Source organism: Bradyrhizobium sp. (genome assembly GCF_047605465.1).
Classification (GTDB): domain Bacteria; phylum Pseudomonadota; class Alphaproteobacteria; order Rhizobiales; family Xanthobacteraceae; genus Bradyrhizobium.
The window spans coordinates 227,465-342,807 of record NZ_JASGFS010000002.1; the positions used below are offsets into that span (position 1 = coordinate 227,465).

Sequence of the window (115,343 nt, forward strand, 5' to 3'; positions counted from 1 at the left end):
TTGGCGTAGACCCATAGAGAGTGGGCTCCGGAAGGAAGCGGCAGGATCTGAGCGATCATCCAGAGAGCAGGAATCGCGACGACGAGCTTCAGTCGCGCGGTGGCCTGCCCCACAAACTTGATATCCACGGCGCGCGCGGACATGCCGACGAGGACGAGAGCAAGGGCTGCCAGAAGGGATAGAAGCGACCGTACCGCTAATCCATCGTGGATCGTCGCCCCGGACGCAAAAACAATGCAAATGAGCAGCAGGCTGAAGGCTATCGACAAGCGGTGACCCGGAAATTTCATGAATGACTTGGACGCCTATATCATGGAGTCCGCAATGTAACGAGATCGCCTCTGCAATGAGCCCGGCGGTGTGGTTACCGCAAGCGGCCCTCGATCGATGTCGGCGATGTTCGGTTGCTCGGGAGTCGTGGTTGGATCGGGTGCCGCCGAAGGGGCAGCATAAAGGGGCGAGCTAGAACGGGCGAGCTAATTGCCCGGTCAGTCCTCAGCTTCGGACGATGGTTGGGCGAACGTGCCGGCTCGATGGTGCGTGCTGAGCGTTTGCCATGGTGCGTACGGCCAAGCCGCCGAGATAGCCAAGCTGGAGCGTCACGACGAAAACGAGGGCCGACATCCCTGCGAATCCGAGCGACGAGCCCCTCAGCCCTGCAATGGCTGCAACGAGGATAGAGCCGGCGGCCGTTGCTGGAAGCAGAGCCATCACCTTGAACCGGATCCCCAGCGCAGCGCCGATCAGCCAACTCAAAATTGCGACGATGCTCATACCCAACCCTCCAGCGGTATAATCGGCGGGGTGGGCTAAGGTTCCCTTAAAGAGGAGGTGCAGGGCGGGCGGGGTCTCGATCCTGTCGGCCTATCCGGCCGGGCAGCTTGCCGAGAGCACCGAGATTGACCCAGAGGCCCCGTCGAGGGGGATCACTCCCCGGATATCCCCTTCCGGATCGTGGATTTTGACGGCCAACGCCTTGGATTGTCGCCCGGGCCCCGTCACAAGCATTGTCGGGTCGATCGGGAGCACCAGGGCGGTTCCCGTGTCTGAGGACATGGCGGTGACGGTGGATTCAGACGCGGCCCAGGTCAGGGTCACATCTCTCTTGCTTCGGGGAGGGTAAGGCCGAACGAGGGCCAAAAGGACCTCAAGCCCCGACTTCTCGCGGCAGCGGATCATCAATCCGGCCAGATCAGGGTCGGACCTTGATGTGTCCGGTGTGCGCATGACCGCGATCGCATCGGGGCCCCCTCCCGGCCGGGGGGTCTTGATCAGCGGCCACGGGCTTTCGGCGCCGCCGGATACGGCCGGTGCGCTCTCCGTCGGCGTTGGTGAGAGGAGCCTCTTCAAGCAATCCAGACGAGCCTGACTTTCGTTGATGGCCCGGCAGCGCTCGAAATCCAGCGTCGAGTCGCCTTGAGCGAGCGCAGGCGTGGTTCCGGCGGTCAGCACCAAGGTCATCAAGAGCGTCCGTGCCCCGCGCATGAAGTTTCTCCGCTGCTTAAAAAACGAAATCTGGCCGATGGCCGTATCTGAACTTACTAACTTAATGAAATATATAGTATTTTGATTAGAATTGAACGGCGGGACTGTTGTTGCAATTTTGGCGCACCCCAAGGCTATTGCTCGGGATCTGGACCGAGTTCGCTTGTTTGAGCAGATGCCTTGCCATAACCATTCAGGATCGGATGGGGCCCTTACGATGTTTCAGCGGAAATTTGCCCAAGTAGTTTTTCCTGCGTTGGCCATTGCGCTCGGCGGTTGCTCGTGGGTTCCCGCGTCGGGACCCTACGCCCATCAAGTCCGTCTCAACGCGGATGCCACGGCACCGGAGACGACTTCGAAACTCCAGTATGCCGTCGTCAAGCTGACGCCGGAAACGGTCTCGGCGTTGGCTCGCTATGAGCCGCGGGGCCTCTCGGGCGTGTTCCCCGACAAATACGTGCCGCCGGCCAAGATCAAGTTCGGCGTCGGCGACGTCGTCAGCGTCACCATCTTCGAAGCAGCCGCAGGCGGCTTGTTCATCCCGACCGAGGCCGGCGTCCGCCCGGGCAACTTCGTCACGATCCCGGATCAGACGGTCGACAACGACGGCAACATCAGCGTTCCCTATGCGGGCCTCGTGAAGGCTGCGGGGCGCTACAACGGTGAAATCCAGCAGGACATCGTCAACCGCATCAAGAACCGCGCCATCGAGCCGCAGGTCGTGGTGTCGCTGTCGCAGCAGCGGACGTCGCTCATTTCGGTGTTCGGCGAGGTCAACACGCCCAACCGCTTCCCCGCGGCCGCCTACGGCGCCCAGGACCGGGTCACGGACGCCATCACACGCGCCGGCGGCATCAAGGGCCAGGGCTTCGAGAGCTGGGTGATGCTGCAGCGCGGCAACAAGCGCGCGACGGTGCCCTTCGCCAATCTGGTGTACGAGCCCTCGAACAACATCTACGTGCAGCCGGGCGACCGCATCTACGTCTACCGCGAGCAGCAGAAATTCCTCGCCTTCGGCGCGACGGGTACGCAAGGCGAGTACAATTTCGACGCCTGGCGCATCAACCTGGCGGAAGCCGTCGGCAAGGCCGGTGGTCTGGTCGACAACCAGGCGGATCCGGGATCGGTGTTCCTCTATCGGCTCGAGCCGCGTGAATTGGCGGAACAGCTGGGCGTCGATGTCAGCAAGTTCACGGGTGAGCTGATTCCCGTCATCTTCAGCACCAGCTTCCGGGCTCCGGGAGGGTACTTCCTGGCGACCAACGTTCAGATGCGCAATCAGGACGTCGTCTTCGTCGCGAATGCTGAATCGGTCGACGTTGCCAAGTTCACATCGTCCATCGACTCGATCATGAATACGGTCAACAACGGCATGACCCTGACGAACAACGGATTTGCGGTGTACAACACCATCCGCGGGGCCAGCACGGCCGTGTTCCAGTAATCTCGGCGTCGAGATGCCTTCGGGGATCCCGCTTCGCTGCCTGACGACTTGATTGGGTTAAAAGGCGTCAGGCCGACTATGAAGCGGGAGCCCGTTCCGTCGTTGGCGGCGGGTAAACCGCGGCTGCGTTCGTGATAGCAGTTTTCAATTCGAGACATCAGCAAGTTGGCCCTGCCGCAACTCACTGGTGGCCGCGAGGCGCCTAGACGACGCGATTTGCTAGGCAAAATCTCTGCCGCGATCATCTATATGGCGCTGGCCGGGCCGCCTTTTCTGTTCGGCTCGCGAGACGCAACCACGATCGCCCTGTGGTGTGCGCTTCTGGGCATTGGACTGATCTGTGCGCCGACAAAGCGGCTGCGGAGGAGCCATCTGATCCTCCTTGCCGGGATCTTCTTTGTCGTTTTGTGTTTCGCCTTCGTGCTGCACGAGCAGCTTTCGGATCATCCATGGATCGCGCCTTTCAACCCAATCTGGGACAAGGCCTCGGAAGCTCTCGGCAAGCCCCTCGTGCCATCGGTATCCATCATCAGGGGCGAGCCGTTCTTTGCACTCGGGCTGCCTCTGGCCAACGTGCTCGCGCTTACGCTGGGATTGATCGTCGGCTCGGACTCCGACCGTGCGCGCCGCGGGGTGAGGGTCATGGCCTGGGCGGGCGGAGGCTACGCCCTGTACGGAATCTTCGGGCTATTACTCGATCCGTCGCACATCCTCTGGCGCGAGAAGACCGCCTATATCGGCAGCCTCACCGCGACGTTCATCAACCGGAATACGGCGGCCGCCTATTTCGGCTCATGCTCGGTCGTATGGCTTGTCCTGCTGATGGCGGCTGTCAGGGGCTGTCTGCCGCGCGGTCGGATCAACTGGACGAGATTGCCGCAGGATCTCGTGGTGCACGCCGGCAAGGATGTTCTCATCCGCTTCCTGATGCTGTTCGTCTGCCTCTCCGCGATGTTCATGACGAATTCCCGCGGCGGGGTGCTTATTTCGATCTCAGTCATGACCGTGACGTTCGTCATCTATTTTGGCCGAGACATGCCGCGTGGGCTTGGTGTGCTTGGCGTCCTCACCGGCGGCGTGCTCACCGCGCTCGTGCTGCTGCAGGTACTTGGCGGAAACGTTGGACGACGCTTCGACTTGCAGGGACTGAGCGATGAGGGGCGACTGTCGGTCTACCGATCGACACTGAAGATCATTGCTGACAACCCCTGGTTTGGAACGGGACTTGGAACGTTCGGGCATGCGTTTCCGGCCTATCGAAGCGACAACCTCTCCATGCAGGGCTTGTGGGACGTAGCGCACAACACCCATCTCGAATTCGCCGCGGAGCTCGGCATTCCCCTAACGATCGTCGTTGGCATTGCGTGGGCCGTCATACTCGTCGTTGTGGCTGCGGCCTTGCGCGGCCGCCGTCGGCACATAGCAGTGCCATTGTCGGCGTTTGCCGTTTTGATGATAGCGCTCGTCCACTCGTCGATCGATTTCCCCTTGCAGGTTGCCGGATATTCGATCGTGGTCTTCTCACTTGTGGGATTGGGCGTCTCGCAAGCGATGTTGCGTACAGCGCCGCGAATACGCCGGCATGTCAGTCGAGAGAGCAGTGCGGCACGCGCAAAAAGGGAGGTCCCTGGTCTCCATTAGTGTTAATTTCCACTAATGTTCTCCATTGCCACGTAAAATCAAAAATATACCAGCCTTTTCAATGGCTTGATGCGGAATTGGTGGGGCTCATATAGCGCTTTTGTATTTGTTATGCGTCCGCTATAGTCAGTTAGCTTTTTCTTAAATGCCGGCGCTATCGGCGATATTGGCCGACGAGGTCGCCAGGAGATTTAAAAAATGACGATGCGGTTTGCCGTTAAATTGCTCGTAGGTGCGGCGCTCACATTCTCGGCGCAAGTGGCAAATGCCCAGGTAGGCGGACAAACACCGAATTTGTCCCCGGCGCAGATTTCGGCATTTCAGGCCAATCCTGGCCAGTTGCTTGGCCAGTTTCCTAACGGCGGTCAGGGGCTAGTCAGCCAAATTTCTGACCTGGCGAGTGCCGATAAGAATACGGTTGCCGCGATCATCGCTCTTGCGAGAAACGCAAACGAGGATCAGCGCAAGTCGATCGCTCAAGGTCTGGCGACGGCTGCGAAGGCTTACGCCTCGGCCAACGATCCTGCTTCGGCAAATAGGATCCAGCAGGATGTTGTTGCCTCGGGTCTTCCTGAGTTCCAAAAGGCATATGCCGAAGCTGCCGGCGATACTGGAACTGCCGCGTCCGGCGGTGGCGGCGGCGGTGGCGGCGGTGGTCCGACCGCTTCTGGTCCCCCCTCGGGAGGGTCAAACTCCAGTAACGGTCCTGACGGAAATACCTTCACCGCAAGCCGATTCAGCTTGACGAGTGGGTCGGGATTGGGCGGAGTGACGCCGGTAAGCCCGTTCTGACGCTCGATCGCCAGGACCGATAAGTTCCTTTTCGAGCGCTGCCGTCGACTCGCCATTACAGGCGGGTCGATCATGCTTGGCCCTATTGGTGACAAAGGCATTATAAATGGATGCGCGCTTGAAATTCAGCGAGCAGCCCGGCGCTCGGATGGTGCCGGATGGGTCCGATGATGCGGTCCCGATCACAGATCTGATCGATCAGCTTACGGGATTTGTACGGCGGCAATTTCCGATATTCATCTTCTTCGTGGCCTGTTCGCTGGCGGTTGGCGCAGTCTATATCTTCACGACCCCGCCCAGTTTCACGTCCCACGCGATGCTGCTGATCGACTCGAGCAAGCTTCGCGTGCTGCAGGGACAGGAAGCGCCGCTCGGCGATATCCCGATAGACACCTCGCAGGTGGAGACGCAGGTCGAGATTCTGAAGTCCGAGGGGATCGGACTTTCTGTCATCAAGGATCTGAACTTGACGCAAGACCCCGAGTTCACGGGGGTTGGCGGCGGAGTTCTCGGCGTGGTCAGGGGCCTGTTTGCCGCGCCTGACGTCAAATCCGATACGGCCCTCACACGTGGTGCGCTTGGCACGTTTCTCAGCCAGCGAACGGTGTCTCGCGTAGGTCGTACCTACGTTCTCGACATCGGATTTACCTCGCTGGATCCCAACCGGGCGGCTGCGATCGCCAATGCCATCGCTGACGCCTACATCGTCGATCAGCTCGAATCCAAGTACCAGGCAACGCGGCGAGCGAGCCGCTGGCTTCAGGACCGTATCAAAGAACTTCGCCAGCAGGTCTCTGACGCGGATCGAGCCGTGCAGGACTACAAGGAAAAGAACAACATCGTTTCGGTCAACGGTGGCTCAGGGGGCGGCACTCGGCTGTTGGGCGAGCAGCAGCTGGAGGAGTTGAACTCTCAACTCGGTGGGGCGCGCGCCGCGGCCGAGGAAGCGAAAGCCCGCCTGGAACGAATTACGCAGGTTCTGAAGAAAGACGCGCCCGATGCCACGATGGATGCAACCGTCGCGGACTCGCTGAAGAACGAGGTCATCACTCGCCTCAGGAACAACTATCTCGATCTCGCCGCGAAGGAGTCCATCTGGTCCGCTCGATATGGCTCCAACCATTTGGCTGCAGTCAATCTAAGGACCCAGATGGCGGAGTTGCGTCGATCCATTCTGGATGAGTTGGGCCGCATCGCCGAAGGCTACAAGAGCGACTATGAAATTGCGAAATCCCGCGTTGAAGGGCTTGAGCAAAATCTGAAGAGCCTCATCACAAATTCGCAAACCACGAACCGGGATCGCCTGGGGTTGCGGGACCTTGAGAGCACCGCGAAAGTTTATCACACGCTCTACGACAACTTCCTGCAGCGCTACATGGAAGCGATTCAGCAGCAATCGTTTCCAATTACTGAGGCTCGCGTGATCAGCGCTGCGGCCCCGCCGACGCAGAAGAGCGGGCCGAAGCCCTTTCTTGCTCTTGGTATCGCCACCCTGATCGGCGTCATTCTCAGCTTCGGAGCCGCGGTCCTGCGCGAGGCGGTCGACCAGGTGTTCAGGACCGCGCGCCATATCGAGAGTCTGCTCCAAGTCACTTGCTTGGCGGTTCTGCCTAAATTGCGGTCTTCTGCCATTTCACCCGCGACCCGAGACAAGAATGGGTTGTTTGCCGGGCGAAAGGGTGATTCCGCGGGCATCGATCCGCGGCCGTCGGACGTGATCGTCATGAGTAAGCGTTCTCCAGGCGATGCTGCCGCCGAGGCCGTGCAGGTCCCTCCCGAAAGGAGAATGAAATTCGCAAGCAACAGGGAGTTCCTGCGCGAGGTCGTCGATCAACCGCTGTCAGCCTTTGCCGAGGCGTTTCGCTCGATCAAGATCGCGGCGGATATCGGTAGTGTAAACCACCGGGTTATCGGCGTCACATCCACTCTTCCTGGAGAAGGAAAGTCGACAGTTGCTGCCAACTTCGCCGAGCTCATCGCTCATTCGGGTAAGCGGGTCATTCTGGTCGATGGAGATCTTAGAAATCCAACACTCTCGCGTTCGCTGAAGCCTGATGCAAAGGCTGGGCTTATCGAGGTGATCGGCGGCGAGCTATCGTTGAAGGATGTGGCTTGCTACGACGAGCAAACGGGCTTGGCCTTCGTTCCGACGCGTTTGAAGGCGCGCATCGCTCACACTAACGAAATCCTGGCGTCGGATGAATTCAAGACGCTCATTGATAGCCTTCGTGCGACCTACGATTACGTCATCATCGATCTTCCTCCCCTGGCTCCGGTCGTCGACGTCCGTGCAACAACGAAGGTGGTTGATTCTTACCTTTACGTTGTCGAATGGGGAAAGACGCGGAAGAGTCTCGTCCAGCAACAGCTGTTGAGTGCTCCGGAGATCTATGAGCTGCTGTTGGGTGTGGTTCTTAACAAGGCCGATATCAACGTGCTCGGCAGATACGAAGGGCACTACGGCGGCTATCATGCCAAGCGATATTACGGCCAGTATGGCTATACGGAATGAGATCCGAGATGAGGTCGAGCGGCTCGCCAACGCTCGGGCTTGCTCGCATACTTGGTGTTTCGTTGGGCCTGTTAGGTGTTGCCTGGGCGGCTTCCACGTTTCCCGTCTTCCGTGACGAAGCTTCACTCGTCGTTTCCGCCCAGCATATTCTTTCCGGCGAGCAATACCAGACTGTCCAGTCGAACGAACTCGGGCGCGAGCTCGCCGGCAAGAACATTTCTACGCTCCGATCGACAACGCTGAGCCGAGCCGTCGTCGTGCGTCTCAAGCTGGACGAACTGGAAAGTGCTTCCCAGAAGGAAGGCTATAATCCGGATCTTGATGCGACTTCCCAGCTGGTGGGTTCTGCGCTTGCCAGGGATCCAGCGGATGCGTTTCTCTGGCTGACCGCCTATTGGCTAGAAAGTGTGCAAGGGAAGACATCGGCGGATCCGCGGTTGCTTCGAATGTCTTATCTGCTCGGGCCAAATGAGGGCTGGATAGCAACCCGGCGAAATCCTCTTGCGGTCCGTATGTTTGCGTCGCTTCCGCCTGATGTGACGGACCGCGTCGTTGCGGAATTCGGGTCGCTGGTACACTCCGGTCTCGGTCAGAATGCAGCAGGCACTCTGTCGGGGCTGGACGGGCCGATACGCGAGAAACTCATCGGCGTCCTGGATGCGGACACTCGTGGCTGGTTCTTGCGAGCTCTGGAAGGCAGGGATGGCGAAGAGCGCATTCCGCCAGGGGCACGGGATGGATTGCTCAAGCTCGAGACGCCATTCTAGTTGATGGTCTGCGCCAGGAGCCGCAGCCGCGCTGCCAGACAGGTTCGTAACCAAGATCAATCGTCGGCAAGTATTAACTGTTACTGCGCTGATTACGGGCCTGGAACTGTGCTATTGGCGGTTTGTAGCGATCGTGTCGGATTTCGTCGTTAGTCATGGAGCATCAATACAAGTCACGGTACCACGAGCTTTGGAGGATTTTTGCATGGATTGCATACTCCAAGCAGGCGTCGCTCGCGATCGCTGATCAGGCCGTAATCAGTCTTTCCAGCTTGCTCCTGAGCGTGGTGATTGCACGAATTGCGGGTCTCGAGCTTCTTGGAAGTGTCGGCTTCGTGCTGATTCTTTCAGTCTTTGGCGGAGTGATACTTGCCTCCCTGATATCGTCTCCTGGCATGGTGCTGTTTGGCTCCATGAACGAAGATGCCGAACGCTATCGAGGCTTCCTGTTCTTGGCAGCGATAGTTCTGGGTGCTGTGTCAGCGGTCGTGCTGTCTTTCGTCTATGCGATCTATCGCTTGCGTACTGGTGCTGCGGCCTCCAATGGCGAGATGCTGGTCGTGGCGATCTTTTTCTCGATTGTTCCCGCCCAGGATACGCTTAGACGAGCGGCATTCGCCCGTGCGCGGCCATGGGCAGGACTGAGGTTGAGCTTCGTGCGAAACCTCCCGCCACCGATAGCGCTTTTGTGCATGCATCGCATGGCGCACTCGATCGAGTTGCTGGACGTGGTCGGCATCTTGGTTCTCGCCAATATCGCTTCCGTTGCGGCTGATCTGATGTTCGATCACCTGCGACTCCCTGATCGGCATTTTTCAGTCACGGCATGGTTGCGCCACTGGCAAATGTCCCGCTGGCTTTTGCTGTCGTCGGTTTTTAATTCCGGATACGAACAGACGTTTACATTCGCGACCGGGATTGTCTTCGGCGACCGCGCCGTCGCAGCAATCCGGATAAGCCAGCAGATATTCGGCCTCTTAGTCGCCGGCATGCAAACGTTCGAGAACACAATTCCAAGGCAACTTGCCCTCGCCGCGGAGGAGGGTGAGAGGTCCTATGTGCGTCTCGTTAACCTTATCGCGGTAGTTGTATTCGTGGGCGTAATCGTGTCTGGCTCGATATTGTGGTGGTTCGGAAACGAACTGATCCAATTTTTCTTGAATGTCGACTACACTCAATATTCCGATCTGCTACTGTTCTGGGCCATTGCAACCGCGTTGAGCGGAGCCAGGTCCATATATGCGATGGCATTCCGCGCGACGCGCAATACCAAGCCAATTTTTTTGGCCGATGCATTTGCGTTTCTGATGGGAGCTCTGATTGTAGTTCCTGCGCTTCAGCGGTTCGGGATTTTCGGCTCCGGGGTCGGCATGTTGGTGACAAATCTCGCAGGTCTGGTCGTTTTAATGACACTCATCCGACGGAACTCTCACCAAATCCGGGAGCAGGCCTGATATGGATTTGGGTCGACAGGGCAAGTTGGTGCGAATGACCTTCCGGGTTTTCACTGAACTCGATGCGGGGATCGAATGACCGTAACGAAGGAGTTTCCAAGAATCCACCCACGCGGGATGTCGCCGCAACGAGGGATGATGCGGTTTAAGTATTCGCTTCCCTTGGTTTTCTATTTTGTGGTGTTCTCGGGATCAATCTATCTTCTGTTCGGTACGTTCGACGAAGGCGAGCTGTCGGAGAAGTCGGGCGGATCACCCTTGTACATGGGGTTGCTTCTCATCACGTACTCGATGGTGCTGCTTCAGCTCGCGATGGTGAGGGGAGCTGCCCTCGGAGTCGTCTTTAGATCCCTTCCATTGCTGGCGTTTGTTTGCTGTGGTTTCTTATCTCTCATAGTGGCCGGTGCCGCGGGCATTTCGGTCATGCGGTATTGCCTCTTGATAGCAACAATTGCCGCGGGTTTGTTGATTTCCGTACGATATAGCCTCGATGAGTTCTGCGAAACGTTCTTCTGGACCTCCTTTACAGTAACGGTCGCGCACTTCCTCGCGTATCCGCTTTTGTCGGGACGTATCGTTTACGATCCTCTGGAGCGAGGCACGCTGCTGGGCCTTACTTCTTACGCGGGTCTATTTCCCCATAAGAGTGTCGCGGCAACTTTCTTCTCTCTCGCTCTGGTTATTTCGGTGGCACGTTATCTTGGCGCGCAGACCAAGAAAACCAAACGTTCATCGATCGCCCTTGCGTTTTTATCATTCATCGCGCTGCTGCTGTGTGGGGCGGTGGGGCGATTGCTGTTTCTGCTAATCAGTGCCGTCGTCACCATGCTGGTCCGAGCTTTCCTCGCGCGAAATACTCGGATGTTCCTTCTCTTGGGCGGAGCTATCGTTTCAGGCGGAATCTTCTACTTCCTCATGGGGGACAGCGGGTGGATCTTTTTCTTCGGGCGGTCTTGGAGTCTTACCGGTCGCGAGGAGCTGTTTCAGCTCTGGCCGAGATTCTTCCTGGATAAGCCGTTATTGGGTTACGGGTTTGACGGATTTTTCACCGACGTTGCTGGGGCGCCTGGAAGCTACTTGGCGGATCTCGCGGGGGGGCGAGGTTTCTCGACATTCGAGAGCGTCTATTTGGATCTACTCATCCAATTCGGTGCGATGGGAGCCGCCTTCTTCTGCTGGATGTTGCTCGTCGGATTCGGAAGGTCCGTGAGATTCTACCTCAGGGATTCCTCGAAATACAAAGTAATCCCGCTGCTGCTTATCATATGGACCGTGTTGGGGTCGGCGCTGGACAGCGGGATTCTCACACAGAACTCGCTTGCCTGCGTTATCGCCTTCTGGATCTACTTCGGTGTCGATCGTGCCTATCGATCGTCCAGCAAAAGAGGTCCCGCTCTGGGCCGACTCAAAGGTAACTCGTTCACACGAGCTATCGAGCTGCGGCGCGGGTTGCCTCTTGGGCGGCTCTAAGCAAGTTAGCGGCCGGTTCCTCGACGGTAAACTGCTCAGCGAGCTGGATGTTGGCGGCAGAGAGGCTTTTCCAATGGTCCGAGTTCTGCAATAGGCGGTAGGCAGCTTCGACCCATTTATCTTCGTCGAGGTCGAGACAAATGACGCCGCCGCTGCGTTTCGATAGCTCCAGACCGGATGCAGATTTACTCGAAGCGATGGTTGGCGTTCCCGCGGACATTGCTTCGTTCACGACCAGGCCCCACGGGTCTCCACGAGACGGAAATAAGAACAGACGCCCCGAGTTGTAGAACGATGCAAGATCTTGAGCTTGCAGGTAACCGTCAAACTGAAATTCAACCCCGAGATCGGCCAACCTGTCTTGAAGCCACTCTCGAAGTTCGCCGTTCCCAGCCACGCGAACGCGTAACGTGCCCTGTAGCAACTTCAATTTCTCGACCACCCGGCAGAAGAAGTAGACACCTTTTCTCTCATCATCGATATTGCCGCACCACAGCAAGTCGAACGGTCGCTCAGTCACGGAAGAATACGACGTAGGCCGAGGTACCGACGACACAATTGGAAGTTTCAACAACCGCGATCGCGGAAGTCCGTAGCTCTCTAAAAGCTCCAGGCTGAGCTCGCCGGCACCAAGCCCGAATGCCGCGCGAGGAACGAGAAGTCTCCGGAATAGCCGGTGTATTCTGGACCACTCGCCCGGATCCGTAAGTTTCCAGCCATCGGTCGTGACGCAGTAGGGGCGGCGGTGAATGCGTGCCCAGGCCGCTGCGATAACCATCGTCGGTGAGAACGCATTGATGAAGACGACGTCCGGATCGAAGGCACTCAAAGCAGACCAAACGCCTGGGTTGAGATAAATATGCTGCGTATAGCTGCGATGAAGTCTCATGCCTTCGAGAATGACGACCGAATAATTCGAGGGGGGCGGTACGTTCCAGGCTCGTGAAGGCTCGTTGTCGCTGCAGCACAATACCTGAAGCCGGTCTTCGGGAGACTTGCAGACGGCCTCAAAAACTGCGTGCGTATACGGGGCGATGATGTTTGTGACGAACGCGATCTTCATTTCCGATATTCAATCCAAAATTGAAAAATGTCGCCGTTATCCAGCCGCGGAAGTGGATGCGAGGGGTTGTCCGGAAGCCATGGTCGCGCGCTCTATGGCAGCGGAATATATCTCCGACAATCGCTGCAGGTTTCTCTCTCTCGTGAATTTCCTCTCGAAAGCCAGGCGTGCACCTCTGCCCAGATCTCTGGCCAGTTGAGGTGTGTTGAGCAATCGTTCGATCGCCTCCTTCCAGGACGGGAAGTCGTCCAGCTCTCTCGTGAAGCCGGAGATGTCGTCTTCGACCAGTTCAGCCAGCGATCCCATTCGTGAAACGACGACGGGGGTGGCGGTGGAGAAGGCCTCGGCGACGATCAGTGAGAAGCCCTCGAACCAGCGAGACGGTACGACGACCACGGCAGCTGATTTGATTCTCTCGAGCACGGCTTGATGATCAAGCCAGCCTCGGAATACGACGTTGCGTGGAGCGTTGGCGCTGAGCTGGTCCTTCTCAGGACCATCTCCAATGATCTCGAAAATCGCGTCGACCGATTTTGCAAGCTCGATAAAGAAGCTCACGCCCTTTTCGCTGCTGAGGCGGCCAACGAACAGAACACGTCTTTCTCGTGTCTGCCCCCCAATCCCGGCATCCGGAACCGAATTCGGCTTCGTAACGATCTGCGACGGAGGGAATCCGTCGCTGATCATTTGCTGGCGAACGAATTCTGTCAGCGCGATGAGCGTGAGGTGATGCGGGTGTTTATCCAGCAACTGCCGAAAGCGATGGCCCACTCGGGTAACGGCGTATGACCCGATCGCTGAATTTCGATAGCATCGATGGATGACTGCCGGTAGCCGCATCGGATGCTTCAGGCACAACTGACAGACGGAATCGTTGCGCAAGAACATCCCCCCGGCACATACATGTCGGAAGTTGTGCAGGGTGTGCACGGTTGGGATATTGCTCTGAACACTATAAGCTACGGCAGCGGGGCTGAGCCTCGGGAAGAAGTTGTGAAAGTGAACGAGCTCGGGCTTAAAGGACGTGACCTGCTCGGCGAATTGCTGCACGATCCGTCGATTGTCGAGAATGTTGAGAAAGGTGGCTGCCTTCGAGGCAACGCTTTCGATGGTGTCGTTCGATATAACGAACTCCCCGACCTCGTGGCCGGCTTCGGCGAGCAGTTTGGCTTCCTGCTCGAAAACGATATCCTCGCCGCCACGTTGTTGATACCTGTTGTGAGCTAGCAGGATCCGCATCGTTTCCTTTCCATGGATATGGTGGTCGGTTAACCAATATGGCCCGAACCACGGCGGGCGAAGGAAACCAGCTCGAGACCAACTTTTGCCGAGTAACAGGGGGAGCGTTTGGCGAGCCTATGCGGCCGGAGCCTTGACGGCAAGGCCGGGCCCCTCCCGCGGTTAACGCGTTATACGCGATGGGACCGGGCCGAAGCGCGCAGGTAAGCCTGTCTTGAGGTCATCCCTGGGTAGATACACCGCCAGTCCGGCCGAATCTCCCATTTTTGTAGCGCCGCTAACTGGGCTAGGTTATTCTTGGCAAGCATTTCTTGGTTCGCAGGTTTACGATCATACATGAATGTTTCCGATCTGGTTGGCAGGGCGAGAGGCTTTTTACGAGAGACGAGCTATGTCCGCGCTTATATGTTCGACGAACGATTTCGAGCGCTAGGCAAGCCTGAGTTTCGTGGTTCGTATTTGCCATATTTTTGCTACGCTGGCCTTGCCAACCGTTTTCGTAGCCATTTTGCAGCTTCCCTTGTCGGGCGGGAGCTGAACCGCCAGGTGCTCCCTATCTGGATCAAGACGATGCATCTGGAATCGGATGCAACGGATGTGTTTGAAGAGGAGTGGTCGAAATTCCGCGGTGGGCTTCCTCACGGATATGTCGGGGTCAACACGTCGTCGGTCTTAACCGGTGAATTCCGGTCGCTGGCTCAATCAAAGCAGCAATTGGTCGTGCTGGGTTTTGACCTGCAATGGCTTCCGATCGCCGAGACGCGACGCTTGTTTGGCCCGCATGAGAGCGTGGAGTTTCGATTTCGTCCCAATCTCGTTGCCGCAGCCAACGAACTCGTAGCGTCGTTGCGCCGGCCGTATTTGGCCGTCCACATTCGACAGACAGATTTCATAGCGAACCAGGCCAACTACAAGCCGATGTCCTACTATGAAGCCGAAATTGCGAAGGCCGTCGGCGGCCGAGCTGATCGGCTCAAATATGCAACCTTGCTGGTTGCGAGCGATGACAGCGTCAATCTCGATGCGGCGCTCCTGGCAGAATTCGAGAACGTCGTGATCCTCACCCCTGAGAAGAGTAGAACAGAAGCCGGAGTGGCCTCAGAAGCGCTGGTCCATCTGCTGGCTCTGGGCACGTCCGATGGATTTGTCGGAACCCCCCGGTCGAGCTTTAGTGAGTTCGCGGATGCAGTTCAGTGCGGGGCGGTCGTCGTGCCGGGACTTCATCTGAATTCGCTCGTTTGATGCGAGCTTGAAGTGCGAGTACGCCGGCAATGCGAAAGTCGGTATCGCGTGGACAAGGTCGAGATCGGGGTGACGGATCACTCCGTCGACAGGACGTCATTCCCCTGGAGTATTTGAAGTGGATTTTGGTGTGAATCGTTTTGCTGCCGCTATCGTGGTTGCCGGTGCGATATCCGCGATCGAAGCGCGGTCGGCTGCGGCGGAGGATGCCGCGCGGCAGGCCGACATGGTGACCCACTCTTCCCCAACTGAAAAGTACTCCTACTCTTTGGAAGGGTATCAAGTCTCGAGCAACGCGTGGGGGGCCGGGAAGCTGGTTGAGGGACGTGACTTCTCGACGTCGGTTACGTTCAACCCGGGTAATTTTCAGAAGGGAACATCGTTCTCCTGGAAGTATCCGCGCAGCGTGGGCGGAGTCTACGCCTACCCGCATATCGACTTTGGCTCTTGGGCCGCTCGTGTCAGTTCGACACAGGGGGCCAACATGGTGCGTCTAGCGTCGAACTACAGCGTTTACCTCTCAAATCGCTCCAGCTCGACGGTGGCGTTCGATTTCTGGTTCAACAGCCTTCCGAAAGGAGGCTGGTCAACGACGAGCGTAGAGCTGCTGATTGAAGTTCACGCCACCGATAGGGGGAAGCCGAACCAGCCGTTTTCCTTGAAGAGCGCAGGCTTCGAAGGGGGCTCCGTGTACGTCTCGAACATGAGCGCTGCCGGCGCGAACTGGAAATTTATCAATGTGAAGACCCGGGCCGATGTCATGTCCGGCACGCTGGTTCTATCGGACCTCATCAAGGAGCTGATCTGGAACGGCGTTCTCACCGGGCAGGAGTATCTTGCATCCCTGCAATTTGGGTCGGAGGTGAGGGGAGGGACTGGAACACTCCAGATTGACAAACTCAGTTACGATTGGACCGCGAACCCTACGATCTTGGGCACGAGCGGTGACGACACGCTCTCCACGGTGCCAGGTGGTGGGAATCACGTTGTCGGAAACGGTGGGGCCGATACCGCAGTCTATGCTGGTCAATATTCCAACTATCAGATCAAATCCGCCGGTCCTGATGTCCTGATACTCACCGAGAACAAAATCTCGAGCTTGGATCTGTTGCGAGGAGTCGCCTTCATCCGATTCTCAGATGGAGAATACGACGTTGCCCGCGGTCGCTTCGTCGCGGGTTCGAGCCAGGTGCGCAACTGAGCTGACGATTAGCCGGCGCGCGGCCGCTCGCACTTACAGTTTGGCGATTTTCTCAGGCGCCCACGACCCCGACAGGATATCCTTGATCCCGGCGATGTTTCCCCTGAGGCGGCCGGGACGATCGAAGTGAGAGTTCTTCGCGGTCGCCACCATAAATGCGTTTCCGGCGAAACCTCTGATAATTCGTCGGTATGCGTCGAAGGGTTTGATGACCTTCTTCTTCATGAGATACCAAGGATTGACGACCTGCGAGTAGCCAAACCTGAGGCCAAAATCTCGACCGCCCTTGACGCCGAGATGGACTCCCCAGAGTAAATTGGTCCTGATCATCCTGGCTCGAGCACCTGCTCGGAGCCCGAAATCGAGGTCCTCCAGCCAGCCGTAGAGCACCAACCGCTCGTCGAACGTCAGGCCGTCGATCGTCGAAGCGCGGAAGGCCATGTTGCAGCCATAAGGTGTATCGAGATGCGTCCAGTGGTGCTCCAACGTCGGCTTGCTGGCTGATTGATCCACATCGTCGACGATGGCTTTTCCCTCGGGCCACCGCAGCGCGCCGGTCGTCACGCCGTCAGCCAGCACTTTTCCGGTAACGGTCCCCACCTCAGCCTGATTGGCGAATAGGAGCCGGACTCTCTCGATCCAAAAGCGGGATGGGATGAAATCGTCATCGAAAAATATGACAATGTCATATTTCCCGCCGAGTCGATCCAGCGCTCGATTCCGTTGAGCGGTCAATCCCGGAGTGCCGAACAGAAACTCCACATTGTCATGAGATGCAGTGGGCTGCTCGAGGTCGTCGGGAGTGCAGGCAGAGACGACGACGATATCAGGAGCGATCGTCTGCCGGCCCAGTTCCTCCAGCAGACGCGAGACCTCATGCGGTCTACCCTTGGTCGCAATGATTACGGCTACGGAAAGATTCATTACAATCTTCGTGTTCAGATATTTCAGCAATATATCTTTTTATTGCGCAGGGAAAGGCCTGCCACTCCAGTATCGGGCTGACAAAGTTACTCGCAATACTGTGGTTCCGGCCGTCATAACTTGATCCGGTTCCATTGAGGGGCGGCGGCTCTGAGCGGCTTTGCAGATGAGCACGCGATCGCGGGACTCGAAACCTGAACGCGATCCGGCTTGCGCAGCAAGTTGGAACGACAGTGTCCTATTGCAAAGAATCGATGCGAGATTGGTCTCCCATCCAGCGGATGAACATCGGCCCAAACTGAATCAAGTTCTGTCACCCGGGCCGCGCGACAGATATAGCTGCTTTTCCGATCCGGAAGAAGCTTCCAGTTACTGGCACTCACCCACGGACATGTGGGCATTTCGCTCGTGCCAATCGATCCTGTTCGCAACCAAGGCGTCCAGGCTCGCTTGTGGGATCGATCAAGCCTTGCGGCACGAGAAAAAGAGCCAGGTGTCGGAACAGGATTCGTTGGCCGGCTCTCCCTGTTCGTCAATGGCCTCGATATTGGAAAAACCAGCTTCGATGAGCTGTCGAGTTTGCTGACTTGGCGACACGTAGTAGAGAATGAAGGAGAAGTCCCCGGCCGCATCGTTCAAGAGGGCGTAGCCGGAATGGCGTTCTTCCTGCGCCTTCTTGCGCTGATGATTGAGCATCGCGATCGAAAGCCGGACGCTTCGTCTGACAAACTCTTTTGGCTGCAAAAATGGATTGGTCTTCCAGGGTTGAAGCCTGGGTACCTCCCAGGGTCGGCGTACCTCGCTCCCCAGATTGTGGGTCGAGAATGCAAATGCTCCACCGTCTGACAAGACCCGATGAGCCTCGCGAAGTATCTTCATCCGCCCGGTATGTCCAACACCGTCCATTCCGGCGCCGAAGAAAATAACGAGGTCAAAGGAAGCATCGGCGAATTGCGACATGTCGGTGGCGTCGCAAACCTCGAATCGAACAGACGGGAAACGAGATCGGCAGATGGCCACCATCGCCGGGACGAGCTCGGTGCCGATGTAGTCGGCGCTGATCTTCAAGAGAGCAGGTGTTGTCTGACCGCCGCCGATACCAAGGTCGAGAATTCGCTTGCCGGTGAATTCTCTCTCGAGGCGAGACAGGATGAGGAGCTCCGGCTTGAGCAGATCTCTCGGGGCAGTATAGGCCGCGGTGTTCTTGGGGTGTTTTAGGGCGACGAGATTCGCTGTTGCGGGATCGTTCATCGTGCCGATCCTCGACCCCTCGTATGCACACCAAAGGCGGGAAGGTTATCGTAATTAATTATCAACGAATCTTGGACGTTGATCATGAATTCCTCTTGAGCGCTATATTTGGTACGAGCGCGCCAGCGATGGCTATAATATATGAGCAGTAACCAGATTCGTCATCGAAATAGTAATTTGTGACTATGGCTCGTGCAATTGGACAATTTCGGATTACCATTATTTGGTTAACTGCTATCTTGCGAATTAAACTTATTTCCTGAGTTTGTTATGGTTTGGTTTGCAGCGGTAATCTCCAAGAACTAAAACGGTATCTTGGCCTGTCCGCGTGATTTGCTTCGATTGGTGCGGGCACAGTTCCACGCTAACGAAAGCGCTTATGCCAGAAATACTTACCAGAAGCGCCTCGAACGTACGTTGGGTGGGAACCTCTCAGCTAATTCGGCTTATTATTCAACTATGCAGTGTTGCTCTGCTTTCTCGCCTACTTGCGCCTTCCGACTATGGCTTGCTGGCGATGGCGATGGTCGTGACGACGTTTGCGGGTGTTCTCAGGGATATGGGAACAGCAAATGCGCTGATACAGAAGGAAGAGCTAGCTCCCGCGTTATTGGATACAGTTTTTTGGTTCAATATAGCGCTGGGTCTCGCATGCAGCGCATGCGTTGCTGGTGCCTCGTACCCGATCTCAATTGCTTTTCAAGAGCCGCGGCTTCAGCCCGTGTTGATCGCACTTGCAGCCATTTTTCCAATCTCTGCATCGAGCGTAACGCAGCAAACGTTGATGGAACGGGCGTCGCGGTTTCGCGACGTCGCCTTGCTAGAAATACTTTCGGCTCTACTTGGTTTCGTTGCGGCCGTAATAACCGCTTGGTGCGGATGGGGGGTTTACAGCTTGGTCGCGCAGACTTTCATGGTCGCCGCTGCGTCGACAATGCAAGTGTGGCTCCTATCTGGTTGGCACCCGACGCTCCGGTGGGATCAGGAGGAGTTTCGCGGTATATGGGGCTTTAGTGGGAATTTAACTGTCTCCAATATCGTCAACTATATCGCGCACAGTGCTGACACCTTTTTGGTTGGCTACTTTCTTGGGGCCACTGAATTGGGCTGGTACAATATGACTTATCGTATTGCGCTTCTTCCACTTCAGAATCTTACCTACGTCACCAACCGAGCGCTATTTCCTGTCTATGCAAGGCAGAGCCGAACTGATCTCGGGAGATATTATCTGAAATCGCTTTCGCTGTTAGCGCTTGTTACCAGCCCGGTTATATTGGGACTGACAGCCGTACGAGTTCCTGCCGTCGAAACGCTTCTCGGCGAAAAGTGGATGCCTGTTGCAGGCCTTTTGGCGTGGATGTGTCCTACAGTCTTATTGCACTCGCTCCTGTCGACCACCGCGACCATTCTTATCTCGATCGGTCGAACAGACGTCTTGAGAAACTGTACTCTCCTATCTTCGGTATTCGCGGTCGTAGCGTTTGTCGGCGGGATTCCGTTTGGAATTAATGGGATGGCGGCCGCATACTTTCTCGCAACGGTCCCGCTCTTTTTTGGGATTTTCTACATTACCCTGAAGCACCTAAATCTGGGCCTGGGGGAGTTGGCTAGATGCACGTGGCGTCCTATCGCAATTTCCCTTGCGATGGCGGCATTCGTGATGGTCGTCGACGACTACCTCATGCCGCATCAATTTCAGGCTTGGGTTCGGTTAGCTATTCTTCTCGCAGTCGGCGTAGTCGCCTATTTTGCGTTAACCATCCTGTTCTTGCGAAATCTTCTGTCTCAATTAAAAGCCATCGCGTTGATGAGGTCTCGATGAATTTTGGCGAAGAGCAGTACAAACTGCGAGCACAAGAGTCTCTGAGCTTAGTGCAGATATCTCCTACGGAGAGAAAATGAAGATATCGATCTGTATTTGTACATATAACAGAGCAAATATCCTGAAGTACTGCCTTCGTTCCCTTTGTGACCTAAGCGCTTCAGCGCTGCGCCACGAGGTGGAAATTGTAGTGGTTGACAACAATTCAAGCGATGGAACTCGCGATTTGGTGGCGAGCTTTGTCTCGGAATGCCCGTTCGAGTTGAACTATGTTTTTGAGGGGGAACAAGGAATTGCAGCTGCTAGAAATAGAGCAATCGCTGAAGCTAAGGGCGATTACGTTGCTTTCCTAGACGATGAATGCACGGTGGGCCCTGATTGGCTGTCGATTGCGTTGGCAGATATCGATCAATATCGACCGTGTGTCATTGGGGGACCCTATATGGGAGCGTTTCTCCCGGGAGATCGCCCGGGTTGGTTCAAGATTGAGTATGGGAATGCATATTTCCTCGCGCGCGAATACGAGAAAGGATTCCAAAATGACTTTCGCGCCTCCTCGGGAAACATGTTTGTGCGGCGTGATGTCTTCGATGCAGTCCTTTTTGACCTTGCATATGGCATGAAGGGAAAAAAGCTTGCGCTGCACGAGGAAACAGAACTGCAAGAACGATTCTTGCGCGATCATCCAACTGAGAAAATATTCTACGATCCCGAAATGGTAGTTTGGCATTTTATCCTTCCGGAGAAAATGCGATTAGTTTATCACGCGAAGCGGACGTTTGTCGCAGCTTTGACAGGGCCTGGCAAAGTCGACCACGCGGGCTTCTTGATCTCTCTGAGTAAGACCTTTGCGCATTTGACCTTTGCGCCGATCAGTTGGGCATGGCGAAATAGAAAAGTCCATCCGTCTTGGAAAAATGTTGCTTATGAGCGCACTATACCAAGGACCGGCTATCACGCGGGACTGGTTGCGAAGTACATTCGCGCTTATTTTTGAGGTCTAAAGTTCAAGCGGTCAAGCGCGTCGGATATTGGAAGAATTTCAAAGCCGGCTGCTAGAACTGCCCTAACGGAAGCCTCAAGTAGCGATGGCTGGCACCCAAATTTCGACGGGGAGTCCTCGACGTCATGCGTATAGAAAATGAGCCATGAGCCGGGCTCGGCGGCCTTTCTAACAATATCACGAATACTCTCGACGTTTGTGGTGGGGCTATATAGGCGAACTGCACGTAATCGTCCGAGATCGGCTGTTTGTTGATTTACACCAAGCTCAATTCCCCGACATGTATCAAACATTTTTTGCAACTGTTGTGTCGCTCGAAAAGAGACGTCTCCAAACGGATATGCAAAGGTGCGCATTGCAACTTTAGGCAAATGCTCCGCAACGAACGCTGCATTTAGCCTCACTTCTTCGATGACCGTGCTTGGCGACATCTTCGAAGCCCTGCAGTGATGGAATGTGTGACACCCAATTTCGTGCCCAACCCCAGCTAAACGCGTAACATCAGCTATCGAATATTGCTCCACGCCGTCTACGATCTTCTCGCAATATGATCCTGCTAAATAGAACGTACCCCGAGCATCACGCTCTTCGAGGATGTTCGCTCCGTTAATCGCGGCCGAATGGGGGAAGTCATCGAATGTAAACGACGCCAAAGGTCGTCGATTTCGTAAGCGAAGAGACTTGGCAAACAGGGAGGATCGTATAGCTTTTCGTAAAGAAAAGTGATGCTGCAACATTTGTTCGACTCGGTAATCATCTTCGAGAGCTGCAAACAGCTGCTATCAGCGCACCGATAAGCTTCACTGCGCTGAGCAAGTGATTTCCACTCTAACGAGCCAGCGCCGATTCAATCCCGAAGCTTTCAGTTAAGTAGTCCCTTGTGATGGCTTCTTGAAGCGCCAAAAGCGACGAAGTCTCCAGTCGTCGCCCAATCGATTATCGTTGTTGTGCTTCCAGTCATAGAGAAACTGGTTTCCGCAGTTCAGATCCGCATCAAAATATCGGACTACCTCAAGTCCGAGTTCTTCTGCGATTCGCTCGACATAGAATGGAGACGGACGACTTCCAACTCCATCCAAAGCCTCCTCGTCCTTGCCTTTGTCCTCGTCACAGAAGAATATTTTGTCTGGATCTGTCGAGTCACAAACGACCGTTTCCATGAGGATATCGTTCGACATCTGGAAGCAGCATCGCAAGTGAGCGTCAACGTTCTTGAGGTGGTACAGCAATCCAAAATTTACGATCAGGTCGAACTGCCCAAAACGAGAAAAGTCGTGCTCTAAGTTCACATTGACGAATTGAAGGTTCTTGATGTTTCGATACTTCAGTTTGGCGACAGTAACGTTCTCGCTGCGCCCCTCAAGACAGAGCATATCAGCTCCTAGTTCGGCTAAAAATGCGCCGATATCGCCGTGGGCGCTGCCCAGTTCGAGGACTCTTTTACCCTTAAAGTAGTCAACCCCGTAGATGGAAAGTATTTTGTTGAATCGCTTCGCACGCCAGATGTCGTAGCTATGGTGATGGAGGCCGGCCTGGGTGTTGAGACCGCTAAGAAAAAGATACTTGTCGATTGGTGACAATTTGTAGTCGAGTATTTGGAGGTCGACCCGGCTATTTATCATCGACGAAAGCTCTGAAGCGGCTCTATAGAACCTCTTGACTTTCGACAACATTCCTAATTCTCCCGATCGTCACGGCAACTCGGATAAGTCGCCCACAATAATGTCTTCGAACCCGTGTAGCATCTCTACTGCGGCAGAAAAACTCGTTACTGAGAGTTGGAACAGAGAAGTTCCTGTTGTGTTCGCTTCACCTTGCTTAATGGTGAAAAACTCCATTTGTCCGTCGATCGATGAATTGTCGCGCCCTGCTAATCGACGCGACCTAGGCTGGAGAGCGTGCGCGGTGCGTTTAGTTATTGAGGCGGATTAGCGGCGCTCAACTACTGGGGTTTCTCCGCCACAAGGTAAACCCAGCAGTCCATCTCATCATAGCCTGCCGATTTCTTGGTGTTGCCGATTAAGCTGAGGGCCGTCAGCCCAAGATCCTGTAGTCGACTGACTTCCTTCGGTAGGTCGACATAGGCGGTCAAAAGAGAGAAATGCAGTGCAGGATCGTTTATGAACGCCACCCCGCAGTGATCGTCCTGCGTTTGGCGTCGAAAGGACCTCAATCTATTTCGAACTAGGCGAATAAATCTCACGGGGTTTCGAGCGATAATGTCCGGCATAAATAGCCGATTTTTCCAAGCTCCCGCTCGGTGGTAACCGAGGTTGTGAGTAGAGTAGATAAATATTCCGCCGGGCCGAAGCACGCGTTTAATTTCGAGAAGTATTTTTGTTCGGTCCGAAAGCCCAACGTAGTCTATCCCGTTAAAGGCAAACACGACGCAGTCGAATGCCTCGTCCGGAAAATGTAGTGACCGAGCATCCATGGTCAGAAGGCGGGCGTCAGGATATAATGCTTTCGCTTTACGGACTGCGTGATCAGATATGTCCACCCCAGTATAGTTTGCGAACTTCTCGGATAGGAGGGGTATCATCCGTCCGGCTCCCGCTCCGACGTCTAATACCGAGCTGAGATGTGAATTTGGTACTAAATCGAGACTAAATGTCTCTGCGGGAATGAGCCATGAAGCCGCATCGGGCTCGTGAGCTAGTATGGCATTCAAAGTAGCTTGGCTGGTTTGTTCCATGGTTTGAGCCTAGCTTTTCCTCGCGAATGACCGTGCTAGCCACCTTGTTATTTCACGAAAGTATCTCCACGCTCTCGTGTCTTTGCCGAACTCATACGCTTTTCCTATCGTAGTCACAGGAATCCTTGCTTGATGAAGCTCTATCGACCTATCAGTATAGGTTGTTTTATAGCTCTCGTCGCCAATTCCGAAGTCAAAGACTGAAGTGTGATTTTCAAAGTTCCACTTGAGAAGGTCTTCCAGTAGGAGGCGGCCCGCAGAAAACCGTCTCCATTCCCCGCCCTCAAAACTCATCACAATGCCGATGAAGCGACCTTTGCAAAACAGTCCCCAGTTTGTAGAAAGGATTGTCCCGTTGACCTCGAGTGCAGAAATGAGCAATGGTCCGGGCCAAGCAAAACGCTCGACCAACGAGATGTAGTATTGCCTGTACCCGGGACGGTCTAAGCCATCAACTCCCCAAGTCTCGATGTACCGCTGAGACTTCTGCCGCATCATCGCCTCAAGGATGCGTTGTCGATCAGCAGCGGTTTCCGCAATCGAAAAGGTTAGCGAGCCGAGTTTGGCGAGCCTTCTGCGCTGGGCGCTCGTTTCGCGTTTGTACGGCAAGCGTTTCGCAGCATATTCCTCCCAACTCGTCGTTATAGTTACAACATGGCCCGACCGGTCGTAGCGTCCTTTGGCAAGCCCTATGATGGGGTTTGGTACGCCGCAAATATCCGCCGGCATCTTCTCGAATTCAGCCAAGTCGAAAGTCGGTAGCGCCGTCTTCAGCCCCTTCCAGAACCTCTCCAGCGTCTCACCTTCCCATGCCGGCATGGAACGGAAGAGGATGGGCGCATTGTAGTCGGAGACGCCGCCATCCAGGAAACGGAGAATGCGCATACCGCGATGACGTTCGATTCCCAGAGGCAGCAGGAGGACTGGCTGGCCGCTCGCGTCGAAGACGCCAACAAAAAACGTCTTTGTCTGTCTGGCGCGACCAATCGTGTCACACCAGACCTCCAGTAGGTCGGCGCATTGAAACGCATAGCAATGGGCGGAGCTGCTGCTGTCGGTGCGTGGCCATAGGTCAGCAATTTCAGCAAGGCTACGAGCGACCCGGAATGTGAATGACGGGACGGCGCTGTCCTCGGGAAGGGAGACGGATCGCGTCGCCGCGTCCGTCATGGGCACCTCGTTCATGGACATTTTCGATCTCGACGGTGTCGCAATGCTAGGCGAGTTACAGTTTGGTTGGCGCGCGAGCGATTTGGTGCATGCGGGGTTAGTTGCATCTCCACTTCGCTCTGGCGCCTCATGCGATTTCGCTTCCTGCATGGTTCTCAGGTTGCCGACGAATGCCAAAGTTCGAAAGGCCAGGGATGCTTCTTGCTATTGGCGGCATCAGCATCTGTCGCTGTGATCTCGACCCTGCTGTTCACGATGCGCTCCACCGCCTCGACACCCTGCATGAACGAGTGGTCCTGGTTGCTCACTTCGTATTTCCAGAGGCCAAATCGGCCGCGAGAATAGACGCCGAAGCGTTCGAACTCCGGGATCAGTTGAGTCAGCGCCTCATCGCGATGCACGCCAGGTACCGGGTATCCATGCTCGGCTCGATAAGACCAGCGCGATACGATCTGCCGGGCATCCGTTACGAGCCTCGTAGCGAGCGCGCCCTTTATCACGTCGTCAACGAGCGATCCATGCTCGACGGGTCGATAAGAAGACTCGGATACCTCGCACATGAGAGACCAGGTCGATCCCGGTTCAGGCACGTTTGCGCTGGCGTAGTTGCTGAAGACCGTCACGCGATAGAAGGGGCAGTCGGCTTCAGGGAAGTATATCCAATTCTTCGTACGAAGCGCTTCCGGGGGCTGACCTGAAATTCCGAGACCAACGATATTAGAACTCGAGGAGAGGAGGCCTCGTTGCACGGACGGCTGGAGGTCCGAGCGATTGGTCAGCTTGATCAGGCTCGACAATGGAATTGTGCTGATCAAAGCGTCGTAGGTCAAACGCGATCCGTCAGCCAAAGACAATGTGCGTTGTGTCAAATCAACGGAGGTGATTGATTGTCCATAGAGTTGGCGGCCACCGGGTAACTGAGCAGCACACGCCTTCCAGATTGCGCCGGTTCCACCTCGCTTGGGAAACCGAAAGGTGTTGTTGGGTCCCCAAGCGCGATCGTCGGTGTTGAACACCAGATTCTTGATCACCTTCCGCAGATCTGTGGTGGCAACTCGTTCTCCGACCCAACTTGCGTTCATGAGGGATGGGGAATGAGCCCAGACCTTGAAATTGTAAGGATGCAGAAACGTGCTCGCGATCCCGCTTCCGAATTTCGATAGGATCCAGTCTTCGAATGTGCGCGGGGCTCCCGGAGCAGGATTGGTGGCGAGCTCTATCAGTCCTTGAAGACACTCGTTGAGGTCGGCCGCGGGCAGCCGGTGGAGATTGTTCTGCAAAGGGTATGGAATGAAGCGATCGCGCATCCAGATCCAGGATTCGCGCTCATGATGGTTCCACCCATCGACTCCGAGTAACTCGTCCATCACCCGGTCGAAATACTCATAGTGCGAGAACTGAACGTGCCCGCCAATATCCCAGGTAAAGCCTTTGTCATCCACGAAAGAGCGGGCAAGGCCACCCGCTTCCGGCGCGGCTTCTACAAGAAGCCAATCGTCCCGGCCAATCTCGTTGAGACGCCAAGCAGCTCCAAGACCGGTTGGTCCGGCTCCCACGATAATGATTGGAATATGCTGCATCGAATGGTCCAAAAGAAATGATTAAGCGTGACTAAAGGTGGTTGGGCGGCCGGGAACGCGGACGGTTGGGTACGCGATCAGGGACTAGAAGCCATGCCTGTCCTAGAACTAGCATCTAAGCAGGACGGCAGGAAGACGTGGCGTATGGATGCCGAGAGTGTGGTTAGCGACAGATTTGTCCCTAATCGAAGGCGGCGAGCTCTGAAATGAAGAATTCCCGGCCCGGCAAAGCGCTAGCTTTCGACTGCCCGTCGAATGCTCTCCTGTTCAAGTGTGATTCCGCGAAGACGCAGCGCGAGGTTGAACAGAAAAGTTCTTCTGAGAAGGGACCGCATCGCATGCGTCGCTCCACGGGCACGGATGAACAGATGCATCGCAAACCTGAACCCGAACAGCGACTGCACGGCCAAAAAAGCGCGAGATTCGTTCTTCCCCTTGAAATCGGGTGCGAGTTTCAGAATCTTGTCGATGATATCATTCAATGTTTGCGACGAAGTCGTAAACGAGGACCAACCGTCGAATCTGTAGCAGGCTCGGGCGGTCTCGAAATAGCCGATCGCGAGCGCGCTCCTGTATTTGGTCGTCAACCGGCCGGAACTCAGCAGCGAGGCTTCTGACTTCGCCAGATAATTGCACATGTTGTCGAGCCATCGTTTGAGGCTCGACGTAGAGACGGTCAGTGCACCGTATCTACGATAAACGAAGTGGCTTCCGGGCTGATAGACGATTTTCGCCTCAGAAAGGGCTACGCTCATGAGAAAATCGGTGTCCTGCACCGCTCGAAGTTTCTCGTCCCACCCGCCAACTCGCTCCACCGCCTCGCGTCTGTAGAGGATTGCGCCCCCATTTACGACCCAGAAAGACAGCAAAGAGGCTATGATATCTTCCTGGGCTCCGCTGACCCAAATCGGATCCATGTAACTGAAGCGAGAATCCGCAAGATGTCGTCTCGACCTGAGATCTCCGTAGACGGCGTCAGCTCCAGTGCGTTCCAAATATTCGACTTGCCGGCCAATCTTGTCCGGTTCCAGATAATCGTCCGCGTCTAGAAACTGTATGTATTTGCCGGTCGAGCGCGAAAATCCCGTGTTTCTTGCGCTGTTGCCTCCGCGATTCGGTCCTGTCGCGACTTGGATGCGGGGCTGGTAGCGCTGAAGGATACCAAGGCTCCCGTCCGTCGATCCATCATCGACCGCGATGATCTCGATATTGGGATAGCGTTGATTGAGGCACGATTCGACGGCCTCCTCGACCCATCGCTCCGCATTGTAGCAAGGTATAACAATCGAGACGGTCGGCCAGTCTTGGTTGGTTGACATCTCTAGATTGCCGTCCCGAAAGCTGCGCATCGTGCGGGCTCCTGCGCCGTCGCAATCGGCGTCGTGGTCACCCTTTGTCGTCCGTCGCCGTAGCAGCCGCGAGGATCGCGGTGTTCGAAGCGTGATAGATCCTCGTCGGGTCGTCGAAAGCGCAGAAAGAACATGAATTCCCCCTGACGACTTGACGAGCCGGAACGGTCAAGCATGCTCGTCAAGCAAAACGGCGTCGAGCTCTACGAAAGACCTCGATCCAGAAGGCTCGAGCCAGGAACGCCGGTATAGTAGAGAACGATGAACTGCGTTCGAGCAACTGCCGCATCTGCCCGTTGGGCCAGAAATAGGTTTGGAGCCGACCAAACTTGAAGCAAGAAGCGATGTATTTCTGTTCGTCGAGCACAGGATGCACGAATTGTTGTCCCTGCAATGACGACAGATCTTTCTCGTGAGTTGGTGGCCACCAGTCGAACTTCTCGACCTTACCGTAGTCACCCAGCTTGGACACGGAGAAGTCGTTGTTGTGCATTTCAGTCGAGATGAACGCTTCGGAATATGGCCAGTTGGTGATCTCGGTCGCTTTGTACCGCAGGGTAAGTGCCTTTCTGCGCTCATAGAGAAAGGCAACAGCGCGTTTCGAGTGAAGCGATATCGCGTTCAACCAGCTGATGACTGCGAACGATTCCGGATATACGCCGTCGCACGTTTCGGTCCAATCGGAACTTCTCGCCAGTGGCGATCCGACGTAATCGGCTCGTTTGCCGGCCGCGGATGTTATGAAATCGTCGATGTCGATGTTGAAGACGGTGTCGTATTCGCACATCAAGTAGTAGTCGTACGTGCTGTCCTGCGTCAGGAGAAAATAGAGCGCGTAGTCTGCATTGTACCAGAAGACGTTGCCCGCCGGCTGCAGCAACAGTTCGATTTTTTCGACATCCCGCTCCGTCGCTCTGATCACGCGGTCATGTGGGATGGGTCCGATCGAGCCGCGAGTTTCGTCCACAAATACGTATACATCGCCAGAGCCGACCTGATCGAGGAGGTGACGAAATCGCCGATCGACAAAGTCGTCCCAGTAGTGAGTTTTGAAAAGTACAGCGTAACGAGGAACGATGTCAGCCATGAGGCACCCTGGTTACAAAGGGTAATACGGGCGGAGCGCCGTTTACCTGCTTTCGCTTGAAGGATGGAGAAGCGGGGTGATGTGCAAGATGAAGTGAGGGCGGAAGAAGGAGCATCAAGTCTGGCTCGACGACGAGAAGCGTCGCTGAAGGACTTCTCGAGCGGCCAAGGTAGCAAAGACAGGAGCCATCAATAGGTATCGTTTCCACAATCTCTTCGGCTCTGAAAGCAGCCGAAATGCCCACTCAAGTCCCATGCGCTGCATCCATTGGGGAGCGCGCTTCACCAGATGGGCATGGAAGTTGAATGCAGCTCCAACACCGAGCATGATGGCGTGGCCGCATTTGCCCTGGTGCTCGGACATCCAGATTTCTTGCTTTGGTGTTCCTAAGCAGACCCAGATCAAGTCGGGCTGCGCGTCACGAATTTCCGCGCAGATGCGTTCATCCTCTTGCGCGGTGAGCTCACGAAACGGAGGGCATTGCGTTCCGGCAACTCTGAGGCTTGGGTATTTGAGAGTCAGCTTCTCGACGAGCTGATCAGCGACGCCCGGCTCGCCACCGTAGAAGTAATGCTTCCAGCCGCGAGACAGCCCATATTCGCAGGTTGCGAGCAAGGTGTCCGGCCCGCAAACGCGCGACGCGGGAACTCCGGCCGCTCGCAGAGCCCAGACCAAAGGCATTCCATCCGGCGCGATGATGTCGGCGTGCTTGTGCGCGGAATCCAGCTTCTCATTATCCCGAGCGGCAACCACGCCATGCACATCTCGGAAGACGACATAGTGTTGTTGTCCAGCCACGATCCAACGCTCAAAGAGCAGAAGAAGCTCATGCGTTGAGATCAACGAGATCGGAGTTCCAACGATCGAAAGGCGCGGCCAAAGTACGGGCATTTAGTCTAAAGACCCAATTTGCAAATAATCCGACAGCTAACGACCTGACAAGGCAGCCTAATCAGAGCTACCCCAAAAATACCTACCAATCATATCGGATATTGTCGATAAAATCCAAAAGGTTTGCCGCTGTTAGGGTTAGCGGGGTGCCCCCTCGCATCCAATGAGATGCTGGCCCGGTCGTCGGTCAGCCGGTTCAGCGCCGGCTGATAGTTAACTGATCTCTTGGGGCTTGAAGTAATTCGCTCAACCTCTGGTAAGGCTACCCGGCTGTCCGGGCGCCCATTCCGAGAATTTTAAGCGTCATTTTCACTGCGTGTTTCAGTGCTGCCTCGCACGGTGCGTCATCTGCCACAAAAGGGCGCACTAAATGGCCAAAACTACATTTACTTCGTCATCGGGCGACTACTGGTACACCACACAACCTTTTTCGGTGTCGAATGATGCTTGGGGGGTGGGCAGCCTGGTTGCAGGAGTAGGTTATACCATTTCCGGATCGTATGATCCCACGAATTTCGCGGCCGGCGTATCCTTCACGTGGTCCTTCCCGAAGGACGTTGGTGGCGTCTATGCCTATCCCCATCTCGACTACAACACGCAATACTCCACGGTCAGCACGACCCAGGTTGGAAACATCGCCAGCCTCTCCGTGAATTACAGTGCGGTCCTGACGAACCCCACGAGTTCCACGTTGGCATTCGATCTTTGGTTCAATAGCGACCCGAATGGAGGCTGGACCACCACATCGAAGGAACTGCTGATCGAAGTTCATTCAACGTCCGCCGGCACTCCGAACGAACCATTCAAGCTATCGGGAAGCAACTTCTCGAACGCGACCGTGTACGTTTCGAACGCAAGTGCCGAGGGCGCCAATTGGCAATTCATCGACGTCAAGACCGCCACCGACATGATGTCGGGAACGCTAAGTCTTTCGGACATCATCAAGGGATTGATCTGGAATGGCGTGCTGACGGGTCAGGAATATCTGACGTCCATTCAGCTCGGGTCTGAGGTCCATGGTGGAACAGGTTCGCTCCAGCTGAGCGCGAGCTACGACTGGACCGCAAATCCCACCCTGCTGGGCACGTCCGCCAACGACAACTTCTCCATTGCGACCCCTGGGGGACATCAGGTTGTCGGGAACGGGGGCGTCGACACGGTTACCTATTCTGGTTCGTACTCGAACTATCAGATCAAATCGGTCGGAACGGAGATCCTGGTCACCAGCGGCAACAACATCTCCACTCTCGATGAGCTTCAGGGAATTACGTACATCAAATTCTCCGACGGGGTCTACAATACGACATCCAAGACCTTCACTTCCTCTGTCGTGACGGCCCTCGCTGTTGTTGCGACGCCTCAAGTCGTCGAGAAACTTCTCAACGACACCGGCGCGTCCTCCACTGATAAGATCACTTCCAGCGCTGCTCTGACCGGATCGGCCGATGCGAATTCCGTTGTCAAGATTACGGAAGGTGGCGTTACGCTGGGATCCGTTACCGCCGACGCGAAGGGAAACTGGTCATTCACCCCGTCGGGCCTCGCAGACGGCAGCCATACGATCGTCGCGACCGAGACAAACTCAGCAGGCGTCTCAGGAAGCGCCTCGCTGACCTTCACGCTCGATACGACGAAGCCGACGGTCGCATTCTCCGGCGAGGCTTTGGTGAGCGGAAAGGTCGTCCTGACGGGGACCGCTTCGGAAGCGGGCGACACCATCTCCATCTATGATGGGACCAAGCTGCTTGGTACGACGACGAGCGGCAGCGGTGGGGCGTGGAGTTTCAACGCAGGCGCGGTTTCGAACACGACGCACGTCTTTTCAGTGACCGCAACCGACGTTGCCGGCAATGTCGGGACGGGGGCAAACGATCTGATCCTCGGCAGCACCAAAGGGGAAACGCTGGTCAGTTCGGGTTCTCCCGACATCCTCGTCGGCGGCGGCGGAAGCGACACCTTCGTATTCAAGTCCGCCGCAAGCTCAAAGCCGTCGAGTCCCGACATCATTACGGATTTCGACCACGTTCACGATACCATCCTGTTCTCGGGCATCTCCGGGATCAATGCCACGAATGGCATTGCGCTGTTTCAGGGGCAGCTCACGGGAACCGGTAATTTCAATCTCCATGCGCACAGCGTCGCCTATATCGAAACCGGCGGAAAAACCCAGGTGCTCGTCAACACGTCGAATGCCACGGAAATTGTCAGCGCGCAGGATGCCCATCTGGCAAACATGATGATCGTGCTGAACGGAACTCACCTCGGGCTCACGAGCAGTGATTTTCACGTCGCGTGAACGGCGGCTTCCTCTTTGACTGCGTAACAATCATTGGATCGGCCGGCTCCGGGTCTCCCGGAGCCGGCCGATAACGAGCCGGCCTGGGCGTCCAAGAGCCTTGGTGCCGTCTAGTACGCAGAATCCTGCCGCAAGGTTACGAGCACAGTCTGAAGCACGATCTTGAGGTCGAGCCACGGGCTCCAGTTGTTGATGTACCACAGATCGTGCTCGACGCGCTGCTTCATCTGCTCGATCTTGCTGGTCTCGCCGCGGCACCCATTGACCTGAGCCCAGCCGGTAAGGCCCGGTTTGACGTGATGTCGAAACGCATAGTTGGCGATCAGCTTTTCGTATTCGGAGTTGTGCGAAGTTGCGTGTGGGCGGGGGCCGACAAGGGACATATCTCCCCAGATCACGTTGAGAAGTTGAGGGAGCTCGTCGACGCTGGATTTCCGAAGAAGGCGGCCGAGGCGCGTCACGCGCGGATCGTTCCGCGTTGCTTGCCTGACGGCGATGCCGTTCTCCATGACGTACATCGTCCTGAACTTGAGGATGTCAAAGGTCTGCCCGTTGAAGCCGTCGCGCTTCTGCCGGAACAGCACCGGGCCTCGCGAGTCCAGCTTGATGAGCACCGCCGTCAGAAGCAGCAAGGGTAACATCATCAAGAGACCGATGACCGAGAGGGAGACATCGAAGCAACGCTTCGCAGCAAGCTCAAAGCGCGTCAGAGGGCTCCGCCTCAGAGTCGCCGTCCACGCGGTTCCGACGTTCGTGACCGGATAGCTCAAAAACCTGGCGGCGTTGTCGTCGGGAACCAGGTGGATCGAAATCGGAAGCACTGCGAGGGCATCCAGGATCCCGTCGATCGTCCGGTCATTTTGCCAGCGCAACAGCAGGTAGATGTCTTCGATCCGCTCATTTCTTGCGGCCTCGACGATGTCGGAAAGCTTCGCCTGCAGCGATCGGGTGACGCCGGGAGCCGCTATCTCTTCCCGCGAAATGTCAAAGGTTCTCACAGGCACGTAGCCGTAGGACAAGAGCTCGGCCAGCGGCCGCGACGAATTGGTCCGGCCGCGTTCAGCGACGACGATGATCCGCTTCCTTGCAAACAGTCCGTTCGCAAGCGAGCGTGAAATGAAATTTGCCACAAGTCTGCGCCAGAGGAGCACCGTGCCGAGCCCGCCGACGAAGAGCAGGATCATCGCTCCGCGCGAAAAATCACTGCTGATCTTCATGGTGAAGGCAACCGCTGCGAGGAGGGCGAAGATGCCCGACCAGATGACTATCGCTTCTCGGGCCTGCTTGGAGAATTGCATGAGGGCTTTGAGGCGATAGTTTCCTCGCGCGGTCATCATGGTCGCAAAATTGAGGCTTACGATAATCCCAACGCCTTCATAGGGGAGCGCCGCAGCCAACCGGCCGTCCGTTATCAGGTGGTACAGAGCGCTGTAGCCGAGGCTGGCTGCGACGATCAACGCGAAGTCGACGATCGCGACCATGGCTTCGATAAATTTCGGACGCAGGATATAGTGCCAAACGCGGCGGCGGGCGCCCTGATCGGCTTCCTGAGTGTCGAAATGTACCCGATCTCCCTCTTGCGAGGGCAGCAGCAGCAAACGCGGCGCTTCACTCATAAATTTGTCCGAGTAAAAATATCAGCTGCTCAAATTAACTCTGCCCGGGATTGTAGCAGGTATTTTCAGCTCATCTCAATAGGTTAGCTTTGTGGAAAGTTAACTGGACAATTTATCAATGGTGCTCTGATACCTCGTCATGGGGGCGGATAGAATCCTTTGACAATCGCTGGAATCTTCGGTGTGTTTAAGCAGATTACGACCGAATGGGGGATGAACGATGGTTCGCAAGTTCAGCATTGTTTTTGGGGTTGCGTTGCTCGCGAGCGTTAGTTCGGCGTTTGCACTGGGGCCGGTCGCAGTTCCCCCTTCAGGGGTCCAGTCTGATGTTCAGGACGTCTCGTTCTTCGGCCGGCCATATCCCTATGGCTACACAGGCTGGGGTCCCTGCGTTCGCTACATCGAGGTGCAGACCCGTTATGGCCTTCGCCTGCGCCGCGTCTGGGTTTGCCGGTAAGCGCCGACCTCCCCCAATTTCGGGTTAGCCAACCGCTGCGCTAGCGGTGTTGCGTTCCTGGCTCGATCTAAAGTTGCGGCAGCGTCATCTGCCGACTGGGTTCGGTCGCTTGGCGACATCACCTCCAGGCGTGCGCGGTTTTACCGATCTACACGTATGAATTGTATTTCTTGAGATTCGCAGCCGTGCGGCGGATTGGCGCGAGCCGCAACCTCACCAAACATTCTCCTTGAAATTGTACAAATCGGTAATCACACTGTCACGAATGTCATCGAAGACGTGGGGACGGAGATGACCGTGACTTCGCTGATTTGGGGCGGAATCGGTGTTTGGGTGGGAATGAATTGTCTGGTGGCGAGCCGCTTGCTCATGCGTCGGCGACCGCGCGCACAGGTGTCCAGGCCACAAGCGGTGGCGCCCCTCCACATTCTCCGCTAACCTTGACCTGCAAAGTCGGACGAGTTGCCGGCTGCCTTCAATGACGCGCGCTTCGCTGGATCCTGCCTTGGAACGCGATGTCGAGTGGCGCGTTAAGCAAGCTGGGTTAGACTCATGCGCCAAGCCGTTCTCGTTTTTATCTTGATTTTAGGTTCGGTTGTTTCGTCCGAGACCGTCTCCGCGCAGTCGGCTACGGGTGGGACCAGAGACACTGCCGCGCCGACGATGGTATTTCCAAGTGCTCCCTCGTCCGGGACAAGCAGGCCCGTTCCTAACGTTTATCGGCAATACCCACCCGCCGGCTCGCAGCCGCGAAGCCTCCGGCCGATCTACCGATATCCGCGGCGCTACAGATAGCAGCAGCCTTCAGTTTTTTGTTGTCGCCGCGTCGTTGACCTTGGCCGAGCCGGCGTCTGTGACGCTCGGTCGCACCGGGGCTGGCACGTCCCCGTTTTTGCCCATGCAGTCCTGGAAATAGGCTTGCCGGTCGCCGCTCATCGGGACCGCGCCTGGGCGCTTATAGGGATACAATACGTAAGCGTAGCGGAGACACCGCTTGGCAACTTCCGCGGTCGGCGCGGCGCGCGCCAGGGTGGGGTTGATGGCCACGACGAGCGGGACCGTTAGGGCCAGGCCCATGGCTTTGCTTATCCACGTATAGGTTGCCGTTTCCATCTGACGTCGCCCGACCTTCATCCGCCGGCCTTGATCCGGCCGAAATGAAACTAGTTTCGGGTGTCTCGATTGTCCATCGACGCCTTCAGGCCGGGCGATCGGCCGAGTTGCCGGGCTTTGCCAGGTCAATGACGAAATAGGTCAATGACGAAATACGTGCGCGAGCGTTCGGGAGGCGCTATCCTGCGCAATTATGAAGGTCGTACAAAGAGTCCCTGTTTTCTGAATTCATCGGGAGGCCGTTATGAAAAAGCGAAGCGTCGTTGGCGGACTTGTTGCTACTGCCCTGTTGTGTTCTGTCCCTCTGTCCGTGGATTGGTCGGTCGCGAAGGGTGGTCCGGTGTCCTTGACGATGAGCTCCGCAGCCGCGGCCGAATTGGCCGTGCCGGCGCGCCGGGGGGGCTATCGTTACGCCAGATATCACCAATCCAGGCTGTACGACCCCTATTGCGGAGGGCCCTATGTCGGTTCGGGCTGGAATGGCGGTACCTATTGGGGCGGGCCGTGGATGGACCTGTCCTGCTATGGCCGTTCCGTGGAGGAGCCGGCCCTGCAGGTCAAAGGTTGATTGGCGACCGTAGGCGCTCCATTCGCTGGATCATGCACGTACAGGGCGGCCCGGGATCGGGCCGTCCTGTTTCTTTGCCAGCGAGTTGCGCATCGGCGTCGTCCCGTGACCGGTTGAGGTTCTCTTCCCGGACGGCACCCGGATTTGCTGCAAACCCGTAAAAATCCGCAATCCCCGCCTTAGCCACAAGTTTACCAAATTGATGGGAACACTCCGTGCCGACTACGGCGTGTTGAGATTCGGCGGAATACGCTGATGGGGAAGCTCAACATTTGGAGGGGGCATGTCATCGTATATCGTCCGCGCCGCGATGGCGTTGGGACTTGGGGTGGTTGCGACGACATCGGCAGGCGCGTCGCCAAGCTGTCTGCGGGATCAAAAGCCCTACAAGCTCGACTTTGACACCATCGAGTGGTCGATGAGCATTGCCCCAGGGGCCGAATGTCTCCAGGGATTGCGTTGGTCGACCATGCAGATCTACTGGGTCAATGTCGCCAAGCAGCCCAAAGGGGGCGAGGTCGTCATCGTAGGGTCCGGCTTTCGATATATCGCCAAGCCCGACTTCTCAGGTACCGACAAATTCACCCTGACCGTCGTCGGCAAGAATCGTCGCACCGAGGGCGCTTCCACGTTGGAAGTCACGGTGTCGCGGACAGGTGGACGCCAGGTGCTTGCCGCGGCGACTCACGCCCAGTGAGGTTGCGCCTGGGCCATTTCCAAGCCCAAGGTCCCCAAGCGCGAATGCAAACCGCGTGAATTTGCCACCCGCAGTGGCGCGGCTTCCGCGCGCCAGATAAGATTGACCTTAATATTGATAAAGGCAGTCCTCCCGTCGATGGAGGGTTGACCCCGGCAGACGATATCGCCAAGAAGTTGGTTTATAAGTCATTTTCGTGATTGCGGCTTTTCTTGGAAGCAACTTGCTTTCCTGGCAGCCGCCAGCCTTGCTAGGAAAAGCGATCTCATGAAAGAGCGGGTTGCTCTGATTACCGGCATTACCGGACAGGACGGCGCTTATCTCGCCGAACATCTGTTGTCGCTCGGCTATGTCGTGCACGGCGTCAAGCGGCGCTCGTCCTCATTCAACACCGCGCGTGTCGATCATCTCTACAAGGATCCGCATCTTGGTGATGTGCCGTTCCTGATGCACTACGGCGACATGACCGACTCGACGAACCTGATCCGGCTGGTGCAGCAGATCCGGCCGACCGAGATCTACAATCTCGCCGCCCAAAGCCACGTCGGCGTCAGCTTCGAAAGCCCCGAATACACGGCCAATGCCGACGCCATCGGCGTACTGCGGCTGCTCGAGGCGATCCGTATCCTCGGCATGGAGAAGGAGACGCGGTTCTATCAGGCCTCGACCTCGGAGCTCTACGGCCTCGTGCAGGAGATTCCGCAGAAGGAGACCACGCCGTTCTATCCGCGCTCGCCCTATGGCGTCGCCAAGCTCTACGGCTACTGGATCACGGTGAACTACCGCGAAGCCTACGGCATGTTCGCCTCCAACGGCATCCTGTTCAACCATGAGAGCCCGATCCGCGGCGAGACCTTCGTCACCCGCAAGATCACCCGCGGCGTCGCCCGCATCGAGGTCGGTCTCGAAGACACGCTCTATCTCGGCAACCTCGAGGCCAAGCGCGACTGGGGACATGCCAAGGATTACGTCGAGGGCATGCACATGATCCTGCAGGCCGACAAGCCCGACGACTTCGTGCTCGCAACGGGCGAGACCCGGTCGGTGCGCGAGATGGTCGAGCTCTCCTTCGCGCAGGTCGGCCGCCGCATCGAATGGCGCGGCAAGGATGTCGAAGAAGTCGGCATTGACGCGAAGAACGGCAAGACTGTCGTTCGGATCGACCCGACCTATTTCCGGCCCACCGAAGTCGATCTCCTCATTGGCGATGCCAGCAAGGCCCGCGAGAAGCTCGGCTGGAAGCCGAAGCGGACATTTGCGCAGCTCGTCGAGGAAATGATGACGAGCGATCTGGCCGAGGCAAAACGGGACGCCGCCCATGGCAAGCGCTCCGTTTGAGCTGAAAGGCAAGAGTGTTTACGTCGCCGGCCACCGCGGCATGGTCGGAAGCGCGATCGTGCGCCGGCTCGCGCGCGAGGACGTTCGCCTTCTCACGGCCGGCCGGAGCGAGCTCGATCTCTGCAACCAGGCTGCAGTGTTCGACTGGTTCGCAAAAGAGCGGCCGCAAGTGGTCTTCCTCGCCGCCGCCAAGGTGGGCGGCATCGTCGCCAACAATACGCTGCGGGCCGAGTTCATCTACGACAACATCGCGATCGCGGCGAACGTGATCCAGGCCGCGCATCAACACGGTACCGAGAAGCTGATGTTCCTCGGCTCCTCCTGCATCTATCCCAAACTGGCGCCACAGCCCCTGCGCGAGGACTCGGTACTGACCGGCCCTCTCGAACCGACCAATGAGCCCTATGCGATCGCGAAGATCGCCGGTATCAAGATGGCGGAGGCCTATCGCAGCCAGTACGGCAGCGATTTCATCAGCGTGATGCCGACCAATCTCTACGGCCCTGGCGACAATTACCATCCTGAACTGAGCCACGTCGTGGCCGCCTTGATCCGGCGTTTCCACGAGGCCAAGGCCTCGGGCGCGAAGAGCGTCGTCGTCTGGGGCACCGGTACGCCGCGGCGCGAGTTTCTTTACGTCGACGACATGGCGGATGCCTGCGTGCACCTGATGAAGACCTATTCGAGCGCGGATTTGGTCAATATCGGCACAGGCGAGGACATCACCATCGCCGAGTTTGCGCGGGTCGTTGCCGATGTCGTCGGCTATCGCGGCGACATCACCTTCGACACGTCGCGTCCCGATGGCACGCCACGCAAATTGCTCGATGTCAGCCGCCTTGCGAACCTCGGTTGGCGTGCGAGCACCGAATTGGGCGATGGGATTCGTCGAGCCTACGAGGCGTATCTGTCGGCCAGAAACGATGTCAAGTCGGCCTGAGCACGCCCGCTGCGTGATGATGCTTCGCCGCGAGAAACGGGGAGATCTGTTTTGATGCGTCATGGCACCATCTGCGCGCTGGCTATGCTCCTCTTATGCCAGGCAACGGCTCCAGCGTCGGCCGGCAATTGCCTGTCGCGAAATGACGGCTTCGAGCTCAGTTCCGACACGGTCCATTGGAGCTTTTCCATTCGGGGCGGGACGGACTGTCTGCAGGGCTTGCGGGGAAGGGCCATGCTTATCGACGAAGTCAAGATCGTGGAGCCGCCCGCGGCCGGTACTCTCACAATCGCGGGACCTGCTTTTTTCTACCGGGCCCCCGCGAGCGGTTCCGTCGATCGTTTCAAGCTTCAAGTCGCCGGCGAAAACAATCGCATGCGCGGGACGTCTCTGATCGTTGTCGACGTGTCGATCAGATAACGCGCCACGGTCGACGCGATGAAGGTCGGGCAGTGGTCAATGGCTGCGGCGGTATCGTTGCCGTCGCCGATGCGATACATAAGCCCGCATGGCGTAGCCGGACATGAAGCCCACGAGATAGATCGAAATGACAAGCGTCATGAAATCGCCAATTGTCTGCTTCGCCTGAGATATTGAATAAGCATTGTGCCCTCACTCCGGGTGAGCAGCCGAATTCTGATCGCACCAACGATCCTGATAAGACTCGAATTTTCCTGCTCTAACGAGCCACGGTCACTTCCGTTCCTGATGGCGGATACGCCTGGGCGACGACAGCGTCCTTCCCGAAAGGGTATGCGCAAGTCGAACGTCCGGACGCAGATGAGGATAGCCCGGAGCCGCTTGGCCGTGTCGAGAACTCTGGGTTGTCGGCTGCCTCAATTCTGATCAGGTTGTAATCGCGAAATATCTCCTTGAAGGGCGAAACATCGCTTCGAAAATCGTCCAGAGCCAGTGCGTCGTTTTCACTCTTCGCGATCCGGACGACGGGATGCACGCCCCTCCGGCGCAGCACCACCTCGGTCAGCAACAGATCCGATGACGGCCCGCCCCGCGACAGCAGAACGTGCCGTTTCGTAACCGCGTGGTCGCCGCAATCCCCCGTGCATGGGAAACGCTTGAGAGGCGAGGGTTGTAGCTGAATAGACGAGATCGTCCGGTTTATTGCTGCATTGACCCGCTGAAGTTCGCGAACGCGTTGAGCCTTGGATAGGGGCTGCGCCGCAACGTCGATGCTCGACTTGCATTCAGTCGGATAAGTCAGACAGAAAAATGTGTGCTGCAGCGGCGCAGGCACGTGTTCTGCCCTCAGCGGAATGCTGCTCGCGATCAGCATGAATATCGATGTCGCAATCAACTTGCTCGAAGACATGGCACTCAACGCCCATTCGAGACGGATACTGAAATATCGCTGAGTTTATGTCTGTTGTCGGAAATTCGAAGGCCAAAGAAAGGGCTGCGTTTGCACGAAAAACAGGCCGGATATCGTCCGGCCACTCTTCGAGATTGGGCTCCGCTTGATTTGCTCGTGTGGATAGGCAGCCGAGTGGTGCGCGCGTTATCGATCTTGCTGTGCTCGCAGAGCATCGTCACACGGGGCCGATAGGAGACAACGTGCGGCGTGGGATTGCTCGCGACCGATCACGACGGCGGTCGTTCTCGATTGCCTTAACTCAGCAATCTGCCCAGCAATTCAACTGAGATCCAGAACAGACCGGCGATCCACCCAACCATCGCGATCGACACCACGACCGCCCAAACCACGGCGATCCAGGGAATCTGTCGAACCGATGGATGGCGATGCAGCGCATATATCACTCCGAGCAGGAGTGCGACGACTGCACAGATGGCAGGAGCAGCAAACATCCGGCAACATTTAGAGGCGCGCCGACGCAGCTCAAGCCGAGGTGAGGATTAACCTCACCGGTCAACCTTACTCTGAGGAAATGGAGGACGCGCCGTCGGACCTCCTTGGGCAGCGCGCCTCAGTTGCTCATGTGCGAACGCGGCCGCGAGAGGACGTCAGGTTGGACGGAGGTGCTTCGTCCAAGTGCTCGTTCGGCGGCGTTTGGCGCGACGGCATGCAGTCTCTTGCGCCGTTCATGTAGAGCAATGCTGACACGCTTCGAAAGTCAATGGCGAATTTATCGACGGATCAATCCAAAAGGATAACCCGAGCAATCATGAATTGGCTTCACGCAGGGCTGCCTGTCGGAGAAGATGATTAGGATTTCGAGATTTAAGCCAGTATTGGCTGACCGCTGAAGGTGGAACCGGAGGCGGCAAGCCGGAACTTGATGACAGTCCGATTTATTGCAGATTTATGGAGGCTCACGGGGGCAAAACCCAATCCTTTTTCATTTGCATAGATATCATAAGCGATTTTAAATAGGCCCATTGTTTGTGTGCGGAGATTTTAGAATGTTTGAGATTGAGTCCTCTTTGCGCCGCCTCAGGGATAACGTCGGCCGCTTCATGATTCCTTCCATTGTCATGGGGAATGTTCGCGTCCTCGAGGATCAGATCGAGTTTCGCCGGCAAGCATTGAGGGAAATCGAGGCCATCCGTTACCACCTGAAAGGTTTTGCGCCTCGTAAAGGCTCGACTTCGCGGAGGCGTCGTAGCCGGCTGCGGTAAATTCAGCTTCGGACGGGACCGGGCTATTGGGCACTATTAATTCTGATTTTTGTAAATGCAGTGGGAGAGTCCAGATCTTTTAAAGTCCATTGAGCATTTTATTTCTGAATAATGCGCCAAAAAGGCCCCAAATTCGGCTTCTTAAGAGCCCGATTGGCGGATTATAGTGGATTTCATTCTGCAGCGCCGCGTCGATCCCTTGATTGATATTGGGCAGGCGAATATACGGCGCTGCAGGTGAGAGTTGCCGCACTACGGGACAAGTTGCAGCACCACGGGACAATATGTCGAAGAAAATCGAGCTTGAGGCGCTTTCGTTAGATGAGCTTTGGTCGCTCCACGAAAAAATATGCGCTATTTTATCGTCTCGGATAAAGGCCGAGAAGTATGAGCTGGAGAAGCGGTTGGCCATTCTCAGCCGCGGGATTGAGGGGGTCGATCAAGCGACCGTATCCAGTGCCAGCTCCGACAAGCCGCGCCGTAAGTATCCAAGGGTTCTTCCGAAATATCGCGACCCCAAGACTTATGAGACGTGGTCCGGTCGCGGCAAGCGACCCCGATGGCTCGTCGCCGCGATGAAATCCGGCCATAAAATCGAGGAATTTCGGATCAGCGAAGCCGGCCCGAAGCGCCGCCAAACCGCTTAAATCCGGCAATCCGGTTTACCGCCAGGGTAGCAAAACAGCGGGTCGAGGCCTCGTTCGCGGTGCAGCGCGAGGCCGTCCTGATGCACCGGATTGTCCCTCTGAAACTCGTCCGCGCTCATTGGGGCCGCGTTCTCCGTCCCTGCGCTTATCGACGGTCAGCCGGGATCTCAGGTGCGTCTCATCCTGGTGATATTGCGCTGAGCGTGGCTGTTGGGGCGCGATTCCTTGCGTCTAGTGTCGTTGTAACGAGAATGGCTTGTGCGACGCGTGGTTCATGTCGTCGTGCTGCCTGCAATTGAGGGCCCACATCGCCGCCTGGGTGCGATTGTTCGCCCCGATCTTCCTGAAGATATTCTTCACGTGAACCTTCACGGTCGGCTCGGCGATACTGAAAAATCTCGCGATGTGCTTGTTCGTTTCTCCCCGGACGATGCGTTCCAGGATCTCCAGTTCGCGCGACGACAGCTGCTTGCCCCGGAACAGCTCGCCGGCGACCTCGCAGTCCGCCTCGTCATGGAGCGGCGGCGATGCCGTCTCGATCGTCTTCGACTGCATCTGGCGCGACCAGAGCCGAGCATCAATTCGAGGGAGCTTTCCGTCGACCAACGCTTGAAGGGAGGCGATCAGAGCGCTCGGGCTCACCGAGATGAAGAGCGCGGCATCCGCGCCGCTCTCCAGAGCGGAAGCAAGGACGCTTGCATCACACTCGTCGCCGATGGCGGCGATGAGAGCCAGCGGAAATCGATGCCGGATCTTGGCGCAAACAACGGCATGGTTTGCGCCGACAATGAACAGCGTGGTTTTGTCGCGCGGGATGCCGATAAGACCATCAAGTTCAAATGCGCAGCCGCTTGGACAAAAACCGGTGTTCGCTAGCAGGAGGCGCAGACCTTCGCGCAGCAGGTTGTCCTCTTGAAGGATATACGTCGGCATCGCGGGACTGGACGACATGATCATTACTGTCAGGCCTGATAACTGCGCAACTGCATCGCAGTCGCCTATGGCTATTAAATTCTAGGCAATTTTATAATATATTTCAATCTTGTATTTGCGCATTAAATCGGACGAGGTCTCTATTTAATGATCTGGAGATGCGGGCGGGGCGATGCCGAGTTCCCGCTTTCTCCGCCAGGTTGGAATCCTTCGCAGGCCATGTCTCCCGACGCAGCTTCCGGCAGATCGCGCGTGGCGGCAGCGGGGAGCGCCGTTACCCATCTGAGAACGAGTGCCTGAAGCGCTCCGCGGATCTCGGCCGAATTAAAGGTATGATCGGCGTCCTCGAAGTACTCGAACGCAATCCAATCCCTCATGGGAACATCGGGGAACGCATCGTAGAATTGCTCGCGATAGCGACCGTCCAAGGCTTGGCCCGCAACGACAACCAGCACATTCAACCCGCGCTCGAAAGTCTTCAGATACAATTCCCTCAGCTCGCCGTGCAAGTTCTGCACGCTCGCACTTGGCAACTGGGCCGCGTCTTCACCAAGGGCCGATCTTGCTTTGGCGGCAAAGCCATCCCAGACCAGCCCTCGACCGCCCATAAACGACCGCCAGCTGCTGAGCCTCAACAGCCGGTGACGGGTATAATTCACATAAAAGCGCCTGGTGGGCGGTATCTCCGGGTCGAGCAGCACCAGTCCGCTCACGCGCGGATCGGAATGCCCGAACCGAAGCGCGATTTCGGCTCCCATGCAGAGACCAACCAGAACGACTTCGGTGACGTCACAGGATCTCGTCAGCCAATCCAGCGCCTCGGACACGTCCGACTGATGCGCTTCGACCGGATTGAGGTCGCCTGCCCGAGGGGCGCTGTCGCCGATGCCGGAGAAGTCGAACCGAAATACGAGGTGACCCAGGGCCGCAAGCTCGCGCGCCATCGTCACATACATGCGATGGTGTCCGACCCGATGAGCTATTCCGGTGTTGAGCAGGACCACCGCGGGCTTTCGGACCTCAATTTCCGGCGAGGGGCGCGACAGGATTCCCAGCAGCGATCCTGATCGCCCGAAATGCACGGCTCGTTCGTTGAATGCGCGTGTCATTGTAACCAATCCACGATGCGCTGAAGGGCCCCGGCCGGGATGGAGCCGGTCGTCAGCCGCTCCTCAATCCACGCTGGAGCATCGAGAACATACTCGGCAGTCAAAGAGCCGGACTCGATCGGGGAGGGCGGCTGTTCGGTAAGGAGAAGGAGGGTACGCCTGGGCAGGCGGGCAGCATTGCCGGAGATCGTACCACGCGCATAATCCTCAATGACGATTGATCCGTTGGCCCTTCCGTCGACGCTGGCTTGATGCGCCGGATATTCTCTCGTGACGGCTGCCAGATCGCCGGCCTCGAGAGGTTCCCAAAGGACGAGCCGGTCGATTTCATGCGGCTGATGCAATGCTGCTTGCGCGGAAAGATTCGCGCCAAGCCGGAGGCCGACCACGTTTACTTTGGCGGCGCCGCTTACTTCCTTCAGTTCCTCGATTGCGGTCTCGATGTCACCGCACCAGCCTCCGATGTCTCCCTCGCTGGCATCGCCATAGGAATCGCCAGTGCCGAAATAGTCGAACCGCAGCACGTGAAACCCGGCTCGAACAAGGCGCGTCGCGAGCTGCCTCATGGTTCGATAGGCGAAGACTTGTTCGTTGCCCATCGGATGGCAGAGGAGTGCGGCCTGAACCCTCGCGGAGTCCGACTGGGCTGGCTCATAATAGCCAAAAAGGCGGCGCTCGCGATTACCGAAATGAAACGCCGTCATTTACGCGAATCCCTTGCTACAGAAGAAACAACGTGAACTCAGAGGCGGGCTCATGGCCACGAGATGCTTGCCATGTCATTCACACTTGCTGTGGCTGGCGCGATCAGAACTTGCGGCTCCATGTCGAAAGAATGATTGCCGGTGTGACAGGCAACGGCGGCTATGTAGGACTGGCACGGAGTAAACGCTCGCAATTGCCAATGCGCAGCCTTGCCAAACCTTGCATCGATTCTCGTCACGCGCGCTGGGCCATGTGGGTCGATGGTCACGTCAAACGCATCGAGGGGACAGCTCAATCCCAGGCCCATCGCCTTGATGACGGCTTCCTTGCGGGTCCAGCAGGCTAGAAAAGCCAACGAGCGCTGGTCGATCGGAAGTGACTTGAGCGATACGGTCTCGTCCGGGGAAAAGAAGCCCTCGGCGAGCTCGGCGGCATCTGGGATCTGCCGGACCTGTTCGACGTCGACGCCGACTTCCGGGCCGCGGGTGAAGGCGTAAACAGCAAGGTTCGCGGAATGCGACAGATTGAATTTCAGATCTGTCGACCCGTGCTTAGGCGCCAGCCTGGGTTTATCATAGCTATTCTCGACCAGTTCGATGGCCCTTGGGGCAACGTGCAGGCGTTCCGCGAGGAGGCGCCGCAGGCCGGCCCGAGCCAGGATGTATTTGTGCCGGTGCTCGGCATAACGAAATCGCTCCGCGCGCCGCTGCTCGTCGTTGGATAGGAGATCCCAGAGCTCTACGCTCGCGCCGGCGGACGCATCCAGGTGGATGAAAACGACCTCCAGGTCGGACGTCTCGAGATCCCCGAGGGCGAGTGCGTGCCGTCCTAGGTCCGCGGAGTCGCCCGATGCGAGCCTTGTGTTCATCGATCGCTCACGCGCTCGAGCCAGATTTCCCGCCAATACATGAGCTCGCCGCGAGGGCAGTCTCCGGGTTCCCCCGGGCACAGGCATTCCTCGCCGAGAGAACCGCAGCCCCGAACGCCGCTGAGAGTGACTGAATCCGTCAGTTCCCTCATCAAGCCGGTCGTTTCATTGATCAGCCGGTCAACGCGATAGCGGACCTCGGTTTCATGTCCGCAATATCTCATCATTTCATGGCAGAGCCCGAGGCCGCGATTGGACATCTTGTGATCGAGCGTCTTGACGATCTCGGCCCGGGATTTGACGCGAACGCGCTCGCCCGGTTGCAAGTTCAGTGACTGCTTCGGAGTCCTGTCGTGAGGGCCCCGAAGCAAATTGTCGTAGCCGAAGAGTCGCAATATTCTCTGTCGCAAAAATGCGCCGAACAACTGCAAAGCCAGGAAGAGTCCGATGTCGCCGTTTTGAATTTCGGTCAGCGCGACGCGTATTCGTCGGTGGCGGCCCGGTGGAAAGGCTTCGGTTGAGCCCAAAAGCTCGGTCGATTGGCAGAAATATCGCAGCTCGTCCGACTTCACCTTGAGGCGGGAACGCAGTTCCTCCTTGGCCGGATCGGACGACTGCACCCCGTCGCCGTCCGTACTCGCACTCTCCTCGTTCGCCGGGCGCAGCCAGGCGTGCTTCCAGTAAATTCGACAGCCGTGCTTGCAGCCGTCGTGACTGCTTCCATCGCAGCGTGGGCCCTCCAGCACCACGACGTCATTCGCGGGAAACCGCCGCATCGGATGGCCCTCGACGCAGGTCTTGTCGACCCGGCGCTGTATGCGAAACGATCTTCCGCACCAATCCACCATTTCCGGCATGAAGGGCAACCCATCGAGGGCGCCGTTGGTGTCGAGCGTCGATAGTATTTCACCTGCGGATCGAACGACCACGCGGTTACCGACAAGCATACCTTCCGCATTCATCGATCACGCCACCAAGGAACCCGTATGCACGTCTCCAGGACGTGGTTTAAAGCATCTGCAACGCTGCAATTTAATCTTTAAATTCTCGAAAATAACGTCGACAATTAAATAATTTATTTGATAGGCTGTCAACGGCCTCGGGGCGCCGTTTTGGGTGCTCTCAGCGTACAGCGGTCAAAAGTTTATAATGTTGCGTCAGTCGTATAATCGTTACGATCTTTCTCCGATCCAGGCCGGCATGCTTCTGCATGCGACCATGCAAGCCGGGAGCGGCGTCGACGTACAGCAAATCGTCGCGCATCTGGACGGCGGCATCGACATCGACGGGCTGATCGATGGCTGGCGGCATGTGACGCAACGCTACCCGGTCTTGCGCACGTCGTTTCGATGGCTGGATTGTCCGCAGCCCTTCCAGGAAGTGCAATCTCACGTCGAACTGCCCGTCGAGAAGCTCGACTGGAGCGGGCTCGATCAGTGTGAACAGGACCGGCAGCTCGATACGTTTCTGTCGGCTGATCGGCGGCAAGGATTCGATCTCGGACAAGCTCCGCTCTCACGCCTGACATTCATTCGGACGGCAACGCAGGTTGTCATGGTGTGGACGTTCCACCACATCCTGCTTGATGGCCGGGCGTTTCCACTCATCCTGCGCGAGGTTTTTGGATCCATTCAGTCCGAGGACGCTGCGCAGCAGCCGGGGTCGCCATTCGCGCCGGACTTTCGTAGCCACGTGGAATGGGTAAATGCCCAGGACGAGGCTGCATCGCGAGCGTACTGGAAGGAATTGCTTGCCGGGTTTCGGGTGCCCGTGCGGCTCTGGGTCGAGCGAGGGAACTCCGGCCGTTCGCATGGAGAGGATGTCGGCGAGTTCAGTCATGTCGAGCTCGAGGTTGCGCCTGAACGCACCCGGGCGATCCAGTCGGCAGCGTCCGCGGCTGGCGTCACCACCAATACTCTTCTGCAGGGCGCATGGGCGCTTCTGCTTGGTCGCCTGAGCGGCGAGCGCGATGTGGTCTTCGGCGCAACCAGGGCATGCCGAAGGTCTGGCATCCCCGGTGCCGACGGCATCATCGGTCTGTTGATCAATACGCTTCCCGTGCGGATGGATATCGATCCGGCGGCTGAGCTCTGCACATGGCTCGCGGCCATTCGAAGCCAAAGCGTGGCGATGCGCCCGCACGAGCACACACCGCTTGCAAGGGTGCAGGGATGGAGCGATGTCGAACGAGGCCGGCCGCTGTTCGAGAGCATCGTCGTCTACGAGCATCTGACCCTCGACGCGCAACTCAAGGCGCTGGGAGCTGAATGGCAGAGCCGCTTCTTCCGCTATGTCGGACAGACGAATTTCCCGCTCGCACTCATTGCCTACGGGGGTGAGCGGCTCCTGCTTCGCATCGAATACGCGTGCGGTCGTTTTGACGATGGGACCGCGCGCCGCATGGCGCGCTATCTCGAGACGTTGCTGGTCGACATGGCGGAGCGCGTTCTACGCTCGGACGGCTCTGCCCGGCTCGGCGACCTGAGCATGCTGCCCGCCGATGAGCGGACCGAAATGCTGTCCCACGAAGCGTTGACTGCATGCGCGGTCGCCCCGCTGCATTCGCTGTTCGAGGCGCGGGTGAGCGCGACGCCGGATTCGGAGGCTGTGGCGGCCGGCGAGGAGAGGCTGAGCTACCGTGAGCTCAATGCCAGGGCCAACCGCCTGGCCCATGCGCTGCGGCAGAAGGGCGTTCAGCGCAACGACATCGTCGGCCTGGCCGTCGAGCGCAATGCCGACGTCGCCGTCGGCATTCTCGCCATCCTCAAGGCCGGCGCCGCCTACCTCCCGCTCGATCCCGACTATCCCCGCGACCGCCTCGCCTTCATCGTCGGCGACGCCAGGGCGCGCCTCGTGCTGGCAAGCAGCAAGGTCGGGGAATCGCTGCAGCTCGACGGTGCCGAGTGCCTCGATATCGCGGCCGCGGGGAGCGGTCATCCGGAGACCAATCCGGATGTCGGCTCGGCTCCGGAGGATCTGGCCTACGTCATCTACACCTCGGGCTCCACCGGCAAGCCCAAGGGCGTTCTCGTCACCCATGCCAATGTCGCGCGCCTGTTCAGCGCAACCGACGCCTGGTTCGGGTTCGGTCCGAGCGACGTGTGGACGCTGTTCCACTCCTATGCGTTCGACTTCTCGGTCTGGGAACTGTGGGGGGCATTGCTCTACGGCGGACGCCTCGTCATCGTCCCCTATTGGATCAGCCGGGATCCGGCGGTGTTCCGCAAGCTGCTGGTCGACGAGGGGGTCACGATCCTCAACCAGACCCCGTCCGCCTTCCGCCAGCTCATTCAGGCCGACCGTGAGGAGGCGCCCGCGGCCTATGCACTGCGCGAGATCATCTTCGGCGGCGAGGCGCTGGAGCTGCAGTCGCTCAAGCCCTGGATCGAGCGCTATGGCGATGCCAGGCCGAGACTGGTCAACATGTACGGCATCACCGAGACCACGGTGCATGTCACCTACCGTCCGATCACGCGGGCGGACGTCGAGGCCGGCCGTGGCAGCGTGATCGGCAAGCCGATCCCGGACCTGTACATCCACCTCCTGGACGAGCGCGGGGAGCCGGTCCCGGTCGGGGTTCCCGGCGAAATCTGGGTCGGCGGCTCCGGCGTCGCCAACGGCTACCTCAACCGTCCCGAGCTCACGGCCCAGCGCTTCGTCAAGGATCGCTTCGATCCGTCCGGTTCGGCTCGCCTCTACCGGGCCGGCGATCTGGCCCGCCGGCTGCCCGACGGCGACATCGAGTTCCTCGGGCGCATCGACGCGCAGGTCAAGATCCGCGGATTCCGCATCGAGCTCGGAGAGATCGAGGCAACGCTCGCGGCGTGCCCGGGCGTCGCCGATGCTGCCGTCATTGCGCGCGAGGATACGCCAGGCGACAAGCGGCTCGTCGCCTATGTGGTTGGCAACAACGCAGCCGGCCTCGATCCGGACGAATTGCGGACGGCGCTTGCTGGCGCACTGCCTGCACACATGATCCCCGCACACTTCGTCACGGTCGCTGCCATCCCGCTCAACGCAAACGGAAAGCTCGACAAATCCAGGCTTCCCGCACCACGTTCAGACCTCCCCCAGGCGACGCCTCTCGCGTACGTCGAGCCATCCTCCGAGACTGAGCGCAAGATCGCGTCGGTCTGGGCCGCGGTTCTGCGGCTCGACCGCGTCGGAGCGGATGACAACTTCTTTGCGCTTGGCGGGGACTCGATCCTCAGCATCCAGATCGTCGCCAATTGTCGTCGCGCCGGAATTAGCAGCCTCGCGACGCGTGATCTGTTCGAACACCCGACGGTGGCAGCGTTGGCCCGTTGCGTTGATGGGCGCGCGCCGATCGCAGTGCCGGCGGCGCCACGCCTGGTCGGCAGGTCCGCCCTCACGCCCATTCAGCACTGGTTCTTCGAGCAAGGCTTTTCGGAGCTGCATCACTGGAACCAGGCGTTCTTGTTCGAGGTCCCGTCTGACATCGACCTGAAAATTCTGGAAAAGGCAATCGGATCCGTCTGCCGGCATCATGATGCCTTTCGTCTTCGTTTTCGACGAAGCGACGGAGGTTGGGAGTCGACCCTGGCGGACGAGGGCGGGGTGATCGCCGTCGCTTGTCATGATCTCTCGTCTTTGCCGGCAGAGGCCCTGGCGGGGGCTATCGAAGCGAAATGCGCTTTGGCGCAGGGCTCTCTGAACATCGAAGCAGGACCATTGCTGTGCGCGATCGTTTTTCGGCTCGGCGGCGGCCAACCGGATCGATTGTTAATTGCCGCGCACCATCTTGCGATCGACGGTGTCTCCTGGCGTATCCTGATGGAGGATCTGCAGGCCGCCTACAGCTCCCTGCGTGAAGGAAAACCGGTCGAATTTCCCGAGGCAACGACTGACTATCAGACATGGGCGGCCAGCCTTCGCGAATACGCCGGACAAGAGACCGTCGAGGCAGCGGCGCGAAGCTGGCAAGCGATGATCGCGGCACCGTTCGCTTCGCTCCCGCTGTCTTGTGCCGATAGTATTGAAGCCGATGCCAGCTCGTTTACGGTCGAACTCACCGAGACCGAGACCGCGGCTCTGCTTCAGGAGGTACCTAACGCCTACCGGACCCAGATCAACGATGTCTTGTTGTCGGCACTCGCCATCGCGCTCCAGCGAAGCACGGGAGAAAACGCCTTCCTGATCGAAACGGAAGGCCATGGCCGTGAGGACATTGGCGGCAATCTGGATCTGTCGCGCACCATCGGCTGGTTCACATCGCTGTTTCCATTGCGTCTCGACTTGCCGACGGAAAAGAGCATCGAAGCGGTTCTCAAGTCCGTGAAGGAACAGGTTCGAAAGATTCCCGATCGCGGTCTTACCTACGGCCTGCTGCGCTATTGCTCCGCGGATCCCACGATGAGAGCGAGCCTCGCGTACCGCGAACGCCCGCAATTGCTTTTCAACTATCTGGGACAGTTTGACCAGGTCACGCGCGACTCCGCTCTTTTCGCATTTGCCTCCGAGCCGATCGGGCGCTGGCACGCCGAAAGTGGCTGTCGAACTCACGCACTGGAAGTGCTGGCGCAGATGCGCTCCGGCAGGCTGCGAGCGGAATGGATCTTCAGCCCGAAGCAGATGGGCAGGGCGAACGTGGAATCGCTGGCATCCGATTTCATTGCGGCCTTGCGCGCCATTGTCGACCACTGCCGGGAGGTGAATGCGGGAGGGCGTACTCCGTCCGATCTGCCGCTTCTCTCCATCAACCAGACCGAGATTGATCGCCTCTGGCAGCTTTATCGCGGCTTCACCGATGCATATCCGCTCACCCCCATGCAGCGACTGTTCTACGTCATGGAGCAGGCCGGCTCGTCGGTGGGGTTGGAACAGTGGCAATTCCGAATCGAAGGAAAGCTCGATCCTCTATTGTTGAGCGCGGCCTTCGATCAGGTCGTCGCGCGGCATGCCATCCTGCGGACGGGTTTCGTGAGTTCGGACGGCGGCGAGCCGATCCAGATCGTGATGCCGGAGGTCGTTCTGCCGTGGCAGGAGGAGGACCGGCGGCACCTAGCCCCGGATGCACGCAGCGGCGCGACGGAGCGCGACCTCGAGCATGACGCGGCAACTCCCTTCGATCTCTCGCGGCCCCCCTTGATGCGGGTCAGGTTGCTGCACCTGGCGGAAGAAGAATGGCAGCTGCTCTGGACCACCCACCATCTATGCATTGACGGTTGGTCTTGGCCTCGTCTGTTCGGTGAGATCGCAACGATCTATACTGCCCTGACCGATCGTCGGCAGCCGACTCTGAGAAGTCCTCTGGAATATGCCCAATATGTCAGGTGGCTGACGCGCCAGCGAACGTCGTCATCCGCCTACTGGGAGAAAATGCTCTCCGATTTTGCTTCGCCGACGCCTCTCCGCCTGAGTTCCGTGGCAGCGACGCCTGCGCGCAAGCGAGACGGTCAATCGCAGCCCGACGAAATTCGGGTGCAACTGTCGCAGCAGGCGACGGTGGGCCTGCGCTCCCTGGGGCAATCGACCGGAAGCACTCTGAGTACGCTCGTGCAAGCAGGCTGGGCGTTGTTGCTCGGCTATTACGCGGAAACGCAAGACGTCGTGTTCGGAGCGACGTTGTCGGGGCGATCCGAACATGTCGACGGCATCGATACGTTGATTGGACCATGCGTGACCAACGTGCCGGTGCGCGTCAGGTTCGAACCGGCCGAGCCGTTGAGATCTTGGGTGTCGCGTCTCCAGGCTCAACAGCTCGATCTCACCCAGCATCAATTCGTGCCGGGCGACGTCATTCAGGGCGTGAGCAAGGTGCCTTGGCATCAGCGGCTGTTCGATAGTCTTCTGGTGTTCCAGAACTATCAGGTGGATGCCGCGATCGGGCGTCTGGGGCGGGACGCAACACTGAGCCCGGTTCAGACGCCGGAGGCGACGAACTACGCACTGACGCTCGCCGTCAGTCCCGGCGACCAGCTGACTTTGAGGCTGATCTATGATGAGAGCCGTATCGATCGTGGCACGATCGCAGCCATTGCGGACGATCTTCCCGTCATCCTGGCGGCGCTGGCATTTGGCGAGCCGGCAGCAACGGTAGCCGACCTGATCGCGAGCCTGCCGGTTGAACGGCGCGGCAAAGCTGCGACCGTCGCCCGGGCCTCGGATATCCTGCGCTTGCAGACTGTTGCTCCAATGCGGGTTGCGGAAAGCGAGACGGAGCGGAAGCTCGTTGCGATCTGGGCGTCCTTGCTGGCCCGATCGGATATTGGCGTCGACGATAATTTCTTCGATGCCGGCGGCCAGTCGCTTCTTCTGCTGCGGATGCATCGCCTCGTTGAACGCGATTTCGACGTTCGCATTCAGATCGTCAAGTTGCTGGAATTTCCGACCATCCGCTCGCTGGCAGCTTTCCTCAGCTCCTCAGGCGACACCGGACAAGTGGAGCGGCAAGCGGAATACGCGGCCGACCGCGCATCGAAGCAGCGCGCTGCCTTCGCCAAGCAGCGCGCGAGAGCCAGGCTGGTGTAAGATGTCGTATTCGCAGAACTACGACCCGGACGACGGAATTGCCATTGTGGGCATGGCGGGCCGCTTTCCAGGCGCCCGGTCTCCCGCAGAACTGTGGCGGAACCTGCTGGAAGGCCGCGAGACGATTTCCTCCTTCCGTGCCGACGAACTTGATCCGGCGGACGCCGACGAACTGGCCGCTCGCTCAGACCCCGCATATGTCGCGGCGCGCGGCATTATCGAAGACGTCGACAAGTTCGATGCCGGCTTCTTCGGCATCACCCCGCGGGAGGCTGAGGTTCTTGACCCTCAACAGCGGATATTCCTGGAAGCTGCGTGGGAGGCGCTGGAGGACGCAGGGTATGATCCGCGTTCGTTTGCCGGTCCCATTGGAGTCTATGCCGGCGCAAGCAACAATACGTACTTCAAGAACCTGATCGAGCGCAAAGACGTTACTGAACTCGTAGGCTGGTTGACTACGATGATGGGTAACGAGAAGGATTATCTCGCCACCCGCGTGGCCTACAAGCTCGACCTCCGGGGACCCGCGCTCAATATCGTGACGGCCTGTTCGACGTCGTTGGTGGCGGTCGCGACGGCCGTGCAAAGCCTGTCGACGTGGCAGTGCGACATGGCACTCGCCGGCGGTGTCTCGATCACGTTGCCGCAGAAGCGCGGCTACCTTTCGCAGGAGGGAGCGATCACCTCTCCCGACGGCCACTGCCGGGCGTTCGATGCGGATGCCGGGGGTACGGTCTTCAGCAACGGCCTTGGCATCGTGGTCCTGCGTCGTCTGTCGGATGCGATCGCGAGCAACGACCGCATCTACGCAGTGATCAAAGGCGCGGCGCTCAACAACGATGGTAGTGCAAAAGTCAGCTTTACGGCGCCAAGCGTCGAAGGGCACGCCCAAGTCATCGCGAGCGCGCACGCTCTCGCCGGCATTGATCCCGACACGATATCTTACGTCGAAGCCCACGGAACGGGGACCAGCCTCGGGGATCCGATCGAGATCGCCGGCCTGACGCAAGCGTTCCGGGCGGGCGGAGCGGTCCGCAACGGCAGTTGCGCGCTGGGCTCTCTGAAAACCAATATCGGCCATCTCGATGCCGCGGCAGGCGTGGCCGGCCTGATCAAGACCGCCCTGGCGCTGTATCACCGCACACTCCCGGCAACGCTGCACTTCCGGGCTGCCAATCCGAAGCTCGATCTGGAGAATACGCCCTTTGTCGTGAACACGCAGTGCCGGCCGTGGGACGCCGGTGGTCATCCTCTGCGTGCGGGCGTGAGCTCTTTCGGCGTCGGTGGGACCAACGCCCATGTGGTCCTCGAGGAAGCTCCCAAGGCCGCGTCATCAGAGGCCGGGCGATCGAGCCATCTGATTGTCCTTTCAGCGCGGACTCCGGCGGGTCTTGAGGAGCAGCGTCGACGGCTGACCGAGCATCTCGCGCAGGAACCCGAGCTGGATTTGCCTGACACGGCATTCACCCTACAGACCGGACGACGTGCGTTCGAATATCGCCAGGCGTTCTCCTGCAGTGATCACGAGAGCGCGCGGAAGGTTCTGTCCGCGACGCCTGCCACGACAAAGGTGCCGCGATCGGCGGCCTCGTTCGAGGGCGTGGCGTTCATGTTTCCGGGGCAGGGATCGCAGTATGTCGGCATGGGCCGATCCCTGTACGATGAAGAGCCCCTGTTTCGACGTGAGATCGATGAATCCTGCGAAGTGCTCCGTCCCATTCTGGGCCGGGATCTGAGACAGATCATCTACCCCGGATTCGACCGCGAGAGTTCCGCGAGGGACGAAATCAGGCAGACCCGCTTCACCCAACCGGCGTTGTTCGCCGTCGAGCATGCGCTCGCGCGCCTGTGGATGTCGTGGGGCGTGCAGCCGGCCATATCGATCGGGCACAGTCTCGGCGAGTACGTCTCGGCGACGATTGCGGGCACGTTCGAACGGGATGCGGCCTTGAAGCTCGTCGCGAAACGCGCGGCGATGATGCAGGCCCTGCCGTCGGGCGCCATGCTCGCTGTAAAGACGCAGCCGGCGGGGCTGGCAGGTCTTCTCACCGAGGGAGTGTGTGTCGCGGCCTACAACACGCCCGGGCTCGTGGTGGTGTCCGGCGCTCACGATGCCATCGCTGAGTTCGAGCGCGAACTGTCCGGCCGATCGATCGCCCATCGTCGGCTCGAAACGTCTCATGCGTTCCACTCGCCGGCGATGGACGCGATCGTCGAATCCCTCCAACAGATCGTTCGGGAGGCGGGCCCCAAGACTCCACGCACGCCCTGGATATCCAGCCTCGCAGGGGAGTTGATCGACAACTCCGAGGCGGTCGACCCCGCTTATTGGGCCCGGCAGATGCGTCAGCCGGTGCGGTTCTCGGAAGGCGTGCGGCGCTTGCGCGAGGGAGCGCTGGTGTTGCTCGAGGTCGGACCCGGTCGCACGCTCGAGACGTTTGCGCGGCAACACGGCTCGCGCCCGTCTGGAGCGCCGATGCTGACGTCGCTGCCGGCCGAGCCCGAAGAGGCTGGGAAACTGGGACATACGCTTCAAGCGCTTGGCGAACTGTGGTGCGCCGGCTGTCCGGTCGACTGGCAAGCCTTCAACGAGGGGCGCCGCCGCCGACGAATATCGCTTCCAACCTATGCATTCGAACGGACGAGATACTGGGTTGACCCACCGTCTCAGAACCGATCGAGCCCAACCAAATCGTCAGGTCCGCAGAACATTCCCCAGAGCGTGGCGCCTCAGGCTGCTGTGCAAGGCATCGACCTGACCACAGCGCAAGCCAACACATCGAGCAAGATCATGTCCAGTTCAGCGTCGAATGTTGAGAGTCTTCGTCGGTTGTTGGCCGACCTGTCGGGATTGGAGGCCGGGAGCCTTGATCCAACGGTTCCGCTGGTCGAGCTTGGCCTCGACTCGCTGGCGCTGACCCAGGCTGCGGCAGCGGTCAACAAGCGGTTTGGTGCCAAGATCAAGTTCAGAGAATTGCTTGATGATCACGCGACCATTGCAACGCTCGCCGAGCGTCTGCCGTCTGCCGCTCCCGATGCGACCCCCTCAGTGGCACAACCACCACGAACGGAGGTTGCGGGTGCAGCGGCAGCGAATCCTCCTGCAGCGACGGCAACTCATGTCGAATTGCCTCATGCGCGAGGCGGCGACACGCTCGACCTCATCCAGCTTCTCGGTCAGAACGCGCAGTTGATGGCGCGGCAGCTGGACATACTGCAACAGCTCGCGTCGCAGCGTGTTGCGCCAGCCACCCCCGCGGCTGCGCCGACGGTATCAGCGGTGCCGGCGAATGTTGCGCAACCGCTTCCGAGTGCACCGGACGCGAAGCGGACCGAGGCTCCGTCGCAGGCCTTCGGGCCTTATCGGCCGCCGGTCACGGGTGTCAGGAGTGCGCTCAGCGCCGAGCAGCGGCACAATCTCGGAGCCTTTACCCAGCTCTACAGCCAGGCCACGAAAAAATCGAAGGAACTGGCTGCGAAGCACCGCAACCATCTTTCCGACCCGCGCTCGAATGCCGGGTTCCGTCAGCATTGGAAGGAGATCGTCTATCCGATCGTGAGCGTACGCTCGCAGGGATCGCGCTTGTGGGATGTCGACGGCAACGAGTATGTCGACCTCGTGAATGGGTTCGGATCCGTGTTCTTCGGGCACAATCCCGAATTCATCCGTTCTGCGTTGAAGACCCAGCTCGATGCCGGCGTCGAAATCGGTCCTCAATCTCCGATGGCCGGCGAAGTCGCCGAGCTCATCTGCGAGATGGTCGGAATGGAGCGCGCGGCGTTCTGCAACACGGGGTCGGAGGCCGTCACCGCAGCGATCAGGACGGCGCGCACGGTGACGGGCCGCGACAAGATCGTCATGTTTGCCGGCGCGTATCATGGAATCTTCGACGAAGTCCTGGCACGTCCGGCGACGCGCGACGGCGCGCCGCGAGCGCGGCCGATCGCGCCCGGCATTCCCGAGGCGATGACCGACAACGTCATCGTGCTGGAATATGGACAGGAGGCGGCACTCGACGTCATCAGGGCCCGCGCCGACGAGCTTGCGGCCGTGCTGGTTGAGCCGGTGCAGAGCAGGCGGCCGGATCTTCAACCCCGGGAGTTCCTGCACGAACTTCGCGCCATCACTGCGGCGTCCGGCACGGCACTGGTGTTCGACGAGGTCGTAACGGGCTTCCGCGTGCATCCGGGAGGGATGCAATCCGTATTCGGTATCAAGGCGGACCTGGCGACGTATGGCAAAGTGCTCGGCGGCGGCCTGCCGATCGGAATCATCGCGGGTGATGCCCGATTCCTCGATGCGCTCGATGGCGGAACATGGCGCTTTGGCGACGAGTCCGGTCCGGAGGTGGGGGTCACCTTCTTTGCCGGGACGTTCGTGCGCCATCCCCTTGCGCTCGCAGGAGCACGCGCCGTGCTCGAGCGTCTGCGCGACGGCGGTCAGGACCTCCAGCGTGAGCTGAACATGCGCACGCTACGCTTCGTCAAGCGTTTGAACGACATTGCCGAGGAGGCGTCGGCGCCGGTACGTCTGCGCCATTTCGCGTCGTGGTTCATGTTCGATGTTCCCAGCGACGCGCCATTGGCGTCCTTGTTCTTCGCCTACATGCGTCGCCACGGTGTCCATATCTGGGAGGGCCGGCCGGGCTTCTTGACGCTCGCTCATTCGGATGCCGATCTCGACCGCGTCGCGGATGCCTTCGGCAGGTCGCTCGAGGAGATGCAGCGGGCAGATTTCCTGCCCGGGCATCGGGAGGACTCACCGCCGATAGCCGGCGCCCGATTGGGGCGCGATGCGCAGGGAAACAAGGCCTGGTTCGTGCCGGATCCCGATCGGCGGGGAAAATTCCTGCAGCTCAATCTCAGGAGCGCCGCCGATGCCTGACATCAATGGAACGGATTTCGTACCGGTCGACTTCGATCCGTTTGCCGACGTCCCGGTCGTATCGCTTCCGCTCACGGTGCAGCAGAGCGAGGTTTGGGTCGAGTCGCAGATGGGCCCCGAAGCCAGCTGTGCGTTTAACCAGTGCTTCGCACTGCATCTCAAAGGACCGCTTCTGGTCGAGGTGATGCAGAGCGCGCTGGACCAGGTCGTGCAGCGGCATGACGGGTTGCGTGCTCGCTTCGACGAGAAGGGGGACCAGCAGCGGATTGCAGCCGAAAGCGACATCAAGCTTGGACTCGAGGATCTCAGCGGGGTCGACGCGTCGCAACGGCAGCAGGTGATTTCCAAAATCCTGGATCGAGAAGTCAGCGATCCCTTCGATCTCGTCAACGGCCCGCTGTTGCGAGCCAAAGTGGTCCGCGAGACCGCCGATTCACATGTTCTGATCGTGACGATACACCACATCGTGTGTGATGGCTGGTCATCTTCGGTGCTGTTCTCCGATCTTGCGGCCGGCTATGCCGCGGGTTGCTTTGGACTTGAAGCCCAACTGGCCGAGCCGATGAGCTATCGGTCGTATGTCGCGGAGACGGCCGGTGCGAAGGAAGCAGCTTCCGACGAGGCCTACTGGCTTGGGCGGCTGAGCGGTGAGTTGCCTGCGCTCGATCTTCCGCTCGACCACAAGCGACCGGCGATGCGATCGCGCAGCGGAGCCCGCGAGACGCTTCGCATCGAGCCGGAGCTCTACAGACAGATCAAAGCGGTCGGCGCGAGCCAGGGGGCAACTCTCTTTCACACGTTGCTCGCTACGTTCGAAGTTCTGATGTTCCGGTTGTCCGGCCAGGATGACCTGATTATCGGCATCCCGATTGCAGGCCAATCCGAGCTCGAGAACGGTCATCTGGTTGCGCATTGCGTCACGACTTTGCCGCTGCGCTGCCAGGTGGAGCCGAATTCGACTTTCACCCAGTTTCTGAAGCACGTGCGCTCCACGTTTCGCGAGGGGCAGGCGCATCCGAATGTGACGTTCAGCAGCTTGTTGCCGAAGCTGCCGATCAAGCGCGATGCGAGCCGTCCTGCGCTGGTTTCCGTTGTCTTCAACATCGACCGAATTGGTGCGGCGTTCGATTTCGGAGGAATCCTGCTCGAAAAGGTGGAGACCCCGAAGCGTTTCGTGACGTTCGATCTCAACGTCAACGTCATCGATTCCGGGCAGGATCTGTTCATCGAGTGCGACTACAACCGCGATATCCTGGACGCAGGCACCATTCGGCGCTGGCTGGATTATTTGGCGACGCTGCTCGGCGCGGTTGCGCGCGACGCGGAACAGCCCGTTGCGCGAATCCAGATGCTGGGTGCCGAAGAGCACAATCGGCATGCCGGCGTGCCGGCATGCGCGGTTGCCCCGCTGCATTCGCTGTTCGAGGCGCGGGTGAGCGCGGCGCCGGATTCGGAGGCTGTGGCGGCCGGCGAGGAGAGGCTGAGCTACCGTGAGCTCAATGCCAGGGCCAACCGCCTGGCCCATGCGCTGCGGCAGAAGGGCGTTCAGCGCAACGACATCGTCGGCCTGGCCGTCGAGCGCAATGCCGACGTCGCCGTCGGCATTCTCGCCATCCTCAAGGCCGGCGCCGCCTACCTCCCGCTCGATCCCGACTATCCCCGCGACCGCCTCGCCTTCATCGTCGGCGACGCCAGGGCGCGCCTCGTGCTGGCAAGCAGCAAGGTCGGGGAATCGCTGCAGCTCGACGGTGCCGAGTGCCTCGATATCGCGGCCGCGGGGAGCGGTCATCCGGAGACCAATCCGGATGTCGGCTCGGCTCCGGAGGATCTGGCCTACGTCATCTACACCTCGGGCTCCACCGGCAAGCCCAAGGGCGTTCTCGTCACCCATGCCAATGTCGCGCGCCTGTTCAGCGCAACCGACGCCTGGTTCGGGTTCGGTCCGAGCGACGTGTGGACGCTGTTCCACTCCTATGCGTTCGACTTCTCGGTCTGGGAACTGTGGGGGGCATTGCTCTACGGCGGACGCCTCGTCATCGTCCCCTATTGGATCAGCCGGGATCCGGCGGTGTTCCGCAAGCTGCTGGTCGACGAGGGGGTCACGATCCTCAACCAGACCCCGTCCGCCTTCCGCCAGCTCATTCAGGCCGACCGTGAGGAGGCGCCCGCGGCCTATGCACTGCGCGAGATCATCTTCGGCGGCGAGGCGCTGGAGCTGCAGTCGCTCAAGCCCTGGATCGAGCGCTATGGCGATGCCAGGCCGAGACTGGTCAACATGTACGGCATCACCGAGACCACGGTGCATGTCACCTACCGTCCGATCACGCGGGCGGACGTCGAGGCCGGCCGTGGCAGCGTGATCGGCAAGCCGATCCCGGACCTGTACATCCACCTCCTGGACGAGCGCGGGGAGCCGGTCCCGGTCGGGGTTCCCGGCGAAATCTGGGTCGGCGGCTCCGGCGTCGCCAACGGCTACCTCAACCGTCCCGAGCTGACGGCCCAGCGTTTCGTCAAGGATCGCTTCGATCCGTCCGGTTCGGCCCGCCTCTACCGGGCCGGCGACCTGGCCCGCCGGCTGCCCGATGGCGACCTCGAGTTCCTGGGGCGCATCGACGCGCAGGTCAAGATCCGCGGATTCCGCATCGAGCTCGGTGAGATCGAGGCAACGCTCAATGCCCATCCGCTGGTCCGTCAGTCCGCCGTCATCACGCGCGAGGCTCGCCCCGGCGACACGCGTGTCGTTGCTTACGTCGTCGTCGATGGCGGAGAAGACCTGACCGTCAGCGACGTCCGAAAATATCTGCGGACCAGCCTGCCGGACTACATGATCCCATCCTTTGTCGTGACGCTGCAGGCGCTTCCGCTGACGGCGAACGGCAAGCTCGATGTCGCGGCACTCCCCAACGTATTTCGCCCGGTTGGCGAAGACGTTCCTCTCAGCGAGCCGCCGGCGCCGGGCATGGAGCAGCTTCTCGCCGCGATTTGGAGCGAGGCGTTGCGGGTCGACAAGATCAACGCGGGAGATAACTTCTTCGATCTTGGCGGATACTCGTTGTTGGCGGTGCGTGTCGCAGTCGCACTGCAGGCGCGGATCGGCTGGCGCATGGATCCGAGAAGCCTGTTCTTCCAAACGCTGCGGCAAGTGGCAGCGCAGGCCGAAGCCGCGGTTGCACGGCCGCCTGCCGCCAAGGGGATTGCATGACCATCGATTTCTTTGAGAATTATGCCTGTAGCCGGGAGGGCGTGACATGAGTGATCAATTGGAAGCTGTCCGCAATGGTCCAACGTTCTCGCAAGAGATCGACCGTCATGAGTGGTCGCAGATCGGCTGCGAGCGCTATGTGCGCGACTACATCAATCCATTGAAGCCCGTCATCATCACGGGCGCACTGGACCAGTGGCCCGCCAGGGATAAATGGACATTCGAGTTCTTCAAGGAGCAGTATGGCGACCTGGACCTGGAGATCGACGGGCGCAAGCTGTCGATGGCTCGGCTGATCGATGAAGTCGTCGCTTCCACTCCGGAATCTCCTGCGCCTTACCTGCGCAACCATCTCGTCACGAAACTACCGGCCGCGCTTCAGGCCGATATCGCGCCGATGGCGTCCTGCACGCGGCCGAACTGGCTGGAGCATCCGCTGATGTCGGCGCGCGCGCCGATGACATATACCGAGCTCTATATCGGCGGGAAGGGGGCCAAGTTCCCGGTCCTGCATTACGACGGCCTTCATACTCATGCCTTCCTGATGCAGATTCAGGGCGTGAAGGAGTATATCGGCTTCGCGCCCGACCAGACGCCGTACCTGTATGTGCGGGGCAATGCTGAACAGGAAAATGACGCGCAGGCGCGCGAGCAGCCCAACATTTCGGAGATCGTCGATATCGAGAACTGGGACACGAATCGCTTCTCGCTGTTTGGCAAAGCGAAAGGCATTCGCTTCACGCTCCACCCCGGCGAAACGCTCTTCATGCCATCCGGCTGGTGGCATACTGCGCGCATATTGACGCCGTCGATCACCGTATCGATCAACGGCGTCAATGCCGCGAACTGGTACGACTTCAGCAAGGACTTCTCCCGGTACTACATGGCCGGCCGCAAGCTGCCGATCTGGGCGGTCAATGCCTACCTGCTCTTTGTGGGCAAGTGGCTTGATCTGGTCGCGGCCGTGTAATCGAGCTGTTTGACCAGGGAATGACGAAGCAGGCGGTAGCATATTTCGACGACCACAAGATCGTTCAGGATCTTGGGCGTCGTGCCTTACGCGGCGGCATCGTGTCGCTCGTGATGCAATACGGCAATGGTGCGTTGCAGCTCTTCGGAGCCGTCATCCTGGCGCGGCTCCTGGTGCCGGAGGACTTCGGTCTCGTTGCGATCTTCATCGTCGTGACGAGCTTTGCGCCGATGCTGATCGACTTCGGCCTCGGGGAAGCCACGGCACAGAGAAGCAGGATAACGCCGGGCCAGATCAGCAGCCTGTTCTGGTTCAGCGCCGCGAGCGGCCTGGTCGTCGCGCTTGCGACCGCTGCATGCAGCCCCTTGATCGCGTCGATCTTTCACGACCCGAGGCTCGAGGCGATCACATTGTGCGCCTCCATCACCTTCGCGCTGTTGGGACTGTCAAGTCAGCACATGGCGCTCCTGCGGCGCACCATGCAGTTCGGCGCGATCGCCCGGATCCAGGTTTCGAGCACCTTTGTCGGAGTTCTGGTCGCCATATTGATGGCCCGTTACGGCTACGGCTACTGGGCGCTGGTGCTGAGACCGATCGCAACAGCACTCTGCGTCGTTATCGGCTCATGGACCCTGTGCCACTGGAAACCACGACGGCCGGTGTTCGACGGCGAAGTCAAGTCGATGATGCGCTTCGGACTCCACGTGGTCGGCTTTTCCGTCGCGTACAGTATGGCGAAGGCCGTTGATCGGATCGGGCTGGGGCTGTTCTACCGACCCGATGTGGTCGGCTACTACCAGAACGCCACGGTGCTGTATGAATACTCAATTCTGTTGGTGATCAGCCAGGCTCAGGCGGTCGGGACACCATCGTTGAGCAAGCTTCGATCAGACCCTGCCGCGCTCCGGCAGAAGTACGAAGCGGCCCTGTCGGTCCTGGCGTTCTTCCTGATGCCCACCGCAGCCATTCTGTCGGTCACGGCTCAGGATGTGACGGTGTTGTTGCTGGGTGAAAAGTGGCATGTGGCTGGAGCGCTCCTGAGCATTGTTGCGGTGCGCGGCATTTTTCAGGTCATCGAGGGGTCGCAGGCCTGGCTGCATCTTTCGCTGGGACGGCCTGATCGCTGGCAAAACTGGGGTGTCGTCACTCTCGGCTTCCAGCTGGCGGCCGTCGTTGCGGGGCTGCCATTCGGCCCGACGGGTGTCGCCGCTGCGACCGTCATCGTGTCGTTGCTCATCGCGGTGCCGTCCATCACTTATGCCGGAGACGCGATCGGGATCGATGCTGCGCTCGTCATGCGAGCCGTCGGACCTCAGCTGATCGGATCAATCGCAGTTCTGGTTGCCGGGTGGGGTCTGCAAACGGTGTTCCTGAGCGACTACCACATCCTGGTCCGCATTTCGTTTTCGGTGGCGTTCTGCTCGCTCCTCTATCTCTTCATCGTGGCAGGGGTGTTTCGGCTGACTGAACCGATCAGGCTGGTCGGCTCGGTTGCGAAAGATCTGCTGAAAGCCCGATAAGGAAGACGGAATGGACTGCAGGGCCGAAAGGTGAGCTAATTGGTTACCGCGACGGAACAATAGTCGTCGGGGCTGCACAGCCTGTCGATGCACGCTTCACCGTGATGGATTATGAATACAGCTCCCCTGGACATTCTCTGCGTCTCACAGATGCCTGCAAGCCCGCCGCGGTGCGGTGCCCAGGCGCGGATGCACGGGCTGATGACCCAGCTCGCACGTCGTCACCGCCTCACTGCGGTGGTCCTGGTTGAGTCCTCGTTCGATCTCGACGAATGCCGCAGCGCCATGGAGGCCTATTGCGACGAGGTGGTGCTCGTTCCAAACCCTCACAGTCACGGCGGTCTTTCCAAGAGGCTGCTGCAGCTTCGCTCCATCGCCTCAACTCAGAGCTTCGAGCGGATGATCGTCAGCGTGCCGGCGTTGCAGGAGGCTCTCGACCGGGTTCTGCGGGCCAAGGCATTCGACATCGTGAACCTCGAATTTTCATTTCTTGGCAATTGCGAACTGCGCCAGGCACCGCCCGGATGCACGCCGCCGGCGCTTGTCGTCGCCTCGCACAATATCGACTATGATCTGGCGAGGCAGTACGCGCGCGCCGGCAGCCTTCCAAGACGCCTCTACGCGGGAGCGAACTGGCGCAAGCTACGGCGGGAAGAACTCGGCACCTATCGCGATGCCGATGGGGTTTCGTTGTGCAGTGAAAACGATCAGCGGCGGTTGCTCGACGAAGTCCCTGGAATCCGGAGCTTGGTGATTCCCAATGCCGCCGACGTCGACTACTACCGTCCGTCTCCGACGGAGCCGCCGCCGGACGGCCGCACCGTCGTCTTCTTTGGGCTTCTCTCCTATTTTCCGAATGTCGACGCGGTCACGCATTTCGTTCAGGACATATGGCCGCGCGTGACCGCGGTTCATCCGCAGGCGCACTTGAAGATCATCGGTGCTGATGCCCCGCCGTCTATTCTGGCGTTGAGCCAGCAAGGTGTCGAGATCACGGGCTTTGTGTCCGATCTTCGGCCCCATCTGGCGTCGGCTACGGCCGTGATCGTGCCTCTTCGTTACGGCGGCGGAACTCGCCTCAAGATCGTCGAGGCGATGGCCATGGGATCTGCGATCGTGTCGACCTCGCTGGGGGCCGAGGGCATCGAGGCCGCGCCCGGGCGCGATCTGTTGATCGAGGACGAACCCGAAGCATTTGCGCAGGCGATCAACGATTTGCTGGCCGACCCCGCTTTGGCGGCGCGTCTGGGCCAATCGGCGAGGCAACTGGCGGTTCAGCGGTACGCCTGGAGCAGCGCAGCCAGTTCGCTCGAGAAGTTCTATCGTGAGGTATTGGACCGTTCGTCCAAGGCGGCGTCGCTCGCGGTCGCGGACGCCGTCTAGCGATCAGCGCAGCAGGGGCGCCCTTGATGCGACGGGATCGACCGATGCATCTCGGCCCATCCTGAACGTTAATGCGAACGTTTCCCGACGGAGTAGGCAACGTAGGATTTCGGCAGGCCGAAAAGGAACTCCACGCGGATCCGGGCATTCGGAAAGAGCTTCGCTACCCTTCGCCGGGTGAGGACGCGCGTGGTGGCGATGTATTCCGTCCACCAGGTGGGGAGCGTCTTCTGCGATTGCTGCAGCAGCCATGCGCGGAAGCGTTCCGGATAGAACCAGTAGAATGGCAGACCGGAATGCGCCTCGATCGGAAACCACGGCGAAGGGGTCTGCACCCAGTATGACTTCCCGAGACGCAGGACTTCGCGGGCAAACGCATCCTGCTTGTCTTCCGGGCCGACGTGCTCGATGACGCTGTTGCTGAAGACCAGATCGAAAGAGTCGTCAGGAAACTGGGCGACGTTGCATGCGTCGCCCTCGAGGTGATGGAAGCGGTGAATATTTGCGCCTGGGGTGCGAATGTCCTCCAGCTCGGCTGAAGGGATCGCGCCCGGCAGATTGAGCATCGTGACATCGAGAGGGACGTCCACGTTGTCCCAAATGCGTGGGCTGCCTCCCAGGTCGAGCACGCGCGTGCCCGGCTTGATCTCCATGAGTTGCACGAAGTTCCGCATGCGTCGCCGTCGAGCGAGGTGCGAGATATAGGGCAGCAGGCTATAGAACGCCTTGATCCTGAGGCTGCGTTCCGGCGCGACGGGTCCCTGGCGGAGATGACCGCGAACGCCAGGCCAGTTTCGTTCGTGCAAGCCCATCTGCTTTTCCTTCCAGACACTCGGCTCTTGCGAGAGAGCCATCAACATTCATCCGGCATGTGTCGAACTGCACCGCGGTCCATTGGAGCGCGTTCGTATTGATTGCCGACGTCGCTCGGTTTGATCGGCTGATGCGACGTGTGCTCTCGTCTCCGGATCATGGCGCAACTCGCGTCTCGGGGACGGACGCCCGGGTCGAGGCTCGCATCCGGAGCGGATAGAGGATCCGCTTGATGCCGCGATTGACCCAGGTTGCGGCGGCCTTCTTTTTCCGTAGAGCAGGGTTCTCCACAAAGGTCCACGATGCGTAGGCCAAGCTCGAGGTCACGAGAGCAACGGCCAGAGCGGCGACCCACCACGTCCGGACATCGGGAAAGGTAAGACTGAACGCGAACAGGACCGGCGCATGGATGAGGTATACGCCGTACGAGATGTCGTGCTTCAGGCGTACCCGTTCCGGCAACTGCGAAAGACCGCAAAACACCATGATGTATGGCAGGCAGACCGGCGCGGCCAACGGTCCTCCGCCGAAAGGCAGAGCGATCAGCAACAGCGCAATGGCGGCGCACGCCAGACCAATCGAGAACGGAATTCGCTCTCGAAACAGATACAGCAGAACGCCGGAGCCGAAGTAAACGAATAGTCCTGCGAAGGTCGAAAAGCGGGCCGGGAGAGCGGCCGCGAACGAGGGCATTGTGCACATCGCAACATAGATGGCGTAGAACGCGCACCAGGCGATCAGAACGACGTTGCGGCGGCTCAACAGGCCGATTGCACCGATCAGGCCGAGGACGATGTAGCAGAGGACCTCGAAGTGCAGCGTCCAGAGCGAGCCGTTGATGGTCAGCTGCGTTCCGGTGCGTTCATTGACCCCCGGCAACTGATCGACCACCAGGGTCAATATGTTCTTGCCGTAGCGATAGGTCTGGGCGTTTTCGAAGTACGACGATAGCGGTTCTGCCGTCAGCGCCGGACCCAGCAGGAAGATCGTCAGCGCAACGACGACGATAAGGGCTGGAAAGATCCGCATGCCGCGATGCACGGCGTAGTCCACGACATTTCCTGTCCGCAGCAGGCTCGGCGTGACCAGAAATCCACTGATGGCGAAGAAGATCACCACGGCAAAGCGCCCGAAATCCAGGAAGCCGGCGCTGTATTGCAGCAGGAGGTCATCCCGGAAGTCGAAATATTGAACTCCGCGGCAATGATGCAGGAGGACAATGAACGCAGCAAAGAGCCTGACATGGTCGAAGCCAGGCCCCCTGAAAGATGCTGAGCTCAACGCGTCCTGAAACGTCACGAATTCACCTTATCAAATGGATGGAACGAGGCGGAATTCCTCACTCCTTCCGTCTGTCGTCCGCCGGCCTTCGTTCAGGCGGCCCTCTGGTCCTGGTCGCGCTCGCGGAAATACTGGCGGATCCGCTCGACGATCCGATCGGCGGCATAACCGTCGCCATAGGGGTTCTTCGTCGTCACCATGGCGCGGTAGGCCGTCGTGTCCGTCAGCAGCCGCGTGACGTGCTTGACGATGACTTGTGCCTTGGTTCCGGTCAGGAGTGTCGTTCCGGCGGCGACTCCCTCGGGACGTTCGGTGGAATCACGCATCACCAGGACTGGTTTGCCCAATGACGGGGCCTCCTCCTGCAGTCCGCCCGAATCGGTCAGGACCAGCCGGCAATGGGCCATGAGCGCCACGAAGTTTCGGTAGCCCTGAGGTGGTATGAGCTTGACGTTCGGCAATCCGCACAGAAGCCGATTGACGTGAACCAGCACATTGGGATTGAGATGCACCGGGTAGACGAAACGATGGTCAGGGAAACGCGCGGCCAGCGTTGCGATGGCGTTGCAGATCTGCTCGATGCCTCGCCCGAAGTTCTCCCTTCGGTGACTGGTGACGAGGACGGTGGGAACGTCGAGCCAGTCGTCGCCGAGCAGTTCGCTCAATTCGGCCCTGATGCAGGACCGAAGGGCGGGGTCGGAGGCCTGGGTCGCCGTTTCGATGCGAAGCGCGTCGATCACCGTGTTTCCCGTGACCGCGATGCTCGCCTCAGGCACCGATTCACGGAGCAGGCTCATGCGAGCTGCATCTGTGGGGGCGAAGTGAAGGGACATCAGTGGAGTGGCCAGCTTCCGGTTCGCCTCCTCCGGAAAGGGCGACAGGATATTGCCGGTGCGCAACCCTGCTTCGACATGGCCGATCGGAATGCGTCGGTAAAAGCAGGCCAATGCGGCGGCCAGAACGGTCGTGGTGTCGCCTTGCACCAGCGCCATGTCGGCCTGTGCAGATTCCAGCCGTCCATCGATGCTGTCCACCAGCCTGGCGGTCAAGCCGGCCAGTGTATGGTTGGGGCGCATGACATCGAGATTGTCGTCAACGGCAAAGCCGAAGGTCTCGGCGACTTGCTGGAACATCTCCTTGTGCTGGCCGGTAGCGATGACGGTACAACGCAGGTCGGCGGCATTGCGCAGCGCAGTCACCACGGGCGCCAGCTTGACGGCTTCCGGCCGGGTCCCCATGAAGATCAGTATGTTGCGTTGCATCTTCGGCACCTGCCTCGCTACTCGCTCTGGACCATGGGCGGCGGAGAGCGGCCCCATCGACGGGCAACGATCTCCCGGCCTGCTCGCCAGACGAATTCGCTATTGTTCATGACGTATCGCTTGCACAGCCGTCGTGGCTCCATGAGAAGCCGCCACAACCATTCGAGCCCCATCGATTGAAGCGCCTGCGGCGCCCGCTTGATGAAGCCGGCCAGCACGTCGAAACTGCCGCCGACACCGATGATGATCGGAACGTCCAGGCGCTGCCGATGACGCTCGCACCAGGTTTCCTTGAAGGGGGAAGGCATTCCGACGAACAGGATGTCGGGCTTGGCTGCGCGGATATGTTCGACGATGCCGAGATGGGCGTCGGCATCGAAATATCCGTCGCGAAAGCCGACGATCTCGATATCGGGATATTGAGCCTTGGTGCCGTTGACGAGCGCCGTGACGACCTCGATCCTCGCGCCGAGGAAGTAGACGCGCAGGCCTTGCTTGCCGGCGACGGCCAGCAGGCGCGCCATCAGGTCGACACCCGTCACCCGTTCAGGAATCCGCTGACCCGAGGCCCGCAGAGCCCAGACCACGGACATGCCGTCGGCGAGCGTGAGGTGGCTTTCCTTGCACGCCCGTGCCAGTTCCGGATCACGGCGCATCATGCAGAGATGAGCCGCATTCGCGGTGATGACGGTGTGGGAGCTGCGTGGCGCGCGGCACAGATCGAGGCACCGCGCCACCGCGGCGTCCATGGGCACGGCATCGAAAGCGAGCCCCATCAGTTCTGCAGTTGCAGTCCGGCTCATTGTAGCCTCAGGGATGGATGTCTTGAATGCCAGAGATGCGCTTGGTCGGAGTCGATCCGAAGGGTCGCGGCCCGCTTCCCCATGCGCAGGCACGCGCGCTGATAGGAACGCAGGAAGCGCCTGAACTCCGGATCTTCGTAACGTGGGGCCCGCCTGAGCCAGCTCCGGACGTAACCCCACAGCATGGCCACGCTGCCGATCACGGCCGGATGTGACGGCAGGCGGTAGGTCGTCACAGCGAGGTAGTAGAGCGGGGATGTCCCCATGAAATACTGGCCGAAGCCGGCCCGTAGACGCCCGGTCCAGATGCCCTTGTCGCTTGCGCCCTGCGGACGCAGGTGAAGGAAGCGGGTCGCCGCATGGTCCTGGCTCTCCGCGATCCAGCCGAGCATGCGACATCGGTGGCAGTCGATGCCGTCCCACATCACTTGACGCACGAAGCCGCCGATCTCCTTGAAGCAGGTGACCCGGTAGAATTTGGTCATGCCGACCGACATCTCGTCCCCGCAGGCTTCGGGGACTGTTTCCCCGCTGTGCGGGTGAACGAACCAAGGCTTGCCAGAGGTGGTGCCCACGCGCGGATTATTCTCCATCCGCTCGATCAGCAGTTCGAAATAGCGAGCCGGCAGATCCAGATCCATGTCGAGCTTGCAGACGTAGTCGAAGTCGTCGAGGTCCACGGTCTCGAGCCCTTCGTAGAAGGCTTCGATCACGCCAGGGCCCACTTGGCGGCTGCCGCGATCCTTCCGCTGCACCACGCGCAGGTAAGGCAGGCGGCGCGCATATTCCGCGAGTATGGCCGGGGTTTCGTCGGTCGAGCCGTCGTCCACGACGATCCACAGGGCCGGAAGCACCGACTGGGCGGCGACGCTTTCAAGCGTGCGACGGAGATACCGAGCTTCGTCGCGGCAGGGAGAGATGAGTAAATATCGGCCCGAACCGGTCACGTGCCGTACGCTCACATTTGGAACAATTTAATTGCCAATTAATAGTTAATTAAGCCATTTTAATCAAACATTAATTGGCTTGGCTAGAGATATAAACCGGTTTATTTATTTAAAATTCCGGACTAAGCGTTTTGTCGCATTGATTTTGAGGCCGCCTTTGATGGGAGCTTTCAGCAATGGCGGCGGGCGAAGGGCCGGGCTTCGCTGGCGTTGGCGATCCACCTCTCCTGGACGCGGATAGACGCGGGTAGATATGTCGAATGGGCGAGCACTCAACTGAATCGTCAGGTTTGTCTCTCGACAGATACGCGGTCGTGACGCTGTTCGCGTGTGCCTATGCGGTCGTTATCGGACCGTTTCTTCTGTCCGGCGACCCCAGCCCGAGCACCGCGATGGATATCCAGAACGGGGCGCCAAGCCTGGTCTCGAGGATTTTCGTCCCCGCGATCGCAGCCGTCGCGGTCGTCATGGCCATCCAGAATCACGATCGGCTGCGTCGATGGCCGTCGCACCTGGTTTGCCTCCTGGCATACGTGACCTTTGCCGGAGCGAGCATTCTCTGGGCCTTCAGGCCGGAGGCGTCTTTCGTCAGGTTTGCGCAGCAGGTGATGCTTCTGTCGTCGATCGTCCTGCCGGCCATGCTGGCGACGCGAACGGCAGATCTGATGCGCGGTGTGTTTCTATGCTTTGCGGCGGGTGCGGTTCTGAACGTCGTGTTTGGATATCAGACGCCCATTGGGTACGCTGGATATCTGCCGGGCAAGAATGCATTGGGACAATTCTCGGGAATGGCACTTCTGCTGGCGATTCACGAGTTGCTCTATCCCGGTTTTCGTCGGCTGTTTGGCATCGTCATCGTGGGCGTCGCCTTTTTGCTTCTTTCATGGAGCGATTCCAAGACGGCCTTCGCTCTCGCGCTTGTTAGCCCGATGCTGGCAGGCCTCGTCCTGCTCTTCACAAAGATAACGCGAGCGTCTCCCGCGATCGCGATAATGACCGCTCTGATTCTCTATGTCGGTCTATCCAGCTTCTACGATTTCGATGCGATCAACATCTCGAACGTTCTCTACAACGATCCAACGTTGACGGGCCGTACTCACATATGGAATTTCGCATTCTCGGAGATTGCGCAAAGGCCGGTCCTGGGATGGGGGTACCAATCTTTTTGGCTCGTGGGGTCCGATGCACCCAGCGTCGTCGAGGCCCCGGGCTGGGTCGCGAACATGCCGAACGCCCACAACGGCTATTTCGATACGATCCTGGAGTTGGGTTACGTCGGCCTCGGTCTCCTGATGCTATTCATCTTCACGACTCTCCACCGCCTCGCGTGTGTCGCGGACCTTCGAAAGTTTTGGCTCCTTCTTTCGATTGCTCTTTATGTCATCCTGTACAACGGTCTCGAAACCATCTGGATGCATGCCAGCGAGCCGCTCTGGGTGGTGTTTGTGATTGTGGCCGTCGAAATCGGACGCCATGCGCAGCCGGCTGCCGCGGAGATGCCCATGCCGGCCCAGAGGTTCGCTCCTTCGGGGCCGTATAGGCCCTCGTGAGTGATGCGCTGTGCGTAACGAGAAGGCCGCCGCGCCAACCCTCAGACCGGGCGTCGAGACCATGAGATCGGAAGGTGGGCTTCGGGTCCTCCGTCCCGGTCATGCGAGGCTCCACCTGGATTTGCGCGGATGCGGCACGGAGCCGCGCTCTCAGAGCGGCGCGTGCCGATGCCTGGAGCTGCGATCCTTTCACGCGCTCGATTGGGGATCCGGAAGCGACAAGCTCGGGTGCTTCTATGACCGCCTCGAAGGATTTGGCTGATGTGCGGCATTGCCGGAATTGTCGGCCGTCTGGATGAGGCGAACCGCGCCGCGCTTCAGCGCATGAACAGTGCGATGCTCCATCGCGGTCCCGACGCAGGCGGAGCCTGGGTGTCCGAGCCGGATGACCAGGGCTGGGGCGTGCTGCTGGGCCATCGCCGGCTTTCCATCCTCGACCTTTCGCCGGCGGGCGCACAGCCCATGGTCGACCCGGTGACGGGCCATGTGATCGTATTCAACGGCGAGATATTCAATTTTCACGAACTGCGCGGACGGCTGGAGGCTGAGGGCCAGGAGTTTCGGTCCACCGGCGATACGGCGGTCATGCTGAGAGCGCTGGGCCTGCACGGGCCCGACGCGGTGAACTGGCTGCGTGGCATGTTCGCCTTTGCGTGCTGGGACCCTTCGCAGCGACGGCTTCTTCTCGCCCGGGATCCCCTCGGTATCAAACCGCTTTATGTGGCGCGATCGTCGGATCCGAACGCGGGTTGGTCCTTGGCATTTGCTTCGGAGCTTCGTGCACTTCTGGCCTCCGGCCTGCTGGGAACGCCTCGTCTCGATCCGCAGGCCGTTTCCAGCGTCATATGGAACGGTTTCGTGGTCGGTCCGGATTGCGCGGTGAAGGGCGTCAATCTGCTGCCGCCGGGTCACGTCATCGAGCTGCACGCATCCGGCAATGAGATGCACCAGAGAGAGTTCTGGAGCATCGCCAAGCGGCCGCCCGGTCGGACGATGAGCGAGGACGATCTGGCTGCCATCATCGAGGAGGGGACCCGGCTTCATCTCGCCAGTGACGTCCCGCTGGCGGTCTTCCTGTCGGGAGGGGTGGACTCGGCCGCGACCGCCAACCTGGCGCGACGGGCTTCCCAGGACCCCATCCATACCTTCACGCTGGCCTTCGAGGAGCAGGAATTCAACGAGGCTCCCTTCGCCCGGAAGATCGCAGCGGCCATCGGCACCCAGCACCACGAAGTGCTTCTCTCCGAGGAGCATTTCGTCGAGGGATTGGAGACTGCGCTCGATAGCCTGGATCAGCCGACCTTCGATGGGCTCAATGCCTACTATCTGTCGAAGGCCATTCGCGAGGCGGGCTTTACCGTAGCGCTGTCCGGCACCGGCGGGGATGAGTTGTTCGGGGGCTATCCGTCCTACCGTGATCTGCCGACACTTCAGCGCTGGTCGATGCGCAGTTCCTGGGTGCCGTCCGATCTGCGCGTCGCGGCCGCAAGGATGGCGACCTGGCCGCTGCGCCGTACCGATGCGGCGGTGCCGCCTCAAACCCGCTGGGCGAAGCTCCCCGACATGGTTCGCCACGGCGACGATCTGCTGGCGCTCTATCAGCACGCTTATGCGCTATTCCTGCCGGAGTTCCAGGGCGAACTCCTGGATCGCAATTTCGCCGAGCCGTCGGCGCTCGGTCTTCCAATCGAGATGCGCCAACAGCTTCTCGTCGAGACGAAGGGCCGTTCACCGCTGTCAGCCATCAGCGTCATGGAGCAGCGCATGTTCCTCGGCGAGCGATTGCTGCGCGACAACGATGCCGCCAGCATGGCGTCGTCGCTCGAACAACGATTGCCGCTCGTGGATCAGGTGCTCTTCGACAGTGTCGACGGACTGCCGGATTCGGTTCGATATTCACCGCTGGGACGGAAGGCGATCCTGCGGCGCATTGGACTGCGCGGTCTCGACGCCGCGCTGTTCGAACGCCCCAAGAGCGGCTTCGTTCTCCCGTTCGATCGCTGGATTCGCCGAGGCCTCAAATCAGCCATGGATGAGACGCTTCGAGACCCACAGGCCGTCGCTCCAGTCGGCCTGAATCCGTCGGCGGTGGAGCGCCTTTGGCGCGCTTTCGTCGATGGAGCTCCCGGAATCTATTGGTCACGGGTTTGGGCGATATTCGTTCTCGTGCGGTGGTGCCATCGCAACCGGGTTTTCCGCTGAGTCCCGATTTCACGGGGTGGGTGGATTGTAGTTGGTGTCGCTTCTGAGCTTTGCCGGAAGCGTACCGACCATCGGCTCAAGGTCGGGTCCTGCCCATGGCCACGGCATTCCCGTCGGCCACCAGGCGGGCCTGCTCGACAGATAGAGGGAAGGCGGCAGCGCCAGCGGAGTACCCGACCAAACGACTGACCTGTGGATCGTGTCATAGTTTCCGTTTCGCAACAGCGTCTTGGCTGCGACGTCGGAGAGACCTGCGCCGTCGTTGCCCAGCGTGAAGATCGACGGAACGCTGCCGTCGCCGCTTTCGTAAGTCCTGCTCGCTGCCGCCGTCGTGGTCTTCGTCGAACCGAGTACATTTCCGATCACGTTCATCCCGATGGATCCCGCGGCGAAAACCATGGCTGCGACGTTGCCCGTCTGGACCAGCGGTCCATCATTCCACACGGCCGGACTGGCGAACTGGCTCGAGGCGTAGTTCCGGAAGAATGTGAGATACCCGGAATTGCCGTGGGTCCCCGCGATGCCGATGTGGGGCGCCAGATTCCCCTCGATCAGCTCCATGTGCGGGAAGGAGCAGTGGGTATCGATGGAGGTCTCCTGCCATTCGCCGGGAGTGGACCACGCATTGTCGGCATAATTGTAGGCGATGACGTTCCCGCCACCAGTCGTATTGAGCTGGATGGGCTTGTTCATGTATCGCGCGATGTTGTTCTCGACGAGATTCTCCGCTGCCCCGCATTTCAGGACGATGCCGTAGGAATCCGTGCCGAAGCCGTATTTGGCGGAGTGATGGACGTAGGAATCGCGGACGACGCATCGATACGTTCCGGTCAATGAGATATGAACGCCTCCGATCGTGCCTCCCGTTTCCACATCCTTGACCCAGCAATACGCGGCGTTGGATATGTCGATCCCGCCTGCCGTTGCGCCGGGATAATTGTCGTTCGTACCGCCCATGATTTTCAGGTTTTCGACACCGGCCCAGCGGGTCGTGGGGCTGGTGACCCTGGAAATCTGCGCCTGGTACGATCCGCCAGCCCTGAAATTCCAATGGAGCGGCGAGCTCAGGGACAATTTCCCCGTTGCTTGGTCGACGGACCGGATCTCGACGCGCTGGCTCACCGACCGCTTGGGGAACCTCTTGAAATAGCTGCAATCGCCTTGCTGGATGGTCGGATCGTCGATCAGATCGACCAGGGCGAGGTCTCCCGGAGAGAAATTGCGTCGCGCGCTGGCTGCGCTGACTCCCGAGGGGCCTACGTTCAGCGTCGTGCTCTCCTTGGCCCCGTCCTCGACGAGGTCCACGCCCGCCGGCATCATGCCATTGTAGCAGATGAAGTCCCTGTCCTTGCCGATTGCCAGGACCGTGCCGCCACCTGATTTCACGACTGTCGTGCCGGTCGGTGCGCCGTTCGAGCCGGAGCCGCGGAGCACGATCCCCTTGGTGAGTTGAATCGTGCCCGCTATCTCGAATGTGCCGGGGTTGAGCTTGACGACCTGGCCTTCCGGACAATCGTCGATCGCTCTCTGAATGTCTCCGCCCGGATCGACAGTTGCGCAGATTTGAGACCGGCTCGGAAGTCCGTCGGGGCCCAAAGGCAATTGGAGCTGGTCGTCCGACAGGATGCCGGGCTCCCATCTGGTCGCGCGCTCTGCAGGAATGAGAGAGGTGGGAGTGCGCGATGGGGAGGACGCCAAAACCGGTGAGGTCGAATTTGCTGCATCCGAACTTTCGGCGCTGGCGGACTCCACGCTTACGCTGATCGAGCAGACGCACAACAACAGCATCAATCGCGGGAGGAATGCGTTCATTTGCCAATACCGGGCGAGCCAGATCTAGAACGACGTGACACCGGCCGTGTCAGTCGCCCTCCGGATATTGCGTCTCGGAGCAGTGATCCGCCGCGGCTCAACGGTCCGGGGGATCGGTGCGATACGAACCTCTGGAATTGCTCGAAATGGCAATCGGCGCACGGATCGCCGGAATCTTGACGACGTCGTCCGGGGAAACCAGCGTTGTTTCGTCCGCCGGAATTTGCCGAATCGTCTCGCCGTCCTTGCGGAAGATGGTGAAGCCCGAGCGCACGCGGTCCAGGGGAACTCGCGCGTTCGGCGCACTGGTCTGCGCCTCGTCCAGCAGCTGGAACGCGGTCTCGATTTTCGCGCGCGTCTCGGCGATCGCATCTCTCGTCTGTTGCAGGTCCTTGCTGTTGAGCCGGCTTCGCTCCTGCTGAAACTGGTTCATGCGCTGCTCGGACACCGTGATGTTCTCCTTGGCCCTCACGATCGCGGTTCCTGCGCTCATCTGCTGGTTGACGACCTGCGCGTATGAGCGTTCCAGAGCGAACATGGTCGGGGAAAGCGCAAGACCCTTGGCCGCCATGGAACGCAGCTGGCTGAGCTGGGTCCCGATGCTTTCCTTTTCTTCGCCAAGAGCCTGGACCTGTCCATCGAGCGTTTCGATCTCGTCGTGGTACAGCGATTTCACGGCTTCGAAGGAGGCCTGTTCGTTCTTCTTCATCTCGATTTCGAGCGAAAGCGCAGCCTGCTCGCTCTTCATGAGGTTCTGAGTTTCGGGATCATCCTTCAGCTTGAACAGCTCAGGCGGCAGCGAGAAATCATCGCGGCCGGCGAGTGCGGCGCCGAGCCGCGCCTCGTGAACCAGCATCCTGTTCAGCTTGATCGTCATGGTGTTGATTTCACCGCTTGCGATCGCCACGTCGCGGTCGATGCGGAGGGGGCCTGTCTCAGGCCGATAATAGCCGCCTGCGATACTGACGGCCTCCAGGACCGTAAGCCCTGGTCGATACGGATACTGGCCGGATTTCTGGACGTCTCCCATGATCGAGAACGGCCGATATTGGGCGATTTCCACCGCCGTCAGGATCTGATCCGATCCCCCGGAGCGCTTCTTGAAGAGCTCCGAAATTTTCAGCCCCAACTCGCTCGGGCGCAGGCCGATGGCATTGATGTTGCCGACCAGAGGCAGCGAAACGACGCCGTCCGCATTCAGCGTGTATTCTCCGTTGATGTCAGGCCATTCCTGCACCTTGATCTTGACCCGATCGGAAACTCCGAGCTTGTAGTCGGCGGCCCAGACGGGTGTCGCGAGTGCGCCGATGGCCCAAGCGAGGCTCAAGGCCATCGCGATCTTGCAGAATGTCTTCATCTTGTTGCCTGGCCGTGAATGATTTCTGACCGATGATTGCTTGACCGTGCGTTTCGGGCAGAGTTTGCGGTGATCGTATCGATCGACGACCACGGTACCTTGTTGAGGACTGTGCCGATGATCCGTTCCTGCAGGGGGCCGAGAGCGCTCAGTCCTTGCTTGAACTGCGTCCGAGTGGTGCGGCCCCACTCGACCACGATGAGAAGATCGTCCAACACCTGGCCTGCGGCGCGGACGTCGATATCTGTCGCGAACCCGGGCAGATCGATGATGATCCACTTGTAGTGTGTCGTGCGCGCGCTGGCGACGGCGTGAAGGAGATCGCCCCACCACATATCCACGTCGCCTTGGAGAGCTCCGCGAGGCAGGAAATCGAGGTGTGGACAAATATCGCGTTGGACCACCTTGTCCGCCGTGCTCGTACCCCGCAGCAATTCGTGGAGACCCGGCTCTCGCTTTTGTCCGGGCACCTGTGTCGATTCAGGCGAGGACGCATCGATCAAAAGCACGGGTGTGCCTTCATTGGCAACGAACAGGGCAAGATCGGCCGCAAGCGTCGTCTTTCCCTCTCCAGCGAGCAGAGATGTCACACCGATGATGTGGGGAAGACTCGTCGACTTCTCGCTGACAGCCAGGCGCACGCGACGCAGTATCGATCGCTTCAGGCTGGATGCCAGGTCCGGAGCATCTTTCGGCTCTGCGCCCAATGGCCACGGCGCGAGGCTGCGGATCCTGCCAGTCAGCCAATTCCGGGCCGTCGTCACTGGATGAGCCTTCTTGGCGGCTGCGGGCTGTTTGGGCTGAGGGCCGCGTCGGGAGCGATTGACGATCTCGAGTTTCGGCGGAGATTGCTTCGGTGGAAGAGACGGCTGGTTGGGCCTATCAGGACGGTTGGTCAGGGGCACATATCCGAAACATTCGACCGACGTTGCGGCGACAAGCTGCGCCGCGGAGCGCAAGCGCGGATCGAGCAGGATCCAGGCCAGTGCGCTCGCTGCACCGAGCGCGGTGCCGGCAATGATGGCGAGCAGCAGTGCCACTGTTCCGGACGGCGCATCCTTCGAAATGGGCGGGGCTGCCTCGCTGATGATGCGGACCGTCGGGCCGAGCACCTTGATGCGCTCGCGCAGTGCGGCGTTCGTGGTGACGATCGCGTTCGCGTCGTATTGGTCCTTGACGAGTGCCCCGGCGATCTCGTTCGAGAGCCTCGCTGCGTCGATGGCGCTGATCGCTCTCGTGCGAACCGCAACGATCTGGGATGCGCCCACGCGAGTGACCGTCGTATTCGACTTCAGCGAGGAGATCGCCGCTTGTCGTCTGCTGTCGTTTGTCTCCGGCGCCGGGCGGCTGCTCGGCCAGGCGTATTTCTTCACGGATATGCGTTCGACTTCATCCAATCCGAGATTGTCGACGACCCGCTCGAGCACGCGGGTCGATTTCAACAAAGCCATCGCGCTCTCGATGACCGAATTATCGAGCATGACCTGGGTTACGACGGCTTCCGGGCCGGACAAATTCAGGGTCGTGTTCGATATCATCAGCTCCGACGAGGCGGAATACGCCGGAATTCTCACGGCGATGAAGGTGAGGCCGAGCAGGCACCCGATCACTGCACCGACCAGCGTCAGAACGATCATCAGGCGGCCGCGTTGGCGAACGCTCTTCAGTGATGTCGCAAGATTGATCTTGTCCGGCTGGGAAACGACGAGACCCGGTCGATATCCATTGTCGATAACGGGAAGCCTGCCTTTTGTCGCATCGAGCATCAATGAACTCCCGCACTTCAAATCACGCAGCTATCGCTGCCGTCTTCGGGTTGGCAGGCCGACGATCTCAGAGATGTCCTGTGACCCGCGCTGGACTGCCGCCATCCGAGTGGTATGAGGCACCCAGCTCCAGCGGCCGCCGTTCGCATTTCGTTCCGCGAACTGACGGTACGCGCGCGCTGCGGCCCCAGCCTCGAAGGCAAGTCTGCTTGCCGGTTTGAGCCAGCGCGTCCCATGGTCTATTTCTCAAACACCTTAGAGGTAGGCGCAGAACATGCCGCAGTCGCCGCATAGGCCGAACTGCTTGTTAAAATTACAGTTTCCGGCGCAATTCCTGTTCAATCTCTCTTTCGTTTGGGCTTGGACCATCGAAAATCCCGAACGGACGGAGTGCACGCGTACCGGCACCCGATCATGACGGTAGCTGCCGCAGTGGTGCAACCACCCAAAGTGAGTACTCCTTTTGAAGGGTTGATACGCCGGGGGTACCGGTCAACCTGTCGCTCGACAGGCCTGCCGGCCCGGACGACATGGGCGGCAGCCTAAAGGCAATGACAGGCTGGTTCACCCGCAACTTCGGGCTGCATATTCGAGAGACCTTATTTATGTGAGCCACGTTGAATTGAAGGCGTGGGCAATGCGACGGAGCTGTGAGCCTCAACTTCAGCTCAACCTGAAAGATCGATTGGATGCGTCCGCTCTCGCCTGTCGAAATCAGAAGAATGGCGCCAAACCATCTCCGTCGCAATTCAGTCGCCATCGGCGTGATCGCGGCACTGCTGGTCGTCCTGTTCTCGATCGAGATCTTCGTCTTCGCTCGCGAGCAGAATATCTGGCTTGATGAGTCGACCCAGCTGTCCGGGATCAGCCTGAAGTTCAGCGAAATGCTTCGTTGGCTCGTGGGTGCGGACTCGAATCCGGACCGCCTGGGCGTGCCTGAAGACCGTATGCCGCCCCTGAGTTACGTGCTGGATTGGCTGTGGCTGCGCCTTCACGGACCGTCGGAGCTCGGGTTCAGGCTATATCACGCAGCCTTCGTCGTTGGAGGAGTTTCCTGGCTTGCGTTCGTTCAATGGCGTCAGCTCGGACGGCTGGCGACGCTCGTGTCGCTGGGATTTCTGGTCTTGTCACCCAAGCTCATTCAGGCCGGCGTCGAGATACGCGCGTATCCGATCTTCTTTGCTTTGACCTGCGTTCAAACGGGGCTCTTTCTCCGTCTGGTCGCTCGTCCGCCCAAGGTTGACCTGAAAATCCTGTTGCTCTTCGCGACCGTTTGCATGGCGGCGGTCTATACGCATTTCTATGGAATCGTGAGCAGCTGTGCTTTTTTTGTCGGGCTGGGGCTCGCGTTTGTCCGGAGGCCCGCGGCGCTGGCCACGATCATATGTGTCTTCGCGGTCTTGGCCGTTGGTTCGGTGCCACTGTGGCTGTTCGTCCTGGGCGCGACCCAGGTCCCACTGTACGTACCTGCAAATGCGACTGCGCCGGCCATCGCCGACACGTCGATCTTTCAATATGTGGGCTATCTGCTCAAGCTGGTCGGTGATGCCGCCAACATGGTTTCGATCCCGGCTGCGGCATTGTTCTTCAGCGGCGCAATCGCCCTTGTCGGTGCAAGCGCAATCGCTGCGGGCAGGCGCGTTGCGACGGGACATCCAAGGCCGTCCGATTGGTTGATTGCCGTCGTCGTGTCCGGCGTTCTGGCAACCGTCATGGCGAGCCTGGTGGTCAAGACATTCGATGCCCTCAAGCCCAGTTACAGCGTGTGGCTGATGGCGCCGATCAGCATCCTTGTCGGAGCGGGCGCAGCCTCCATCACCGGATTTCGTCTGTGGGATGGTCTCGGAAGGAGGGCGGCCACATGCGCCCTGTTCGCAGGCGCGGCGCTGGCCACCTATCTGTTTCTGAACCACGCGTCGATGTTCGTGCACGGACCGCAAGGGTTCATCGCGGCCCTGTATGACAAGGCCGAAACTCCCCGAGCCATTATATATGAACGCGGAGCCGCATGGGGGTGGTCGTTCGTTCCGCTCCAATACAGCCGTCACGGTGAGGCCATTCAGTATCGAGCGCAGGATGATGGTGTCGATCTGGTGCGGGCTGCGGGTGGTCTTGGCGCCAACCCGATCGCTCAGGACATGGCGGCCGCGGTTGCCCCGTACCGCGTGCTCCTGCTCACCGATATCGAATTACGGACTTATCGGGATATCCGTCTGTGCCAGAACCAGCCGATGGCGTGCCCAAAATTTCCCCCGGGTCCGATCGAAGCGGCGCTGATCGGTACGGGCAAGTGGAAGAAGATCGACAGGCAACGCAAGTTTGGCTTCTACGATTCCCAGGTTACGGTTCTCGAGAGGATCGAGAACTAGCCCTCAGATCCCCGATCGAGGACAGGGGCATGACAAGTGTGCCGAGTTCTCATCAAGGGGACTGAATTCAGATGACGGGAGAGTGTTTCCCGAATCCCTAAAACTTGACGCTTTGTTAGAACTGCTTTTCAGCAGTTTCGAGCTAGGCTGGTTGCAGGCAGTGTAAGATAGAGGCAACCATGAGATATTTCACGGATCATGGCTTACCGCTCGTCCAGTTGAAGGAGCGGCGTCGTGAGTTGGTCGTTGCGCTTCAGAATCGCATCGGGCCGATCGACGATGAAGAGCTGCTGAAGATCGCGGCCATTCAGCAGACGATTTCCGCCTTCGAGGACGTCATTGCGGATCTCGATGCCGAGATGCTGGACCGCGCGGCCTGACATCGTCGGAACGCCGCTTCGGTGGCGCATTGAAAGCCCCTTCTGGTTGAATGGCGGGGGCTTAGGAACTCTTGCCGATCCTTGGCTGTTGCAGCCTCAGTCCAGGGAGATGAATCCGATGGTCCGGAAATCGATCGTTGCAGGCTTGGCCTGCCTTGCGCTTGGTTCAGTCGCGTTTGCTCAAGGGAGCGGCGGCGGTGCAGGTGCCGGCAGCGGAGGAGCAGCAGCGTCCGGCAGTGCTGCGGCCACGGGCGGGACAGGACAGGGTTCTTCGGCCGGCACCGCCGGCCGGACCTCGGGCACCGGTGGCATCGATCAGACGACGACCTTCGGCGGCATCAACGATCTGCCGCTTTCCGGGAACTCCGCCTCAACGACGACGACAGGGACGGCGACCACGAATTCCGTCGCGCCCGTGGGCTCGCCCACTGCGGCCCAGGCCCAACGCAACATGGGTGCCGGGACCGCCCCGAACGGACTGCCCATCGGCTCGCCCGGCTCCGGAATGGGATCTCCCGAACAGCCCGTGGATTCTGGAAGCCGTTAACCTGGAATGGGCGCCGCGCCGGCCGCGACAAATTGCCCGGCTTGGAACGCTTCAACGGGGGTTTGGGTGGACCGGCGTGCCGCGAGCCCTTGCGTCCGCTGGATCCCGGGGAGCGGTCAATTCATGTCGTGCCGCACGGAAGAGCGCTTCCATGCGAGGCGCAACGCCCGGGATTTCTCTCCGGCGTCTTCCTTGTCCTCGCCGCGCAGCACCGAAGCGGCGACCAGAGCCGTGAAGACATAGCCGAGCTGCAGCGCGCAGGCGAACACGATGATGGCGAGCGCCATCTGTCCCGCGCTCGCGCCCATCATCAGCGTACCGACGGCCAGAGCGACCGCGCCCACAAAGATGACAGGCGGAAGAATGACGAACCGGAACCGAAGCCCGAGAACCATTCCGATCAGCATCGTGCCCAAGGCCAGCGCAGTCACGCGATACACTCCGTAAGACTGCCCCGTTGTTAACGTCCGCGGCCTAAAAATGGCTTAAGTCGGCCATTTCATTTGTCTGTAACCGCCAGAAATGCGGCCCGCGTCACATTGCATAATCGGCCCTGCCGGTTTCCTCCGCCGTGCATGTGGTCATCGCCGCTTAACCTTGCCGCGCCGTGCGGTTCGAAAGGCGCGCGTCGTCCGACGGGCGGTTCGTCACGCGTTTACGAATTCGACATCGACGGGACACGCTCCCGGGCAATGGCGATCCGTCCCGGTCGGGCCCGTTAACCCGGGTGTCCATGCACCGCGCAACCGGTCGGAGGACGAGTTGCACGCAATGGTGGTGACGGCCCGGTCGCACCGCTCAAACCGCAAGCATGCTGCTTCCCTGGATACTCATCAGGGTGAGATTGCCTGTCGCATAGGCGCCGGTGTCGATGTTGACTCGGTTGGACTGGAATTCGGCGCTGCGAACCGGCGTATGACCGTGCACGATATATTTGCCGAACCGCGCCTCGCTGCGCAGAAACTCTTCGCGGATCCAGAGGAGATCGTGCTCGGTCTGCTCCGCCAGGGGTACGCCGGGCCTGACGCCCGCGTGAACGAAGAAGAAGTCGCCGCACGTGAAGCTCAGCCGCAGATTGTCGAGGAATTCCAAATGCTCGGTCGGCATGGCGCGAATCAGATCGCGCAATATCGACGCCGGCTCGTCCCGCTTCAGATCCGGTGAGGCGAGCCCGTAGGACATCAACGTCTGGGCACCCCCGATCTGGAGCCAGTCCTCGAACAGTGAGGGGTCTTCAAACACCTTCACCAGGAAAGCTTCGTGGTTTCCCTTGAGAAAGACCGCGTTTCCCCGCCGGCTTCGTTCGATCAGCATGTCCAGCGTGGTGCGTGTGTCCGGGCCGCGGTCGATATAGTCGCCCATGAACACTTCGATCGCATAACGCGGCCGGCTGTGGGCAACGTCGGCGTCGATCACCCGCAACATGGGCTGGAGCAGATGGGCACAGCCGTGGATATCCGAGATCGCGTAGATGCGGACACCTTCCGGCAGCTTCGGCTTGTGCGTTGGCTGGCGCGATCGGGCGAGAGATATCATGGCGCGCAGTGTCGGGGCGCCGAGAAGTTTTCCCAAGTCATGGGCACTGGAGAACTTTCATCTAGGGCAAGCACCGCGAGTTGAGTGGAGATGCAGTTCCCTTCTCGGGCGCGATCGTGCCGAAAGAAGGGCACGGCAGTTTTTGCCGACCGCTGTCGAACCGCGCATGCCATCGAAGGAGCGGTGCAGTTTAGCATTGCTGAAACGACAATCCCCACAAAGCTGCATGCCTCGCGGCCTCAAAAGCGACACACCCGGAGGTGGCATTCCGTCAGAATTCTCGTATTCGCCATTGCGATTCTTCGCAAGAGCGACGATGTCGCCTCAAAGATGAGCTGAGAAGTGCTCTCGCAAGCATCATCGCAACGGAACTTGATTCAAAGTGCGGCAACGCGGTGCGCCGATGTGTCAGCACTGTGACGCGATTTCATCGTGTTGAATCTTCGCGGAGCGTTTCAACAGATTGCGATGCTCTTTGCATCGCAAAAGTTTTGCGTGCAGCGCCACAATATCGCTGCGATCACTCAACACGTTTCGGTTCGGGGAAATGACGAGTCTTCAGCATCACGATGAGCGTCAGACACTCTCGATACGCAGAGGTTCGAATGGCTGTTGCAACTTTTGGTTCTGAGAAGACTTACTCGCCGCAATTGTCGCGCGGCACCGCTCTGCAGAGACCATTTCAGATCGTAGTCATTGCGGCTGACTTCTTGTTGATTTTGCTCAGTTACGTCAGCGGCTCTGCGCTCTACAGCTTCGCGGTTGTATCCACCGGCGACGGCGCTTCGGTCGGGGCGGGGTTGATCGTCGGCCTGGTCTTCATCGCGCTCGCGTATTTTCAGGATGTCTACGCCACGCACCGCCTGCTGAATCTCGTCTGGCAATTGCGCAAGGCCGTCTTCATCTGGCTGATCTCGCTGACTGTCCTTGCCGTCGCGGCATTCCTTCTGAAGTCGACCGACAATCTGTCCCGGGGCACGGTCATCATCTTCGCCGCCATGGGCGGCACGGGACTGATCAGCCTTCGCTTCGTCTGGCAGGTGGTGCTTGGCACGAGTTTTGCGAGAAGCCGGCTGGTCGATCGCAAGGTCGTCCTTCTGAGCCTCAAGCCGCTCGACTTCACCGCGAGCCGCTTCAAGGACCTGCGCCGTAACGGCTTCGACGTCGTGCGCCATTTCGTGCTTGGTGTCGACGAGGGTGACGGCGGCCATTGGGAGCGGGAAGTGCGGGACGTCATCCGCCAGTCGCGCCTGGCCGATGTGGACGAATATCTGCTCGCCATCGACTGGAATGAGCTTCCGATGCTTCGAAGGCTCGGCCAGTACCTGCGTGCCGTGCCGCAACCCGTCCGCCTTTTGCCGGACGACTCCATCGCGGACATCGTCTCGCGCCCCTTCCTGCCGGTCAGCGGAACGGTGGCGGTGGAGATACAGCGGCCTCCGCTGACCATCTTCGAGCGGTTGCAGAAACGTTGTCTCGACGTCGGCGTGGCGATATTCGCCCTGGTCATGCTGACGCCGCTGCTGATCACCGTCGCCGTGCTGATCAAGCTGGATTCGCCCGGGAACGTCATCTTTCGGCAATCGCGCCGCGGCTTCAACGGCAAGCCCTTCGACATCTGGAAGTTCCGGAGCATGACCGTCAGCGAGAATGGTCAGACCGTCACCCAGGCGACCAAGCAGGATTCACGCGTGACCAAGATCGGGCGTTTCCTGCGCATGACGAGCATCGATGAACTGCCGCAGCTCTGGAACGTGCTGAGGGGCGATATGTCGCTCGTCGGCCCGCGACCGCACGCGCTCGCCCACGACAATTACTATGACGAGCTCATCAGCAAATATGTCTACCGCCACCATATGAAGCCCGGTCTGACCGGCTGGGCTCAGGTGAACGGTCTTCGCGGGGAAACGCCGACGATCGACCTGATGGAAAAGCGCGTGGAATATGATGTCTGGTACGTCAGCAATTGGAGCATCTGGCTCGATCTGAAGATCATGGTGCGGACAGCGTCAGCCGTGATGTTCCAGGAGGCCTATTAGGCCATCAACAGACTGAAGTCAGACCTGTTCGCGCGGGACACGCTGCCCCATCCAGGTTCCATCGGAACTGAAATGCGTTGAAGACGTCCAGGGCAAGAATTCGTCGGGGATAGCCGGGCTCGCGCGCCGGCTATCTGTCGTTTTGAGGCGACCTTCCAAAGAGCCGCAGCACGGCGTCGCGCAGAGCGAGCAGCGGCGGCACCAGCACGAAAAATGCGCCCATCGCGACGGATGCAACGACATGGCGCAGCGAGAATGGCTCGTCCTGTTCGAGTTCCCGGCGGCTCGGGTCGATCGGAGCTGGCGACAGGGTGGGCGAGAGCGGCGCGGCCTGGCGTCGCGCCTTGCGCGGGGGAACTACGATCAACACGAACAGGATGTTGAGCAGGACCCAAATCGACAAAACAGTGAGGACGATCACCATTCGAACCCACCAGGAAAACGCAATGAGTATGAGTTCAAGTTAGCCTCAGGGAACTCGAAAGAAAAGATGCCCAAAACTGCGGCAGTCGATCATCTCTAAGAATTAGTAAGCCTTCGACGGGAACGAAATAGCGGCCCATTCAGGAAACATTGACGCACTCGTCGCCTGCGCGTCAATCCCGGCTTTGGCTAGGGCAACGGCGGTAAATTGTGGATTCCGGAGGAATACGGAGCTGGATCGCCTGCCGCGGCGGCCGGCGTGATCTCTGCGCCCCTCTTGCTGGAGCAGCCACCGGCATCGCTGTGCGAGGGCAGGCGGATCCGGTCCCGCCACCTCCAAGTGGTAATGCGATGAGGGTTGTCGGTTGACGAGCATGCAAGGCCGCCGCCCCACGGGCCGGTGGTCGGCGGGGGAGGCGGCGGCCTTGTGGGCTGATCTGGTCTCGCCGGCGCAGGCCCGGCGAGGGCCCGCGCTCAGGCGTGTTCCACGTAGTAGCTGTTGTGGTGCTTGCCCTTGTAGGCTTCGATACGCTTGAGCATCTTCGGGTTGGCGCGGTTGAGAACGGCACCGAGCAGCTTCTTCTGCAGCACTTCCGAGCCCGAGATGGACTCCTGAAGCGCGGACCGCGTGGTCTGGCCCCATTCGATCACGTAAACCATCGCATCGATGAGAAGGCTGACGGCCTTGGAGTCGGCGACCGGCATCACCGGGGCGAGATCGATCACGATGTACTCGTAATGGTCCCTCAGGGCCTTGAGCAGTTCGGCCATGGCCCTCGAACCGATCACGTCCGCCGAATTGACCATGCGGGAGGCGACGACCGAGGGCAGGAAGTCGAGGCCCGTCTCCTTGCTTCGCTGCACGTGGTAACCGAGGCTGCTGGGATCGTTCAGGGTCTCGACGAGGCCCGTCTTGGCATTGGGCGCGAGTTCGCGGGTCAGCGAGCGCGTGTGCAGATCGCCGTCGATCAGGAGCGTCGGATGTCCGGTGAGGGCGATCAGCTGCGCGAAATTGGCAGCCACGGTCGTCTTGCCCTCCTTCGGCAGCGACGACACGATGCCGATGACCTTGATCTCCCGGTTCAGGCGGGCGACGTCGATCGACACCTTGATGTTGCGCAGCGTTTCCGCAAACCGCGAGAACGGATGGTCGACCACGTAGCGTGACAGATCCGGCGCGTCGCTCTTCACGGATTTGCCGAGCAGGGCGCCTGCCGTGGCCGGCGGGCGGATGTCGGGCAGCACGCCGAGGCACTTCACGCCGAGTTCTTCCTCGACCTCCGCGGGCGTGCGCAGCACGTCGCTGAGGAATTCGCGGGCAAAGGCGGCACCAAGTCCAAGGCAGAGGCCGCCGACCAGACCGCCCACCAGCGCCAGCATCGTGCGCGGCGAGCTCTTGCGGTCGGGCTTGGTTGCGGTGCTGATCAGGCGCGCCTCGCTGATCGGAAAGCTCTGGTTCTGCGTGGCGCTTTGCAGCTTTTCCAGGAAGTTGTTGTAGAGATTGCGATAGGTGTCGGCCGCGCTCTCCAGATCGCGCAGCTTGACTTCGGCCTGGCCGGTGTGGCCCGCCTGGGCAACCAGGTCCTTCACATTCTTCTCGAGCGACGCCTCGCGGCTCTTGGCGATCTCGTAGTCGCTGCGATAGGCGTCCCCGATCCGATGGATTTCGTCCGCGATGTTCTTGCGCAGCTCCTCCATCTTGTTGGCGAGGTTGATGCTCGCCAGATGGGTCTTGCCGTAGCGCCGCGACCAATCGGCGTATTGGGCCTGGATGTCGAGATATTGGGCCCGCAGACGGGTGATGACCGAGTTGTTGAGGGCGTCCGTCACCGTCGGCTGGGCGAGGTCCTGGTCGGACACCGCTTCGATCCGGTCGAGACGCGCCTTGGCCTCGGCCGTGGCCGCCCGGGCCTGAACCAGCTGCGTGTTCAGGTCCGACAATTGCTGCTCGGACATGAGGCCGCGGCTCGTTCCGACGATATTGTGCTCCGCCTTGAAGCTCTGCACGGCCCGGTCGCTGGCGGTCGCCTGCTCGCTGAGCTCGATGCTCCGCTGCTGGAGCCATTCGGTCGCGCGCTTGGTCGACTGGTATTTGGCCTCGAGCGCGCCCACGATATAGGCATCGGCGATCGCATTGGCGACCTTGACGGCTTTGTCCGGCGTTCGTGCCTTGTAACTGAGCGAGAGCACGTAGGTGGTCAGGACGCGCTCCACCCTGAGATTCTTCTGGATCAGCTCGACAGCGGCATGCTCGATGCGCTCCTGCGACGGTGCTTCGCCGGATTCGAACGGCGACATGATCTTGCCGATGATGGTGCCGAGCAGCCCGGGCTTGCCGCCGTTGAATTCCGGATCTTCGGTCAGATGGAGGCGGCGAACGACCGACAGGATCAGGTCGTCCGAATTGATGACTTCGACCTGGCTGTCGACGAAGCCGGTGTCGATCAGGGCGCTGTTGGTGCCGCTATCCTTGTCCAGGACCTGGGTCTGGCGCGTGTCCATCATGATGCGGGCATTCGCCGTATATAAAGGCTGCGCCGTGGCCAGATAGATCAGCACCAGGACGAATGAAGCTCCGACCGAGGCAGCGATGATCGGCCATTGCCGGCGCAGCACGTCGGTAACCCGCTCGAAGCTGAGCACAGCTCCGCCAAACTCGATGCCGAACCGGTGACCCGACTGGAACTGCTCTCTGGGCTGATACATCTGCGAATAGCTGCCTTTGATGCTCAATGAGGAATGGGAATGGGCTTGAACGGATCGGACAGTTTCGTCTTCCATTCACCTTCCAGAAGGGCTCCGCCCCCGGAGGATTGCGTCGAAGTGTTGCTGCGTGGCAGGAGCGCGGCGCTGGAGCCGTCATCGCCCATCGCCGAATAGCCGGCCTGAACGGAGAGATCACCGATTCGCTTCGTGAAATCCCTGATCTGGCGCGCGGCGGCCGGCTTCGTCGTGGTACACCGCGCCTCCGCGAGCCGCAGCGCGCCGCCGATCGCCGATCGATCGTTGGGGGCCGACTCCGAGATCAGCGTCTGCACGGACGGCAACACCGAAACATCCGTGGCGATGTAGCCGGAGAGCCGATATTTCAGCTTCTCCTTGTCGTTACGCAACCGTTCGAGCAGCGAGGAGGGTGATTTCACGAACGCGTCGAGATCGATCTGCGAGGCGCGGTCGGAGAATTCGACGCATTGGGCCTGGCAGGGGCCGAGGCTCAACGCGATCAAGGCAGATCCCGTCAAGATGACCTGCAGCCATCGCTGCTTCGACCGAGAACGTGTTGATCTGCAGTCCATCCGTGTCCCTTCATCGTTGCTGCAAACGAGAACCCGCGAAATCTGACAGGTAACTGTGTCAAATTTTGTGCGGCGCAAAAGTCGATTCAATCGATGGCACGATGACGCACATATTGTGTCCAAATGTGCCATCGGTTGTAAGACCAGGAATTACAATGCCTACGATATTGGCATTTTGGCGCCCACGAATGTTGCAGTTCGATGAGTCGCGCAGCGAGGCGGTATGTCGCACAGCTGACATATGCAGTGATGCGTGATTTTGTTCCACGGATGCGCGCGACACGCGCATGATTCATCTCTCGCAAGTCTTCTCCCGCAAGTCGTCTCCCGAAAGTCATCGCAACAACGCCGGATTTCGCGCACACTTTGCGCGCAAATGTTGGCGAGCATGGCGCTGTCGCGTCGCGATCATCGTGCGATCGAGAAAAGTGGCGTCAACTTGGCGCACGTATGTCGGAATGAGTCGTGAGCGATGAATCTGCTGTCGATCGGCATGCGTCTGACGCGAGTCTGCGATCGCGATGATTGAAAGCGCGCGCGACCTGATACACACTGCTGCGGTGCAATAGATACGGAATGGTCGATGTGACGGAGTCGGTTCATCGTGAGAAAGCGCATGTCCTCCCGCTCGACAGCATTCGGGGTATCGCGGCCACATCTGTGGTGATTCATCATCTGCTGCTGATGCCGACGTTCCTGGCAGCCTTCCCGCATAACGCGTGGATCGATTGCTCCTTCTTCAGGAGTGCGTGGCTGCTGGTCGATCTGTTCTTCGTTCTCAGCGGAATCGTGATGTCGCTGAGCTATGTCGACGGTGATTTCGGGCGATTCTCGCTGCGTGAGTTCATGTGGCGGCGCCTGGCGCGGGTATATCCGCTTCATATCGCGATGCTGGCTGCGAATCTGCTGTTTCGCCTGCTGCGGATCGGCCTGGTGATGGCCGGCATCGTCATCGCCGCGCCCGCGGCTTTCGAGGTCAACAACTCCTATTCCTTCGTGCTCAACGTCTTTCTTCTGCACTCGATGGGATTCATCGACTATCTGAGCTGGAATGCGCCGAGCTGGAGCATCAGCGTCGAATTCTACACCTATCTTGCCTTTGCGCTGGTCGTCATGCTGGCCCAGCGCATGCGTTCGCTGTCATTGTTCTACGTCCTCTCCGGACTGGTCGCGGTCGGAAGCCTCGCCGTCATTGTGTTCGTGCTCGACAAGAAGAGCCTCGGACTCCAAACGGATTTTGGCATCCTGCGCTGTTTCGTCAGCTTCTTCCTGGGCGTGCTGACCGTGAAAGTGGTCCATGCACTGCCCGGCAAGCCGGGCCCCGCCGTGCAGGGCGCCGTGCAGCTGGTCGCCATGATGGCCAGCATCGTGCTGGTGAGCGTGGTGGAGGACTATCCGGCGGCGAGCTTCCTCGCACCGCTGACCTTCTCGATCTTCCTCGGCAGCCTGTTGGCGTTCCCTGATGCGATGCTGGTGCCGCGCATGCTGGTGGTGAAGCCGCTGGTATGGCTCGGGAAGCGGTCATATTCCATCTATATGGTGCACGCGCTGGTCGTGCTGTTCGCCGAGTATTTCGTCCGCGCGGTCGGTGCCCGGCGAATCGCGGAGCTCGATTCGGTCGTGCCGGGACTGCCGGCGACGCTGAATCTCGTCGTTGCTCTGGCCGCCGTGTTCGTGGTTTCGCACTACACCTACCGCTACATCGAAATTCCCGGCGGAAAATTCCTTCGAAACCTGTTCGGAAGCCGGTCCGATTTCCCGGCTGCGTCCGCGCCATCGGCGCGGCTGACGAACTGAGCCCTGGCCATGACTGCGCTCGCACTTCATCGCCCCAAGATGATGCTGATCAGCCTCAACATCGAGGCGATCGCGCTCGGCACCTATATGACCCGGGACGCTTTCGGCGGCGTGATGCGCTACGGCACCAGCATCCTTCACCTGGATCCGCTCTGGTATCTCCCCGATGCCATCGCGTTCCTGTGCCTGGGGCAGTTCGTCATCCACTGCATCCTGCGCAATCGCAGCACGCTGGCCCTGCTGGTGTTCGCGCAGATCATGCTCTCGATGGTGCTGGGTTACTTCATGCTGGGCACGGCCAATGCGGCGATCTCGTCCTTCAAGATGATGCTCCCGGTCTTCGTCGGGTTCTGCTTCTGCGATGCCAGCCTCGGCTCCTACCGAAAACTGCTCTCGCTCATCGCCGGGACCTTCTATCTCTCGGTGATCGGCGTGCTCTTGACCAAGTTCTACGTCATGCCCTGGGTCGGCTACAAATATGAGTCGTTCGGCGCCGTCCGCGAGGCCGGCCGGCTGTGGTGGGCCTATGGCGGAGACGATCAGCGCCTGATGGGCTTTGCCGCCGACAACACCATGGCGGCCTTCTTCATCCTCGTGTCGTTCGCGATCACCTCGATCCGCAAGAGCACGACGTGGTGCCTGCTGTTCGGCGGCATCGCCATCTACACCATTCGTCTGACCACCAGCAAGACGACCATGATCGTCCTGGTGCTGTACCTGATCCTGCTGGTGCTGGTGCGCATGCTGCCGGAGAAATCGCGCTTCCCGGCCATTCGCAACATCGCGCTGTGGTCGTTCGCCTCGATCCTCGTCCCGTTCTTCATGATCGTCGTGGCGTCGGGAACCGTCGCGATCCCGCATTCGACGATGTTCAGCATCCTCGACCGCATCAACAACAGCTGGCAATTGCCGTTCGTGTATCTGAGCCAGCTCATGCCGATCGGCCTCGTGACGGGGTGCGGCGCGGGCTGTTTCAACTATCCGCAGAAGCTGTTCTCGCCGCTCGCCTCGTACTGGGTGCCGGTCGATAATTTCTACATCGGAACGTACCTGATGTTCGGGCTGCCGTTCGCGGCCTTCATGGTGATGGTGTTCCGGGCGACCTTCGGGGCCACCGACGTCTACAAGCTGACGCTGATCTTCGTCGTCAACCTGTTCACGATCACGGTCCTGAACTACGGCCCGGCCTCCGGCCTGCTGATCATCGCACTGAGCTTCAGCGAGGTGTTTTCCAAGCGGGCGACGTCCGCGCGGGCCGCCGACGCCTACGCGATGAAATTGCCAAGGCCGGTTCGTTCGCTGGATGGCTTCGGCGCGGACATTCCGGGAACGGCGCTGCGCGGAGAGAGGTAAGAAGGCACGATGCACAAACGGCTCGCATTCATCGATACGCTGCGCGGCATTGCCGTGCTGGCGGTGCTGATTCAGCATGTGCTCGAAGTGATCGTGCAGAAGCACCCGACCGGTGCGTATTATTGGGTCTTCCACGACGCGATCGGCTATTATATGAACTTCGGCCGGTTCGGCGTCGTGCTGTTCTTCTTCGTCAGCGGTTTCGTGATTCCGTTCAGTTTTCCGGACAGTGCGACGCCCGTACGGGATTTCACGATCAGCCGGTTCTTCCGCCTCTATCCCGCGTACTGGGCCTCGATCGTGATCGGGCTCGTCACGATGTACCTGGCGGATGCCATGACCTATCCGTCGTCGCAGATCATCGCGAATGTGACGATGCTGCAGACCTTCGCCAACATCCCGAACCTCTGGGTCTTCTACTGGACGCTCGCGATCGAACTGCTGTTCTATTTCAGCTGCACGATCCTGTTCGCGATGGGATTGCTGAACCAGCGCTTCACGGCGGTTGCCATCGTCATCGCCGCCGCGCTGGTCGGGATCGCCGCCGCGCTCCTGATCTCGAACAGGACGGTCTCCTCCGTGATGGAGGTCGGTTTGAACCTCTCCGCGATGTTCCTCGGCAAGATCATCCGTGACACGGTCATCGGCGGGAAGCTGCGCTGGCCGCACGTTGCTGCCTGCACGCTTCTCTATGCGATCTTCGCCATCACGCTATCCGAGAGGCGCTTCGGCGGCGTCTACCAGGAGAATTTCTTCTACAGCTACTCGATCGGATCGGCCTATGTCTGCGCGGCGCTGGTCTTCGTCGTCTTTGCCGCGTTCGGCGAGAGGATGGCGTGGCGCCCGATGGCCTTCGTCGGCGTGGTCAGCTATTCGGTCTATCTGATGTCGCCGTTCGTGCTCGTCTGGGTCCATCGCGTCCTGTGGGTCGGCGACGGTCCGTTGGGCTGGGCCGTCTTCGCCGCGGTCGTCGTGGCGCTGTCGGTCCTGGTGAGCTGGATCACCTATTCGCTGGTCGAGAAGCCTTCCATCTCCTTCGGCCACCGGTTTCGTTCGCAGCGCAGGAAGCCCGTCGTTCTCGAGCCGGTGCTCAGCACGCAGGGGGCCGCGGAATGAGCGCGCGGCAGCCGGGCGTGGCCTATGACGGATCGTTCGTTCCGTCCGTCCAGGGTCTTCGCGCGATCGCGGCGCTGAGCGTGCTGATGGACCATTTCTACGACATGCCGAAGGGGGGCGTGTACGACATCCCGAATCCCGGCTTTCTGCCGCCGCTCTGGCCTTGGTTGCAGTCGGTGATCAATGTCGGTGGGCACGGCGTCGAGCTGTTCTTCATGATCAGCGGTTTCCTGATTCCCGCGAGCCTCGTCCGGCACCGGTCGCTCGGCCGCTTCTTTTTCGACCGGCTGCTTCGCATCATGCCGGTGTTCTTGGTGCTGCACGTCGCTCTGTTCGTGATCGGACCGATCGTCGGCTACAAGTTCTTCCGCGGCATCGACGTCGGCAGCTATCTGGCGATCTTCACCGCCAATCTGTTCTTCCTGCAGGACGCGGTCGGTCTTCCCATCGCGCAGCAGAATGCCTGGACGCTGACCTATGAATGGGCGTTCTACATCTGGTTCGCGCTGACGTTCGTCGCGCTGCGATTCGGCGGCCGGCTGATGGCGGCGCCCCTGGTCCTGCTCGGCCTCGCCTGCATGCTGCACTGGCCGATCACCGCGTTCTTCTGCATCGGAATGTTCTTCAGCGCCACGGGCTTCCGGCTTCCGGTCTCGGGATGGATGGGAGCCGTGGCGGGCCTCGTCTGCGGCGTTGCGATGTATGCGTGCCTGGTGTTGTTTCACCCGTTCGTCGCGCTCGTTCCGGGCTTCCTGCTGTTCGGCATGGTGCTGGCGCCGCGTTCGGGCATCGGCAACCTGCTCAGCGCGCCGCCGCTGCAATATGTCGGCAAGATCAGCTACAGCCTCTACCTCGTGCATCCCTTCGTGCTGTTCCCGCTGCAGATGATCGGGTTGAAGCTGGTGGGGATGGGGTTCGACCGCTGGCTGCTATGGTCCGCGTTCATCGGACTCGGGCTGGTGATGTCTCTGGTCGCCAGTGCGATCAGCTACGAGCTGATCGAAGTCAGGTTGAGGCGCCTTCTGGACGGCGCGCTGCGTGGCCCGTTGTTCGGCTCGCTCGGCGGCAAGATGGAGCATTCGGTGTCGTCGTGAGACGACGCCGTCAGGCTCCGGCGACGCGGCGATAGGTCGCGTGTAGACTCTCGGCGATGTGGTCCCAGCTCAGCGATCCCGCCGCGGTCTGATGCGCTCCGTCGGTCAGGCTTGTGGCCAGCGATCTGGACGTGATCACGCGTTCGAGTGCGTCCGCCAGCGCGGTGGCGTCGGCGGGCGGCACCAGCAGGCCGTTCACGCCGTCAATGACCACGTCGGGAATGCCGCCGGTCGCGCTCGCGACGACGGGGCGCCGGTTGCCGAAAGCCGACGCCAGCACGCCGCTCTGCGATGCGTCCTTGTAGGGCAACGCAACCACCTCGGCAGACTGGAAGAGGGTGCTGGTATCAGCCGGGGAGATATAGGCGTCGATCGCATTGATCGACGGCATGCCGGCCATCCGCTCGCCAAGCCGCGTCATCTCGGGGCCGCGGCCGGCGACGATGGCCTGGTGGCGCACGCCGCGCTTGGACAGCAGGTCGATCGCATCGAGGAAGACGTCGAGACCCTTGTAGGCCCACATGCGTCCGAAAAACAGGATGCGGCCTTCGGTTGCCTGGAGCTGTGTGGTGCCCGCGGGCGGGACCATCAGCACGCCGTGCATGGAGGAGGTGACCTCTCCGCGGTAATCGGGCGATGCGCGGGAGAAATCGGCGATGCAGCTCTGGCCGTGCACGGTCACATGCGTGGCGCCGGCCCGCATGCGGTCGCGCAGGCGCTCTTCGCTGGTGTTGGTGCCGGAGCCGCCCTCGGAGTGCGGAATGGCGTCATGAACGGTGAGGATGCGCGGGAAGCTCGTGAGCCGAAGCAGCTCCATCAGCCCCGCGGTGAAATATTCCGGGCATTCGTGGCAGTGAACCACGTCGGGGCGGAACGTGAGAATGTCGAGGAACGACCGCGGCAGCCCGATGGCGCCGGAGCGGCGCAGGCTCAGGTCGCGAATCCGGGTGTCGAAGCGATCGGGTGCGGGAATCCAGTCCAGATTCCACTGCTGATTGGCGTCCTTGCGATTGAGCACGAGCCTGACGTCGCAATGCTTCGCCAGAGCAGCAGCCAGCCGATATGAATATTCGGCGAAATGCGGGGCGTAGATCGCGACCCTGAAGCGTCTGGCCATGTCAGCGTGTCTCGCGCCAGATATCGATGGGGAAGGCGTCCATCAGCGGCTGGTGATTGAAGTTGAGGGGAGCGGCGCCTCCCATCTCGCGGCCTTGTTCGAGACTGGACGCGAATTCGACATCGAAGCGGCCGGTGCCTTCATAATAGTCACGGTACTTGAACTCGGATTCGCCGTCGCTGAGGCGCACATAGCGCGCGGGGATGCCGTAGGCCTCCGCAACGATCAAGCCGTGCAAGGAACTCGCCAGAACGAGCTCCGCCTCGAGAATGGCCTCAATGCGTCGATTCCATGATCCCAGCGGGCTGATTACGTCGGCCGACGTCGCATCGATCATCCGCATGTCGTGGAGATTGGGTACGAAAACCCAGGGACGCGTTCGGCGACGCTGAAAGCGGCCCCGAAACAGATGTGGAAGCAACAAGGCAGGATCGCCGAAGACGTCAGGAACGGAAAGGCCGCGCCGTCGCAGCACCTCCTGCGTGCGGGGACCGCGCACCGCGCGAACATCCAGCGTCTGAACGCGGCGATTGAGATCCTCCTGGCCCGGACGCCCGTTGATCCCGCTGCCCCAGACCAGGTCGTTGTTGCGCGCATAATGCAGAACCGAGCCGATCGCGAACATCCGCGTGGATTGCGAGGTTTCGTCTGCGAGCGTGTAGCCGTTCTGCCGCAGACATTGCTCGACGACGACGAGGGACAAATAGTCGCCAAAATTGATCGTTCCATCATCGGGGCGCCAGTAGAACAGTTCCACATGCGGATAAGGCAATTGCTGAACAAAGTCGCAGCCGACCTCGTTGATCAATCTGCGAAGATTGCTTCGAATATTCATGCGCCCTCGGATGGCAGATGCTATTCTGGCGACACTGTCTCTCGAAAGAGGCGACTCTTGGACCGTTCGCGGGGCGCAAGCGCAGATGCATCGCCTGCGCGCTCATACCTATTCTGAAAATATGACAAGCCTCCAATTGAGTCGCGAGCCGTCCGACACACAGCGCTCGATCGTTTCGGGCGTCATCTGGTCCACGCTCGACTCCGCGGTGGGACAGGCGCTGACGCTTGCCATCTACGTGATCATGGCGCGCCTGCTGTCGCCGCAGATCATCGGCCTGGTCGCCACCGGCGCGCTGGCGCTGGATTTCTGCCGGGCGGTGCTCATCGAGAGCATCGCGGTCGCGGTCCAGGCCCGCGCGCAGCCGAAGGACGAGGACTACAACGCCTCGTTCTGGCTGATCGTGGGGTTTTCGCTGCTCGCCGCCGGGCTGCTGTTCGCCGCCAGCAATGCCATCGAGCGCCTGTCCGGCCTGGAAGACCTCGCGGTCGTTCTGAAGGGCTTCTCCATCGTGGTGGCCGTGCAAGGCCTGTCCCGCACGCACGAGGCCTGGCTGACGCGCAACCAGGTATTTCGCTCTCTTGCGATTCGTTCGCTGTTTTCGATCACAATCGGCGGCGCCGTGGGCATAGTCCTGGCGAGCAGCGGTTACGGTGTGCTGGCCCTCGTCGGGCAGCTCGTCACCACCTCGCTGGTGTCGCTGGTCAGTCTGTGGACGCTGACGCCGTGGCGGCCCGGCTTCCGCTTCAGCCGCGCCGAAGCGGTGGCGCTCATCAGCTACGGCCGCTACGTGGCGCTCACCGGCATCACGAACTTCGCCAACGCCAATTCCGACCTGATCTTCGTCACCTGGTATACGGGGGCGGCAGGAGCCGGCTTCTACAGCCTCGCCAAGCGGCTCGTGAACGCGGTCAGCACGGTGATCGGCAATGCGCTGAACCGGGTGTTCTTCGCCACCATCGCGGGTCTTCAGCACGATCGTCAGGCCTCCAGCAAGGCGCTGCTCGATTTCGTCACGTACACCTCGCTGTTGACGGCGCCGATCTTCGCGGGGATCGCGGCGCTCTCGCCCGATCTGATGCTCACCTTCTTCGGCGCGAAGTGGCTCGCTTCCGCTCCGCTCCTGTCGATCATCTCGGTCACAGGCTTCCTGACCACCATCGGCCTCTACAACCATTCGGTCATCCTGGCGTTCGGCAAGCCGCATTGGCAGACCTGGCTGACGCTGATCTATGCGGCCTCCAACATCGCCATCTTCATCGTCGCCGCGCCGTTCGGGCTCGTTGCGATCGCGGTGGGCTACGTCGTGCGGGCCGTGCTGCTGTACCCGCTGTCCGCCGGAGCGTCGCTGCGCATCCTGTCGATCGCCGTGCGGCGATATGCCATGGCGCTCATGCCGGCGCTGGCCGGCTCGGCGGTCATGGCGGCGGCGGTCCTCGGTGCATCCGCGGCGTTTCCGGCGCTGTCCCCCTGGCTTCGCCTCGCTGCATTGATCGCGCTCGGCGCCGCGGTCTATCTGGCCGTCATGCTGGTGATTGCGCGGCCGGCAGTGCTGCAGGTTTGGCACGAAGTATCGAGCCGGCTTCGACGGTCGCAGCCGCGGAGCGTGGCGGGTCGAAGCTAGCCGGCGTTCGCGGCCTGCCCGGTTTGCCGGAGGTCCAGCGTCTCGACGCGGGCGGGTTCGGCCGCCTGCTTGGGAAGGGCGCCCGGCGTGAGGCGGTTGAGCAGCTTCCGTGCAGGATTCTCGACGAGGCGATAGGTGATGCCGGCGGCGATCGTCAGGATCACGCAGCAGACCAGCGCGAAGACCGGAAAATCGCTGGGCTGAAGCCCCAGTCGATGCCAGATCGGCTTGAACAGCAGGATCAGCAGCAACTCGTGCAGCATGTAGATGGCGTAGGAGGTGTTGCCGAGCCGGCCGAGCCACGCCGCTCCGGGAATCCCCTTGAATGCGCTTTCGCCGATCGCGGTGAGCAGGATGGCCAGGGAGAACAGGATGATCGCCAGATCCGGCTTGGCGAAGACGTTCAGGACCAGGATCGAGACGAGGAAGACGAGAATTCCGGCGAGGGCGACCGGCTTGGTGCCGCGGCTTCGGAATTGCTTGAACAGGATGGCGAGGAGGATGCCGTTCAGGAAGCTCGGCAGTGCCCGCAGCATGCCGTAATCGTAGTTGGCGCCATACATCTGCGACCGGTCCTGCCAGATCGGCAGGTGGCCATGGGCGAGGATGCCGTAGAGGCATGCCACGATGATGGCGAGCGTCAGCGCCGAGACGCGTCCGGCCAGCAGCATCAACAGAGGGAACAGCAGGTAGCAGAACAGTTCCGCGCTGATCGACCAGGACGGCGAGTTGAAGCTGAGATGATCGCTGACCCCCCATGCCTGGATGAGAAGGGCATTGTGGATGAAGTCCGTCACGCTCGCATGCGACGTCGGACCGGAGATCCCGATCCATGCGAGCACGACGAATGCGAGCAGGGTCAGCAGGTGCAACGGATAGATCCGCGCGATTCGTCGCACCAGGAAGCGGGCGTAGCCGCGAAACCCCGTCGAACTCGTCGGATAGGAATAGGCGATCACGAAGCCCGACAGGATGAAGAACATGTCGACGAACAGGCCGTAGGAGCCGTTCCACGCCGGCGAAATGCCTGTGTCGATATTCTTCAGATGGAAGATGAAGACGCCGAGGGCCGCGACAAACCGATAAAAATCGAGGATGACAAAACGGGTTTGCTCACGGACTTCCATCTCGGCATCGAATTCCCTGCGAAGCGTTGCACTATTCTAGATTCGAATTGTGACGCAAGTTCGCAAAGGCTGCCTGTCGATGCACGCGGGACGCGCGCGATTGATCATGGCGGAAATGCCATCAGATCATGGCACCGCGACGGAGCTGCCGGTCGAGACGGTTCTGCCTCCCGATGCGGCAGGTGCCCATTGTTTGGCCGGGAAGGGGCCGGACCGGCGCCAGCGCCGGTCCGGAGTGCCGATCGTCCCTAGACGAACAGGAAATTGTGGCTCGTCAGGTTGGCGACGCTGATGTTCTTCAGGAGAATCGAGTCGCTGGCCGACAATGTCACGACGGCGTCGGTGCCGGACTGCGTGACCTGAAGATGGCTGTAGTCGGTCGCCAGCAATTTCGAGATCTCGATGACGTCGTGGTTGGTGGCATCGCCGGCGTGGAAGTTGAGGATCTGGTCCTGGCCATGGTCGTAGATGACCGTGGTCGAACCCGGCGCCGTCGAAAACACGTCGTTGCCGTTGCCGCCCTCGACGGTCACGCCCGAGGCGACGGCGGTGACGTTGTGGGTGCCGTCGGCCTTGGTGTCGTCGAAATATTGCAGGGCGTTGGCGGCGTTGTAATGCTCGTGCTGCGTCGTCCCCTGCTGGCCGTTGAAGTTGAACAGGAAGACGTCCTTGGTGCCGTCGGCATTGTTCGCGACTTCCTGCGTCTTGTTGCCGGAGCTGTCATAGATGTCGGTCAGCTTGCTGCCGTCGTTGTTGACGACCTGCGTGTAGTCCAGCGTGCCGTCGGCGTGCGTCCGGGTGATCGAGACGACGTTCCCGGAGGCGTCCAGGTGCTGGTGCTGGGTCGTGTAGGTCTGACCGGTGATGTTGTAGCTCCAGTTGTCGGACGTGTGGTCGGCGTTGGTGATATACGCCGCCGTCTTCACGCCGTTGGTGTAGACGGTCGTGGAGTTGTAACCGTCCGCCTTCTGCACCACCTCGCTCGTGATCGTGCCGTTCGTATCGTACCAGTCCGAGGTTTTCGTGCCGTCGCTCGTCTGCGCCAGCGTGAACGCCAGGCTGTTGTCGGCGTGGGTGCGCACGATGTTGGTGAGGAATCCGGTCGTGTCGTAGGTGTCGTGCTCGGTCGTGTAGTTCTGGCCGACGACGTTGTAGAGGAACACGTCCTTCGACCCGTTGGCGTGATAGTCGGTCTCGGTCATCTTCACGCCGGTCGCATTGTAGGTGCTGACCACGCTGCTGCCGTCCGCGTTGATGACCTGGCTGTAGTCCAGCGTGCCGTCGGCATGGGTGCGGTCCATCTCGGTGAGCTTGCCGGACGCGTCGAGATGCTGGTGCTGGGTCGTATAGGTCTGGCCGGTGATGTTGTAGCTGTAGTTGTCGTGGCTCTGGTCGGCGTTGGTGATGTAGGCGGCGGTCTTCACGCCGGCGGTATAGACCGTCGTCGAACTGTAGCCGGTCGCGTTCTGGACGACCTCGCTGGTGAGGACGCCAGTGCTGTCATACCAGTCGGTCGTCTTGCTGCCGTCGCTGCTCTGGACCAGCTTGAACGCGTAGCTGCCGTCGGCGTGACTGCGCACCAGCGTGGTGAGGAAGCCGGTCGTGTCGTAGACGTCGTGTTCGGTCGTGTAGGCCTGCCCGGTGATGTTATAGAGCCAGATGTCCTGGCTTCCGTCGGCGTGAGCGTCGATCTCCTTGATCTTCACGCCGGAGGCGTCGTAGTTCGTGACTACGCTGCTGCCGTCGGCATTGATGACCCTGGTGTAGTCAAGCGTCCCGTCCGCGTGCATGCGCGTGATGGCGGTGACCTTGCCGGAGGGGTCGACGTGCTGGACCAGGGTCGTGTAGCTCTGGCCCGTGATGCCGTAGCTGTAATTGTCCTGGCTGCCGTCGGCATTCTTCACATAGGCCTGGGTCTTCACGCCGTTGTTGTAAAGGGTCGTCGAGTAGAAGCCGTCAGCCCTCTGCACCACTTCGGTGGTGAGGTTTCCGGTCGCATCGTACCAGTCGCTGGTCTTGGTGCCGTCGCTGGTCTGGGCCAGCGTGAAGGCGTAACTGCCGTCGGCGTGACGGCGCACCAGCGTGGTGAGGAAGCCGGTGGCATCATAAATGTCGTGCTCGGTCGTGTAGTTCTGGCCGGTGATGTTGTAGGTCCAGACGTCCTTGCTGTGGTCGGCGTGATAGTCGGTCTCGACCAGCTTGACGCCGGTCGCGCTGTAGGTCGTGATCGCGCTGCTGCCGTCGCTGTTGTAGATCTGGGTCGAATCCAGCGAGCCGTCGTCGTGGGTGCGGGTCACCGAGGTGACCTTTCCCGTCGTGTCCACGTGCTGCACCTGCCCGGTGTAGCTCTGTCCCTTGATGTTGTAGGTATAGTTGTCCTGGGTGCCGTCGGCATTCAGCACATAGGCGGCGGTCTTCACGCCGTTCGTGTAGATGGTGGTCGAGTAGTATCCGTTCGTCTGCTGGACGACTTCGCTGAGAAGCGTGCCCGCGGTGTTGTAGGTATCGGTGGTCCGGGTGCCGTCCGTCGCGAGGTGGATGAAGGTGGTCTTCACGCCGCCGGTATAGCCGATCGCGTCCTTCGAGCCGTCCGCGTAGTCGATCGTGGTCGAGATCGGCTGCCCGCTGCTGTTCAGGCCGGTATTCGACGTCGAGACCAGGGTCCCGTTGGCGTCGTAGGTCAGCGTGCTGGTCCAGTTCGAAGCCGAGTTGGTGACCGAGAACGAATATCCCCCCTGGATCTTGGACAGCGCATTGCCGTAGTGGGAGATGATGTAGTTCATCGTCGCCTTCGATGCGACCGGCAGGACGTGCGAGTCCGTCAGCGTGATCGTCTGCAGCGTGGTGGAGGCGCTGAGATCGGAGAGCTGGGGCACGATCTCGGCGGCGGTGCCGGTCACGCTGGCCGGGACGGTCGGCGTGGTCGCGGTGCTGTCGGGCGCGTCGATCTCGATGATGAGGGGATGGTCGCTGACCGGAATCGTGATCGAGGACACGTCGGTGTAGTTGGCGATCGCCGTGGTTCCGGTCAGCGTGTCGTACACCTTGACGGAGTGGTGCACGGCGCCGAGGTTCACGGTCACGGTTTGCGTCGGGTTGGAAATCTCGGTGTCCGTCGCATCGTTCCAGAGCTGGGGCTCGGCCCAGACCACCAGTTCATAGGCGCCATTGCTCTTGCCGAGCACCATGCTGCTGCCGGATGTCGGCATGTTGCTGAGTGTGTAGTTCAATGAAGCCGTCGGCTGATGGCCGCCGGTGCCGTCGTCGGCGAGGATGGTCGTCAGGTTGTGGATCGCGGTCGCCGCGAGCTTCGGGGTGCCGTCCGAATGGAACAACCCGTATTTGTCTTCCGGGTTGGTGTCGCTCGCGGACGAGTTCCGGTCGAACAGCTCGTAGAGATAGGTCGAGCTCACGCCGGCCTTGTAGGCGTCGACCAGCGTGTTCAGGATCGATTTGGCCTGCACCGTCTCGTCGACACCGAGATATTGTGTGTTGGCCTGGGTCGTGTAGCCGGTTTCGGTGATGACCACGGGCTTGCCGGGGGCGGCGGCTTCCACGGCACTCAGCGTCGCGGCGATCGACGTCGCGTTGGTCGAGCCGGTGCTGACATAGGCGTGGGCGTTGGCGTAGTCCGCCGAACCCGACATGTTGCCGAGCTGGCTGTACCCTTGCGGGTCGTTGTATGCGAGCGACAGGTTGTAGACGGGAATGCTCGAAAGAGCGCCATCGGCCTTGACCGCCTGGTAGAGCGCGCTCTGGAATTGGGCGGCAGCGCTCAGGCTCGAACTGCCGTTGTAGGTGAAGGGCTGGGTGTTCGCCTCGTTCAGCCCCTCGATGGCGCTGATGCTGCCGGGATGGGCCGCCAGGAATTTCTCCAGCGCGGCCACATAGTTCTGCAGTCCGGACGCGCCCTGTCCGGGCAAGGCGGACGACACGATGAAGTCGAACTTGTAGCCGGCGGCTGCCAGGCCGTCGACGACCGGTTGTGCGGCCGGATTGGTCGCCATCGCGTCGCGAAGATGGGTGATGCCGAGATATTTCAGGTCATCGACGGTCATCGCGAGGTTGTCGTAGTCGGTCCACCCAAAGCCAGCATGCGTATTGACGCCGATGGAGTTGATGAAACCGCTGGCGGAGAGGATGGTCTGATCTGACGACATTGGTCACTCGAGCTATGGAGAGCGAACGGAATTGCTCGCAGGGTTGGGTTGCAACTCTCAATTTCGAGTGTGAATTTCAGATAAAGATCGAAGCGATAAAGCCGCGCAACGCGAGTTCCTTGTCCCCGGAACAGATGTCGTGCGCGCGAAGAGATATCGGAGCGATGTCGACGTACGATGGCACGACGGCGGCGCTTTCAAGAATTCTGCAGCGCGACGTGCTGAATATCTGCGCAGTCGCGCGTGCGAAGGTCATGTCCGCGGCAGGACCGGCGAGAAAAATCTTTCGAATCGTTCAACGAACGCGCGCGCATCGTCGTGTCGGTCGCCGCACTCTCCGCAAATCTACGGTGAGGAGAGTCGTGTGCCTGTTTTTCAGGCGAGTAGATTATATGAAATGACCGTAAAGGTTGAGTTGCCTGTTCGGCTCGTTTCGGTTGCAATTGTCATGTGCGTGACATCGAGCTGAACGATTCCGGTTCCGGCGCTGGAACCCGATGCTCAGCGGCGCGCCAGCATCAGGAAGTCGCCGCGCCACGCGACGACGGCGGTCGCGAGCGCCGCAATCAGGATCTTGCCCGCGAGCCAGAGCGGCTCGATCGGCATCGAAGCCAGCGATCCGATCAGGATCGCGGCGATCAGGGCCTGGCCGATCAGGATCGTGTGCGGAACGGCGCGATAGCGGACGGTGGGCCCGAGCGCGAGCACGATCACGACCGCGGTTGCAATCGACGCGCAGGCAACCGCGCCGCGTGGCGACAGGCCTGCGGCCACGGCGAGTGCGGATGAGATCGCGACAAGGGCCAGTTGGCCGGCGGCCACGATGACCAGACGGGTTGCGAGCTTCTCCAGATGGGGGACGACTGCAACCGTGGCTTGCAGATGGGTATGCAGGAAGTAGAACAAGGCGACTGCCGGGGCGGTGGCGAGAAAACTATCCAAGCTCTCCCGCGGCAGCAGGATGTGGGCTGCGTCCGGAATGAAGCCGATCAGGCCGCCGAGCAGCACGATCGTCGTGCAGACCATGAACTCGAACATGCGCCGTGCCGAATCGACCGATCGCGACGTGCCGCCGTGTTCGAAGTCCTGGACGACCTCGGGATAGCTGATCGTGTGAATCGCGGCGTTGAGCACCCAGAACGGACGCTGGAGCAGGTCGAGGGCGATGGAGAATCCGGCGCCGGCGCCCGTTGCGCCCAGGCGGCCGATGACGATGAAGCGCAGCAGCACGGGCACCGACAGGTGGATGACGGATGCGCCGGCCGCGAGCATGCCGTAGCGGCAGAACTCGGACCAGTCGCTCAGCATCGCCGATAACGGCAGCCGTTCGAGCCTGGTGCGATATGCGATCAGGCCTGCGACGAGGCCAACGGTGTGGCCGCAGGCGATGCCGAGCAACGTCGCCGCGGCGGTGCCCGACAGCGCTGCGCCCGTCACGGCTCCGCCGAGAAGGGCGGTCGCGCGCAAGGCGAGAAGAAAGGACGCAAGGCCGAGCCGGTCGGAGAGGCGGATCGTCAGGAAATAGAGATCGGTCAGGCCCTGGAGCACGGCGACGCTCAGGCCGAGGGCGATGATATCAGTCGCGAGCGGGCTCATCAGCGAGGCGCAGGCGCCGACCACCACCAGCGCGCAGGCGCTGAGGAGGCCCGCGGCGAACAGCGACCACCTCAGCCGCGCCCCCTCCCGGTCGTCGGCCGCGGCGAGGAAGCGCAGGCCGGCGAGCTGCAGCCACTCGAACATCAGCACGCAGAGCAGCTGGCTCGAGGCGAGCGCCAGCGAAAAGCTGGTGTAGTCGACCGCCGCGAGCAGGTGGCTGATCGCGAAGATCAGGATGATCGCCGTTGCGCTCTGATAGACGTAACCGGCAACGGCGAACAGGCGAACCATCGGAAGGCGACTTGTCTTGGCTAGGATATGATCGGAAGTAGTGCGGCGGCGTTGCGCACGATCAGTGCGTTGTCGCCGCCCGCGCGTATTGCCGGCGCGGCTGCGTCTCGCGCAGTTGGCCGTACAGGGTCCGATAGGCGGCGATCACGTCGGAGAACATCCACCTGTTGTTGTCGCTGGCCAGGCGTTCGCTGATCTCGACGATCTTGTGCGGGTCTGCCGCGATGGAGAGCATGCTGTCGGCGAGCGATGTCGGGTCGGCATCCGTGAGCCACCCCGTCACGCCGTGCTCGATGGCTTCCGGCATTCCGCCGAAGCGCGTTCCCAGCAGCGGCCTGCCTGCCGCCTTCGCGTCGGCGACGACGAGCGGACCGGGATCGTGCCAGATCGAAGGCGCGATCACGACATCGACGGCCTTGTAGAAATCGTCGGGCGTGACGAAGCCCATGAACTCGACGCGGGCCTCCGGAGCCATCGCCCTCAGGCGCTGCTGCTCGCCGTCGCTGACGCGTCCCGCGATCAGCGTCTTGAAACGCTCGCGCGGCAGCGTCGCCAGGGCCCGCATCAGATTCTCGATGCCCTTCTCCTCGGTCAGGCGGCCGATGAATCCGAACGTGACCTCGTCGGTGCAGAGAGGGCGAAGGTGGGGCGCGCTCGGCGGCGCCGTCGAGGCATTGTGGATGACGGTGCGGATCGGTGTATCCGCGAACAGGCCGAGATCGGTGTGGATCGACAGCACGCGTTCGCTGACGCCGACCACGGCGCTGAGCCAATGCGTCGCACGCCGGCGATGATAGGTCAGCAGCTCGCAGCTCGCGCAGGTGTGCTCGCAGGATCGCCCCTTGTTGAAGCGGGAGCATCGCGGGCAGGTGAGATAGTAGTCGTGGATCGTATGGAGGACGGGCACGCCGAGCTGCGCGGCGACCCGCCAGATCGCGGTGGTCAGTCCCGAGAGATTGTTGGAATGGATCACGTCGGGCTTGAAGGCGCGGATTCGCTCCGCGATCATCGGTGCCAGGATCTGCCAGTCCTCGACGCCGTGCCATATGCTGCGCAGCGCGAGGTTCCTCGGCTCGTTGAACGGCAGATAGACGTTCTGCACCTGAGCGGTGTGGATGTCGATGCCGTTATGGGATTCGAAGCGCAGATCGGACGATGTTGCCGCGCGGACAACTTCGACCTTGTCGCCACATTCCGTGAGGCCTTCGGCGAAGCGGCGGGCGAAGATCTCGGCACCGCCGACGACCTTCGGCGTCTGCGGGGTCGGATATAGGGAGGATGTGAGAAGAACTTTCATGGGGTCAATCTCATTCTATTAAACACAGGGAAACTTCGAACTGCTCATTGCCTTAACGAACTTGGCCTTGAAGAACTTGATCTCGAAGCACTTGACCTTGAAGCGCTTGGCTTTGACGAACCTGACCTTGACGAACTCGCCCCCCGCTCATCTCTCCGGCCGCACGTCGAAATCCGGCGCGGCCGACATATTCGTGCTGATCAGAAGCGGCGTGCTCGACACCGGCATCCACACGCCGGAAGCAGGCCGCGTCGACGCGTCGCAAGGCACGCCGTAGGTCGCCTCCGGCGCGCTGGTCCGCAGCCGCACCGCGTAGCGCCGGTTCGGATCGCCCGACCAGATCGCGATCCGCTGCCCGGCCGGCGTCGACGCGACGATCGAAACGAGGCCGCCGGACAGGGTCTTTTCTCTTGCCTCGGTGCTCGACCTGACGAACGCCCAGGCGTCGCGGACTGCACAGGCCGCGCGCTTCGGGGAATTGTCGAAATGATAGAGCCCGAAATTGTGCTCGAGGTCGGATGGATTCGTTCCGCTGTCCCTGAGCTCGTAGAGCCAGAGGCCCTTGAGCCAGGATGATGCGGTTGAAGCCCAGAGCACGAGCTGGGCCATGTTGTCGGCTTGCGCCTGCTCGTTGACGCCGCATTTGTTGGTCGCCGTGGGCCAGCCGGCCTCGGTCACATAGATCGGATACGCGGGATTGCCGCTGGCCTCGCTCACCAGCCGGTGGAACGCGGTGAGCCGGTCGACGACCTCCGCGGAGGTGCGCTTGGCCGGTCCCATGCAGAAATTATAGAGATGGATCGAGACGCCATCGGCATGACGAAGGATGCCGGATTGCAGCATCTGTGAGGTCCAGGTCCAGCCGGGGTCGTCGCCGATCGCGCCGACGACGAAGGGGGCGCCGGGCGCCGCCTGCTTGACCGCGGGCTGCACCACCTTGGCCAGTGCCAGATAATTGTCGATCGAGAACGCGGGGTCCTTCTTGGCCGCCAGGTTCCATTCGTTCCACAATTCGAAGATCGGCCGCTGCGCGGCGACCGCGCGTGCGGCGGCGGATGCGTAGGCGGTGAAGCGCCGGCGTGCCTCGTCCGTCGTCGGCGGCATCGAGTTCGGAACGAGATGGTGGCCGAATGCCAGAATGAGGTAGGGGCGGGCGACGCCGGACTTGATTTGAGCCTCCAGCCGGCCGAGCTGCGGAGTGAAGCCCATCCGGCCTCCGCCTTGTTCGAAATCGGACCAGGGAAAATCGTCGCGAAACGCGTTGACGCCGAGCTCCTTGATCTCAGCGATGCTGGTCGACGGCACATATCCGCGCGAGCTGACCGGGCCGCCCAGTCCCTGATGCGTGCCGACGCCGAGCAGAAACCTGCTGTCCAGGGTCTGCGCGGCTTGTGCCAGCGCGGAGCATGTCGAGAGGCCGATCGCGATGAGGCCCGCGAGGGCGAACCGGGCGGCGGTGCTGAAGGTGCTGTGCATCGTCTAGATCGCGCTCACCGCGGCCCTCACTCGTACTGTGCGGGGATGTTCCGATCACGGTCCGTTTCCCCAGCCGCGCCGTTGCGCCGGGGAATCCGGTCCATCCCCGTTTAGATGTTGCTCGACAGGTCCGACTGGAGCTGCACTTGCTTTTCGGGCTGGCGCTCGTCGCCTTGCAGCACGTCCGCATAGACCTGCTGGAGCTGATGATGCGTCTTCTGTACGTCGTAGAATTGCTTGAAGCGGTCGTAGCCGCGGTGGCCCAGCACTTTCAGGTCGAACTCGAGGATGCGGCGGAAGCCTTCGGCGAGCGGTCCGGCAGCAACCGGCTCGCATAGCGCGCCGGTGACGCCATCCACCACGATCTCCGGCAGTGCGCCGGTGCGGAAGGCCAATATCGGCTTGGCCGCCCGCATCGCTTCCAGCGCCACCAGGCCGAAAGCCTCCCAGCGGGAGGGGATGACGACGAGATCGGCGGCTTCCAGATGCGCTTCGATCTCGCGCCGATCGAGCCAGCCGAGCAGGGTGACGTTGGAAGGTATGGCGGGGCCTTCGAACTTGTTGACGACGGAGGCGCCGACGATCCGGACATCGAGCACGTCTTCGAGCCGTCTTGCCGCTTCGATCAGCAGGTCATAGCCCTTCTGCCGATCCAGGCGTCCGATGAACAGGACCTTGGCCTTCTTCGAGGGCCACATCGCGGCGACGGGCTGCGGCTCCGGGCGCGTCTTCGAGATGCCATTATGCACGAGCGTCAGCCGATCGGCGGGGATCCCGGCGCGAACGGCTTCGTTGTACTCGTCCCCGGAGATGCAGATGATTCGATCCGTGGTTCGCGCGAGCAGGTTTTCCGCGGCCTTCGCGACCTTGTGGCTCAGCCGGCCCGTCTCGCGGGAGAAGGCCCAGCCGTGCGGGCAGTAGATGACGCTCGGGGCCTGCGGCCGCGCTGCGAGCGCGGGGCGGAGAACGAGACCCGCGAAGGATGAGTGCAGGTGAACCACATTGGGCCTGAATGTGTCGATCGCCTGCAGGCTCGCGCGCAACATCTGGAAAAGGCCGGACACACTGCGGCCGGATCGTTCGAATGTCGTCATCTGCGTGTCATCGACGGCGAGATCGCCACGATGATCCGATGGCACGACGTAGTGGACGTTGTCCGCGCCGAAGCTCGCCTCCTGCTTCGGATGAAGCTCATTCAGATAGCTTGCGATTCCGCCCCGGATCGTCTCAGCGACGTGCAGTACCTTGATCGGTCGTTGGAGCGAGCCTGACATCGCGAATCCCCTGGTAGCGTCGGCGTGAATGTTCCTCCCAATAAGGTGCAATATTTTGACGACCGTGTGGTGTTGTTGCGCCGAAGGTCTTGCATTCGCCATCGTGCTGCAAGAATTCGTTGTTGATTGGAACGATTGCAGGCGAGTATTTCATCGGTTTGCACGTGTCAGTTGACGCTTTTTTGGGCGAGGAATTGCAGCAATGCATTTGCGGACCTCTGCCATGAGTACATCGCGATGCGATCCTGCTGCTTCTTGCGCTCGTCGTCCGAGACGGCGCCCATGATCAGGCGTTCCTGCATACGCAGGCGCAGCGCATCGGCGTCGGTGGCGTCGAAATAGGCAGCGGCGTCGCCGCAGGTCTCCGTGACCGCGTCGGCGGCCGAGGCGATGACGGGGCAGCCGAACAGCATGGCCTCGAGCGGAGGCACGCCGAATCCCTCATAGAGAGATGGAAACACGAAGGCCGAGGCGCGCGCGTAGAGTGCGGCGATCTCGCTGTCGGTCAGGCGGCCCGCCAGGATGAGGTTCGAGCCTGCGTCGCTCAGATTGTCCTGGAAGACGCTGTTGTTGTGGCCGCCGACGATGACGAGCGGGACATCCGGCCGGTTCAGCAATTCCATGGCGCGAACGGCCACGGCGAGATTCTTGTTCTTCGTTCTGGAGCCGATGAACAAGAAATAACTCTGAGGCCGCAGGCCGAGCCGGTCGAGAATGGCGTAGTCCGGCTCCGTCGTCGCGAAATGTTCGGCGCTGTTGGGAAATACCGGTATCGTCGAGGCGTTAAGGTCGAGGACCGCGGCAAGCTCCCTGCGCGAGAAGTCCGACACGGTTGCGATGGTTGCGCATCGCGCGAGCAGCCGATCGATCAGGCGGTGCACGGTGCGATAGCGCCAGCCGAAGAAGTCGGGACGGCGGAAGACCTGCGCATCGTGGATGACCACGATATGGTCACGATGCAGCACGGGCCCCGAATTCGCCAGGCTGATCAGGCGTCCGCCTGCGGCCGCGCGCGCCAGATCGACCTGGTCCCAGGCATGGCCGCCCAGGCGTCCGATCCTTCGAACCGTGATCTTCTTGAGGCCGGGGATCTCGTGCGCATCGGGCGGCACGAGCAATTGCCACTCGGCATCATGGAGCCGCGCCGGGAATCGGCCCGACGCCAGCGCGCGGTCCATCGCCTTGACGATTTCGGCGGCATAGCGTTGGACGCCCGTCAACGCTTGCGAGAGAAAGCGGCCGTTGATGAAGAAGGTCGGGGTCTTGCTGTTCGTCGGAGAGCTCTTCGAAGTCTGTATGGTCATGATGCCCGGGCGTTGCATGGATCAGGCCAGCCGATCAGCCGCTACAGAGCAATTGTTAGCTGCGGAAATATGACCGAGCGAAGAAGCGCCGCGCACGTTGCCATGCAACGTCATCGCGGCGATCGTCGTGGGCGGGCGCAGTTTCCGAATCGCCTTGCGCCCGCCATGGAACCCTGCGTGTGCCGGCCGCCGCGCTAGCCGGGCGGTGTTGCCGCGATCCCGTAGACGCCGTCTTCGGGCAGATCGAGAACGGCGCCGCTCTTCTGCAGCAGGCTTTGCAGGCGTGCGACCGGAATGTCCTGCACCGGTATGTTACCCCGCGCCGCGAGCGCCGCGGCGACGCCGGCAGCCTGTCCGACGATCATGAATTGCGGCTCCATGCGAAGCGACGAATAGGCGACGTGCGATGCGGACAGGCAGACCGGCACGAGCAGGTTCTGCATCTCCTCGCGCCGCGGCGTGATGCTGCGGTAGGGGATCTGATAGGGCTGCACCGGGACTTGCATGTCGCCCTCGTTTCGTACCGTTCCATCGGGCAGCACCACGCGCTGGACGTTGTGTGAATCGCTGTTGTACGAGCCCATGCCGATCGAATCCGGCTTCAGCAGCGCCGTCTGCAGGTCGGCCTGCCGCACCACATAGGCGCCGACCATGCGTCGGCCCTCGCGGACATAAATCTCCCGCGGCCAGTGATCGGTGTCGGCGAATTCGTCCTTGGGCAGGCCCCAGGCGCTGACCTGCTCCTTCAGCGTTGCCGGCACGACGGGGTCGTGGGAGAGAAAATACAGAAGTCCCTGGATGTAGCGGAGATGTTCGTCGCGTATCCTCAGCTTGTTGGCGTAGCTGGCTTCGGGATAGTCACGGCTGTGACCGATGTAGTCGCTCGAAATCGGGCCGTTGTTGTTGAAGTCGGCCTTGTGATTCGGAATCCGGACCGGATACAGGAAATCCTTGAAGTTGGGTGCGCGGCCCATGTGGGACTGGAATTCCTGCAGATATCGCGAGAGTAGCGCAAATCGTGACGGATCGTAGCCCTCCGGTTCGGGAAACGGCAGGCGATTGGCCGGATCATCGGTGAGAATGAGGCGATAATTGAAGGCCTGCACGTTGCGATCGCCGCTGCCCGGCGGCTGCAGCGGCTCGGCGGAGATTTCAGGGTAGAGCTCATGCTCGCCGCGATAGGCGAGCATGGGCCAGGCGAACTGATGCAGCGGGGTGATCGCGCGCACGCCCGCGAGGCTTTCGCCATAGGTCTGTGCGCTCTCCCGCCCCCAGGTATAAGTCACGCCCGATTGCGCGAGGAGGTCGCCATCGTAGCTGCAGTCGACGAAGATCTTGGCGCGCCACTCCCGTCCGTCCTCGTCGGTCACGGCGACGATGTTGTGGTTTTCCACCGTGACGCCATTCTGCTCCCGCAGCCGCGTGCCGAAGACGACCTTGACCATCGCCTCGCCGAGCATCGCGCCGAACGTCTGTTCGGCGATGTGCGGTTCCGACAGCCAGTTCGAGGTACGATCAAGGCTGCGCCGGCCGTAACGGGTGCTGACACGGCGAAAGTATTGCCGCGCATATCCCCCGATCACGTCTGGATTGCCGAGGTCGGTCGCCGAAAGCCCCCCGGTGACCATGCCTCCGAGATGATTGCCGGGCTCGAGGAGCACGACGTTCAATCCCTGGCGAGCGGCCGCGTAGGCGGTCATGACGCCTGCAGGGGTGCCACCATAGACGAGGATGTCGGTGGTTGGAGGAGACTGAGCTTGGGTCGGGCTAACTGAGTTGAAAAAAGTCAAAGAGAAAAGCACGCCAAATATTGCGCGAATAATCGACATGAGTATGGCTTTCTGCTGTCTGGAGATGACCTTTCATGTACCTGCAATTCCGAAGATGACCGTAGCAACGGAGTATGATCGATCGGCGTCGGAATGACGTCGAGAGAAAGGCGTCAGTAGTTCCGGCGCGTTCTGTTCCCGCCATCTATTGGCGAGGTCCGGCAATTCTCGCGTAATCTGTGCATTAGACCGATATGGAGATGACGAATGGATGACGTTGCTCACGTTCTCAGGCACGGCCGTCTCACGGCGGTCGTCAAGGCGCATGGCGCAGAGCTCTGCTCGCTCAGGCACGAGGACGGAACCGAGTTCGTCTGGCAGGCAGGACCTGCCTGGCCGCGTCATGCGCCCTTGTTGTTCCCGATCGTGGGGCGCCTCGCCAATGATGAGTTGCGGCACAAGGGCAAGACCTATCGCATGACACAGCACGGCTTCGCGCGCGACCAGCGCTTTGACTGGGTGGAGCGCGAGACGGACCGATGCACGCTGGCGCTGAACGACAGCGAGGCGACGCGTGCGGTCTATCCGTTCGCCTTCAGGCTGGTCGCGACCTATGTGCTCGACGATGCCGGCCTCGCGTTGACGCTCACCATCGCCAACACCGGTGAGGAGACGCTGCCGGCTTCGCTCGGCGGCCATCCGGCCTTCAACTGGCCGCTCCGGGAGGGATTGCCCAAGGACGGCTACGCGCTGACATTCGCCAGCGAGGAATCGTCTCCGGTCCGGCGCCTCGACGGCGGCCTGCTGCGCGCGTCGCACGAGAAGAATCCGGTCAGGGGCAATCTGCTCGATCTCTCGGAGGCGCTGTTCGTCGACGACGCGATCATCTTCGACCGCGTCAACAGCCGGTCGGTCCGTTACGCGGCGGTCCAGGGCGCGTCCGACGGGCCTTGGCTCGAAATGTCCTGGCGTGGTTTTCGCGAACTCGGCGTCTGGTCGAAGCCGTCCGGTGCGCCGTTTCTCTGCATCGAGCCGTGGCGTGGTTATGCAAGCCCTGCGGATTTCGACGGCGAGTTCGGCGACAAGCCGGGCCTGATGCATATCGCGCCGAACGCGGAAGAGCGATTGTCGTACCGCATCGACGTCGGATCATCCTGAAGCCGAGCGGGCGCTACGGACTATTCGCAGCGGAGTCGCGCGCGCATCCGCTGCGGCAGCCATGCGCGGAGTGAGAAATGTGGGGCATTTCATAGTTGGTGGTTCGATACCGTGACCAATATTGTTTGCGCATCACAAGGCGCCTAATACTGGGGCTGGTTAATCTCGGGGGATCGAACGGGTCGTGAATGTTCGTTTGCAAGATGGCGCGCTGCGCGACGATTTGAATGTCCAGGCCGGATCGCCGGCACGCGGCGTGTCCGGTGTCACAGGCGAATCCGCACGCCAGGAATTGCGTCCCGCAAGCCGCGAGCGGCTGATCGTCGTCGAGGACGATCCGGTGACGCGGACGATGCTGGTCGGCTATTTCAGCGAGAACAATTTCGACGTGGTCGGCGCCAGTTCTTGCGCGGAATGCCGCCAGGCCCTGCGCACGCGCGTCGATCTCGTCTTTCTCGACGTGCAGTTGCCCGACGGCGATGGTTTCGAGCTCGCCAAGGAAATCCAGGCCACCAGCAACGCGGGCATCATCTTCGTGACGCGGCGTGACACCGACGTCGACCGCATCCTCGGCCTCGAGATCGCCGGCGATCACTACGTCACCAAGCCGATCAATCTGCGCGACCTGCTCGCGCGTGCGCGCAGCGTGCTGCGGCGGCGCTCGATCGACCGCAAGGCGGCGCGCAACCACAACTCGATCGCGTTCGGCGACTGGATCATCGATCTGACGCGGCGCGAACTGCTCGGCAGCGACGGCAAGCCGGTGGCGTTGACGCGCGCCGAGTTCGATCTGCTCGCGGCGCTGGTGGGCGCCGACGGACGACCGCTCAGCCGCGACTATCTGATCGAAGTCGTCAGCAACCGTCAGGCCGATGTCGACATCCGCACGGTGGATGCGCTCGTCGCGCGGCTGCGTCGCAAGCTCGTCGGCAGCGGCTCCCCCGTGATCGCGACCGTCACCGGTGTCGGCTACAAGCTCGCGCTGAGCGAGCGGCTTTAGGCACGCCGCGCGCGGGATCCGGTCCGGACACGGCGTGACGGCGGCGTCAGCGCGATGCGACCTTCTTCCATTTCGCTTCGATGCGCGCCTTGATGATGCCGACCCTGGCTTCCTGCGCGGCCCAATAGGCGCGACTCGCGGCTGCCGTGCCTTGGCG

Annotated in this window: 85 protein-coding genes (2 of these 85 running past the window's edge); 38 read left to right on the top strand and 47 right to left on the bottom strand. The window is 60.2% G+C overall.

Annotated features, from left to right (window positions below; translation table 11 throughout):
- From QM712_RS03020 to QM712_RS03030, 3 genes are all read right to left on the bottom strand, one after another.
- Positions 1–290, bottom strand: the 5' end (the start) of a protein-coding gene (locus QM712_RS03020; protein ID WP_415021552.1) for a hypothetical protein. 1,009 nt of this gene lie to the left of the window's left edge; the window shows 290 of its 1,299 coding nt (coding positions 1–290); the start codon lies at positions 288–290; its stop codon lies beyond the left edge, outside the window.
- A 205-nt stretch (positions 291–495) separates the two neighbouring features.
- The gene (locus QM712_RS03025; protein WP_415021553.1) at positions 496–774 is read right to left on the bottom strand and encodes a hypothetical protein; all 279 of its coding nucleotides are present in this window, start codon (positions 772–774) and stop codon (positions 496–498) included.
- Positions 775–864: 90 nt separating this feature from the next.
- A complete protein-coding gene (locus tag QM712_RS03030; protein ID WP_415021554.1) occupies positions 865–1,461 on the bottom strand; it encodes a hypothetical protein in 597 nt (198 codons plus the stop codon).
- A 241-nt stretch (positions 1,462–1,702) separates the two neighbouring features.
- Between QM712_RS03030 and QM712_RS03035 the strand changes: the two genes are divergently transcribed.
- From QM712_RS03035 to QM712_RS03065, 7 genes are all read left to right on the top strand, one after another.
- The gene (locus QM712_RS03035) at positions 1,703–2,929 is read left to right on the top strand and encodes a polysaccharide biosynthesis/export family protein (protein ID WP_415021555.1); all 1,227 of its coding nucleotides are present in this window, start codon (positions 1,703–1,705) and stop codon (positions 2,927–2,929) included.
- Between the two features lie 165 nt (positions 2,930–3,094).
- On the top strand, positions 3,095–4,570 hold the full coding sequence (locus QM712_RS03040; RefSeq protein ID WP_415021556.1) for an O-antigen ligase family protein: 1,476 nt from the start codon (positions 3,095–3,097) through the stop codon (positions 4,568–4,570).
- Positions 4,571–4,768: 198 nt separating this feature from the next.
- Entirely contained in the window at positions 4,769–5,362 is a 594-nt protein-coding gene (locus QM712_RS03045; protein WP_415021557.1) for a hypothetical protein, read from the top strand.
- 106 nt (positions 5,363–5,468) lie between these two features.
- Positions 5,469–7,874: a polysaccharide biosynthesis tyrosine autokinase gene (locus QM712_RS03050; protein ID WP_415021558.1), complete on the top strand. Its 2,406-nt coding sequence runs from the start codon at positions 5,469–5,471 to the stop codon at positions 7,872–7,874.
- Between the two features lie 8 nt (positions 7,875–7,882).
- Complete coding sequence (locus tag QM712_RS03055) at positions 7,883–8,641, top strand: hypothetical protein (protein WP_415021559.1); 759 nt, start codon at positions 7,883–7,885, stop codon at positions 8,639–8,641.
- Positions 8,642–8,796: 155 nt separating this feature from the next.
- Positions 8,797–10,095: a lipopolysaccharide biosynthesis protein gene (locus QM712_RS03060; RefSeq protein ID WP_415021560.1), complete on the top strand. Its 1,299-nt coding sequence runs from the start codon at positions 8,797–8,799 to the stop codon at positions 10,093–10,095.
- A gap of 75 nt (positions 10,096–10,170) precedes the next feature.
- Positions 10,171–11,565 (top strand): O-antigen ligase family protein, encoded by a 1,395-nt coding sequence (locus QM712_RS03065; protein WP_415021561.1) that lies wholly within the window; start codon positions 10,171–10,173, stop codon positions 11,563–11,565.
- Here QM712_RS03065 and QM712_RS03070 read toward each other — a convergent pair.
- Positions 11,525–12,628 (bottom strand): glycosyltransferase, encoded by a 1,104-nt coding sequence (locus QM712_RS03070; RefSeq protein ID WP_415021562.1) that lies wholly within the window; start codon positions 12,626–12,628, stop codon positions 11,525–11,527. The genes QM712_RS03065 and QM712_RS03070 overlap by 41 nt on opposite strands.
- Positions 12,629–12,664: 36 nt before the next feature.
- Positions 12,665–13,867 (bottom strand): glycosyltransferase family 4 protein, encoded by a 1,203-nt coding sequence (locus QM712_RS03075; protein WP_415021563.1) that lies wholly within the window; start codon positions 13,865–13,867, stop codon positions 12,665–12,667.
- A 336-nt stretch (positions 13,868–14,203) separates the two neighbouring features.
- Here QM712_RS03075 and QM712_RS03080 point away from each other — a divergent pair, with 336 nt between their 5' ends.
- Both QM712_RS03080 and QM712_RS03085 read left to right on the top strand, forming a co-directional pair.
- The gene (locus tag QM712_RS03080) at positions 14,204–15,109 is read left to right on the top strand and encodes an O-fucosyltransferase family protein (protein WP_415021564.1); all 906 of its coding nucleotides are present in this window, start codon (positions 14,204–14,206) and stop codon (positions 15,107–15,109) included.
- Between the two features lie 118 nt (positions 15,110–15,227).
- Positions 15,228–16,310 (top strand): hypothetical protein, encoded by a 1,083-nt coding sequence (locus QM712_RS03085; protein ID WP_415021565.1) that lies wholly within the window; start codon positions 15,228–15,230, stop codon positions 16,308–16,310.
- A 33-nt stretch (positions 16,311–16,343) separates the two neighbouring features.
- On the opposite strand, the gene QM712_RS03090 is transcribed toward QM712_RS03085, so the two are convergent.
- Positions 16,344–17,234: a glycosyltransferase family 2 protein gene (locus QM712_RS03090; RefSeq protein WP_415021566.1), complete on the bottom strand. Its 891-nt coding sequence runs from the start codon at positions 17,232–17,234 to the stop codon at positions 16,344–16,346.
- 462 nt (positions 17,235–17,696) lie between these two features.
- A complete protein-coding gene (locus tag QM712_RS03095; RefSeq protein ID WP_415021567.1) occupies positions 17,697–18,485 on the bottom strand; it encodes a class I SAM-dependent methyltransferase in 789 nt (262 codons plus the stop codon).
- A 379-nt stretch (positions 18,486–18,864) separates the two neighbouring features.
- On the opposite strand from QM712_RS03095, the gene QM712_RS03100 reads away from it, so the two are divergent.
- The gene (locus QM712_RS03100; protein ID WP_415021568.1) at positions 18,865–20,307 is read left to right on the top strand and encodes a lipopolysaccharide biosynthesis protein; all 1,443 of its coding nucleotides are present in this window, start codon (positions 18,865–18,867) and stop codon (positions 20,305–20,307) included.
- Between the two features lie 76 nt (positions 20,308–20,383).
- On the top strand, positions 20,384–21,304 hold the full coding sequence (locus QM712_RS03105; RefSeq protein ID WP_415021569.1) for a glycosyltransferase family 2 protein: 921 nt from the start codon (positions 20,384–20,386) through the stop codon (positions 21,302–21,304).
- Here QM712_RS03105 and QM712_RS03110 read toward each other — a convergent pair.
- From QM712_RS03110 to QM712_RS03145, 8 genes are all read right to left on the bottom strand, one after another.
- Positions 21,295–22,047, bottom strand: a complete 753-nt coding sequence (locus QM712_RS03110; protein WP_415021570.1) for a polysaccharide deacetylase family protein — start codon at positions 22,045–22,047, stop codon at positions 21,295–21,297. The genes QM712_RS03105 and QM712_RS03110 overlap by 10 nt on opposite strands.
- A gap of 129 nt (positions 22,048–22,176) precedes the next feature.
- Positions 22,177–22,983: a class I SAM-dependent methyltransferase gene (locus tag QM712_RS03115; RefSeq protein WP_415021571.1), complete on the bottom strand. Its 807-nt coding sequence runs from the start codon at positions 22,981–22,983 to the stop codon at positions 22,177–22,179.
- 269 nt (positions 22,984–23,252) lie between these two features.
- Positions 23,253–24,005, bottom strand: coding sequence for a class I SAM-dependent methyltransferase (locus QM712_RS03120; RefSeq protein ID WP_415021572.1), 753 nt, complete (start codon positions 24,003–24,005; stop codon positions 23,253–23,255).
- A gap of 9 nt (positions 24,006–24,014) precedes the next feature.
- Entirely contained in the window at positions 24,015–25,190 is a 1,176-nt protein-coding gene (locus QM712_RS03125) for a GNAT family N-acetyltransferase (protein ID WP_415021573.1), read from the bottom strand.
- A gap of 140 nt (positions 25,191–25,330) precedes the next feature.
- A complete protein-coding gene (locus tag QM712_RS03130) occupies positions 25,331–26,755 on the bottom strand; it encodes a protoporphyrinogen/coproporphyrinogen oxidase (RefSeq protein ID WP_415021574.1) in 1,425 nt (474 codons plus the stop codon).
- A 233-nt stretch (positions 26,756–26,988) separates the two neighbouring features.
- A complete protein-coding gene (locus QM712_RS03135; protein WP_415021575.1) occupies positions 26,989–28,104 on the bottom strand; it encodes a glycosyltransferase family 2 protein in 1,116 nt (371 codons plus the stop codon).
- Positions 28,105–28,285: 181 nt separating this feature from the next.
- Complete coding sequence (locus tag QM712_RS03140; RefSeq protein ID WP_415021576.1) at positions 28,286–29,191, bottom strand: hypothetical protein; 906 nt, start codon at positions 29,189–29,191, stop codon at positions 28,286–28,288.
- Positions 29,192–29,305: 114 nt separating this feature from the next.
- Positions 29,306–30,034, bottom strand: a complete 729-nt coding sequence (locus tag QM712_RS03145; protein ID WP_415021577.1) for a WecB/TagA/CpsF family glycosyltransferase — start codon at positions 30,032–30,034, stop codon at positions 29,306–29,308.
- Positions 30,035–30,452: 418 nt separating this feature from the next.
- On the opposite strand from QM712_RS03145, the gene QM712_RS03150 reads away from it, so the two are divergent.
- The gene (locus QM712_RS03150) at positions 30,453–32,378 is read left to right on the top strand and encodes an Ig-like domain-containing protein (protein ID WP_415021578.1); all 1,926 of its coding nucleotides are present in this window, start codon (positions 30,453–30,455) and stop codon (positions 32,376–32,378) included.
- A 110-nt stretch (positions 32,379–32,488) separates the two neighbouring features.
- On the opposite strand, the gene QM712_RS03155 is transcribed toward QM712_RS03150, so the two are convergent.
- Positions 32,489–33,994 carry an undecaprenyl-phosphate glucose phosphotransferase gene (locus QM712_RS03155; RefSeq protein WP_415021579.1) on the bottom strand — a complete coding sequence of 502 codons (1,506 nt, stop codon included), beginning with the start codon at positions 33,992–33,994 and terminating at the stop codon, positions 32,489–32,491.
- Positions 33,995–35,255: 1,261 nt separating this feature from the next.
- A complete protein-coding gene (locus QM712_RS03160) occupies positions 35,256–35,564 on the bottom strand; it encodes a hypothetical protein (protein WP_415021580.1) in 309 nt (102 codons plus the stop codon).
- A gap of 352 nt (positions 35,565–35,916) precedes the next feature.
- Between QM712_RS03160 and QM712_RS03165 the strand changes: the two genes are divergently transcribed.
- The 5 genes from QM712_RS03165 to QM712_RS03185 all read left to right on the top strand — a co-directional run bounded on the left by QM712_RS03165 (position 35,917) and on the right by QM712_RS03185 (position 39,527).
- The gene (locus QM712_RS03165) at positions 35,917–36,132 is read left to right on the top strand and encodes a hypothetical protein (protein WP_415021581.1); all 216 of its coding nucleotides are present in this window, start codon (positions 35,917–35,919) and stop codon (positions 36,130–36,132) included.
- A 283-nt stretch (positions 36,133–36,415) separates the two neighbouring features.
- A complete protein-coding gene (locus QM712_RS03170) occupies positions 36,416–36,829 on the top strand; it encodes a hypothetical protein (RefSeq protein ID WP_415021582.1) in 414 nt (137 codons plus the stop codon).
- 267 nt (positions 36,830–37,096) lie between these two features.
- A complete protein-coding gene (gene gmd, locus QM712_RS03175) occupies positions 37,097–38,167 on the top strand; it encodes a GDP-mannose 4,6-dehydratase (protein WP_415021583.1) in 1,071 nt (356 codons plus the stop codon).
- On the top strand, positions 38,148–39,107 hold the full coding sequence (fcl, locus tag QM712_RS03180) for a GDP-L-fucose synthase (protein ID WP_415021584.1): 960 nt from the start codon (positions 38,148–38,150) through the stop codon (positions 39,105–39,107). Before gmd ends, fcl begins: the two co-directional genes overlap by 20 nt.
- A 234-nt stretch (positions 39,108–39,341) precedes the next feature.
- A complete protein-coding gene (locus tag QM712_RS03185; protein WP_415021585.1) occupies positions 39,342–39,527 on the top strand; it encodes a hypothetical protein in 186 nt (61 codons plus the stop codon).
- A gap of 259 nt (positions 39,528–39,786) precedes the next feature.
- Here the strand turns inward: QM712_RS03185 and QM712_RS03190 are convergent, their stop codons facing one another.
- Positions 39,787–40,437 carry a transglutaminase-like cysteine peptidase gene (locus QM712_RS03190; protein ID WP_415021586.1) on the bottom strand — a complete coding sequence of 217 codons (651 nt, stop codon included), beginning with the start codon at positions 40,435–40,437 and terminating at the stop codon, positions 39,787–39,789.
- Positions 40,438–41,486: 1,049 nt separating this feature from the next.
- Here QM712_RS03190 and QM712_RS03195 point away from each other — a divergent pair.
- Both QM712_RS03195 and QM712_RS03200 read left to right on the top strand, forming a co-directional pair.
- On the top strand, positions 41,487–41,702 hold the full coding sequence (locus QM712_RS03195; protein ID WP_415021587.1) for a hypothetical protein: 216 nt from the start codon (positions 41,487–41,489) through the stop codon (positions 41,700–41,702).
- A 284-nt stretch (positions 41,703–41,986) separates the two neighbouring features.
- On the top strand, positions 41,987–42,349 hold the full coding sequence (locus QM712_RS03200; protein ID WP_415021588.1) for an H-NS family nucleoid-associated regulatory protein: 363 nt from the start codon (positions 41,987–41,989) through the stop codon (positions 42,347–42,349).
- 231 nt (positions 42,350–42,580) lie between these two features.
- On the opposite strand, the gene QM712_RS03205 is transcribed toward QM712_RS03200, so the two are convergent.
- The 5 genes from QM712_RS03205 to QM712_RS03225 form a co-directional block, all read right to left on the bottom strand.
- Positions 42,581–43,306 (bottom strand): LuxR C-terminal-related transcriptional regulator, encoded by a 726-nt coding sequence (locus tag QM712_RS03205; protein WP_415021589.1) that lies wholly within the window; start codon positions 43,304–43,306, stop codon positions 42,581–42,583.
- Positions 43,307–43,422: 116 nt separating this feature from the next.
- Positions 43,423–44,391: an alpha/beta fold hydrolase gene (locus tag QM712_RS03210; RefSeq protein WP_415021590.1), complete on the bottom strand. Its 969-nt coding sequence runs from the start codon at positions 44,389–44,391 to the stop codon at positions 43,423–43,425.
- Complete coding sequence (locus tag QM712_RS03215) at positions 44,388–45,095, bottom strand: alpha/beta fold hydrolase (RefSeq protein ID WP_415021591.1); 708 nt, start codon at positions 45,093–45,095, stop codon at positions 44,388–44,390. The genes QM712_RS03210 and QM712_RS03215 overlap by 4 nt, the downstream gene beginning before the upstream one ends.
- 50 nt (positions 45,096–45,145) lie before the next feature.
- Positions 45,146–45,964, bottom strand: a complete 819-nt coding sequence (locus tag QM712_RS03220) for a 4'-phosphopantetheinyl transferase family protein (RefSeq protein WP_415021592.1) — start codon at positions 45,962–45,964, stop codon at positions 45,146–45,148.
- Positions 45,961–46,926: a hypothetical protein gene (locus tag QM712_RS03225; RefSeq protein ID WP_415021593.1), complete on the bottom strand. Its 966-nt coding sequence runs from the start codon at positions 46,924–46,926 to the stop codon at positions 45,961–45,963. The genes QM712_RS03220 and QM712_RS03225 overlap by 4 nt, the downstream gene beginning before the upstream one ends.
- Before the next feature lie 187 nt (positions 46,927–47,113).
- Here QM712_RS03225 and QM712_RS03230 point away from each other — a divergent pair, with 187 nt between their 5' ends.
- The 6 genes from QM712_RS03230 (at position 47,114) to QM712_RS03255 (ending at position 65,415) form a co-directional block, all read left to right on the top strand.
- Complete coding sequence (locus tag QM712_RS03230; protein WP_415021594.1) at positions 47,114–53,455, top strand: amino acid adenylation domain-containing protein; 6,342 nt, start codon at positions 47,114–47,116, stop codon at positions 53,453–53,455.
- Between the two features lies 1 nt (position 53,456).
- A complete protein-coding gene (locus tag QM712_RS03235) occupies positions 53,457–58,340 on the top strand; it encodes an aminotransferase class III-fold pyridoxal phosphate-dependent enzyme (protein ID WP_415021595.1) in 4,884 nt (1,627 codons plus the stop codon).
- Positions 58,333–61,542, top strand: coding sequence for a non-ribosomal peptide synthetase (locus QM712_RS03240; RefSeq protein WP_415021596.1), 3,210 nt, complete (start codon positions 58,333–58,335; stop codon positions 61,540–61,542). Before QM712_RS03235 ends, QM712_RS03240 begins: the two co-directional genes overlap by 8 nt.
- Before the next feature lie 46 nt (positions 61,543–61,588).
- Complete coding sequence (locus QM712_RS03245; protein WP_415021597.1) at positions 61,589–62,512, top strand: cupin-like domain-containing protein; 924 nt, start codon at positions 61,589–61,591, stop codon at positions 62,510–62,512.
- Between the two features lie 20 nt (positions 62,513–62,532).
- The gene (locus QM712_RS03250; RefSeq protein WP_415021598.1) at positions 62,533–64,032 is read left to right on the top strand and encodes a lipopolysaccharide biosynthesis protein; all 1,500 of its coding nucleotides are present in this window, start codon (positions 62,533–62,535) and stop codon (positions 64,030–64,032) included.
- Positions 64,033–64,233: 201 nt separating this feature from the next.
- Positions 64,234–65,415, top strand: coding sequence for a glycosyltransferase family 4 protein (locus QM712_RS03255; RefSeq protein WP_415021599.1), 1,182 nt, complete (start codon positions 64,234–64,236; stop codon positions 65,413–65,415).
- A 68-nt stretch (positions 65,416–65,483) separates the two neighbouring features.
- Here the strand turns inward: QM712_RS03255 and QM712_RS03260 are convergent, their stop codons facing one another.
- The 5 genes from QM712_RS03260 to QM712_RS03280 all read right to left on the bottom strand — a co-directional run bounded on the left by QM712_RS03260 (position 65,484) and on the right by QM712_RS03280 (position 70,521).
- Complete coding sequence (locus tag QM712_RS03260; protein ID WP_415021600.1) at positions 65,484–66,269, bottom strand: class I SAM-dependent methyltransferase; 786 nt, start codon at positions 66,267–66,269, stop codon at positions 65,484–65,486.
- A 115-nt stretch (positions 66,270–66,384) separates the two neighbouring features.
- Entirely contained in the window at positions 66,385–67,527 is a 1,143-nt protein-coding gene (locus QM712_RS03265; RefSeq protein ID WP_415021601.1) for an acyltransferase family protein, read from the bottom strand.
- 74 nt (positions 67,528–67,601) lie between these two features.
- Entirely contained in the window at positions 67,602–68,828 is a 1,227-nt protein-coding gene (gene wecB / locus QM712_RS03270) for a non-hydrolyzing UDP-N-acetylglucosamine 2-epimerase (RefSeq protein WP_415021602.1), read from the bottom strand.
- On the bottom strand, positions 68,789–69,574 hold the full coding sequence (locus QM712_RS03275; protein WP_415021603.1) for a WecB/TagA/CpsF family glycosyltransferase: 786 nt from the start codon (positions 69,572–69,574) through the stop codon (positions 68,789–68,791). The genes wecB and QM712_RS03275 overlap by 40 nt, the downstream gene beginning before the upstream one ends.
- The gene (locus tag QM712_RS03280; RefSeq protein WP_415021604.1) at positions 69,571–70,521 is read right to left on the bottom strand and encodes a glycosyltransferase family 2 protein; all 951 of its coding nucleotides are present in this window, start codon (positions 70,519–70,521) and stop codon (positions 69,571–69,573) included. Before QM712_RS03280 ends, QM712_RS03275 begins: the two co-directional genes overlap by 4 nt.
- 260 nt (positions 70,522–70,781) lie before the next feature.
- Here QM712_RS03280 and QM712_RS03285 point away from each other — a divergent pair, with 260 nt between their 5' ends.
- Entirely contained in the window at positions 70,782–72,071 is a 1,290-nt protein-coding gene (locus QM712_RS03285; RefSeq protein ID WP_415021605.1) for an O-antigen ligase family protein, read from the top strand.
- A gap of 261 nt (positions 72,072–72,332) precedes the next feature.
- Complete coding sequence (gene asnB / locus QM712_RS03290) at positions 72,333–74,273, top strand: asparagine synthase (glutamine-hydrolyzing) (protein ID WP_415021606.1); 1,941 nt, start codon at positions 72,333–72,335, stop codon at positions 74,271–74,273.
- Positions 74,274–74,282: 9 nt separating this feature from the next.
- On the opposite strand, the gene QM712_RS03295 is transcribed toward asnB, so the two are convergent.
- Positions 74,283–75,707, bottom strand: a complete 1,425-nt coding sequence (locus tag QM712_RS03295; RefSeq protein ID WP_415021607.1) for a hypothetical protein — start codon at positions 75,705–75,707, stop codon at positions 74,283–74,285.
- A gap of 235 nt (positions 75,708–75,942) precedes the next feature.
- Between QM712_RS03295 and QM712_RS03300 the strand changes: the two genes are divergently transcribed.
- Positions 75,943–76,113: a hypothetical protein gene (locus QM712_RS03300; RefSeq protein ID WP_415021608.1), complete on the top strand. Its 171-nt coding sequence runs from the start codon at positions 75,943–75,945 to the stop codon at positions 76,111–76,113.
- A gap of 69 nt (positions 76,114–76,182) precedes the next feature.
- On the opposite strand, the gene QM712_RS03305 is transcribed toward QM712_RS03300, so the two are convergent.
- On the bottom strand, positions 76,183–77,442 hold the full coding sequence (locus QM712_RS03305) for a polysaccharide biosynthesis/export family protein (protein WP_415021609.1): 1,260 nt from the start codon (positions 77,440–77,442) through the stop codon (positions 76,183–76,185).
- Entirely contained in the window at positions 77,439–79,208 is a 1,770-nt protein-coding gene (locus QM712_RS03310) for a cellulose synthase operon protein YhjQ/BcsQ (RefSeq protein WP_415021610.1), read from the bottom strand. The genes QM712_RS03305 and QM712_RS03310 overlap by 4 nt, the downstream gene beginning before the upstream one ends.
- A 689-nt stretch (positions 79,209–79,897) precedes the next feature.
- On the opposite strand from QM712_RS03310, the gene QM712_RS03315 reads away from it, so the two are divergent.
- A complete protein-coding gene (locus tag QM712_RS03315) occupies positions 79,898–81,577 on the top strand; it encodes a hypothetical protein (RefSeq protein WP_415021611.1) in 1,680 nt (559 codons plus the stop codon).
- Positions 81,578–81,756: 179 nt separating this feature from the next.
- Positions 81,757–81,957, top strand: coding sequence for a hypothetical protein (locus QM712_RS03320; protein WP_415021612.1), 201 nt, complete (start codon positions 81,757–81,759; stop codon positions 81,955–81,957).
- 663 nt (positions 81,958–82,620) lie between these two features.
- On the opposite strand, the gene QM712_RS03325 is transcribed toward QM712_RS03320, so the two are convergent.
- A complete protein-coding gene (locus QM712_RS03325; RefSeq protein ID WP_415021613.1) occupies positions 82,621–82,935 on the bottom strand; it encodes a hypothetical protein in 315 nt (104 codons plus the stop codon).
- A gap of 367 nt (positions 82,936–83,302) precedes the next feature.
- On the bottom strand, positions 83,303–84,040 hold the full coding sequence (locus tag QM712_RS03330) for a metallophosphoesterase family protein (RefSeq protein ID WP_415021614.1): 738 nt from the start codon (positions 84,038–84,040) through the stop codon (positions 83,303–83,305).
- Positions 84,041–84,645: 605 nt separating this feature from the next.
- Here QM712_RS03330 and QM712_RS03335 point away from each other — a divergent pair.
- A complete protein-coding gene (locus QM712_RS03335) occupies positions 84,646–86,079 on the top strand; it encodes an undecaprenyl-phosphate glucose phosphotransferase (RefSeq protein ID WP_415021615.1) in 1,434 nt (477 codons plus the stop codon).
- A 130-nt stretch (positions 86,080–86,209) separates the two neighbouring features.
- Here QM712_RS03335 and QM712_RS03340 read toward each other — a convergent pair whose 3' ends face one another.
- The 3 genes from QM712_RS03340 to QM712_RS03350 form a co-directional block, all read right to left on the bottom strand.
- Complete coding sequence (locus QM712_RS03340; protein WP_415021616.1) at positions 86,210–86,503, bottom strand: hypothetical protein; 294 nt, start codon at positions 86,501–86,503, stop codon at positions 86,210–86,212.
- A 473-nt stretch (positions 86,504–86,976) separates the two neighbouring features.
- Positions 86,977–89,208, bottom strand: coding sequence for an AAA family ATPase (locus tag QM712_RS03345; RefSeq protein ID WP_415021617.1), 2,232 nt, complete (start codon positions 89,206–89,208; stop codon positions 86,977–86,979).
- A gap of 23 nt (positions 89,209–89,231) precedes the next feature.
- The gene (locus QM712_RS03350) at positions 89,232–89,729 is read right to left on the bottom strand and encodes a hypothetical protein (protein WP_415021618.1); all 498 of its coding nucleotides are present in this window, start codon (positions 89,727–89,729) and stop codon (positions 89,232–89,234) included.
- Positions 89,730–90,374: 645 nt separating this feature from the next.
- Here QM712_RS03350 and QM712_RS03355 point away from each other — a divergent pair.
- The 4 genes from QM712_RS03355 to QM712_RS03370 are packed head-to-tail and all read left to right on the top strand — an operon-like array spanning position 90,375 to position 95,158.
- Positions 90,375–91,595 (top strand): acyltransferase family protein, encoded by a 1,221-nt coding sequence (locus QM712_RS03355; RefSeq protein WP_415021619.1) that lies wholly within the window; start codon positions 90,375–90,377, stop codon positions 91,593–91,595.
- Positions 91,596–91,604: 9 nt separating this feature from the next.
- Positions 91,605–92,948 (top strand): hypothetical protein, encoded by a 1,344-nt coding sequence (locus QM712_RS03360; RefSeq protein ID WP_415021620.1) that lies wholly within the window; start codon positions 91,605–91,607, stop codon positions 92,946–92,948.
- A gap of 9 nt (positions 92,949–92,957) precedes the next feature.
- Complete coding sequence (locus QM712_RS03365; RefSeq protein ID WP_415021621.1) at positions 92,958–94,064, top strand: acyltransferase family protein; 1,107 nt, start codon at positions 92,958–92,960, stop codon at positions 94,062–94,064.
- The gene (locus tag QM712_RS03370) at positions 94,061–95,158 is read left to right on the top strand and encodes an acyltransferase family protein (protein WP_415021622.1); all 1,098 of its coding nucleotides are present in this window, start codon (positions 94,061–94,063) and stop codon (positions 95,156–95,158) included. Before QM712_RS03365 ends, QM712_RS03370 begins: the two co-directional genes overlap by 4 nt.
- 10 nt (positions 95,159–95,168) lie before the next feature.
- On the opposite strand, the gene QM712_RS03375 is transcribed toward QM712_RS03370, so the two are convergent.
- Positions 95,169–96,275: a glycosyltransferase family 4 protein gene (locus QM712_RS03375; RefSeq protein WP_415021623.1), complete on the bottom strand. Its 1,107-nt coding sequence runs from the start codon at positions 96,273–96,275 to the stop codon at positions 95,169–95,171.
- A gap of 1 nt (position 96,276) precedes the next feature.
- On the bottom strand, positions 96,277–96,900 hold the full coding sequence (locus QM712_RS03380; RefSeq protein ID WP_415021624.1) for a polysaccharide pyruvyl transferase family protein: 624 nt from the start codon (positions 96,898–96,900) through the stop codon (positions 96,277–96,279).
- A gap of 346 nt (positions 96,901–97,246) precedes the next feature.
- Here QM712_RS03380 and QM712_RS03385 point away from each other — a divergent pair, with 346 nt between their 5' ends.
- Complete coding sequence (locus QM712_RS03385; RefSeq protein ID WP_415021625.1) at positions 97,247–98,734, top strand: lipopolysaccharide biosynthesis protein; 1,488 nt, start codon at positions 97,247–97,249, stop codon at positions 98,732–98,734.
- Here QM712_RS03385 and QM712_RS03390 read toward each other — a convergent pair.
- From QM712_RS03390 to QM712_RS03425, 8 genes are all read right to left on the bottom strand, one after another.
- Positions 98,731–99,861, bottom strand: coding sequence for an acyltransferase family protein (locus QM712_RS03390; protein WP_415021626.1), 1,131 nt, complete (start codon positions 99,859–99,861; stop codon positions 98,731–98,733). The genes QM712_RS03385 and QM712_RS03390 overlap by 4 nt on opposite strands.
- Positions 99,862–100,109: 248 nt before the next feature.
- A complete protein-coding gene (locus tag QM712_RS03395; protein ID WP_415021627.1) occupies positions 100,110–104,021 on the bottom strand; it encodes an RHS repeat protein in 3,912 nt (1,303 codons plus the stop codon).
- Between the two features lie 501 nt (positions 104,022–104,522).
- On the bottom strand, positions 104,523–105,908 hold the full coding sequence (locus QM712_RS03400) for a hypothetical protein (RefSeq protein ID WP_415021628.1): 1,386 nt from the start codon (positions 105,906–105,908) through the stop codon (positions 104,523–104,525).
- Between the two features lie 61 nt (positions 105,909–105,969).
- On the bottom strand, positions 105,970–107,205 hold the full coding sequence (locus QM712_RS03405) for a glycosyltransferase family 4 protein (protein WP_415021629.1): 1,236 nt from the start codon (positions 107,203–107,205) through the stop codon (positions 105,970–105,972).
- Positions 107,206–107,352: 147 nt separating this feature from the next.
- The gene (locus QM712_RS03410; RefSeq protein ID WP_415021630.1) at positions 107,353–108,681 is read right to left on the bottom strand and encodes a hypothetical protein; all 1,329 of its coding nucleotides are present in this window, start codon (positions 108,679–108,681) and stop codon (positions 107,353–107,355) included.
- A gap of 110 nt (positions 108,682–108,791) precedes the next feature.
- Positions 108,792–109,955, bottom strand: coding sequence for a glycosyltransferase (locus tag QM712_RS03415; protein ID WP_415021631.1), 1,164 nt, complete (start codon positions 109,953–109,955; stop codon positions 108,792–108,794).
- A gap of 167 nt (positions 109,956–110,122) precedes the next feature.
- On the bottom strand, positions 110,123–111,259 hold the full coding sequence (locus QM712_RS03420) for a glycosyltransferase family 4 protein (protein WP_415021632.1): 1,137 nt from the start codon (positions 111,257–111,259) through the stop codon (positions 110,123–110,125).
- A 194-nt stretch (positions 111,260–111,453) separates the two neighbouring features.
- Positions 111,454–113,088: an FAD-dependent oxidoreductase gene (locus tag QM712_RS03425; RefSeq protein ID WP_415021633.1), complete on the bottom strand. Its 1,635-nt coding sequence runs from the start codon at positions 113,086–113,088 to the stop codon at positions 111,454–111,456.
- Between the two features lie 207 nt (positions 113,089–113,295).
- Between QM712_RS03425 and QM712_RS03430 the strand changes: the two genes are divergently transcribed.
- Complete coding sequence (locus tag QM712_RS03430; RefSeq protein ID WP_415021634.1) at positions 113,296–114,186, top strand: aldose 1-epimerase family protein; 891 nt, start codon at positions 113,296–113,298, stop codon at positions 114,184–114,186.
- Positions 114,187–114,370: 184 nt separating this feature from the next.
- Positions 114,371–115,186 carry a response regulator gene (locus QM712_RS03435; protein WP_415021635.1) on the top strand — a complete coding sequence of 272 codons (816 nt, stop codon included), beginning with the start codon at positions 114,371–114,373 and terminating at the stop codon, positions 115,184–115,186.
- A gap of 46 nt (positions 115,187–115,232) precedes the next feature.
- Here QM712_RS03435 and QM712_RS03440 read toward each other — a convergent pair whose 3' ends face one another.
- On the bottom strand, positions 115,233–115,343 hold the 3' portion of the coding sequence (locus tag QM712_RS03440) for a lytic transglycosylase domain-containing protein (protein WP_415021636.1). Its footprint extends 702 nt past the window's final position; 111 of the gene's 813 nt are visible here — the last part of the coding sequence; its start codon lies beyond the right edge, outside the window; its stop codon occupies positions 115,233–115,235.

Excerpts from the sequence above, each read along its gene's own strand:
- QM712_RS03230 (WP_415021594.1), top strand. The coding sequence starts at position 47,114 with ATGTTGCGTCAGTCGTATAATCGTTACGATCTTTCTCCGATCCAGGCC.
- QM712_RS03370 (WP_415021622.1), top strand. The coding sequence starts at position 94,061 with ATGAGCGCGCGGCAGCCGGGCGTGGCCTATGACGGATCGTTCGTTCCG.
- QM712_RS03030 (WP_415021554.1), bottom strand. The coding sequence starts at position 1,461 with ATGACCTTGGTGCTGACCGCCGGAACCACGCCTGCGCTCGCTCAAGGC.
- QM712_RS03205 (WP_415021589.1), bottom strand. The coding sequence starts at position 43,306 with ATGATCATGTCGTCCAGTCCCGCGATGCCGACGTATATCCTTCAAGAG.
- QM712_RS03375 (WP_415021623.1), bottom strand. The coding sequence starts at position 96,275 with ATGGCCAGACGCTTCAGGGTCGCGATCTACGCCCCGCATTTCGCCGAA.
- QM712_RS03310 (WP_415021610.1), bottom strand. The coding sequence starts at position 79,208 with ATGCTCGATGCGACAAAAGGCAGGCTTCCCGTTATCGACAATGGATAT.
- QM712_RS03395 (WP_415021627.1), bottom strand. The coding sequence starts at position 104,021 with ATGTCGTCAGATCAGACCATCCTCTCCGCCAGCGGTTTCATCAACTCC.
- QM712_RS03255 (WP_415021599.1), top strand. The coding sequence starts at position 64,234 with ATGACCCAGCTCGCACGTCGTCACCGCCTCACTGCGGTGGTCCTGGTT.
- QM712_RS03355 (WP_415021619.1), top strand. The coding sequence starts at position 90,375 with ATGGTCGATGTGACGGAGTCGGTTCATCGTGAGAAAGCGCATGTCCTC.
- QM712_RS03120 (WP_415021572.1), bottom strand. The coding sequence starts at position 24,005 with ATGGAACAAACCAGCCAAGCTACTTTGAATGCCATACTAGCTCACGAG.
- QM712_RS03405 (WP_415021629.1), bottom strand. The coding sequence starts at position 107,205 with ATGAAAGTTCTTCTCACATCCTCCCTATATCCGACCCCGCAGACGCCG.
- QM712_RS03130 (WP_415021574.1), bottom strand. The coding sequence starts at position 26,755 with ATGCAGCATATTCCAATCATTATCGTGGGAGCCGGACCAACCGGTCTT.
- QM712_RS03245 (WP_415021597.1), top strand. The coding sequence starts at position 61,589 with ATGAGTGATCAATTGGAAGCTGTCCGCAATGGTCCAACGTTCTCGCAA.
- QM712_RS03025 (WP_415021553.1), bottom strand. The coding sequence starts at position 774 with ATGAGCATCGTCGCAATTTTGAGTTGGCTGATCGGCGCTGCGCTGGGG.
- QM712_RS03430 (WP_415021634.1), top strand. The coding sequence starts at position 113,296 with ATGGATGACGTTGCTCACGTTCTCAGGCACGGCCGTCTCACGGCGGTC.
- QM712_RS03380 (WP_415021624.1), bottom strand. The coding sequence starts at position 96,900 with ATGTTCGCGATCGGCTCGGTTCTGCATTATGCGCGCAACAACGACCTG.
- QM712_RS03335 (WP_415021615.1), top strand. The coding sequence starts at position 84,646 with ATGGCTGTTGCAACTTTTGGTTCTGAGAAGACTTACTCGCCGCAATTG.
- QM712_RS03275 (WP_415021603.1), bottom strand. The coding sequence starts at position 69,574 with ATGAGCCGGACTGCAACTGCAGAACTGATGGGGCTCGCTTTCGATGCC.
- QM712_RS03330 (WP_415021614.1), bottom strand. The coding sequence starts at position 84,040 with ATGATATCTCTCGCCCGATCGCGCCAGCCAACGCACAAGCCGAAGCTG.
- QM712_RS03045 (WP_415021557.1), top strand. The coding sequence starts at position 4,769 with ATGACGATGCGGTTTGCCGTTAAATTGCTCGTAGGTGCGGCGCTCACA.
- QM712_RS03215 (WP_415021591.1), bottom strand. The coding sequence starts at position 45,095 with ATGACGGCGTTTCATTTCGGTAATCGCGAGCGCCGCCTTTTTGGCTAT.
- QM712_RS03425 (WP_415021633.1), bottom strand. The coding sequence starts at position 113,088 with ATGTCGATTATTCGCGCAATATTTGGCGTGCTTTTCTCTTTGACTTTT.
- QM712_RS03160 (WP_415021580.1), bottom strand. The coding sequence starts at position 35,564 with ATGGAAACGGCAACCTATACGTGGATAAGCAAAGCCATGGGCCTGGCC.
- QM712_RS03390 (WP_415021626.1), bottom strand. The coding sequence starts at position 99,861 with ATGGAAGTCCGTGAGCAAACCCGTTTTGTCATCCTCGATTTTTATCGG.
- QM712_RS03260 (WP_415021600.1), bottom strand. The coding sequence starts at position 66,269 with ATGGCTCTCTCGCAAGAGCCGAGTGTCTGGAAGGAAAAGCAGATGGGC.
- QM712_RS03165 (WP_415021581.1), top strand. The coding sequence starts at position 35,917 with ATGAGCTCCGCAGCCGCGGCCGAATTGGCCGTGCCGGCGCGCCGGGGG.
- QM712_RS03225 (WP_415021593.1), bottom strand. The coding sequence starts at position 46,926 with ATGAATGCGGAAGGTATGCTTGTCGGTAACCGCGTGGTCGTTCGATCC.
- QM712_RS03210 (WP_415021590.1), bottom strand. The coding sequence starts at position 44,391 with ATGACACGCGCATTCAACGAACGAGCCGTGCATTTCGGGCGATCAGGA.
- QM712_RS03410 (WP_415021630.1), bottom strand. The coding sequence starts at position 108,681 with ATGCACAGCACCTTCAGCACCGCCGCCCGGTTCGCCCTCGCGGGCCTC.
- QM712_RS03400 (WP_415021628.1), bottom strand. The coding sequence starts at position 105,908 with ATGGTTCGCCTGTTCGCCGTTGCCGGTTACGTCTATCAGAGCGCAACG.
- QM712_RS03035 (WP_415021555.1), top strand. The coding sequence starts at position 1,703 with ATGTTTCAGCGGAAATTTGCCCAAGTAGTTTTTCCTGCGTTGGCCATT.
- QM712_RS03155 (WP_415021579.1), bottom strand. The coding sequence starts at position 33,994 with ATGAGTGAAGCGCCGCGTTTGCTGCTGCTGCCCTCGCAAGAGGGAGAT.
- QM712_RS03320 (WP_415021612.1), top strand. The coding sequence starts at position 81,757 with ATGAGATATTTCACGGATCATGGCTTACCGCTCGTCCAGTTGAAGGAG.
- QM712_RS03195 (WP_415021587.1), top strand. The coding sequence starts at position 41,487 with ATGTTTGAGATTGAGTCCTCTTTGCGCCGCCTCAGGGATAACGTCGGC.
- QM712_RS03235 (WP_415021595.1), top strand. The coding sequence starts at position 53,457 with ATGTCGTATTCGCAGAACTACGACCCGGACGACGGAATTGCCATTGTG.
- QM712_RS03415 (WP_415021631.1), bottom strand. The coding sequence starts at position 109,955 with ATGTCAGGCTCGCTCCAACGACCGATCAAGGTACTGCACGTCGCTGAG.
- QM712_RS03190 (WP_415021586.1), bottom strand. The coding sequence starts at position 40,437 with ATGTCTTCGAGCAAGTTGATTGCGACATCGATATTCATGCTGATCGCG.
- QM712_RS03060 (WP_415021560.1), top strand. The coding sequence starts at position 8,797 with ATGGAGCATCAATACAAGTCACGGTACCACGAGCTTTGGAGGATTTTT.
- QM712_RS03345 (WP_415021617.1), bottom strand. The coding sequence starts at position 89,208 with ATGTATCAGCCCAGAGAGCAGTTCCAGTCGGGTCACCGGTTCGGCATC.
- QM712_RS03305 (WP_415021609.1), bottom strand. The coding sequence starts at position 77,442 with ATGAAGACATTCTGCAAGATCGCGATGGCCTTGAGCCTCGCTTGGGCC.
- QM712_RS03360 (WP_415021620.1), top strand. The coding sequence starts at position 91,605 with ATGACTGCGCTCGCACTTCATCGCCCCAAGATGATGCTGATCAGCCTC.
- QM712_RS03240 (WP_415021596.1), top strand. The coding sequence starts at position 58,333 with ATGCCTGACATCAATGGAACGGATTTCGTACCGGTCGACTTCGATCCG.
- QM712_RS03315 (WP_415021611.1), top strand. The coding sequence starts at position 79,898 with ATGCGTCCGCTCTCGCCTGTCGAAATCAGAAGAATGGCGCCAAACCAT.
- QM712_RS03070 (WP_415021562.1), bottom strand. The coding sequence starts at position 12,628 with ATGAAGATCGCGTTCGTCACAAACATCATCGCCCCGTATACGCACGCA.
- QM712_RS03100 (WP_415021568.1), top strand. The coding sequence starts at position 18,865 with ATGCCAGAAATACTTACCAGAAGCGCCTCGAACGTACGTTGGGTGGGA.
- QM712_RS03185 (WP_415021585.1), top strand. The coding sequence starts at position 39,342 with ATGCTTATCGACGAAGTCAAGATCGTGGAGCCGCCCGCGGCCGGTACT.
- QM712_RS03250 (WP_415021598.1), top strand. The coding sequence starts at position 62,533 with ATGACGAAGCAGGCGGTAGCATATTTCGACGACCACAAGATCGTTCAG.
- QM712_RS03420 (WP_415021632.1), bottom strand. The coding sequence starts at position 111,259 with ATGACCATACAGACTTCGAAGAGCTCTCCGACGAACAGCAAGACCCCG.
- QM712_RS03095 (WP_415021567.1), bottom strand. The coding sequence starts at position 18,485 with ATGAACGATCCCGCAACAGCGAATCTCGTCGCCCTAAAACACCCCAAG.
- QM712_RS03050 (WP_415021558.1), top strand. The coding sequence starts at position 5,469 with ATGGATGCGCGCTTGAAATTCAGCGAGCAGCCCGGCGCTCGGATGGTG.
- QM712_RS03055 (WP_415021559.1), top strand. The coding sequence starts at position 7,883 with ATGAGGTCGAGCGGCTCGCCAACGCTCGGGCTTGCTCGCATACTTGGT.
- QM712_RS03105 (WP_415021569.1), top strand. The coding sequence starts at position 20,384 with ATGAAGATATCGATCTGTATTTGTACATATAACAGAGCAAATATCCTG.
- QM712_RS03150 (WP_415021578.1), top strand. The coding sequence starts at position 30,453 with ATGGCCAAAACTACATTTACTTCGTCATCGGGCGACTACTGGTACACC.
- QM712_RS03065 (WP_415021561.1), top strand. The coding sequence starts at position 10,171 with ATGACCGTAACGAAGGAGTTTCCAAGAATCCACCCACGCGGGATGTCG.
- QM712_RS03075 (WP_415021563.1), bottom strand. The coding sequence starts at position 13,867 with ATGCGGATCCTGCTAGCTCACAACAGGTATCAACAACGTGGCGGCGAG.
- QM712_RS03220 (WP_415021592.1), bottom strand. The coding sequence starts at position 45,964 with ATGAACACAAGGCTCGCATCGGGCGACTCCGCGGACCTAGGACGGCAC.
- gmd (WP_415021583.1), top strand. The coding sequence starts at position 37,097 with ATGAAAGAGCGGGTTGCTCTGATTACCGGCATTACCGGACAGGACGGC.
- QM712_RS03125 (WP_415021573.1), bottom strand. The coding sequence starts at position 25,190 with ATGAACGAGGTGCCCATGACGGACGCGGCGACGCGATCCGTCTCCCTT.
- QM712_RS03140 (WP_415021576.1), bottom strand. The coding sequence starts at position 29,191 with ATGGCTGACATCGTTCCTCGTTACGCTGTACTTTTCAAAACTCACTAC.
- QM712_RS03115 (WP_415021571.1), bottom strand. The coding sequence starts at position 22,983 with ATGTTGTCGAAAGTCAAGAGGTTCTATAGAGCCGCTTCAGAGCTTTCG.
- QM712_RS03090 (WP_415021566.1), bottom strand. The coding sequence starts at position 17,234 with ATGAATCTTTCCGTAGCCGTAATCATTGCGACCAAGGGTAGACCGCAT.
- QM712_RS03080 (WP_415021564.1), top strand. The coding sequence starts at position 14,204 with ATGAATGTTTCCGATCTGGTTGGCAGGGCGAGAGGCTTTTTACGAGAG.
- QM712_RS03285 (WP_415021605.1), top strand. The coding sequence starts at position 70,782 with ATGGGCGAGCACTCAACTGAATCGTCAGGTTTGTCTCTCGACAGATAC.
- wecB (WP_415021602.1), bottom strand. The coding sequence starts at position 68,828 with ATGGGGCCGCTCTCCGCCGCCCATGGTCCAGAGCGAGTAGCGAGGCAG.
- QM712_RS03110 (WP_415021570.1), bottom strand. The coding sequence starts at position 22,047 with ATGTTGCAGCATCACTTTTCTTTACGAAAAGCTATACGATCCTCCCTG.
- QM712_RS03200 (WP_415021588.1), top strand. The coding sequence starts at position 41,987 with ATGTCGAAGAAAATCGAGCTTGAGGCGCTTTCGTTAGATGAGCTTTGG.
- QM712_RS03135 (WP_415021575.1), bottom strand. The coding sequence starts at position 28,104 with ATGCGCAGCTTTCGGGACGGCAATCTAGAGATGTCAACCAACCAAGAC.
- asnB (WP_415021606.1), top strand. The coding sequence starts at position 72,333 with ATGTGCGGCATTGCCGGAATTGTCGGCCGTCTGGATGAGGCGAACCGC.
- QM712_RS03365 (WP_415021621.1), top strand. The coding sequence starts at position 92,958 with ATGCACAAACGGCTCGCATTCATCGATACGCTGCGCGGCATTGCCGTG.
- QM712_RS03170 (WP_415021582.1), top strand. The coding sequence starts at position 36,416 with ATGTCATCGTATATCGTCCGCGCCGCGATGGCGTTGGGACTTGGGGTG.
- fcl (WP_415021584.1), top strand. The coding sequence starts at position 38,148 with ATGGCAAGCGCTCCGTTTGAGCTGAAAGGCAAGAGTGTTTACGTCGCC.
- QM712_RS03340 (WP_415021616.1), bottom strand. The coding sequence starts at position 86,503 with ATGGTGATCGTCCTCACTGTTTTGTCGATTTGGGTCCTGCTCAACATC.